This is a genomic window from Chryseobacterium indologenes, from assembly GCA_016025055.1.
GTDB lineage: Bacteria > Bacteroidota > Bacteroidia > Flavobacteriales > Weeksellaceae > Chryseobacterium > Chryseobacterium indologenes.
Window position 1 is genome coordinate 3,921,658 of sequence record CP065590.1, and the last position, 115,343, is coordinate 4,037,000.

The 115,343-nt window shown below is 36.9% G+C and carries 94 protein-coding genes, 1 tRNA gene and 15 pseudogenes; 71 read left to right on the forward strand and 39 right to left on the reverse strand.

Going from position 1 to position 115,343, the window contains the following annotated elements; translation table 11 throughout:
* Positions 1–223 precede the first annotated feature (223 nt).
* Complete coding sequence (locus tag H3Z85_18050) at positions 224–997, reverse strand: alpha/beta hydrolase (protein ID QPQ51210.1); 774 nt, start codon at positions 995–997, stop codon at positions 224–226.
* A 300-nt stretch (positions 998–1,297) separates the two neighbouring features.
* Between H3Z85_18050 and H3Z85_18055 the strand changes: the two genes are divergently transcribed.
* Entirely contained in the window at positions 1,298–1,933 is a 636-nt protein-coding gene (locus H3Z85_18055) for an NAD(P)H-binding protein (GenBank protein QPQ51211.1), read from the forward strand.
* Positions 1,934–2,004: 71 nt separating this feature from the next.
* On the opposite strand, the pseudogene uvrA reads toward H3Z85_18055, so the two are convergent.
* Positions 2,005–4,796, reverse strand: a pseudogene (uvrA, locus tag H3Z85_18060) (excinuclease ABC subunit UvrA).
* A 641-nt stretch (positions 4,797–5,437) separates the two neighbouring features.
* On the opposite strand from uvrA, the pseudogene H3Z85_18065 reads away from it, so the two are divergent.
* Together H3Z85_18065 and H3Z85_18070 are read left to right on the forward strand one after the other, a co-directional pair.
* Positions 5,438–7,250, forward strand: a pseudogene (locus H3Z85_18065) (TonB-dependent receptor).
* Between the two features lie 64 nt (positions 7,251–7,314).
* Positions 7,315–8,037: a DUF2490 domain-containing protein gene (locus H3Z85_18070; GenBank protein QPQ53940.1), complete on the forward strand. Its 723-nt coding sequence runs from the start codon at positions 7,315–7,317 to the stop codon at positions 8,035–8,037.
* Here the strand turns inward: H3Z85_18070 and H3Z85_18075 are convergent.
* The 11 genes and pseudogenes from H3Z85_18075 to H3Z85_18125 form a co-directional block, all read right to left on the reverse strand.
* On the reverse strand, positions 8,034–8,480 hold the full coding sequence (locus H3Z85_18075) for a phosphohydrolase (GenBank protein ID QPQ51212.1): 447 nt from the start codon (positions 8,478–8,480) through the stop codon (positions 8,034–8,036). The two genes, H3Z85_18070 and H3Z85_18075, sit on opposite strands and share 4 nt — an antisense overlap.
* A 326-nt stretch (positions 8,481–8,806) precedes the next feature.
* The gene (locus tag H3Z85_18080; GenBank protein QPQ51213.1) at positions 8,807–9,139 is read right to left on the reverse strand and encodes a YegP family protein; all 333 of its coding nucleotides are present in this window, start codon (positions 9,137–9,139) and stop codon (positions 8,807–8,809) included.
* Between the two features lie 266 nt (positions 9,140–9,405).
* The gene (locus H3Z85_18085) at positions 9,406–11,181 is read right to left on the reverse strand and encodes an acyl-CoA dehydrogenase family protein (GenBank protein ID QPQ51214.1); all 1,776 of its coding nucleotides are present in this window, start codon (positions 11,179–11,181) and stop codon (positions 9,406–9,408) included.
* Positions 11,182–11,233: 52 nt separating this feature from the next.
* The gene (locus H3Z85_18090) at positions 11,234–11,590 is read right to left on the reverse strand and encodes a four helix bundle protein (GenBank protein QPQ51215.1); all 357 of its coding nucleotides are present in this window, start codon (positions 11,588–11,590) and stop codon (positions 11,234–11,236) included.
* Between the two features lie 35 nt (positions 11,591–11,625).
* Positions 11,626–12,804, reverse strand: coding sequence for an acetyl-CoA C-acyltransferase (locus tag H3Z85_18095; protein ID QPQ51216.1), 1,179 nt, complete (start codon positions 12,802–12,804; stop codon positions 11,626–11,628).
* 104 nt (positions 12,805–12,908) lie between these two features.
* Positions 12,909–13,373 (reverse strand): IS200/IS605 family transposase, encoded by a 465-nt coding sequence (gene tnpA / locus H3Z85_18100; GenBank protein ID QPQ51217.1) that lies wholly within the window; start codon positions 13,371–13,373, stop codon positions 12,909–12,911.
* 86 nt (positions 13,374–13,459) lie between these two features.
* Positions 13,460–15,854, reverse strand: a pseudogene (locus H3Z85_18105) (3-hydroxyacyl-CoA dehydrogenase/enoyl-CoA hydratase family protein).
* 55 nt (positions 15,855–15,909) lie between these two features.
* The gene (locus H3Z85_18110) at positions 15,910–16,362 is read right to left on the reverse strand and encodes a MarR family transcriptional regulator (protein ID QPQ53941.1); all 453 of its coding nucleotides are present in this window, start codon (positions 16,360–16,362) and stop codon (positions 15,910–15,912) included.
* A gap of 169 nt (positions 16,363–16,531) precedes the next feature.
* Positions 16,532–17,452, reverse strand: a complete 921-nt coding sequence (locus H3Z85_18115) for an ABC transporter ATP-binding protein (GenBank protein ID QPQ51218.1) — start codon at positions 17,450–17,452, stop codon at positions 16,532–16,534.
* A 348-nt stretch (positions 17,453–17,800) separates the two neighbouring features.
* A complete protein-coding gene (locus H3Z85_18120; protein ID QPQ51219.1) occupies positions 17,801–18,772 on the reverse strand; it encodes an iron ABC transporter permease in 972 nt (323 codons plus the stop codon).
* A gap of 24 nt (positions 18,773–18,796) precedes the next feature.
* Complete coding sequence (locus tag H3Z85_18125; GenBank protein ID QPQ51220.1) at positions 18,797–19,357, reverse strand: TlpA family protein disulfide reductase; 561 nt, start codon at positions 19,355–19,357, stop codon at positions 18,797–18,799.
* Positions 19,358–19,390: 33 nt separating this feature from the next.
* Between H3Z85_18125 and H3Z85_18130 the strand changes: the two are divergent.
* A pseudogene (locus H3Z85_18130) lies at positions 19,391–20,514 on the forward strand (ferredoxin--NADP reductase).
* Positions 20,511–21,128 (forward strand): YdcF family protein, encoded by a 618-nt coding sequence (locus H3Z85_18135; protein QPQ51221.1) that lies wholly within the window; start codon positions 20,511–20,513, stop codon positions 21,126–21,128. Before H3Z85_18130 ends, H3Z85_18135 begins: the two are co-directional and overlap by 4 nt.
* On the opposite strand, the pseudogene H3Z85_18140 reads toward H3Z85_18135, so the two are convergent.
* Positions 21,125–23,724: pseudogene (locus tag H3Z85_18140) on the reverse strand (BamA/TamA family outer membrane protein). The gene H3Z85_18135 and the pseudogene H3Z85_18140 overlap by 4 nt on opposite strands.
* On the opposite strand from H3Z85_18140, the gene H3Z85_18145 reads away from it, so the two are divergent.
* Positions 23,710–24,435, forward strand: coding sequence for an RNA methyltransferase (locus H3Z85_18145; protein ID QPQ51222.1), 726 nt, complete (start codon positions 23,710–23,712; stop codon positions 24,433–24,435). The pseudogene H3Z85_18140 and the gene H3Z85_18145 overlap by 15 nt on opposite strands.
* A gap of 105 nt (positions 24,436–24,540) precedes the next feature.
* Here H3Z85_18145 and H3Z85_18150 read toward each other — a convergent pair whose 3' ends face one another.
* From H3Z85_18150 to porQ, 5 genes are all read right to left on the reverse strand, one after another.
* Positions 24,541–25,041: a phosphoribosyl-ATP pyrophosphatase gene (locus H3Z85_18150; GenBank protein QPQ51223.1), complete on the reverse strand. Its 501-nt coding sequence runs from the start codon at positions 25,039–25,041 to the stop codon at positions 24,541–24,543.
* Positions 25,042–25,044: 3 nt separating this feature from the next.
* Positions 25,045–25,353, reverse strand: coding sequence for a phage holin family protein (locus H3Z85_18155; GenBank protein ID QPQ51224.1), 309 nt, complete (start codon positions 25,351–25,353; stop codon positions 25,045–25,047).
* Positions 25,354–25,433: 80 nt separating this feature from the next.
* The gene (locus H3Z85_18160) at positions 25,434–25,784 is read right to left on the reverse strand and encodes a YtxH domain-containing protein (protein QPQ51225.1); all 351 of its coding nucleotides are present in this window, start codon (positions 25,782–25,784) and stop codon (positions 25,434–25,436) included.
* A 94-nt stretch (positions 25,785–25,878) separates the two neighbouring features.
* The gene (locus tag H3Z85_18165) at positions 25,879–26,553 is read right to left on the reverse strand and encodes a (d)CMP kinase (protein ID QPQ51226.1); all 675 of its coding nucleotides are present in this window, start codon (positions 26,551–26,553) and stop codon (positions 25,879–25,881) included.
* Between the two features lie 83 nt (positions 26,554–26,636).
* Entirely contained in the window at positions 26,637–27,629 is a 993-nt protein-coding gene (gene porQ, locus H3Z85_18170) for a type IX secretion system protein PorQ (protein ID QPQ51227.1), read from the reverse strand.
* Between the two features lie 167 nt (positions 27,630–27,796).
* On the opposite strand from porQ, the gene H3Z85_18175 reads away from it, so the two are divergent.
* Positions 27,797–28,504, forward strand: a complete 708-nt coding sequence (locus tag H3Z85_18175) for a UMP kinase (protein ID QPQ51228.1) — start codon at positions 27,797–27,799, stop codon at positions 28,502–28,504.
* 262 nt (positions 28,505–28,766) lie between these two features.
* Here H3Z85_18175 and H3Z85_18180 read toward each other — a convergent pair whose 3' ends face one another.
* Positions 28,767–29,021 carry a hypothetical protein gene (locus H3Z85_18180; GenBank protein QPQ51229.1) on the reverse strand — a complete coding sequence of 85 codons (255 nt, stop codon included), beginning with the start codon at positions 29,019–29,021 and terminating at the stop codon, positions 28,767–28,769.
* Between the two features lie 539 nt (positions 29,022–29,560).
* Between H3Z85_18180 and frr the strand changes: the two genes are divergently transcribed.
* Both frr and H3Z85_18190 read left to right on the forward strand, forming a co-directional pair.
* On the forward strand, positions 29,561–30,115 hold the full coding sequence (gene frr / locus H3Z85_18185; GenBank protein ID QPQ51230.1) for a ribosome recycling factor: 555 nt from the start codon (positions 29,561–29,563) through the stop codon (positions 30,113–30,115).
* 223 nt (positions 30,116–30,338) lie between these two features.
* Positions 30,339–31,397 (forward strand): ketoacyl-ACP synthase III, encoded by a 1,059-nt coding sequence (locus H3Z85_18190; protein QPQ51231.1) that lies wholly within the window; start codon positions 30,339–30,341, stop codon positions 31,395–31,397.
* A 99-nt stretch (positions 31,398–31,496) separates the two neighbouring features.
* Here the strand turns inward: H3Z85_18190 and H3Z85_18195 are convergent, their stop codons facing one another.
* The 4 genes and pseudogenes from H3Z85_18195 to H3Z85_18210 all read right to left on the reverse strand — a co-directional run bounded on the left by H3Z85_18195 (position 31,497) and on the right by H3Z85_18210 (position 37,390).
* Positions 31,497–32,282, reverse strand: coding sequence for a hypothetical protein (locus tag H3Z85_18195; protein ID QPQ51232.1), 786 nt, complete (start codon positions 32,280–32,282; stop codon positions 31,497–31,499).
* A gap of 134 nt (positions 32,283–32,416) precedes the next feature.
* Positions 32,417–33,873, reverse strand: a pseudogene (locus H3Z85_18200) (LptF/LptG family permease).
* Between the two features lie 109 nt (positions 33,874–33,982).
* Complete coding sequence (locus H3Z85_18205) at positions 33,983–34,630, reverse strand: outer membrane lipoprotein carrier protein LolA (GenBank protein ID QPQ51233.1); 648 nt, start codon at positions 34,628–34,630, stop codon at positions 33,983–33,985.
* A gap of 194 nt (positions 34,631–34,824) precedes the next feature.
* Positions 34,825–37,390, reverse strand: a pseudogene (locus tag H3Z85_18210) (DNA translocase FtsK).
* A gap of 631 nt (positions 37,391–38,021) precedes the next feature.
* On the opposite strand from H3Z85_18210, the gene H3Z85_18215 reads away from it, so the two are divergent.
* The 9 genes and pseudogenes from H3Z85_18215 to H3Z85_18255 all read left to right on the forward strand — a co-directional run bounded on the left by H3Z85_18215 (position 38,022) and on the right by H3Z85_18255 (position 49,662).
* Complete coding sequence (locus tag H3Z85_18215) at positions 38,022–40,499, forward strand: hypothetical protein (GenBank protein QPQ51234.1); 2,478 nt, start codon at positions 38,022–38,024, stop codon at positions 40,497–40,499.
* 70 nt (positions 40,500–40,569) lie between these two features.
* The gene (locus H3Z85_18220; protein QPQ51235.1) at positions 40,570–40,983 is read left to right on the forward strand and encodes a hypothetical protein; all 414 of its coding nucleotides are present in this window, start codon (positions 40,570–40,572) and stop codon (positions 40,981–40,983) included.
* 10 nt (positions 40,984–40,993) lie between these two features.
* Positions 40,994–41,494 carry a hypothetical protein gene (locus H3Z85_18225; protein QPQ51236.1) on the forward strand — a complete coding sequence of 167 codons (501 nt, stop codon included), beginning with the start codon at positions 40,994–40,996 and terminating at the stop codon, positions 41,492–41,494.
* A gap of 141 nt (positions 41,495–41,635) precedes the next feature.
* Positions 41,636–42,280, forward strand: a complete 645-nt coding sequence (locus tag H3Z85_18230; protein QPQ51237.1) for a cysteine hydrolase — start codon at positions 41,636–41,638, stop codon at positions 42,278–42,280.
* 68 nt (positions 42,281–42,348) lie between these two features.
* Positions 42,349–42,920: pseudogene (locus H3Z85_18235) on the forward strand (Crp/Fnr family transcriptional regulator).
* A gap of 438 nt (positions 42,921–43,358) precedes the next feature.
* On the forward strand, positions 43,359–46,613 hold the full coding sequence (gene ccsA / locus H3Z85_18240; GenBank protein QPQ51238.1) for a cytochrome c biogenesis protein CcsA: 3,255 nt from the start codon (positions 43,359–43,361) through the stop codon (positions 46,611–46,613).
* Positions 46,614–47,000: 387 nt separating this feature from the next.
* Positions 47,001–47,867 (forward strand): SPFH domain-containing protein, encoded by an 867-nt coding sequence (locus tag H3Z85_18245; protein ID QPQ51239.1) that lies wholly within the window; start codon positions 47,001–47,003, stop codon positions 47,865–47,867.
* 58 nt (positions 47,868–47,925) lie between these two features.
* Complete coding sequence (locus H3Z85_18250) at positions 47,926–48,114, forward strand: Arc family DNA binding domain-containing protein (protein QPQ51240.1); 189 nt, start codon at positions 47,926–47,928, stop codon at positions 48,112–48,114.
* Positions 48,115–48,273: 159 nt separating this feature from the next.
* Positions 48,274–49,662 (forward strand): T9SS type A sorting domain-containing protein, encoded by a 1,389-nt coding sequence (locus tag H3Z85_18255; GenBank protein QPQ51241.1) that lies wholly within the window; start codon positions 48,274–48,276, stop codon positions 49,660–49,662.
* 53 nt (positions 49,663–49,715) lie between these two features.
* Here H3Z85_18255 and H3Z85_18260 read toward each other — a convergent pair whose 3' ends face one another.
* Positions 49,716–49,865 (reverse strand): hypothetical protein, encoded by a 150-nt coding sequence (locus H3Z85_18260; GenBank protein QPQ51242.1) that lies wholly within the window; start codon positions 49,863–49,865, stop codon positions 49,716–49,718.
* A gap of 136 nt (positions 49,866–50,001) precedes the next feature.
* Between H3Z85_18260 and H3Z85_18265 the strand changes: the two genes are divergently transcribed.
* The 8 genes and pseudogenes from H3Z85_18265 (at position 50,002) to H3Z85_18300 (ending at position 60,409) form a co-directional block, all read left to right on the forward strand.
* Positions 50,002–51,552, forward strand: a complete 1,551-nt coding sequence (locus tag H3Z85_18265) for an aldehyde dehydrogenase family protein (GenBank protein ID QPQ51243.1) — start codon at positions 50,002–50,004, stop codon at positions 51,550–51,552.
* A gap of 113 nt (positions 51,553–51,665) precedes the next feature.
* Complete coding sequence (locus H3Z85_18270) at positions 51,666–52,991, forward strand: L-lysine 6-transaminase (GenBank protein QPQ51244.1); 1,326 nt, start codon at positions 51,666–51,668, stop codon at positions 52,989–52,991.
* Between the two features lie 62 nt (positions 52,992–53,053).
* A complete protein-coding gene (locus H3Z85_18275) occupies positions 53,054–53,281 on the forward strand; it encodes a DUF2007 domain-containing protein (protein QPQ51245.1) in 228 nt (75 codons plus the stop codon).
* 212 nt (positions 53,282–53,493) lie between these two features.
* Entirely contained in the window at positions 53,494–54,006 is a 513-nt protein-coding gene (locus tag H3Z85_18280) for a GNAT family N-acetyltransferase (GenBank protein ID QPQ51246.1), read from the forward strand.
* Between the two features lie 117 nt (positions 54,007–54,123).
* Positions 54,124–54,579 (forward strand): transcriptional regulator, encoded by a 456-nt coding sequence (locus H3Z85_18285; GenBank protein ID QPQ51247.1) that lies wholly within the window; start codon positions 54,124–54,126, stop codon positions 54,577–54,579.
* Between the two features lies 1 nt (position 54,580).
* Positions 54,581–55,769: pseudogene (locus tag H3Z85_18290) on the forward strand (efflux RND transporter periplasmic adaptor subunit).
* Positions 55,769–58,914: pseudogene (locus H3Z85_18295) on the forward strand (efflux RND transporter permease subunit). Before H3Z85_18290 ends, H3Z85_18295 begins: the two co-directional pseudogenes overlap by 1 nt.
* 79 nt (positions 58,915–58,993) lie before the next feature.
* Positions 58,994–60,409, forward strand: a complete 1,416-nt coding sequence (locus H3Z85_18300) for an efflux transporter outer membrane subunit (GenBank protein ID QPQ51248.1) — start codon at positions 58,994–58,996, stop codon at positions 60,407–60,409.
* Positions 60,410–60,528: 119 nt separating this feature from the next.
* Here H3Z85_18300 and H3Z85_18305 read toward each other — a convergent pair whose 3' ends face one another.
* Positions 60,529–61,518 carry a BtrH N-terminal domain-containing protein gene (locus H3Z85_18305; protein ID QPQ51249.1) on the reverse strand — a complete coding sequence of 330 codons (990 nt, stop codon included), beginning with the start codon at positions 61,516–61,518 and terminating at the stop codon, positions 60,529–60,531.
* A gap of 134 nt (positions 61,519–61,652) precedes the next feature.
* Here H3Z85_18305 and H3Z85_18310 point away from each other — a divergent pair, with 134 nt between their 5' ends.
* The 5 genes and pseudogenes from H3Z85_18310 to H3Z85_18330 all read left to right on the forward strand — a co-directional run bounded on the left by H3Z85_18310 (position 61,653) and on the right by H3Z85_18330 (position 64,484).
* Entirely contained in the window at positions 61,653–62,141 is a 489-nt protein-coding gene (locus H3Z85_18310; protein ID QPQ51250.1) for a GNAT family N-acetyltransferase, read from the forward strand.
* A 1-nt stretch (position 62,142) separates the two neighbouring features.
* Positions 62,143–62,627 (forward strand): annotated as a pseudogene (locus H3Z85_18315) (winged helix-turn-helix transcriptional regulator).
* Between the two features lie 173 nt (positions 62,628–62,800).
* Positions 62,801–63,562 carry a hypothetical protein gene (locus H3Z85_18320; GenBank protein QPQ51251.1) on the forward strand — a complete coding sequence of 254 codons (762 nt, stop codon included), beginning with the start codon at positions 62,801–62,803 and terminating at the stop codon, positions 63,560–63,562.
* Positions 63,547–63,942, forward strand: a complete 396-nt coding sequence (locus tag H3Z85_18325; GenBank protein QPQ51252.1) for a hypothetical protein — start codon at positions 63,547–63,549, stop codon at positions 63,940–63,942. Before H3Z85_18320 ends, H3Z85_18325 begins: the two co-directional genes overlap by 16 nt.
* A 317-nt stretch (positions 63,943–64,259) precedes the next feature.
* Positions 64,260–64,484 (forward strand): hypothetical protein, encoded by a 225-nt coding sequence (locus H3Z85_18330; protein ID QPQ51253.1) that lies wholly within the window; start codon positions 64,260–64,262, stop codon positions 64,482–64,484.
* A gap of 77 nt (positions 64,485–64,561) precedes the next feature.
* Here the strand turns inward: H3Z85_18330 and H3Z85_18335 are convergent, their stop codons facing one another.
* From H3Z85_18335 to H3Z85_18345, 3 genes and pseudogenes are all read right to left on the reverse strand, one after another.
* A complete protein-coding gene (locus tag H3Z85_18335) occupies positions 64,562–67,171 on the reverse strand; it encodes a TonB-dependent receptor (GenBank protein QPQ51254.1) in 2,610 nt (869 codons plus the stop codon).
* Between the two features lie 352 nt (positions 67,172–67,523).
* Positions 67,524–68,585: a T9SS type A sorting domain-containing protein gene (locus tag H3Z85_18340; protein QPQ51255.1), complete on the reverse strand. Its 1,062-nt coding sequence runs from the start codon at positions 68,583–68,585 to the stop codon at positions 67,524–67,526.
* A gap of 138 nt (positions 68,586–68,723) precedes the next feature.
* A pseudogene (locus H3Z85_18345) lies at positions 68,724–68,810 on the reverse strand (hypothetical protein).
* Positions 68,811–69,441: 631 nt separating this feature from the next.
* Here H3Z85_18345 and H3Z85_18350 point away from each other — a divergent pair.
* From H3Z85_18350 to H3Z85_18360, 3 genes are all read left to right on the forward strand, one after another.
* Positions 69,442–69,978: a Crp/Fnr family transcriptional regulator gene (locus H3Z85_18350; protein ID QPQ51256.1), complete on the forward strand. Its 537-nt coding sequence runs from the start codon at positions 69,442–69,444 to the stop codon at positions 69,976–69,978.
* Between the two features lie 105 nt (positions 69,979–70,083).
* A complete protein-coding gene (locus H3Z85_18355; GenBank protein ID QPQ51257.1) occupies positions 70,084–70,767 on the forward strand; it encodes an MBL fold metallo-hydrolase in 684 nt (227 codons plus the stop codon).
* Between the two features lie 265 nt (positions 70,768–71,032).
* Positions 71,033–71,106: transfer RNA gene (locus H3Z85_18360), tRNA-Ala, on the forward strand.
* Positions 71,107–71,216: 110 nt separating this feature from the next.
* On the opposite strand, the gene H3Z85_18365 is transcribed toward H3Z85_18360, so the two are convergent.
* Positions 71,217–71,396, reverse strand: coding sequence for a hypothetical protein (locus tag H3Z85_18365; GenBank protein ID QPQ51258.1), 180 nt, complete (start codon positions 71,394–71,396; stop codon positions 71,217–71,219).
* Between the two features lie 375 nt (positions 71,397–71,771).
* Positions 71,772–72,455: a hypothetical protein gene (locus tag H3Z85_18370; GenBank protein QPQ51259.1), complete on the reverse strand. Its 684-nt coding sequence runs from the start codon at positions 72,453–72,455 to the stop codon at positions 71,772–71,774.
* Between the two features lie 380 nt (positions 72,456–72,835).
* Between H3Z85_18370 and H3Z85_18375 the strand changes: the two genes are divergently transcribed.
* Positions 72,836–73,213, forward strand: coding sequence for a hypothetical protein (locus H3Z85_18375; protein ID QPQ51260.1), 378 nt, complete (start codon positions 72,836–72,838; stop codon positions 73,211–73,213).
* A gap of 33 nt (positions 73,214–73,246) precedes the next feature.
* Here H3Z85_18375 and H3Z85_18380 read toward each other — a convergent pair whose 3' ends face one another.
* Positions 73,247–73,879 carry a hypothetical protein gene (locus H3Z85_18380; protein ID QPQ51261.1) on the reverse strand — a complete coding sequence of 211 codons (633 nt, stop codon included), beginning with the start codon at positions 73,877–73,879 and terminating at the stop codon, positions 73,247–73,249.
* Between the two features lie 153 nt (positions 73,880–74,032).
* Between H3Z85_18380 and H3Z85_18385 the strand changes: the two genes are divergently transcribed.
* Positions 74,033–74,605, forward strand: coding sequence for a C40 family peptidase (locus tag H3Z85_18385; protein QPQ51262.1), 573 nt, complete (start codon positions 74,033–74,035; stop codon positions 74,603–74,605).
* Between the two features lie 101 nt (positions 74,606–74,706).
* Here the strand turns inward: H3Z85_18385 and H3Z85_18390 are convergent, their stop codons facing one another.
* Positions 74,707–75,894: an MFS transporter gene (locus H3Z85_18390; GenBank protein QPQ51263.1), complete on the reverse strand. Its 1,188-nt coding sequence runs from the start codon at positions 75,892–75,894 to the stop codon at positions 74,707–74,709.
* 88 nt (positions 75,895–75,982) lie between these two features.
* On the opposite strand from H3Z85_18390, the gene H3Z85_18395 reads away from it, so the two are divergent.
* From H3Z85_18395 to H3Z85_18555, 33 genes and pseudogenes are all read left to right on the forward strand, one after another.
* Positions 75,983–76,831, forward strand: coding sequence for a helix-turn-helix transcriptional regulator (locus H3Z85_18395; protein ID QPQ51264.1), 849 nt, complete (start codon positions 75,983–75,985; stop codon positions 76,829–76,831).
* A gap of 313 nt (positions 76,832–77,144) precedes the next feature.
* Positions 77,145–77,783: an isoprenylcysteine carboxylmethyltransferase family protein gene (locus tag H3Z85_18400; GenBank protein QPQ53942.1), complete on the forward strand. Its 639-nt coding sequence runs from the start codon at positions 77,145–77,147 to the stop codon at positions 77,781–77,783.
* 82 nt (positions 77,784–77,865) lie between these two features.
* Positions 77,866–78,678, forward strand: a complete 813-nt coding sequence (locus H3Z85_18405) for a 2,3,4,5-tetrahydropyridine-2,6-dicarboxylate N-succinyltransferase (protein ID QPQ51265.1) — start codon at positions 77,866–77,868, stop codon at positions 78,676–78,678.
* 30 nt (positions 78,679–78,708) lie between these two features.
* Complete coding sequence (locus H3Z85_18410) at positions 78,709–79,878, forward strand: DUF2029 domain-containing protein (protein QPQ51266.1); 1,170 nt, start codon at positions 78,709–78,711, stop codon at positions 79,876–79,878.
* Positions 79,879–79,881: 3 nt separating this feature from the next.
* The gene (locus H3Z85_18415) at positions 79,882–80,811 is read left to right on the forward strand and encodes a glycosyltransferase family 2 protein (GenBank protein QPQ51267.1); all 930 of its coding nucleotides are present in this window, start codon (positions 79,882–79,884) and stop codon (positions 80,809–80,811) included.
* Entirely contained in the window at positions 80,812–81,588 is a 777-nt protein-coding gene (locus H3Z85_18420; GenBank protein QPQ51268.1) for a polysaccharide deacetylase family protein, read from the forward strand. It abuts the gene before it with no gap.
* Positions 81,585–82,682, forward strand: a complete 1,098-nt coding sequence (locus tag H3Z85_18425; protein ID QPQ51269.1) for a glycosyltransferase family 4 protein — start codon at positions 81,585–81,587, stop codon at positions 82,680–82,682. The genes H3Z85_18420 and H3Z85_18425 overlap by 4 nt, the downstream gene beginning before the upstream one ends.
* Positions 82,683–82,929: 247 nt before the next feature.
* Positions 82,930–83,788, forward strand: a pseudogene (locus tag H3Z85_18430) (ATP phosphoribosyltransferase).
* 10 nt (positions 83,789–83,798) lie between these two features.
* The gene (gene hisD / locus H3Z85_18435) at positions 83,799–85,073 is read left to right on the forward strand and encodes a histidinol dehydrogenase (protein ID QPQ51270.1); all 1,275 of its coding nucleotides are present in this window, start codon (positions 83,799–83,801) and stop codon (positions 85,071–85,073) included.
* A gap of 4 nt (positions 85,074–85,077) precedes the next feature.
* Positions 85,078–86,109, forward strand: a complete 1,032-nt coding sequence (gene hisC, locus H3Z85_18440) for a histidinol-phosphate transaminase (GenBank protein QPQ51271.1) — start codon at positions 85,078–85,080, stop codon at positions 86,107–86,109.
* Positions 86,110–86,111: 2 nt separating this feature from the next.
* The gene (hisB, locus tag H3Z85_18445) at positions 86,112–87,206 is read left to right on the forward strand and encodes a bifunctional histidinol-phosphatase/imidazoleglycerol-phosphate dehydratase HisB (GenBank protein ID QPQ51272.1); all 1,095 of its coding nucleotides are present in this window, start codon (positions 86,112–86,114) and stop codon (positions 87,204–87,206) included.
* A gap of 2 nt (positions 87,207–87,208) precedes the next feature.
* Positions 87,209–87,787 (forward strand): imidazole glycerol phosphate synthase subunit HisH, encoded by a 579-nt coding sequence (hisH, locus tag H3Z85_18450; GenBank protein QPQ51273.1) that lies wholly within the window; start codon positions 87,209–87,211, stop codon positions 87,785–87,787.
* On the forward strand, positions 87,787–88,509 hold the full coding sequence (hisA, locus tag H3Z85_18455) for a 1-(5-phosphoribosyl)-5-[(5-phosphoribosylamino)methylideneamino]imidazole-4-carboxamide isomerase (GenBank protein QPQ53943.1): 723 nt from the start codon (positions 87,787–87,789) through the stop codon (positions 88,507–88,509). Before hisH ends, hisA begins: the two co-directional genes overlap by 1 nt.
* Positions 88,502–89,254: an imidazole glycerol phosphate synthase subunit HisF gene (gene hisF, locus H3Z85_18460; GenBank protein QPQ51274.1), complete on the forward strand. Its 753-nt coding sequence runs from the start codon at positions 88,502–88,504 to the stop codon at positions 89,252–89,254. Before hisA ends, hisF begins: the two co-directional genes overlap by 8 nt.
* A complete protein-coding gene (locus tag H3Z85_18465) occupies positions 89,251–89,838 on the forward strand; it encodes a bifunctional phosphoribosyl-AMP cyclohydrolase/phosphoribosyl-ATP diphosphatase HisIE (GenBank protein QPQ51275.1) in 588 nt (195 codons plus the stop codon). The genes hisF and H3Z85_18465 overlap by 4 nt, the downstream gene beginning before the upstream one ends.
* A gap of 313 nt (positions 89,839–90,151) precedes the next feature.
* Positions 90,152–91,776, forward strand: a pseudogene (locus tag H3Z85_18470) (T9SS type A sorting domain-containing protein).
* A gap of 2 nt (positions 91,777–91,778) precedes the next feature.
* A complete protein-coding gene (locus H3Z85_18475; GenBank protein ID QPQ51276.1) occupies positions 91,779–93,596 on the forward strand; it encodes a hypothetical protein in 1,818 nt (605 codons plus the stop codon).
* Positions 93,590–95,164: an RHS repeat protein gene (locus tag H3Z85_18480; GenBank protein QPQ51277.1), complete on the forward strand. Its 1,575-nt coding sequence runs from the start codon at positions 93,590–93,592 to the stop codon at positions 95,162–95,164. The genes H3Z85_18475 and H3Z85_18480 overlap by 7 nt, the downstream gene beginning before the upstream one ends.
* A gap of 6 nt (positions 95,165–95,170) precedes the next feature.
* Positions 95,171–95,386 carry a hypothetical protein gene (locus tag H3Z85_18485; GenBank protein ID QPQ51278.1) on the forward strand — a complete coding sequence of 72 codons (216 nt, stop codon included), beginning with the start codon at positions 95,171–95,173 and terminating at the stop codon, positions 95,384–95,386.
* A gap of 152 nt (positions 95,387–95,538) precedes the next feature.
* On the forward strand, positions 95,539–96,090 hold the full coding sequence (locus H3Z85_18490; protein QPQ51279.1) for a hypothetical protein: 552 nt from the start codon (positions 95,539–95,541) through the stop codon (positions 96,088–96,090).
* Complete coding sequence (locus tag H3Z85_18495; GenBank protein QPQ51280.1) at positions 96,063–98,471, forward strand: HNH endonuclease; 2,409 nt, start codon at positions 96,063–96,065, stop codon at positions 98,469–98,471. The genes H3Z85_18490 and H3Z85_18495 overlap by 28 nt, the downstream gene beginning before the upstream one ends.
* Before the next feature lie 3 nt (positions 98,472–98,474).
* Complete coding sequence (locus H3Z85_18500; protein QPQ51281.1) at positions 98,475–99,197, forward strand: DUF4262 domain-containing protein; 723 nt, start codon at positions 98,475–98,477, stop codon at positions 99,195–99,197.
* A gap of 158 nt (positions 99,198–99,355) precedes the next feature.
* Entirely contained in the window at positions 99,356–99,715 is a 360-nt protein-coding gene (locus H3Z85_18505) for a hypothetical protein (GenBank protein QPQ53944.1), read from the forward strand.
* Between the two features lie 211 nt (positions 99,716–99,926).
* Positions 99,927–100,330: pseudogene (locus H3Z85_18510) on the forward strand (HNH/ENDO VII family nuclease).
* 84 nt (positions 100,331–100,414) lie between these two features.
* Entirely contained in the window at positions 100,415–100,801 is a 387-nt protein-coding gene (locus tag H3Z85_18515) for an ankyrin repeat domain-containing protein (protein QPQ53945.1), read from the forward strand.
* A gap of 276 nt (positions 100,802–101,077) precedes the next feature.
* Positions 101,078–101,428: a hypothetical protein gene (locus H3Z85_18520; GenBank protein QPQ51282.1), complete on the forward strand. Its 351-nt coding sequence runs from the start codon at positions 101,078–101,080 to the stop codon at positions 101,426–101,428.
* A gap of 57 nt (positions 101,429–101,485) precedes the next feature.
* Complete coding sequence (locus H3Z85_18525) at positions 101,486–102,118, forward strand: AHH domain-containing protein (protein QPQ51283.1); 633 nt, start codon at positions 101,486–101,488, stop codon at positions 102,116–102,118.
* A gap of 16 nt (positions 102,119–102,134) precedes the next feature.
* Entirely contained in the window at positions 102,135–102,902 is a 768-nt protein-coding gene (locus H3Z85_18530) for a DUF2314 domain-containing protein (protein ID QPQ51284.1), read from the forward strand.
* Between the two features lie 179 nt (positions 102,903–103,081).
* Entirely contained in the window at positions 103,082–103,267 is a 186-nt protein-coding gene (locus H3Z85_18535) for a hypothetical protein (GenBank protein ID QPQ51285.1), read from the forward strand.
* A gap of 49 nt (positions 103,268–103,316) precedes the next feature.
* Entirely contained in the window at positions 103,317–103,718 is a 402-nt protein-coding gene (locus H3Z85_18540; GenBank protein ID QPQ51286.1) for a hypothetical protein, read from the forward strand.
* 11 nt (positions 103,719–103,729) lie between these two features.
* Positions 103,730–104,056: a hypothetical protein gene (locus H3Z85_18545; GenBank protein ID QPQ51287.1), complete on the forward strand. Its 327-nt coding sequence runs from the start codon at positions 103,730–103,732 to the stop codon at positions 104,054–104,056.
* A gap of 577 nt (positions 104,057–104,633) precedes the next feature.
* Positions 104,634–104,810: a hypothetical protein gene (locus tag H3Z85_18550; protein QPQ51288.1), complete on the forward strand. Its 177-nt coding sequence runs from the start codon at positions 104,634–104,636 to the stop codon at positions 104,808–104,810.
* Between the two features lie 11 nt (positions 104,811–104,821).
* Positions 104,822–106,756 (forward strand): TonB-dependent receptor, encoded by a 1,935-nt coding sequence (locus H3Z85_18555; protein QPQ51289.1) that lies wholly within the window; start codon positions 104,822–104,824, stop codon positions 106,754–106,756.
* 139 nt (positions 106,757–106,895) lie between these two features.
* On the opposite strand, the gene H3Z85_18560 is transcribed toward H3Z85_18555, so the two are convergent.
* From H3Z85_18560 to H3Z85_18585, 6 genes are all read right to left on the reverse strand, one after another.
* Positions 106,896–108,071, reverse strand: a complete 1,176-nt coding sequence (locus tag H3Z85_18560) for a M28 family peptidase (protein QPQ51290.1) — start codon at positions 108,069–108,071, stop codon at positions 106,896–106,898.
* Positions 108,072–108,282: 211 nt separating this feature from the next.
* On the reverse strand, positions 108,283–109,458 hold the full coding sequence (locus tag H3Z85_18565) for a M28 family peptidase (protein ID QPQ51291.1): 1,176 nt from the start codon (positions 109,456–109,458) through the stop codon (positions 108,283–108,285).
* Positions 109,459–109,498: 40 nt separating this feature from the next.
* The gene (locus H3Z85_18570; GenBank protein ID QPQ51292.1) at positions 109,499–110,692 is read right to left on the reverse strand and encodes a M20/M25/M40 family metallo-hydrolase; all 1,194 of its coding nucleotides are present in this window, start codon (positions 110,690–110,692) and stop codon (positions 109,499–109,501) included.
* A 261-nt stretch (positions 110,693–110,953) separates the two neighbouring features.
* Complete coding sequence (gene rplT / locus H3Z85_18575; protein QPQ51293.1) at positions 110,954–111,298, reverse strand: 50S ribosomal protein L20; 345 nt, start codon at positions 111,296–111,298, stop codon at positions 110,954–110,956.
* Between the two features lie 122 nt (positions 111,299–111,420).
* Positions 111,421–111,618 (reverse strand): 50S ribosomal protein L35, encoded by a 198-nt coding sequence (gene rpmI / locus H3Z85_18580; protein QPQ51294.1) that lies wholly within the window; start codon positions 111,616–111,618, stop codon positions 111,421–111,423.
* A 457-nt stretch (positions 111,619–112,075) separates the two neighbouring features.
* Positions 112,076–112,897 (reverse strand): alpha/beta hydrolase, encoded by an 822-nt coding sequence (locus H3Z85_18585; GenBank protein ID QPQ51295.1) that lies wholly within the window; start codon positions 112,895–112,897, stop codon positions 112,076–112,078.
* Positions 112,898–113,667: 770 nt separating this feature from the next.
* Between H3Z85_18585 and H3Z85_18590 the strand changes: the two genes are divergently transcribed.
* Both H3Z85_18590 and H3Z85_18595 read left to right on the forward strand, forming a co-directional pair.
* On the forward strand, positions 113,668–114,300 hold the full coding sequence (locus H3Z85_18590; GenBank protein ID QPQ51296.1) for a hypothetical protein: 633 nt from the start codon (positions 113,668–113,670) through the stop codon (positions 114,298–114,300).
* A 90-nt stretch (positions 114,301–114,390) separates the two neighbouring features.
* Positions 114,391–114,906 carry a hypothetical protein gene (locus H3Z85_18595; protein ID QPQ53946.1) on the forward strand — a complete coding sequence of 172 codons (516 nt, stop codon included), beginning with the start codon at positions 114,391–114,393 and terminating at the stop codon, positions 114,904–114,906.
* The last annotated feature ends 437 nt before the right edge of the window (positions 114,907–115,343 follow it).

Sequence of the window (115,343 nt, forward strand, 5' to 3'; positions counted from 1 at the left end):
ATTTAATTGCAATTTCAATAGTAGTAAGAAAAGCAAATAAAGTTTCCACTTCGATTATTATTACATAGTAAATGTAGTGATATTTTTAATACGAAATATGAATTTAATGTTAAAATTCACAAGTTATCCACATTTTTTTGTGGATAAGTCCGGATTGTGAGTATCGTAGCAATCTCAGGGCGTAGCGTTGTACACATTGATTATATCAAAAATACGATGAAAATTAGTGTTCCTCAAGGTATTTCAATACAAAATCACTGAGTGTCTTTTTCTCGTCCTGGCTTCCTTTGTTATCCATATGACCGTGATTGATTGCAGTGGGCTGTATCGTCATATGGTATTTTTCCTGTTCTTCTGATGTTGGCAAAACTCCATTATCTGCGGGATAATCGTTTGAACGTAAGGAATAAATTTTTGGAACGCTTGTTCTTGGGAGAAACATCCGGCGATTATCCATTGTAATGATTTTAGACACCAGGTTAGGATGTTGATTTCCAAACAATGCCGCCATGTCACCGCCGTTGGAATGTCCTATGATGGTAAGATGTTTGTAATCAAGCTCCGGTTTTGTTTTTTTTAATTCATGTAACACAAACAGTATATTATCGGAGCCGTTTTGCCAGAAAGGTCGCCTTACGATCTGAATGTTCCCTTCCATTGGTATAAGTTTGTCTGTAGACAGCTCATGCTGGATGCTTACCGTGTAAAAGCCTTTTGATGCCAGTTTTTCCGTCAGATAAGAATACATAAAATAGTCTCCGCCTTTATTCATACCATAGCCATGATTAAAAATAACCACCTGCCGATTCGGGATTATCTGCTTAGTGAGTGGCTGATAAACGGCAAGGGGAATTTTTCTGTTTCTATTCTGATCGAAGAATGTTAAAGTGTCCAGCTTTACCGGATAATCTTCAGAAGAAACTGCTTTTGTCTTTACTGAACAGGCAATGACGAATGGGAGCGTCGTTAAGAAAAATAGAGTTGTTTTGAATTTCATAAAGATATCGGTTTATGACAAAATTCTGAATTTTCTTTGAAATAATAAATAACCGGAAAATAATTTAACTTAAAAAGAACCAATTATTTATATCGTAATTTTTTTTCTGTTTTACAAAATTTACTACCTTTATTTCATTAAAATCTCATTTTAAATACGATCCCTTTATCAGGCTGTTTTCTGGCCTGAGACCAAAGGTTCAGATATCCTGAACCCTGTTACTCTTGATTTATTATCAAAACTTAAAATAGAAAATGTACGGTTTGTGCATTTTACCATCAATTGTAAAATAAGATCATTATGAAAAAATATACAATCGCCGTTGTTGGCGGAACCGGAAAATCCGGAAACTATCTCGTACAGCATCTTCTTGAAAAAGGATATCCAATCAGGCTTTTATTAAGGCATCCTGAACATTTCAAAATGCAGCATCCGTCGATTGAAGTAGTAAAAGGTGACGCGAGGGACAAAGAATCGATCTGTTCACTGATTAAAGGCTGTGAGGTAATCATCAGTACATTGGGACAGCCGAAAGGAGAGAAATCGATTTTCAGTGATGCTACTGGAAATATTATTGTATCTATGAATGAGCTGGGTATTAAAAGATACATCGTAACCACAGGTTTAAGTGTAAATACTGAAGATGATTGTAAAAACATACATGTAAAAACGGCGACAGAATGGATGTACCAGAATTATCCTGAAACAACTGCGGATAAACAGAAAGAGTATCATCTTCTTGCAAAAGGTAACGTGGACTGGACTTTGGTACGATTGCCCTTAATCGACCTGACATACAAACGTTTCGCCATAGAGGCCAATCTTACGGACTGTAAGGGTGAAAAGATCAGTGCAGCGGATCTCGCCGAGTTTTTGATCTCACAGATTGAAGATACAGCTTATATAAGAAAAAGTCCTTTCCTGTATAATGTGTAAATCTTTATACCAGATTAAAAAGAGTATGATAGTAGTAAAAAACAGAGAGCACAATGGCTCTCTGTTTATATTTAATTTTCAAGCTTTTCCTTAATATATTTTGCAGTATAGGACTTTTTATTTTTTGTAAGATCCTCAGGTGTTCCTGCAAAGACTACCTCTCCACCGTGTTTTCCGGCTTCAGGACCTATATCAACAATGTAATCTGCACATTTGATAATATCGGGCTGGTGCTCAATAACAATCACCGAGTGTCCCAGATCTATCAGAGCCTGAAGAGACTTCAGTAATTTCTGAATATCATGGAAATGAAGCCCGGTAGAAGGCTCATCAAAGACAAATAAAGTTTTATCCGTAGTAACGCCCTTCACAAGGAATGAAGCCAGTTTTACACGTTGTGCTTCACCACCGGAAAGAGTAGAAGAGCTTTGTCCCAACTGTAAATAACCTAGACCAACTTCCTGTAAAGGTTTCAGCTTGGTTACGATTTTCTCTTCATTATTATCTTTAAAGAAGGCTAATGCTTCATCTACGGTCATGTGAAGGATGTCAGAGATACTTTTTTCGTCAAATTTTACCTCCAGGATTTCACTTTTGAATCTTGTTCCTTTACATACCTCGCATTCCAGCTCGATATCTGCCATAAACTGCATGGAAACATTGATTACGCCTTCACCTTTACACTCGTCACATCTTCCGCCATCAACATTGAAAGAGAAATGTTTAGGTTTATATCCCATCATTTTGGCAACTTTCTGTTTGGCAAAAAGATCACGGATGTCATCATAAGCTTTAAGGTAAGTAACGGGATTGGAACGTGAAGATTTCCCGATAGGATTCTGGTCGATCAATTCAATGTTTTTGATCAGTTTTTTTGGAAATTCCACAGAATCATAATCGCCTTTTTTACCGCCCATTCCCAGCTGAATTTGGATGTCATTGGTTAAAATCTCTTTCATCAACGTCGATTTTCCGCTTCCGGAAACCCCGGAGATCACCACAAGGTTTTCCAAAGGAATATCTACATCAATATTTTTAAGGTTATTCTGACGGGCTCCTTTGATATGAATCCATTCTTTTGCTTTTCTGCGCTTTTCAGGTACTTTTATTTCCAGCCTTCCGGTCAGATATTCTGAGGTGAGGGTATCGGCTTTTTTAAGGTCTTTATAGTCTCCCGCAAATACCAATTCACCACCAAGATAACCCGCTTCAGGACCAATATCGATGATATAATCTGCTGCTCTCATGACGTCTTCGTCGTGCTCTACAACAATTACCGTATTTCCGAGATCACGAAGGTTCTTCAGTACTTCGATCAGGTTTTCAGTGTCTTTTGAATGAAGCCCGATAGAAGGTTCATCCAGAATATAAATGGAACCCACCAGGGAACTTCCCAAACTTGTGGCCAGATTAATTCTCTGGCTTTCACCTCCTGACAAGGTGTTGGAAGTTCTGTTTAATGTTAAATATCCTAACCCGACTTTTAATAAAAATTCAAGACGGGTAGTAATTTCATACAATAATCTCTTAGCAACTTCTTTATCATGATCAGACAGCTTTAATCCGTTGATTAAGGGAGCCAGTTCATCCAGAGGAAGTTCTATCATCGACTGTATATTGTGACCGTCAACCTTTACCCAGCTTGTTTCCTCGCGTAATCTCAATCCTTCGCATGTAGGACAAAGAGTTTTCCCTCTGTATCGGGAAAGCATGACACGGTACTGGATTTTGTATAAATTTTCTTCAAGCATTTTGAAGAAATTATTAATGGACGGGAAACTGGTTTTCCCGTCACCTTTCCAGAGGAAATTTTTCTGTTCTTTTGTTAATTGATGATAAGGTTTGTGAATAGGGAAGTCACCTGCCTTTTTAATGAAATCTTTTTCCATTCGCTCATCGTTTCTCCTCTCCATGAGACTACTGCATCTTCATATACTGACAAGGTTTTGTTAGGAACTACAAGATCTTCATCAATTCCGATTACTTTTCCGTAGCCTTCACATGCCGGGCACGCCCCATAGGGATTGTTGAAGCTGAAAAAGTGAACGTTAGGCTCAAGGAATTCCATACCGTCAAGTTCAAACTTGTTTGAAAACTCCTTTACTTTTCCGGTATGTGTATTCTTTAAGGTACAATAACCACGGCCCTCATAGAATGCCATTTGAATGGAGTCTGCCAATCGTTGCAGAAAGCTTTCATCTTCTTCATAGGCGAAACGGTCTATTACCAGATTGATCACCATTCCTTTTTCGGGAGTAAATCCGAAACTTTCCAGATCCTCAATGCCTGCGACATTTCCATTGATTTCAAGCCTTGTAAAACCGGCAAGTTTTAAAATATTCAATGTTTCCTTAAAATTGTCTGCATCATATTCCAGAGGTGCCGTAAGAAGAAAGGAAGTGTCCTTTTTAGAAGCTTTAATAAAGTCTACAACGTCAGAAACGGAGTCTTTTTTTACTTCTTCCCCCGAAACGGGAGAAAATGTTTTTCCGATACGGGCAAATAAGAGCTTCATATAATCATAGATCTCTGTAGAAGTTCCTACAGTGGACCGCGGATTGGACGAAATTACTTTTTGCTGGATTGCAATAGAAGGTGCCAGTCCTTTGATATCGTCAACTTTAGGTTTCTCTAATTTGCCTAAAAACTGACGTGCGTAGGAACTTAAGCTCTCTACATATCGTCGCTGGCCTTCTGCATAAATGGTATCAAAGGCCAGGGATGATTTGCCGCTTCCTGAAACTCCGGTAATAACAATCAGTTTGTTTTTAGGGATCAGGACGTCTATGTGCTTCAGATTGTTAAGGTGTGCATTCTTAACGAAAATCTGTTTCTTTATATCTATTTCTGTAGTACTAGCCATATTTTGTTTATTCATAAAAGTAACTGTACAGTGTATAGCCTGTCAGTGTAATGGTGTTGGTCCTAAAAAAATCAGGATCTGTCTTCATTGAACGTGTATATCCATTCTCAGATTCACTTGAAACAGCAGAACTCCAGTACCGAATAGCCTCCCTGATTGTCGCTGAAAAAGAATGTTTTTATCGTAAAATTAAGACCCACAAAATTACGAAATTTTTAGCAAAAAGTATATGTTAATTGTTTTATAAAATATACGTAAATAAGATGTAAAGTCAGAAGCCGGAAGCTGAATAAGGTGTTGAAAATTAGTCGCATATAGTGCGTCTTTTAGATTTATTTGATTTTTTGATTCTATTTTTATTGTATTAAAGGCTGTTTTATAATTTTTATTACGTTTTTGTATTCGGGTATTGTTTTATGTTTAAAAATTATTTAAAATTGTATTCATAAATAGGTAATATAGAAATGAGAAAATTATTCAGAGATCTAGTTACACATTTAATGAGAAAAAGATAAAAATTCTCTCCCTCAGGAACTGGATGTAGCATTTTGGTGTTACATCTTTTTTTATGACAAGTATCATTTGCCTGTCTTGATGAACTCCCTTACTTTTGAATCCTTTAAGAAACGACGGAAACAGTTATGATCAAAAAGATAGGAAGTGTTTTTTTTTCTGAGCTCTCTGCTTTGGGTAAATGCACAGGAAAAGATCACGGATATTGAAAATATTGAATTTCAGGGGAAATTTATTTCAACGCCATATAAAAGTGCCAATCAGAACATTAGTGTCATTAGCAGAAATGATATCATAAACTCCCCGGCCAAAAGTATAGATGAAATCCTTCAGCAGGTTTCCGGTATGGATATCAGGAGGAGAGGGGCGAATGGTGTACAGAGTGATATTACTTTCCGTGGAAGCTCTTTTGAGCAGGTCCTGTTATTGCTGAACGGAATCAGAATGAATGATTCCCAAACAGGGCATAACAATATGAATATTCCTGTTGATCTTGATGATGTCGAAAAAATTGAAATAATCAAAGGCCCTGCAGCCCGAAGGTTTGGGCAGAATGCTTACGCCGGGGTTATCAATATCATTACAAAACCCACCCCCGGAAAAAGAGTGAAGATCAGTGCTGAAGGTGGCGATTACGGAACCTACCGGTTAGGGGTTAATGCTCAGGTGGGAAATGAAAAGTTTTCAAATTCACTGCAGGCCAATTCTTCTTCTTCACAAGGATACATGTACAACACCGACTATGAAATCAGAAATGTATTCTACCAGGGAAAAATGAATATTAAAAACGGAGATCTGCGACTTCAGGCCGGTTTTTCGGAAAAGAAGTTCGGTGCGAATGGATTTTATTCTTCCAGCAAGGCGACGGAACAGTACGAGGAAATGCAGGCTTCCATTGTAAGTCTGGCTCATCAGCAAACATTTGGTAAATTAAAACTGAACTCCAATATTTATTGGAGAAGAGGGCAGGATATGTATCTTTTTAATCGTCAAAAGCCTGAGATCTATAGAAATATGCATATCGGCAATAATGTCGGTGGTGAAGTCAATTCCAGCTATCAATGGGCATTAGGGACTACCGGAGTAGGTGTGGAGCTGAGAAAAGAACTTCTGGTGAGCAGTAATCTGGGAAATCCCAATCGTTTTGTGTCACAGGTTTTCTTCGAACATCATTTTTCATTGTTTGATAAAAAGCTGAATATCAGCCCTGGAATTTCATGGGCCAATTATGCTAAAGAAGGAAATTTCTTTTATCCGGGATTGGATGTAGGGTATAATTTTACCGTCAATAGTAAGGTATATGGAAATATTGCCAAAGTGCACCGTATTCCAACATTCACTGAACTGTATTATGTAAGCCCGACTGAGGTGGGAAATCCTGATTTAATTCCTGAAAACGCCATTTCATCTGAAGTGGGATATCAGTATCAAAACAATAAGATTTTGGCAAAGGTAAGCGGATTTTTGAGGAACTCAGACAATTCTATTGATTGGGTTAAAAATGATCCCAGCGGTACAGTCTGGTACGCCAGGAATGTGGGAGCTATCAAAACAAAAGGAATAGAAGCTGAACTGAATTATACAATAACCAATGCATTAAGATATACAATCGGATATACTTATCTGGACAGCAAATATCAGAAATCCGATGAATTTGTATCAAGATATATTTTGGATAATCTCAGGCATCAGCTTATTTCAAAATTAGAGACGAAATTTCTCAATGGCTTTACGAACGAACTTGTTTACAGATACAATGAAAGGGTAAGTCAGGGAAGCTATCACCTTCTTGATGAGAAATTGAGTTATGGTAAAAAGGATTATTCTGTGTATGTATTGGTTAATAATCTTACCAACACAAAATATACGGAAGCATTTGGGGTAAAAATGCCGCAAAGGTGGTTCCACATTGGCTTTTCTTATACAATTAATATTAAGTAGATGTTAATTCGATATGAATAAAAGTTAATATTAACAAATTGTTAAAACATTTACATTTGCAAAAATTTTTTATGAAACGTCTTTTAGGTCTAGGTTTACTACTTGGTATTTCTTTTTTAAAGCTCAGGAACATATTTCCAGCTTCAATGCAGTGACTCTGACCTACAAGTTTCATCCCAAGTTTTTCCTGTATGCTGAAGGTCAGCTGCGCGGTAACGAAGATTACACTTACCCCGATTATTATGAGATCAAAGGTGGTTTAGGGTATAATCTTACCAAAAATCACAAACCATTTATCGGGTTAGGCAGATACGTGAACTATAAATATCATAGTCTGAGCAAAGAAGAGTTTAGAGTATGGCTTCAGGATGTTATCGATCTGAAGAAAGGCATCGTAAAATTTGAAAACAGGTTACGTGTTGAAAAGAGTTGGTTTTATGAGCCGAAAACAGACAATACCTCCCAGAGAATGCGTTACCGCTACCGTTTGAATGTAAGTGTTCCGTTGAATGCCAAGACCATTAAAAAAGGAACTGTTTTTGCCAACGTTTATGACGAAATTTTCGTGGTTACTCCTATGAAACCAAGTTTTGCCAGAAACAGAGTCTATGGTGGTCTGGGATATCAGATTGATGAACATTTCGGAGTGTTGGGCGGATATCTCTGGCAACGTGAATTTGAAGCAAAGGGAAACCGGAATTTACATTTTGTATATCTTGCTTTAAACATTAATATAGACGATACGGATCATCATGTGAAGACCTATGATTTCCCTGGTGCAGACTAGTATTTTTCTATGAGATAACGATAGGCCTTCAGATATTTATTGAATCTTTTGATGTCTTTGGGAGTAAGCTCTCTATTGACCCTTCTGAGATCCATATTATCACGCAGGTCATTAAGTTTTACGGCTACGGCAAGGGGAGATCTTTCTGTTCTTTTAACGAACTCATCATAATCTTCTTCCGGATCAAATTTAGTCAGGCAGCTGATAGCAAAAATAATGTATTCCGGGAAGCCTTCTGTTCTGAGGTAATCCAAACTGAATTCCAGGGGATGATCTTCTACTACGTCATGTAAAACTCCTACAATTTTTTCGTCCAGGGTCTTACCATACTCCATCACACGCATTACGTGTGCAATATAAGGTGCGTGGTATTTATCAGTTTGTCCTTTATGAGCCTTATCGGCGATTTTTATAGCTCTATTTAGCAGTTCTTCTTTTGTCATTTTTTCTATGCGAATAGAATACAAAAATAAAAAACAGCTTAAAAAATAAAGCATTTTCCTGATGTTTTTTTACAAAAATATGTTCATGGAGTTTATTCTAATTTTTCTTAAGAAAATAGTACATGAGCAACGGAATAATATTCTTACTACCTATTCGGGACAAACGATTAGATTATGTTTCAGAAGCTTTCAGCAAAATATATCGACTCAGTTGTGTATTCACGATGTACGATTTGCGACAGGATCAATATTGGGGGTGTCAGAATCTATGAAGTCAGATAATAATATAGAAAGGGTTAACTTGCGTTAGCCCTTTTTCATTTTGTTTATTTAATTTCCTCTTCTACAGGAGCATTTGGAGCATTGTTTTTCACTGATTCTATACCGTTTTCCATACCATTATCCGATTCATACATTTGACTGGTTCCTATAATCTGTCCGTTTCCGGCCTTCAGATTAAAATAACATCTTCCGTCTTTTGCTGTATTCCTTTCAAATTTTGAGTCATCCTGTGCATTGGTTTTTACCGATGTGATTCCGTTCTCACATGATGGTTTTGAGTTGTAGCCCTGGCTGGTAAGGATTACCTGCCCGTTTCCGGCTTTTAGATTAAACTGAAAATCTCCATTGGCTCTTTTTGAAATAATAAATTTTCCCATGATAATAATTTTAGATTGTTGTTTTGATTATTTAGATAGTTTTGTTGTGAAGGCTGTTTTAGATTTTTCTAAATGCAGTACTGAACATCAGTCTGGATCATAATAGAATTCTCATGTGTATGTTAATTTTCAATAAAAATAGTGTTTTTTATTGAAAATTCATAATTAAATAAGTGTAATGGGTTGAATGTCATAATATTATTAATAGAACGTACAAAAAAAGCGCCTCATAATGAGACGCTGAATAAAATTTATGTTATAAAAGACTAATAAGCTCCCTTATCAATATAGTGAGCCGCCACTTTTTCAGTTAATGCCACTACATTTGGATGGTTGGTATACTTTGTAAATCTTCTTAATCCGGAAAGCATCATTCTCTGCTCATCTCCTTCAGCAAAAGAAACAATTCCTTCTTTAGCTGCAGCAGTGATTTTTTCTACTGCTTTGTAAAGGTTTAACTGAGCCATAGCTGCTTCTACAGATTCAGGAGAGAAGTGTTTTTCTGCTCTTAATACTGCAGATTCTGCCATATAGATCTGGTTAAGAATTTCAGAAGCATTTAATAACAGATGTTGTTGTTTTTCAATATCCATCATATATTTTTGAAGAGCAGCTCCCGAAACCATTAAAAATACTTTCTTAAGGTTTGCGATAATAGCTTTTTCTTCACTCATGAATTCTGAGTAATCTGGAACTTCAAATGAAGGAATACCCATTAATTCCTTACTGATTGCCATAGCAGGAGATAAAAGATCCAATTCACCTTTCATTGCTCTTTTAATAAGCATTCCTACCGCTAATAATCTGTTGATCTCGTTGGTACCTTCATAGATTCTTGAAATCCTTGAATCTCTCCATGCAGCTTCCATTGGAGTGTCTTCAGAGAATCCCATACCTCCGTATACCTGAATACCTTCGTCTGCAGTATGCTGTGCAAGATCCGATACAAAAACTTTAAGGATTGAACATTCTACAGCGAATTCTTCAACACCTTTTAGCTCCGCAGCCTGATGATCCATTCCGCCAGCTACCAGTTCATCAATTTTATCCTGAACATTCTTTGCCGCTCTGTAAGAACCTGCTTCACTTACGAAAACACCGGTTGCCATTTCAGCAATTTTCTTTCTGATTGCTCCGAAAGTAGAGATAGAAACCCCGAATTGCTTTCTTTCATTAGAATACTGGATAGAGTGGTTTAAAATCCTTCTCTGCGCATCTAAACATGCCGCAGCCAATTTGATTCGGCCTACGTTCAATGCATTTAAAGCGATTTTGAATCCGTTGTTTCTTTCTCCTAAAAGATTTTCTACAGGAATTTTCATATCATTGAAAAATACCTGACGGGTAGAAGAGGCACGAATACCTAATTTATGTTCTTCCTCACCAAATGTTAAGCTTTCAGGATTTTCAAGTTCAGATCTGTTGATTACAAATCCGGTGATGTTTTTATCATCATCAATTTTTGCAAATAATGTAAATGTATCTGCAAATCCAGCATTGGAAATCCACATTTTCTGTCCGTTGATGATATAGTGTTTTCCGTCTTCAGAAAGTTTTGCTTTTGTTTTCCCTGAGTTGGCATCAGAACCTGCATCCGGCTCAGTTAAACAGTAAGCTCCAAACTTTGTTCCTGTTGCCAGATCCGGAAGATATTTTTTCTTTTGCTCCTCAGTTCCGTATAAAACGATAGGAAGGGTACCAATACCCGTGTGAGCTCCGTATGCTGTTGCTAAAGAACCAGTTGTCCCGGAAAGATAATCGCAGGCAAGCATTGTGGTCACAAACCCCATTCCAAGGCCTCCGTACTCTTCAGGAACGGCAATTCCCAGCATTCCCATATCACCAAGTTTACGCATTGTTTCTTCTGTAAATGCATAATCTTTCTTTTCAAAACGTTCTCTTTGAGGAACTACCTCTCTATCTATAAATTCTTTTGCTGAATCACGAAGCATTTTTTGCTCCTCATTCAGTTCTTCAATGCTGAAAATTTCATTTGCAGGAATTTCCTTAATCAGGAATTCACCTCCTTTTAGTGTAGCCATATATTATTTTGTTTTTTTTTAGATTAAAGAACAAAGAGAAAAGATGAAAGACTTAGAATGTTAAATTCTTTTGAAAGCCAGAAATCATTCTCTGCAGTTCTATGATTTTATTTTCTATTTCTTCGGTTTTAGAAATTTCCAAGTAATTTCTGTTGGCCGAAATTATAATTTGAGTTTGCAATTCATAAAGAGAACCAAGACTTATTTCTAAAAAACGATTAAAATCTTTATTTGAACTTCTGCTTGAGCCTTCTGCAATATTGGAAGCTACAGAAACCGTACATCTTCTAATCTGAGACTTAAGCCCAAATTCTTCGTTTTTTGGAAAACGATCTGTAGCAACATAAACTTCATCAGCCAACTCAATAGAGAGTTTCCAGATATTAAGATGTTTGAAGTTATGTTTCATAAGTCTTTCCTCTTTATTCTTTGCTCTCTTAGTCGTTAAAGTAGTTCAAAAATAGAAGCTGCTCCCTGTCCTGTTCCAACGCACATTGAAACCATTCCGTATTTGTTTCCTCGTTTTCTCATTTCGTCGAGCAACTGAACTGTTAGTTTGGTACCTGTACATCCCAGAGGGTGTCCGAGTGCAATGGCACCTCCGTTTACATTCAGGATGTCAGGATTTAATCCTAATTCTTTTTTAATGGCTACAGATTGAGAGGCAAAAGCTTCGTTTAGCTCTATCAAATCGATATCTTTTAGCTCTAGACCTGCTTGTTTAAGGGCTTTTGGAATAGCATAGACAGGTCCCATACCCATAATTCTTGGTTCAAGACCTGCAGCAGCATACGCTACCAGTCTTGCTTCAGGTTCAAGACCTAATTCTTTTACCATTTCTTCGCTCATTACCATTACGAAAGCTGCCCCATCACTCATCTGAGAAGAGTTTCCGGCTGTTACGCTTCCTCCGTTGGCAAATACAGGTCTTAGTTTGGAAAGACCGGCCAAAGAAGTATCAGCCCTTGGCCCTTCATCTACAGAGAAGTCAAACTTTTTAGTCTGCATTTTCTGATTTTCATCAAGAAAATTATATTCTACGGGAATAGGAACAATCTGGTTGGCAAATCTTCCTTCCTGATTCGCTTTTAATGCTTTCATGTGAGATTCAAAAGCAAACTGATCCTGTTCTTCTCTTGTAATATTATATTGTTTGGCCACTTCTTCAGCTGTGTAGCCCATTCCCCAATAGTAATCAGGGTTTGTTTTAGCAATATCAGTTTCCGGGACAGGTTTGTAACCACCCATCGGAATATATGACATAGATTCTGTACCTCCGGCAATGATACAATCAGCCATTCCTGCCTGTATTTTTGCTGAAGCGATAGCAATCGCCTCGCTACCTGATGCACAATATCTGTTGACCGTTACTCCAGGAACTTTATCCGTATTTAATCCCATTAAAGAGATCAGACGTGCAACGTTCAGCCCTTGCTCTGCTTCAGGCATTGCATTTCCTACAATAAGGTCATCAATTCTGTTTTTATCTAATTGAGGAAGCTCAGCCATTAATTTTTCAATAACGGTAGCTGCCATCACGTCAGGACGTGTAAAGCGTAGGGACCCTTTTGGCGCTTTTCCTACTGCTGATCTGAATCCTTTTACAATGTATGCTGTTTTCATTTTTTTTTAATTAATTTGTTTTGAAAGATTTTTGCCTCGTAGAGGTAAACTGTTTACAGATATTTATTAATGCTTTTTTTTGGAGCTCCGTTAGGAGCGACCTGTTAATCTTCAATCCATTCAAATACATATTTTGGATCATATTCAATTTCAAATTTTGTCAAGAAATCAAAATATTCTTCTCTAAACGTCTTCTTTTGATGATGTTCTTCCTGGTTTAAAATATATTTTACAACCGAATCAACACCACTTCTGGAATAAGAAAAAGCTCCGTATCCTTCCTGCCAGTTGAACTTATTATTCATCCATCCTTTTTCATTGATGAATTTTGAAGAGCCCGCTTTAATATCTCTTACTAAATCTGATACCGAACATGTCGGACCCATACTCACAAGAAGATGAAGGTGATCAGGCATCGCAAAAACTGCGAATAATTTTTGATTTCTATTGGACACAACACCTGTAATAAACTTATGTAATTCCTTCCTTTTTTCTTTTGAAATCAAGTTTTGTCTTCCTTTAACAGCGAAAACAATGTGGATATAAATTTGTGTGTAGGTATTTGCCATAAAACTAATAGGCCACCTCTAAGAGGCTCTTTTATTTCTTAAAACTATTCATAGCTATTAACAGTTCGCTCCTACGGAGCTCCCCATTAGTTTCTCAACGGTTTACCATTTTGCAACATATACTGAATTCTTTCCAATGTCTTTCTTTCACCACAAAGCTGAAGGAAAGTTTCTCTTTCAAGATTCAATAGATACTGTTCTGTAACGACGGTTGGTTCAGATAAATTTCCACCTACCATTACGTTGGCCAGTTTATCTGCAATTTTCTTGTCGTGTGCAGAAATATAGTTTCCGGTAAGCATTTGATCTGTTCCTACGTAGAACATTCCTAATGCATCTTTACCTAAAACTTTTACTTTTTGTTCGATAGGTTGGGTATACCCTTGTTCTGCCAATAGTTTAGCAACCTTTTTAGCTTCGGCAATCTGTCTGTTTTTGCTTACGGAAACGATATCTTTTCCTTTTTCAAGGATTCCCATATCGTAAGCTTCATAGGCAGAAGTGGCTACTTTACCCATTGCGATATTCATGAAAGCATCACGAAGTCTGTTATTTTTAACATCATCACTGTGGAATTCTCTGGAAGTTCTCAGGGTAAGTTCTTTAGTACCACCACCACCAGGAATGACGCCGACTCCGGTTTCTACCAGTCCGATATAAGTTTCTGCTGCAGCAACTACACGGTCTGCGTGCATGGTCATTTCACATCCACCCCCTAAGGTCATTCCGTGAGGAGCTACCACTACAGGAATAGAAGAGTAGCGTACTCTCATCATGGACTTCTGAAAGTAAGCGATTGCCATATTTAAATCATCCCAGTCCTGCTCAATAGCCATCATCAGGATCATTGCCAGGTTTGCTCCTACTGAGAAATTGGCACCTTGATTTCCTACAACCAATCCGTCATATTCTTTTTCTGCTAAATCGATCGCTCTGTTGAGGCCGTCAAGAACTTCGCCACCAAGAGAGTTCATTTTAGAACGGATTTCAAAATTGATGATTCCGTCTCCTAAATCTTCGATAGCGGCGCCGGAGTTGCTCCAAAGCGTCTTGTTTTTTCTGATATTATCAAGGATAATGAAGGCATCCTGTCCAGGGATTTTGTTGTATTGCCCTGAATTTTTATCTACATAAATGCTTTGTCCTTCATCGTTAACTTTATAAAATGTTTCTACATTTTTAACCCAGTCTGAAACTTCGTAGCCGGCATCTTTGGCCAGTTCAATACCTTTCTGAACTCCTACGGCATCCCAGATTTCAAAAGGTCCGTTTTCCCATCCGAATCCGGCTCTCATGGCGTCGTCAATTTTGTAAACTTCGTCAGAGATTTCAGGAACTTTATGAGAGACGTAAGCGAATAATGCCCCCAGTGATTTTCTGTATAGTTCTCCCGCTTTATCTTTGCCACCAATCAAAACTTTGAATCTGTCAATTGGTTTGTCTATAGCTTTTGTTAATTCCAGGGTAGGGAATGAAGATTTTCCCTGAAGTTCGTATTCTAAAGTATCAAGGTTTAAGCCATGAATTTCAGATTTACCTTCTGCATTTTTAACCTTTTTATAGAAACCTTGTTCTGTTTTTTGAACCCAGCCATTTATTATCCATCATCTTCTGGATGTAATCAGGAAGTGCAAAAACATCATTAAAATCGTTAGCTTCAGCACCACTTTGGCGAACTCCATTTGCTACCATTACCAAGGTATCAAGACCCACAACGTCAGCTGTTCTGAACGTAGCAGATTTAGGACGTCCGATTACAGGTCCTGTTAATTTATCCACATCAGAAACCGTAAGTCCTAATTTTTGTACATTATGAAGAAGATCCATCATAGAGAATACTCCGATTCTGTTGGCAATGAAGGCCGGAGTATCTTTTGCCAAAACGGTGGTTTTACCTAAGAATTTAGCTCCATAATTCATATAGAAGTCTATGATTTCAGGATCTGTATCGTTTGTAGGGATAATTTCTAAAAGAGGAAGATATCTTACAGGATTAAAAAAGTGAGTCCCTGCAAAGTATTTTTTAAAATCTTCACTTCTTCCTTCTGTTAATAAATGAATGGGAATTCCGGATGTATTAGAAGAAATTAAAGTACCCGGTTTTCTGAACTGTTCAATCTTTTCATATACCGATTTCTTGATGTCAAGCCTTTCTACAACTACTTCAATGATCCAGTCTGTATTTTTTATTTTCTGTAAATCATCATCGAAGTTACCCACCTTGATTCTATCTGCAAACTTTGGAGAATAAAGAAGTGCAGGACTTGCTTTTTTAAGTTTTTCAAAGTTTTCCGTAGCAATTCTGTTTCTTACTACCTTATCTTCTTTGGTCAAACCTTTTTTCTGTTCAGCTTCCGTCAGTTCAAAAGGAACGATATCCAAAAGTGACACTTCCACACCGATGTTTGCGAAGTGCGCTGCAATACCGCTACCCATAATTCCTGAACCAAGAACCGTTACATGTTTGATTCTTCTTTTCATATGTAAATTTTTATTATTTGTAAGATTATATGTGGCCATAAGGCCCCATAATAATTTATTTCCTGTTGTTTAGTAATTCGTTTGCTATTTTCATGATTTCAGTCATTACATCTTTAAAAGTTTCCATCTTTTCAGGAGCAATTTTCTCCATGACTTTCTTATTAAAGTTGACAACGACTTCTTTGGACATATTCCTTGAATTAAGTCCTTTATCCGTAAGTTTGATAATAACCTCCCTTTTGTCAGTGGTTGTTTTCTCCTTATAGATGTATCCGTTGTCTTCCAGAAGTTTAATGATTCTTGTTAAAGAGGTAGGTTCTATGGCCATTTTGGGACCAAGATTGGTACTTCTCGTGCCTTCTTTGGGATCAATTTTAAGAAGGGTAAGGGCTTGTACAGCTGTTGAATCATGCTCTTGTGCCAATTCGGTGTACATTTTAGAAACAGCCAGCCAGGTCTGTTTTAAAATTAAATCTACGTTTTCTATTTTTTCCTTATTATTATCCATCATTTTTTGCGCCAATGGTTTTACCCAAATTTAATAAATATTATGCATGCATAATATTTATTAACGTTAAATTTTGTTAATAGATTGATAATAAACGGATTAAATTATATGACAAGCATAATACTATGCATGCATAGTATGTGAAATAATCAAATAAAAGCGTTGATTATTAAATGTTTTCGATTAAAATTATGATTTCTTCAAAAGATTCACATTGGTATTCCGCGGAATTGTTGGTGATCTCCCAAAAGGTATCCTTAAATTCAAAATTAAAGGAAGAAAGGTCTTTTTGAAAGTTTTTCTGAAGTAAAGAATACAACATTTCTTTATGGACCGGCGGTGCAGAAATATGGGGAGGGATAAATTTTTCATTAACTTCAAATAATGAAGGATTCGTCAGCTCTTCGTGCTGAAGAAGGAGGTCTTCTACAATTCCTGTATAAAGCTGTTTATCTTTTACGTACCATATTTTGTCTGCAAATTCTTTGGCAAGTCTCCAGTCGTGAGAGGAGAATAAAATAATTTTATTTTGCTCTTTGGCTAATCGTCTTAGTGTTTTAAGAATGATGATTTTGTTCTTTTCATCAAGATGGGTGGTGGGCTCATCTAAAATAATAATAGGAGAGTTCTGGGTAATAGCCCGTCCGATAAATGCTTTCTGAAGATTACCATCCGAAAGATTTTTCAGCAGCGTATACCGGTATTGACTGAGATCAAGTTCCTCAATAATATGAGCAACCTCTTCCCGGTCTTCTTTTTTCAATTCAAAATAAAAAGGATAGTAGATGTATTTTCCCAGAGAAATGAGGTCTTCAACAGTATAATGCTGTGGAATGACCGATTTTGAAAAAACAATAGCAATATTCTCTGCAACTTCTTTTACAGAAAGACTTTTTATATTTTTTCCATTGATTGAGATCTCTCCCTGAAGTAATGGAGTCTGATGTAAAATAGATTTGATCAAAGTTGTTTTTCCTACACCGTTGTTGCCAATCAACAAACAAACGTCACCTAGCTTTAAATCTGCAGTGGCATTAGAAATTAATGTTGTATTGTAACCGATATGGGCTTGTCTGATCTGTAAGTGCATGTCTGATGTTCGCTAAAACGCAAAGGCGCAAATTGTTTTACAAAAATACAGTTTTAAGCCGCATGGAATTTGACAAAATAAAAATTTTTATTCTGTTTTTTAATTTATAAATGATGGCAAATTAAATATAGTATAATGTAATGCCACAAAATCACGAATATATTTCCTTATATGATTTCATTTTTTTCGACCGGATAGGTACATAGAATTTATGCATAGATAATTTTATTCGCGGATTAGTAGCAACATATGATCGGTTTACATCTGCTGAACATATTGATTTTCTTGCGTCTTAAAAGCAAGATTTTATTTAAAAAAGCTTTACGTCCTTTAGTTTCAACTAAATGATTATACTCTGTTCTGTTTCAAAAGCATTCCCAGGATTACAGGAATTCCAAAAACAGAACTGATCACATTTAAAGGAATCTGCGTCTTTTCTGCAATAATTGAGAAAAACAACATAATCAGCATTCCCAGAAACATATTAAGAATCCATTGTTGCCATAGTTTGGATGGATTGTACACCAGTCTGCAGAAATGAGGCACGATAATTCCAATAAATAGGATAGGACCTAAAAATGCTGTAATAGAAGCAGAAAGTAAAGAAGCTGCGACAATGATCAATAATTTCAGTTGTTTCAGATTGACGCCCAGACTTTGTGCATATGCAGTGCCCAGAGAATTTCCAATCAAGGGTTTTATGGTTTTAAAACAGAAAAAAAGTCCTGTGAATACCAATATTGACAAGACATAAATCTGGTTTCTGTTGACCATATTATTGGCTCCGAAGGACCATAGAATATAATTTTTAAGGCTTTGATTTTCAGCATAAAATTGAAGTAACGAAACAATTGCTCCGGCAAATGCAGATACCAGAAATCCAAAAATAATCAGGTAAGATTTATCCTGGAATTTATTGGACATTGATAACAGAATAAGCATGAGGACAAGGCTTCCTCCAATGGCTGATAGGCTTAAGAAACTATTTTGAAGAAATTCCGGCAGCAAAATGTCATGGGAAAAGAAAATATAAAATGCTACCGACAAACTGGCTACCGAGGTGATTCCCAGGATATCCGGCCCTGCCAGCGGGTTTTGAAAATACTCCTGCATCAAAAAACCGGAAGTAGGAATTGAAATTCCTGCAAGAAGCATAACCAGTACACGGTTGATCCGGATTTCTGCAATTTGGTTCTGTGGGGAATTTTGAAAAAAATCTATGATATCTAAACTTAAAAATCCTGTGTTCAGATTGATAACTGCACCGATAATGATTGCAATAACTAATAATAGACACAGGATTTTAAACCTTTTTGACATGATTCGGAAAGAAGTCTGTATAGATTACTTTAAAAAAGAATCAATCTTGGAATTCAACACTTCTTCAGTCATCATTCCCAGATACTCATCCGTTTTGTCTCCTTTTCTCATAAAAGTAAAAGGAATCGATCCTCCGTCCCATTGTTTGAAATTACTGGAAAAGAAGGTCGGGTCTATTTTTTGTCCGTCTAACAGGATAACATTTTTCCCCAGGTTATTTTCTACGACAAAGTTTTTTACTGAAGTATCCCACTCGGATTTATCATCAAGATTTACGAAGGTGAACTTTACAGGTTTACCTTGCAGCTCCTGCATTTTGTTTTTGAAACTTGGGATCTCTCTCATACAAGGACCACACCATGTAGCAAAAAAATTAGTGACATATAACGTATCGTTATTTTTAGCTAAATGCTGGCCGACGTTTTCAGGAGAATGTTCTTTCGGTACATATGTATCAGCTTTATTATCTGTATTTTGGGTTACAGAAAGGGAATCTGTTGTTGATTGGGCATCGTTTGTCTTAGCGTCTTTTTTACAGCTGTACAATGCAGTTAAAATCAACGTGGATAAAATTATCTTCTTCATAAATTATTTTTTATCTATTTTTGAATTGAAGTTATGGAACAACAAATCTACAAAGGGAAACTTATACAGTTTCATCCGTTAAAAATAGCGAAAAAGGAAGAGCTGACCAAAAATACTTTTTCTCTGGAGTTCGAAATTCCTGAGAATTTAAAAGAAAATTTTAAGTTTGAAGCAGGGCAGTTCGTGAGTGTGAAATTTCAATCTCATGGTAAAGAGGTTATTAATGACTATTCAATGACTTCGGCACCCTACGAGGGGAAAATAGATCTTGGAATAAAGGTAAATTCTATTGATGGAGCTACTTCGCAGCTATTCAGGAATTACCAGGTGGGAGACGAATTGCTGATAAGCGAACCCGCAGGCAGATTTACCATAGTCTCTAAACCAAGTGAGTTTAGAACGATCGTTGCTTTTGCGGCAGGCATTGGAATTACCCCCATATTAAGTCATTTTAAAAACATCCTTCATAACGAACCACGCACAAGATTGTTTTTATTTTTTGGAAACAAGAGTTCCGATGAGCTGATATATCGTGATCAACTGGACAATCTGGCACGGACAAATGGTGACAGGCTTCAGATTTTTTATTTTTTCTCACAAGAAAAAACAGCTGATCAGTTTTTCTATGGTAGATTAGACGAAAAGAAATTAAACTTAATCATTAACCAGATTCTTCATCTGGATGATACTGATGAAGAATCTACCATCTGGGATGCCGTTGATGAAGTACTGATATGCGGAAAAGGAGAAATGATTAAGACCTTAGCCAACGCTTGTTACCATCACGGAATTCCTAAAAAAATATTCATTTTGAACTTTTTGAAGAATATAATGATGATATTTATCCTGTTGAGAAAGAATTTCCGCTTATTGAAGATATTGAGGTGAAGTTTACTATGCTGGGGAAAGAATACAATACACATCTCCCTGATAATAAGGATCGGATTCTGCAACAGCTTTTAATTCAAAAATTTCCTGTGCCTTATTCATGTAAATCCGGAATTTGCGGCAGTTGTGAATGTTCTCTGGAAGAAGGAGAAGTGGAACTGTTGGAGAATGAATATCTTACGGAAAAAGAGGAAGCGCAGGGGCATATACTGGCTTGCATGTCTATTGTGAAAAGTAAAAAAATAAAGCTTAACTTTGATCTTAGTTGAGAATTATTAGGAACATATTCAATTTAGGTTTAGTGTCATTAGAGTTGGGAATTCTGATGATATGTTTCTGTAATGTCTGGGTTTTCGGGCTTACGAATGGTCGTACCTACACCAAAATATCTAAAATTCCTCCCAGAGAGATTGCCCTTGTTTTAGGAACTTCTCCTAAGATGAGATCAGGATTATCAAATCCTTATTTTACCAAAAGGATGGATGCGGCAGCTCTTCTTTATCACCATGGAAAAATTAAAAAAATTATTGTAAGCGGAGAGAAAAGCAAAGGCTATAATGAACCGGCTGCCATGAAAAATTATCTGGTTTATCAGGAAGGCGTTCCCGGAGATATTATCATAGAAGATCCGAAAGGCTTTAATACGTACAAGAGTATTCTTCGTTGTAAAGATGTCTACAAAAAGAAAAATGTAATCATTGTATCACAGGGATACCATAATCTGCGTGCCTTATTTTTTGCAAGAAATAATGATATGAATGCTTTGGGGTTTGATGCTCAGGATGTCAATAAACCTGAAAGCTTTTACAGAAATCAGGCGAGGGAAATCCTCGCCCGTGTGATTGCTGTAGTATATTTTATTCTGGGTGTTTCTCCGGATTAGAAAGGATACCCGAAGGCAATATTAAGTGTTGGTTTGAAAGGCTGAATGTTTTTGATTCTCCAACGATCTCCTTCAGCTTTGTTAGGATCATAGATTTTATAGGCAAAATCTAATCTTAACGTAATATAAGCTACGTTTACCCTTAATCCAAATCCACTTCCGATACCCATTTGTCCCAGGAATTTATTGAATTTAAAGACATCGTTATGTGCATCATTGTGATCACGAAGACTCCATGTATTTCCGATATCGGTAAACAACGCCCCTTCATACATACTGGTAAAAGGAATTCTGTATTCAATATTGGTGGTGAGCTTAATATCGTTGGTCATATAAGTACGCACTCTTTCGTCCACCTGAGAATCTGCAGGACCTAATCCCCCAAAGGCAACCCAGGCTCTGATATCGTTTGATCCACCATTGAAATAGGATTTGATAATAGGCATATCATCAGAATTCCCATAAGGAATACCTACACCGACAAACTGTCGCAGAACCAATGTCTGGTTACCATTGAATTTGAAATATTTTCTGGTATCAATATCAAATTTTACATATTGTGCATAAGGGATTCCGAAGATTGTTTTTTGAGGACCCATAACAACTCCGCCGTCATTACTTCTTTTATTGAAAAGGCTTAGGATATTACCTGCCAGCTCAACTTTTCCATTGAAGTAAAAGGCATTGGGATATTCTTTTTTACCAATCTCATTGTATACAAAGTTGTAGATCATGGATGAAATAAGCACATCCTGAGTTTGCCTTTCTTTGTTAATAAGACTCCCTCTGAAAGTTGACAAAAGGTCAAGCCCCTGCTGACCAAGAGTGGCACGATACGTGTCATCGGTAATGATTCGCTCGGATAACTGATCCATCGACACCGCCCCAGATTCATAAGCTGTTTTGGCTGCGGGATCATAAGCAAAATAACTGTTAAACGCTTCATCTCTTACCAACATGTCGTTCCTGAAATAGTCATAGTACGCATTCTTATTCTTCGTCAAACTGATCTGTGTATTGAATAAGGTCAGCTTATGGTAAACCTGTTCATTTACATTCGCCTGGTAGTTCAATCCTGTATTAAAGTTTAATCTTCCGAGACCGATGTTATTTTGTATTGAAGCTCCCAGCAAAATGGATGAAGTGGGTGTATATCTTTTAGGGATAAATTTATAATAATTAAAAGGCAGCAACAGCCGCGGGAAGTTTAAGGATGCCTGGGCAGATAGTTCATATGCCAGCGTTCTTTTATCAATATCACCTGTACTCCTGATAGAACCGAATGTCCCGGAAAGACTGGTGGAAAGGTTTTCCGCACCTCTGAAAACATTACGGGTCGTAAGATCTACAGAAGGAGAGATTCCAAGATTCAGAATCTGGGAATAATTAAGATCCGTTCCTACTTTAAGTTCATACTTCGGAAGTGGTTTTAATACATATAAAACATCTACAATACTGTCGTTAGGCGTGGTCATTCCTCCCTGTCTCAAGGAGTCTCTTGCTTTTACGATGCTGAAATTGTTCATGGTCATAAGATTCCTCTTCGTCACATCCAGTTTCTGCTGATCAAAAAGCTGTTTATTATCTACAATGATAGCTCTCCATAGTGATGATGATTTATACTTATCATTCATTTTATGGAATCGTATTCTTCTCAAACTGTCTTTAACAGTATTTTTGGGGTAATCGCTTGCTTCATCTACAATCGCAACGTCGATATTTCCGAAAGTAGCTTTTTTATAAGGGCGGTCCAGTGAGTCTTTATGAATTTCCAGGGTAACCGGAACCTGTTTTTTACTTTTCAGCGAATCGGCGACGAAATATATTTCGTCATTGGAACTGTTGAACCTGTAATACCCTGATTCCCTCATCAGGTCTGTAATTCGGGTCACTTCCTTTTCAAGAGCTGTTTGGTCAAGGATTTGTCCGGCTCTTACAAGGGTTTTATCAATATGATCATTATAAATTTGTTTTATTCCCTGATCAGGAATATTAAAATAATAATCTTTGATATAAGTAGGATCGTTGTGTCTGATGATATAATCTACTGTTGCCTTTTTAGAAGCGGAGTCCAGTTTATTGTTAAATTTAACATCACCATCCCAAAACCCTCTGTAGACGAGTCTTTTTTGATAGATTCCGCACTTTTTTCTGTTCGCCCCTGATCAAGAATAACAGGCGGAGTACCCCAATTGTGTAATAAACGGTCAAAAAGAAGGCTTTTTCCTACACTGCTTTTCATGTTGTATTTAAGGAACAGAGAATCTCTCAGTTTCTGATTTCTCATTTCCCCGGGATACGTCATATACTCATTAAGGACCGTATCATATTTAGGATTGGCCATATTGTAGAAAAGCAATCCTAAGGGCATGAAGAGAAGCTGCTTTTTATTAGGCTTCTGTTGTACGTAATCTTTTAGTTCATCATCAAAAAATTCTCTTTTGTCTTCGAAGTCGAAATTGTTCCTGGTAAGGAGATATTCACCGTTCGGAACTTTTTTTGTTGTACTACAAGCATAAAGGAGACCAACAAATGTTGCAAATGAGATAATTTTATAATATTTTTGAGGAGAATTCTTAAAATGCTTACAGCTCATACAATAAAAGTTTTACAATCTTTAGATAAAAAGAAGTTCAGACAAAAATACAATTTGTTTTTGGTTGAAGGTAATAAAATCATTTGTGAACTTTCTAATTCCAATTTTAAAGTTAAAGAAATATTCTCAACCGATCCGCAAAAATTGGACCGTACAGACATTCCCATCACTCATATCTCTGAAAATGAGTTGAAAAAAATCAGTTTTTTAAAAACCCCAAAAGATTCTGTTGCAGTATGTCATCTGGCTGATGATGAAAGATTGGAGGATAAAAATATTCAGTTGGTTCTGGATGGTATTCAGGACCCCGGAAATTTAGGAACTATTATCCGGTTGGCAGATTGGTTTGGGATAGAACAGATCATCTGCAGTGAAGACACTGTGGATTTTTACAATCCGAAGGTAATTCAGGCTACCATGGGATCTTTTACCCGGGTAAATGTGGTCTATACAGACCTTGTAGAGTATCTTTCAACAACTCAGAATGTAAATATCGGAACCGATATGGAAGGGGAAAATATCTACACTTTTGAAAAACCTGAGAAGATCAACCTGATTTTAGGAAATGAAGGTAATGGTATGAGGCCGGAGACGGAGACGCTTCTTCAGAAAAGTATCAGCATTCCGAGATTTGGAAAATCGCAGTCTACAGAAAGTTTAAATGTTTCGATGGCTGCGGGAATTATTTTAGGACAGTTATTTTCAAAATAAACTTCAGATTTCAGATATCAGATTTCAGACTTTTAACAGGTTGGGGAAAAATTAATTACTCAACCGATACATCCGGAATCTGATGTCTGACATCTATATAAATTGTTATATCAATTGTTCCATACTGGATACACTTTTATTTTTCTGATACACTTCCATTTTCTTACGGACATATTTCAAGGCAATAGGAGCGAGGTATATTAAAGCTACCCCTATCAGTTTTTTCTTCCAGTTAGAGCTTTTCATATTCTTTTTGGCGTAGTTTCCTACCAGGGCAGTAACACCGAGTTTAACCAGGCTGTCTGTGATATTTCCTCCTTTGAAGGCAGAGCTGGCAATTCCTACTGCTGTATTTTTACTGATCAGCAGATCTTTTACTTCCGAGGTAAGCTGTTTTGCAATGACATCTTTTCTTAAAACTACTTTTTCATCACCGTCTTCATCCACTTTTTCCTGAAGATACTGATCACTTAAACCATTGGTAAAAGCACTCAGACTCTCTTTGGTATTTTTAAAAGTAAGAAGATTCTCCAGATCACTTATTTCACCCTGAAGCAGTTTTTTCTTTCTTCTTAATTCTTCAATGCTTTCATATTTTCTGCCCATAGCTTAATGATTTAAAAATTTAATAACCTGATCTGCAACAGTATTGACGATTTTATTTTTGAAAGCAATAACGAAAGCCATTACCAACGCATAAAATGCAGCAACAATTAAGAATCCGTAGGAATAATTATCCAACGCCTTACCGATAAGGAAAGCGACTCCAAAATTGAAAAGGATAATAAAAAAAGCAAAAGCAACAAGCAGTACTACAAAGTAGGTAATGAGCCCTGCCGAAAGAGAAGATTTTTCAGTAGCTTCAATTTTCAGAAGATCTATTCTCTTCGAGGCGTATTCTTTAATAGTTTCTATCATTGTTTTTTTTTAAAGTTACAAAAAAAGGAACTTTTATGCAAAAGTTCCTTCTTGTAATTTACTTAAAGAAGATAAATTACTTATTTTTTTAGATCGTTAAGTTCAGCCTCTACATCCTTTACTACATCAGCTGTTTTAGAAACAATCTGATCTTTGTACTTGTCGTATCCGTCTTTCACAGTATGTGCTACGTTATTCGCTGTTTCTTTGAAAGTAGAAGAAATATTGCCATACTGGTCTTTTACCTTTTCAGAAACCTCTCCATACTTATTTTTAGCCTGATCTTTTAAATCGTTTGTTTTATTTTTGATTTTTTTTCTGGTTTCTTTTCCTTCTTCAGGTGCATATAAAATTCCTAAGATTACACCTGCTGCAGCACCTGCAAGAAGTCCTGCCAATATACCTGCTGTATTTTTTCCTTTTCTAGACATTTTAAGTTTTTTAAAATTAATAATAGATTAGTTTTTTCAGTAATAAAACTTACAATTTGTATACCAAAGGAGGCTTTATGCCTATTAAAAATTGTTAAATCTTTTGAATGTGGGATAGAATAAGTTCTATAGTTTCTTCCTTTGTCAATTCAGAATTATCAACAACTATAGCGTCCTCTGCCTGCTTTAAAGGGGCGATTTCACGCTCACTGTCTATCTTATCCCTGTCGATAAGGTTTTGTTTCACCTGCTCTCTGACAGCCTCAATCCCCAGGCTTTTAAGTTCAAGAAACCTTCTGTTTGTTCTTTCATCAATACTGGCAGTAAGGAAAAATTTATAGTCCGCATTTGGCAGAACTACTGTCCCTATGTCACGTCCATCCATAATGACACCTCCTTTTTCTGCCAAAGAACGCTGAGATTGTAATAAAAAACCTCTGACTTCTTTTTGTTTGGCGACAAGGCTTACATTTTCGGATACCAGATTGGTACGGATTTCCTTAGAAATATCTTCGTTGTTAAGATAAAGAACGAGTGTTCCTTCACTGTTTTTAAACTCAAGATTGATGTTGCTGAAAGAAGAAAATAGTTGGTCAAGATCGATCTGACCATTGTCATTCAGGCAGTGTTGCAATGCATACCAGGTAACTCCTCTGTAAAGTGCTCCCGTGTCCATATGAATAAGTCCCAGCTTATCGGCAATGATTTTGGAGATAGAACTTTTTCCGGTAGACGAGTACCCATCGATAGCAATTACTGGTTTTTTCATACTGCAAATTTCAAGATTTTTTTTAAAAAATCAAGAGAAGGCAAGAAATTTATTACTTATTCTAAGATTTTCAGAGAGATAAATTATTCTCCAGCATGGCTTGAAAGGTCCATGGAAACTCCTATCTGATTGACATTGGATGAGTTGTGATATCTCACATGAGCATAATCGATCCGGAACCTCGAAACTTTAATTCCAAATCCTGCCGAAAGCCCTGAAAAGTTTCTCTGATCCGCCACAGCAAGCTCATTTCCTCTTTTTACATTGTATCCGAGTCTGATATTGAAGCTTTTTTCCGGGAATAACTCTGCCCCTAAAGAGAAGTGGTCGGCAATCTTTCTGCCGGCATTCACTTTCTGACCTTCAACATTATATTCGGAAGAAATGTCGAACTTCTGGAGATCATGGGCTGTAACAGTAATAGCTAAAGGGAAATTTTTTAAAGTTTTGGTATATCCAAGATCAATTCTGAATGGAAGATTTTCGCGCACTCCATTGAATGATTTTAACTGGAATCCGAAATTTCTCAGAACAAGGGAAAGAACTTCTTTGTTTTTTTTGTTGTGATAGGTAACCCCTGCAGTTCCTGAGATGGCAGAAGAAGTATAATTATCAATTTTTGAAGTCACAAAATTAAGACCCCCACCGATCGTCCAGTCTTCTTCAAACTGGTAGGCATATCCTGCACCGATGGCAACATCTGAAGCTTTGAAGTCTCCATTCTGAAATCCGCTTTCATCTGTTCTCGGAATACTTCCGTAACTCATATAACGGGCATTGATGGTAGCCATGTGACCATTTTCAAAGTCTTTGGCATAGGCAATGGTACCGTATTTTGAATCAGCAAGGTATGCCGTGGCGTTTACAGAAAGCTGTTTATCAGAGTCTTTGTTTAAAAGGGACGGGTTTGCAATAGCAAAGGAAACATCAGAATCTCTTACAGAAATCGCATCTCCTCCAAGGGCTGCTTGTCTTGCAGAAACAGGTACATTTAAGAACGGATAAACATTTGTTCCTGTTTGCGCATAAGAAACAATTCCAGATAGAAATAATGAAAAAATGATAATTTTCTTCAATTCAGTTTATAATTAATGCAAAAATAATCCTTTTTCGTACTTTTCAAAATATTTCTGACATTATTTCTAATTAAATATTTTTCTTCTATCAATATCTTTAATGATTATATTTGCAAAATCAAATTCTGGGGAAACCCATCCTAATAAAAAGTTACTAAAAATAAAAGATGAAATATAAAAGAATCCTTTTGAAACTGAGCGGTGAGGCCTTAATGGGGAACAGACAATACGGTATTGACAACGAAAGACTGCAGGAATATGCTGCAGAGATCAAAAAAGTAGTTGAAAAGGGCTGTGAAGTTGCTATCGTTATCGGAGGTGGAAATATTTTCCGTGGCGTAGCAGGTGCTGCAAAAGGAATGGATAGAGTACAGGGAGATTATATGGGAATGCTGGCTACCGTGATCAACGGAATGGCATTGCAGGGAGCATTGGAAGATGCAGGTATCAAAACCAGACTTCAGTCGGCAATCGAAATGGATAAAGTTGCTGAACCTTTCATCAAAAGAAGAGCAGTAAGACACCTTGAAAAAGGGAGAGTCGTGATCTTCGGGGCAGGAACAGGAAACCCTTATTTTACAACCGATACAGCTGCCACTTTAAGAGCTATTGAAATTGGAGCAGATGTGATCCTTAAAGGGACAAGAGTAGACGGAATCTACGACAGCGATCCTGAAAAGAATGCAGATGCTGTAAAATACAATTCATTATCTTTTGATGAAGTATATGCCAAAAACCTTAAAGTAATGGATATGACTGCCTTCACCCTGAGCCATGAAAATAAATTGCCTATCATTGTATTCGATATGAATAAAGATGGCAATCTTGAAAGAATTGTAGATGGGGAGAATGTAGGTACTTTAGTTGATTTGTAAATAATAGATGATGAGATCTGGAATAGTACATCGGTACTGTCTTCAGAATGTCATTCTTTTAATTATATAAATTAGGCAATGCTTTTCAAGCATTGCCTAATTTTTTTGCCGCAACCTTACAATGGCTACGTGATTATCAATATGTAGAATAAACTGTTTCATTAAACGAAATTATACAATACACCACTACCGATTTTTACTGCTATTCTTTCATTTACTCTTATTCAGTGTGGGCATATAATTTTTAATAAACTGGATCCCCCTATATTTGTAACTGTAAATTAGCATTGTCGGGATCGGCTGCCAGACTCAACCCGGACAGAATTTTATGCCCTAAATAAAATAACAAATGAACTGAGTCTTTTGGGATGCGAACCTGCAGGTTGTAAGAATTAATCATTTCATATTTCCACTTATATAATGCGCAATGATTCATCATTTCTTGTAAATCTCTATTTAAAAGCGCAAGTGTTACAGTAACTTCATTATCGTATAATTCTTCGTGAATTGGTTCCATTGCTAGTTTTAAAATGTTTTTTATGCATTATCAAGCAATATGCCACAGTAGGGGCTAAATGGTTGATGTGGTATTATTTTTTTGAAGAAATTTTTATTTTATAAATACGTACCACAAAAAGAGTGATTTCCTTAAACAGTGACCTTGTTGGCATATGCATTGCTAATGTTAATGCAGGTTTTTAAGAGAAACTTTATTTAACACCACATCACTTTTATATATTTCATTTATCACTTTCCTCCTTCGGGAGGTTTTTTATTTATATTTACTGCTCTCTGATAAGAAATGAAAAGGAAAAGACACATAACAACCGATAATAAGCCGTGGGCAACCTTTCCGGGTTCCTGTAGAGTATAAATGAGTGAGAAGTTAAAAATTGGGAAAGCCGATGTACTGAAATATCGAAAACAATTATTATTTTTGCACCACTGAATAGTAAAAATAGTGGAAAGGACTTAAAAAACAAAGGTTTTGAATAGTTAGCTATTTGATTGTCAGTATGTATTAAAATGTGTAATTTATCAAACTATCAAATAATAATGGAAGAATTAGATCTTATATTAGAATCTGTAAAGCAGGACATGGACGCAGCTGTAAAGCACCTGGATCATGCATTTCAAAGAATTAGAGCGGGACGTGCTTCTACCTCTATGGTTCAGGATGTAATGGTGGAATATTATGGAGCTATGACTCCTCTTAACCAGGTTGCGAACGTTTCTATTCCAGATGCAATGACTATTTCTATTCAACCTTGGGACAGAACAGCAATCAATGCAATTGAAAAAGCAATCATCAATTCAAATTTAGGCTTTGCGCCTTCTAATAACGGGGAAAATATCATTCTTAATGTTCCGCCTTTAACAGAAGACCGAAGAAGAGAATTGGCGAAACAGGCTAAAGTAGAGGCAGAGCAAACAAAAGTAACAGTAAGAAACGCGAGACAGGACGGTTTGAAAGAGCTTAAAAAGCTAGACGGAGTTTCTGAAGATGTTGTAAAAGGTGTGGAAGAAGAAATTCAGACATATACCGATAAATATGTAAAGCTTTGCGATGAGCATCTTAAGACAAAAGAAGCTGAAATTATGAAGGTATAATTTTTCAGTTTTTTGAAAATATATCACGAGAGGTTTCCCAAAAGGAAGCCTCTTTTTTATTCCCATCTTTAGGCAAAACGAAAGTTGTTATGTGAATCATTTTATTTTTTCGCATAATGGCCCGAACGATTATAATATATTGACAAGTATTGACGTTAATTCATTATATTTATAAAATTATTCCTGCAAAACCTTATTAAAACAGGAAGTTAAACATTAAAGGATGACAAAAATTATTGGTGTGGGGAACTACATTCCATCTGAAACGATCACAAACCTGTTTTTTGATAAACATATTTTTCTAAATGAAAGAGGAATATTATTAAAAGAAAACAATGCGTCTATAACAGAGAAATTAAAAAAGATCACCGGTATTGAAGAGAGAAGATATGCTAACAATACTCAGGTTACTTCAGATTTAGGATTTATTGCTGCCCGTGAAGCCATCGAAAATGCAAAGATTGATCCCGAAACATTAGACTATATAATATTTGCCCATAATTTTGGTGATGTCCGTTTCGGAACTGTTCAATCAGATATGGTTCCAAGCCTTGCAGCACGAGTGAAACATTTACTGGGAATCAGAAATAATTTTTGCGTTGCCTATGACGTTTTGTTCGGATGTCCGGGTTGGATTGAAGGGGTAATACAGGCCAATGCATTTATTAAAGCGGGAATTGCAAAGCGCTGTCTCGTTATTGGAGCAGAAACGCTTTCGCGTGTTGTGGATATTCATGACAGAGACAGCATGATCTATGCTGACGGAGCCGGTGCGGCGATTTTGGATGCTAACCCTGATGATGAATCAGGCATAAAGTCTCATCTGTCAGCTTCCTATACATTTGCTGAGAAGGATTATCTGTATTTCGGAAAATCATATAATAATGAGAAATGTCCTGATACAAGGTATATTAAGATGGATGGAAGGAAAATATATGAATTTGCCCTTTCCAATGTTCCTGATGCTATGAAAAAATGTTTTGACAGCAGTGGCTATTCTATTGATCAATTAAATAAGATCATTATCCATCAGGCTAATGAAAAAATGGATGAAGCTATCGTTGACAGATTTTACCAACTGTATGGAATGAAAGTTCCTGAAAACATTATGCCTATGGTGATCCATAAACTGGGTAATAGCAGCGTGGCAACCATTCCGTCTTTGCTGACGATGATTTTACAGGATGAAATGGAACATCATAAAATCAAAAAGGATGATGTGGTCCTGTTTGCTTCGGTAGGCGCTGGAATGAATATCAACGCCTTTGTTTATAAGTTTTAGGCTTAAGATTAAAAATAAAAAAGAGATTCACCATTGAATCTCTTTTTTATGATTACCTAAAATATAAGGCTTTTTAATAGGTGTTCGTATGACTGGATTTTATTTACAATTTTCATTATAATCATAGATCACTTCATTCACCAATGATAGCTTATCAGTCATTGTGTTACTTATTTCATCCCGGATAAACTTTCCAAGTCCCGTTCTCTTTTTTTCTTCATTCTTCAGAGATCCGTATTCGCCTTTTGCCATTTTACCTTTTGCATAAGGACAATCTGCAATAATAATTTTTGCTTTTGAAGGGGTAAGCTCTTCTGCTTTTCCTCCTTTTTTGGAATAAATATAATTGGGATTATTAATTAACCGGTCGGCCTCTGCCTGTGAGATTGCATATGCTGTATTGGCAGTGACTGATGTCGGGTAGCCATACAATTTATACACCGTGATTTTACCATCCATCACGAGCTCTGCAAATTGAGACGTCCTCGAAAGGTTGTTAAGGGCTTTAAACCCTGCACCTATTCCTGTGGAGCTTTCAGATCCTATAAGGGCTTCTCTGGTATTCGAATATTTTACAGCTTTGAAAATTCTGGGATTGTCACCTTCGTAGATCATGTACTCTTTGATCTCATCAGCGTCGTACGTCTTATACTTGATCCGGTTTTTTACCTTATCAATATCGGCAACAGCAGCAAATTTTACTTTCAGCTGATTTTGCCACGGGCTTACAGAACTTCCGTTAAGGCGTACAACCCCTTCAATCTTTTTTCCGGATTGATCAATTATATATCCATATTTCTGGCCATTGTAAGTATCTGTCTCCTCCTGCGCGTACATATTCACGGAAAGAAAGCTAAAGAGGCCCATCAGTAGTAATTTCTTCATGGTTATTTTTTTAATGTACGCAAAGATAATTTTTTATATTTAAAATCATAATAGAAGATAATTTTTAAATATAAACCAAAAGAAGTCCGGAATTTTCCGGACTTCTTTATTATTTTAAGTTAATCGTTCATGTACTATTGATATCTCTGATGCTCTTTATTTTTTACAAACAATTTAACAATCGGTTTAAAGAATGCCTTATATTTTTCAGCATCAAATAATTGAGAATCGGTCAATGCCTTGTAGGTCATCCAAACTCCAAAAGGGAGAAGAATCAGGTTAGGAAGCCACGCCGCCAGATATGGATTCATTTTTCCACTCCATGACATGTTTTCCACTCCTACATTCAATACATAAAATACGATGAAGATCACAATAGCTATAATCACAGGAAGGCCCATACCTCCCTTTCTGATGATAGATCCTAAGCTGGCCCCGATCAGGAAAAAGATGATACAGGTTACAGAATACGACACAATTCTCTGTTGATAAATAACAATTTTACTAAAGTATTTTACGTTGGTGCTGAATTCATTCTTTCTTGATTCCAGTGATGTTTTCAGGTTGTCGAGTCTGTTGTAGGAATTATAGATGATATCCAGTTTTTTAGTTCCTTTTACAGTATCCAGTTTTATCTGGGCTTTGGCAGCGACCTTAGCTTTATTGCCCTTATCCATATAGCTGATAACTGAATTGGTCTGGCTTAAAACATCATTTCCGATGTTGGTAAAAAACTGTTCATTTTCCTTTTTGCTGGTAGCGATCGTTTGATTCAGCTGATTATAAGTCTGAAAGCGGTAATCATCCGTAATTTTCTCCTCTTCGATAGCTTTATTGATGATCTCACTAATGTTGAAGTGAGAAACCAACGTGTCGAATTTGATAGACTGATCGGGTTGTTTTTGTTTCACCAGATCACCTCTTCCCGCAAAATTATCCTCAAAGATATAGCCGTTATACAAAACCAGTTTCAGGAAATTTTTGTTTGTAGCAGGAACAAACTTTCCTTTTTCTGCAACCACGGATTGCTGGTTTTCGTAAGAACTTGCTTTTTTATGGACAAAAACACCTTCTATATTTTCCCCGTTTTCACCATATATTTTATCAAACTTTACCATATATCCTGGAATCTGGTCGATAAATTGCCCCGGAGTAAAATTGATTGCAGGCTTTGTTTGGGCAATATTGAACAGCATGTTCTTTGCCTTTTTCTGAAAATCAGGAATAATATTGTTGGAGAAAAAGAAGAGCATAATTGCCAATATGGTAGCAATACCCAATAAAGGAGTCATTACCCTGGTCAGAGGAATTCCTGCAGCTTTCATTGCGGCAAGCTCATAGCGTTCCCCGAACTCTCCGAATGACATAATACTCGCCAAAAGAATCGTAAGCGGGAGAACCATACTGATAACATTTACCCCAAGGTAAAAAGAAGTTTAAGGATTTGCCAGTAGCTTAATCCCTTTCCCATAAATTGTCCCAGTTGAACCCAGATAATGTTTACAATAAAAATGAAAAACAATACGCTGAATATAAAGAAAAACGGTCCAAAGAAGGTTTTTATGATATATCGGTCTAGTATTTTTAACATGCGCCAAAATTAATCAAAAAGCCACAAAGTTTACTTGTGGCTTCTTATATTTTGTTATTTTTTTAACGTTAAAAGCAAATTTACCCGTTGTGGATTCGCTATCAGGTTTTTAAAGTTCCGTAATGACGTAGTTTTTAAACTTATTCTTGTCAAACACAAACATATTAGGATCCAGTTCCTGATTTTCCTTGTATTCTTTGATAGCGATTACTGCAACATCTTTATTGCTTCCGTGCTGCTCAAGCTTTACCATTTGCTTTTTGGCGGAATCTACAAAAAGATAGACATATTTTATTCCGTTTGACTTTACCGGAGTAAGCTTAATGAAATCTGCATTCACACCGTTTACTGTTTTCTTACCATTATACGTTACATTATAGTCGTTTCTATAAGTGCTCAGGTAATTGATAGGGGAGAAGAGGGCACTGCTTCCGTTAGGCTTTGCTATCGTTACTTCCATATCATCGGCGTTGATGTTATAGATTTTATTTCCGTCAAAGATCTGTTCGGTATCCATGATCTTTAATTTATACTTATCTCCGGCAGAATAATAAATACCGGGTTCAGTTTTGGTTACCTGCTCGTTCAGACCGCTTCCAAAAGAAAATTTGAAGTAAGAATTCTTTTTAGATTTATAGTTGGCTGTAATATCATCTAATATTTTTTTAGCCTTTGCATCAATTTTCTGGGCACTTGCCATACTTACCGCACCTACAACGAAACTTCCTAATATAACTTTTGAAATAATATTTTTCATTTTACTAATAATCTTTTATATACTTTTGACTCTAAGGGATCAAATCAATCGTTTCCCCTGTATTGACGCAAATATTTCAAAAACTGTTCCAAAGGATGAGAGAGGCTGTTCCTGCTTTTGATTGTTGTTTGAAAATAAACAGGTTAGCAAATCGGATTCGTTTTTTTATTTGAAATCATTTGAATCAAGATTGATTAATTTCTCAAATCTTCAAGAAACTGTTCCAGAGAATGAAGGTCACTGATCAGTACCTCTCTTGCTTTAGCACCGTTAAAACCTCCGACAATGCCGCTTGCTTCAAGCTGGTCCATAATTCTTCCGGCCCTGTTGTATCCCAGTTTCAGCTGTCTCTGAAGCATAGAAGTAGAACCTTGTTGCGTAGAAACAATAATTCTTGCCGCTTCTTCAAACAATGCATCTTTTTCGTTCGGGTCAAAAGCTCCTACCGAACTGCTGTTTGAATCTTCAGATACATATTCAGGAAGTATAAATGCAGATGAATATCCTTTTTGCTCTCCGATGAATTCTGCAAGTCTCTCAACTTCCGGTGTGTCTACGAAAGCACACTGAAGTCTCAAGATTTCATTACCATTAAAATATAGCATATCTCCTTTACCAATCAGCTGATCCGCTCCCGGAGAATCCAGAATCGTTCTTGAATCTACACTGGATATTACTCTGAAGGCCGCCCTTGCAGGGAAATTGGCTTTGATCATACCTGTAATTACATTTACCGAAGGTCTCTGTGTAGCTACGATAAGGTGGATACCTACGGCTCTTGCAAGCTGAGCTAATCTGGCGATTGGCAGTTCAACCTCTTTTCCTGCGGTCATGATCAGATCGGCAAACTCATCCACTACCAAAACGATGTATGGTAAGAAACGATGGCCGTTTTCCGGGTTTAATTTTCTTTCTGCAAATTTTTTGTTGTATTCTTTTAAGTTTTTACAGAAGGCATTTTTAAGAAGATCATATCTGGTATCCATCTCAATACACAAAGAGTTCAGGGTATTGATCACCTTGTTGGTATCTGTGATGATAGCTTCTTCCGCATCAGGAAGCTTGGCCAGATAATGTCTTTCAATTTTTGAATATAATGAAAGTTCCACCTTTTTAGGGTCAACCATTACGAACTTCAGTTCACTGGGATGTTTTTTATAAAGAAGAGAGGTAAGAATGGCATTAATACCTACCGACTTACCTTGTCCTGTTGCCCCTGCCATAAGAAGGTGAGGCATTTTTGAAAGATCTGCCATGAAAATTTCATTAGAAATCGTTTTCCCGAAAACTACCGGAAGATCCATGTCCGTATTCTGGAATTTGTGAGAAGCAATTACAGAACGCATAGAAACCATGGTAGGGTTTTTTCTGGGAACTTCAATACCGATTGTTCCTTTACCCGGCATAGGGGCAATAATCCTGATACCTAAGGCAGAAAGATTCAACGCAATATCGTCCTGTAACTTTTTAATTGCTGCTACTCTGATTCCGGCTTCAGGAACAATTTCATATAATGTTACTGTGGGCCCGATCGTCGCTTTAATTTCTGCAATACCAACGTTGAAGTTTTTAAGGAGTCCTACGATTTTATTTTTGTTTTCTTCAAGTTCTTCTTTATTGATAGAAATTTCTTCATTTCCATAATCTTTCAGCAGGTCCACAGGAGGCATCTGGAAATTGGCAAGGTCCAGTTTGTGATCATAAAGGCCATGCTTTTCTACCAATTCCTGAGATTTTTTGTCAGAATCATCCAAAACATCAATCACCGGAGCAACTTCTACATTGAACTTAATGTTTTCCTGGCCCGGGATGGTTCCTGCAATCGAAGGAGATGGAGCTGAAGGCCTGATGTCAAAAGCATCTTCAGGACTTGAAACCGGAACAACAGGTTTTGTCGAAAGATTCAGACTCACGGGCTGAGGAATGTCCTTAGGTTCATCTTCAAAAGAAGTATGGTTAGGAGTGCTGATTGTTTCTATATTCGTAGAAACCGGAACCTCAGGGAATCCCTTCGGAACACTTACCGGTTCCTGCTCTTTCATTTTATTATTTGGAATATCCTGTGCAACTTCGCTTACAGTAATATGGGAAAGTTCTTCTTGAGCTTCCTCTTTCAATTCTTCATCTGCCTCAAAATCTTCTGAAGAATCCGGCATCATAGATTTTACTTTTCCGATCGTATTCTCGTTAATTTTACTCAATTTTGCTTTTACAGAACTTGGACGCAGATTAAATTCCAGAATGAAATACAGCAAAATACTTGAGACCAATACAGTCCATAAACCTACACTTCCTATGATAGAATTGAGGTAATCCATGATCTGATATCCGTATACTCCTCCTAACACGCCCTGTCCTTTGGTCAATGCTCCCATAAAAATAGGAAGCCAGCAGATAAAAAAACAAAGAATGCCCAATGGTTTTCCAAGGCTTGAATATTTTCTTTTTAAGGATTAATGTTCCTACCACAAGGAATAAAAAGGCAATAATAAAGGAGGCGATCCCTATACTTTCAAAAATGAAAATATTCCCGAACCAGTCTCCGGCTTTACCAAAAATGTTGGAAGATTTTATCGTTTTATCAAGCATGGTACCAGCCTGGCTTTGGTCTGCCTTCCAATTCATCAGATAAGAAATGAATGATAGGGCCAGGACGATTGAGAAAAGTATAAAACTTAGCCCGAAAAATATACGGGGCTTAGATAAAATTTTGCCTGATTCCGGCGTTTCAGTCTGTTTTTTTTGTGTCTTTTTGTCCATAATATCAATGTCGCAAATTTAATGTTTTTTCAATACTAAAAGAATCTTTTTTCTTCAAAAAACATTTTGCAATTCCCCTTTTACTGCGGTTGTTTAAGTTTGATGAAAAGAATATTTCAAGTGTTAATTTGAATAAAATAAGGTAATTTTTTTTGTTTTTCCAAATCCGAACCTGTTAAATTGTATGAATGGGTATCCTTTTTCGCGTTACAGGGGCTGAGTGAGGGGAATAAAATTCTATGTAAAGCTTATGATATTTATAAAAAATAATAATTTATGGTAAAAAAGTTAATATTTTAAAACACTTCACTGTTTTTTCTTGTTGTATGTAGAGTTTTTTCATAAGTTTAATGAAATATATTAATAAATTTATATAAATTATTGTAATTTCATTAAAAAAATATATTATACATTTGCGGTAAATATCAAAAAGATAAAGTTTATTTTTTTAGCATTGTTTCTGTATTTCACCAGAAATTATAAGTCACAATGCCAGCTGTCCTACAACTGCCCTGATTAATGGCTTTATTTTTTTATTATTTTCCATATTCCACCTATTCCCAATGAATTAGTACATTTTTGAAGAATTACTAATTTTTTTAATTAAATACAAACCTTAAAAGATACATGAATGAAAAAGCAGTTATTCTTTGTGTTCTCGTTAGGTAGCTGTACGCTATGGGCACAATCTCCGGGTGGTGTCTCCGGTAATCTCCAGATTTGGGTAAAAGCGGACGCAGGAACGGGCACAACAACAGATAATACACAAGTTTCCATCTGGGAAAACCAAAAAGTCGGTGGAGTTAACGGGATAGCCAATCAGGGGATGCCAGGATACTATGGCGATCCGGGTATTGGGGCAAGACCCGTTTACCGTTCGGCCACGTCGATCCCCAGTTTTAATTTTAATCCGGCAATTCAGATTGTCAGTACAGACGGATATCGATCAGGATATAAATTCCCTTTAGGATTTCCGGATAATACAACGAATGCACTTACCTCGTATACCCATCTTTCAAGAACGACATCGGCGTCGTACAGATCTGTATTTGTCATGAACGGGACAACAAGAAATTCCAATCCGGGTACCATCGCGGGTGTATGGCAGTCTCCGTTTTTCGGAACTCAAAACAACCGACCTGAATTTTACAATGAAAAAGAATCGGGGGATGTTTTTTTTGGAACCAATACCATTAATACGGTAGGAACTAATATGCCGAGTATACAATCTTATTATAATAGTTTATCAGGTGCAAACATGAACTATTTTTTTGATAATAATGGTTTAACGTACGGACAGCCTTCGAATAATGTTTCCTCTACAAGTAATTATCCTGGTCTTGTTCTCCTCATGGACAATGACGGAGGTAATGGAAGCACTTCGTTAGCAGGAGACAGAATAGGGGAATTTATTTTGTATTCCGGAACCCAGACACCGGCGGAAAGACAAAGAGTAAATTCTTACCTGGCCTATAAATATGGAATAACTTTAGATCAAAGTACTCCACAAAGTTATATCGCATCTGATGCAACGACCGCAATGTGGAATCACACGAGCACTAATGCTTCTACGTATAATAAAAATATTGCAGGAATTGGTAGAGATAACGGATCTGCTCTGAATCAGAAGCAGTCTAATTCGGTCAATGAAGACGTATCCCAAGTTGTGATTTCGGCAGGAAATTTTGTAGCTTCCAATGCAGACAACACCAGCAATTTGGCAGATATGCAATTTTTGAGCTGGGGAGATAACGGATTGAGAAGAAGTTATAATGCTCCGGTTGTTCCTCCTAACGGAAGCAGGGCTAATTACCGCATGGCTGCAGTATGGAAAGCTCAGCGTACTTCAGGATTTACACAACCTGTGACAGTAGCGCTACCGGCTGTTCCCGTAAATACAATTTATATGGTAAGGTCTACTGATACGGTTTTTGACGGATCAGATACGTGGGTTCCTATGTCTGTGACGACAGTGAATGGGGAAAGCTATGTGCAGACACCTGCCAACATAGATTTTTCTGATTCCGGTGGTGATTATTTTACTTTTGCAACCTTTGTGATTGGTCCCGGAGGTGTAGATAGCGGACTACGAATGTGGCTAAGAGCTGATAAGAATTTTTCCCCGTCTATTTGGGAAGACCAGTCTATTGCCGGAAATGATTATACACAGACCAACGCAACAAGACAACCAAGCCTGGTGCCGGCAGATATAAAACATAACTATAATCCGTCGGTTGATTTTGGAGATGCTACGGCTGCGGGAGCAAAATTTATGTCTATTCCCAATGGTCAGCCATATACCGCCAATGGCATGGACTCTTCTTTCTTTATGATGATTAATCCGAGAAGTTTCGGGCCAAGTACTTATAATGAGTATTTCGGTTTTGGAGGAACTACCACAACGGCCACGCTTACCGAGGCTAACTGGCCTTCATATACAAATAACGGAAATAACGGAAGCATGCAGGTTTATCCATATGGAGTCTCTACCATGAACAGGATAAAGGATAAAACCCAACTGCCGGATTATTCTTACACCATCGGAGGTTCTATAACTTACGGTTTAGATGGACAAAACCAAAATGTGAGTGCCGTAGTTGCTGCCACAAACAGCAGAACGGCAAGTGGTGCTATTTTAGGAAGTCAGCCAAGCTATTTCCCTAACGCAGATATCGGAGAAGCAATCGGATATGAAAGAGAGCTGCCCGCCATAGAAAAACAAAGAGTCCGTTCTTATCTTGCGGTAAAATATGGGGTGACTTTACAGCAACCTCAAAATTATATTGCTTCCAATCAGTCTGTCACTTGGGACTCTTCTTTAAATACAGGTTTTAATAATAATGTATTTGGAATGGCAAAAGACGATGCTACTATTTTGGATCAGGTCGTTTCAAGCAGTATCAATTCCGAAAATAATATTATTCTTACCATATCCACAAGTAATGATTTTGTTTCGTCCAATATAGATCCGGGCAGAGTTACCTTTCTTCGGGATAATACGTTCTTGATGATGGGCGATAATAATAACCAAACTCTTTCACTTCTGAATTACGGAACTGCCCCGGGAAAAATCATTCAAAGGTCCTGGTTGGCGCAAAGAAAAAAATAATACAGCCGCTACGTGGCTTCAGGCTGATCTTTCCGGATATACAGGTATTGTTGCCACCGATAAAGCCTATATGGTAATTGCTGATGATGCGGCATTTTCACAAAATGTGCAGCTTGTTCCTGCAACCAGCTTCACAGGAGGAAAGGCCGTGTTCAGATATTCATTTCCAAGTAATAAGTATTTTACCTTCGGGATCAATCTGCAGACCTATTGTACAAAAGATCCTGCGGCCGGCACTCCGGATGCTTATACTAAAATAGGGATTTCGGGCTATACCAATATACAAAATGGCTGGCCGGGAGCTGTTCCGAACGGATTTATGGCTTTAGAATCAAAAGATAAAGGAATGGTCATTACGAGAACAACATCGGCGAACATAGCTTTACCGGTTGAGGGAATGCTGATTTACGATACATTCGATAAATGTTTTAAATTATACAATGGCACAGCTTGGAATTGCATCACAAGATCTTGTAACGACTAAAAAACAAAAAATGAAAAAAATAATTGTCATAATAACATTGTTTCATATGGGAGCGTTATCAGCACAAATTGCTATCGAAAAAAGCCAGGTAGACGGCGATGGCCTTTTAGATTTTGCTCCTAATACGACAAAAGGTATTTTACTGCCAATTGTTGAAACCCTTCCTGCCAATGCAGTCGGAGGTACACTTTTAATGGATAAGAATGATCAGACATTGAAAATGAACGTGGAAGCTGCCTGGGTCCCTTTGAGTGATGTCGGTTCGGTTGCCGGTGCAGTTTTTAATACTAATAATGAGATAGCAGGACAAAACAGGATTATCGTGGGCTCCGACACCACCACAGCACCGGGAGTACTGGTTATGGAATCATCAAATAAAGCGCTTATTCTGCCTAAAGTGGCAACTCCTCATCTCAATGTCAAAAACCCTTATCCCGGGATGATATGTTATGATACCGTCAGTAAAACGATGGCAGTATTCGATGGGCTGAAGTGGAGCTACTGGAAATAGATCACTTATACTTATATATAATTTAATTACAAGGCTGTCTCAATTTTAAGGCAGCTTTTTTTTTGCTGAAAAACGTTTTTTGAACTAGTTCAAAGGCCGGCAAGTTAAGTGTTTATAATTTTGAACCATAAAATATGGTCAATGAAAAAATTATTCAGAGGTATGCTGGCTTTTAGCCTGATTGTAATTTCAATACTACCAATTAAAGGACAACAAAAAAGAAAAATGGAAAACACCGCATTATTAATTATCGACATTCAAAATGATTACTTTCCTGGAGGAAAGATGGAACTGAAAGGAGCAGAACAGGCTGGCAGGAATGCAAAACAGATCCTTGGATTTTTTAGAAAAAACAATCTTCCTGTTATTCATATTATGCATGTTTCAACCAATGAAGGAGCCACTTTCTTCCTTCCCGAAACCTCAGGGGCAGAAATCAATATTCTTGTTTCGCCACAAAGAGATGAAAAAATTATTACAAAACATTTTCCGAACAGCTTCAGGGAAACTGACCTGCTGCAATATCTTCATTCAAAAAACATTCAAAAGCTGGTAATTACCGGTATGATGACGGATGTCTGTGTAGAATCTACGACAAGGGCTGCTTTTGACTTTGGTTTTAGTACTGCCGTTATCGGAGATGCTACCGCAACAAGAGACCGGGAGTTAGGTGGTGAAATTGTGCCGGCAGATGATGTACAAAGATCATTTTTAGCAGGAATATCAGCTTTGGGGAATCTGTATGCTGAAATTGTTAATACAGAAGATTTTTTGACAGGTAAGTAATCTTAAATCTCGTTTCATAGATAAAGGTATCATGAATAATGGTATCTTTATTTTGTTTTAAAAAATATATGTCCGATTTGCTTTATCAAAATATCAGCAGGTATATTGACCTTTCCCAAGAAGAGTTCAGCCAATTTGCGGAACCTTTTCAACTCAAACATTATAAAAAGAAAGAGATTGTCCTGAAAGAAGGTGAGTACTGTTATTTTGAAGGCTTTGTTTTGAATGGCTGCTTTAAAATTTATTATCTGAATGAAAACGGCTTTGAACAGACGTTATATTTTGCAGTACAAGGCTGGTGGATTACGGATCTTGACAGTCTCATCAATCATGTGCCGACTATATTGAATATTGAAGCCGTTGAAGATAGTGAGGCCTTGATGATTTCAAAAAAGATAAGGCTATTTTATACGAAACCATGCCGCAGATAGAAAAACTTTTCAGGATAATGAATCAGCAATCGTCTGTCGCGTTACAGAGAAGGATTCTTTCATTAACAGGTAAAACGGCCGATAAAAGATACGTGGAGTTTCTAGAAAAATATCCGGGACTTGAGCAAAGGCTGACTCAGCAGCAGGTTGCTTCTTATCTGGGAATTACCCATGAGTTTTTGAGCAAAATAAGGAAAAAACTTCTTTAAACAATAAGGGGTTATCACTGTGCCTGAAATTTTTATTGAAATGATTAAATCGTAAATGCCAATTCGTTTATTTGGAATAAGGTCGAATAAGACAAAAGTGATATACTTTTTAATCCCAAAAAAATGGTAATTGTGATCAAATTATTTTTTAAATTTTCATCTTGTTTACAATATGTATTGATGTGTTTTTTTAACTTATTTGTTATGAGTTGTTTGCCATTAGGTTAAATCTGTGGTATAGAATAATTCAATTGCTGATATAGTCACAATGAATCCGTATTCTTTCGGATTTTGAAATTGAATTTTCCTTAATGTTTTTCATGTTATTAAGAACCGTTCAAAATAAGCCAAACCGGCTCCAAAATGACAAAAAACAGCTTTTTTTAAGCTCTTTATCCTTTATCATCCTTATTTTTGCATGTCAAGTACAATTAAATCATGAAGAAGCTCCAAGATATTCTTATCTCAACCAGAACAATGGCTGTATTGTTGCTGGTGTACGCATTTGCGATGGCTTATGCAACGTTCTTAGAAAACGACTACGGAACTCCTACAGCAAAAGCATTAATCTATGAGGCCAAATGGTTCGAACTGATCATGGTCCTGCTAATCCTTAATTTCATAGGAAATATCGGAAGATACAGACTGTGGAAAAGAGAGAAATGGCCGGTTCTGGTTTTTCACCTTGCCTTTGTATTCATTTTTATCGGAGGTGCCATTACCAGATACATCAGTTTTGAAGGACAAATGCACATCAGAGAAGGAGAAACCTCCAACGAAATCGTAACGGATAAAAACTTTTTTAAAATCCAGATCGAAGAAAAAGGGGATGTTTTGAATTATAAAGATGTACCATATCTGATGTCTCCGTTACACAAAGATTTCCAGGCCACATACGATTTTCATGGAAAAGAAGTAAAAGTGGTCGCTAAGGAATACATCCAAAGAAAAAAAGACAGTTTAGTCGCTGAACCAAACGGCGCAGAATATCTTCACCTTGTTTCTACGGGAAGTACAGGTAGACAGAATATCTACATCAAACCGGGAGAGACAAAATCGATCAACGGAACATTAGTGACCTTCAACAGAGCTATTGAAGGCGCTGTGGAATTCAAAAACGAAGGTGGGAAATTATTCATCAAAACTCCTGTTGATGCAAGTTATATGACGATGGCAACTCAGGCTACGGGAAATACGGTGAAAAATGAATTTCAGCCTCTGGCATTGAGAAGCTTATATACCATCAGTGAACTGAAACTTGTAGTTCCGGAAGGTCTTAAAAAAGGAAGGCTGATGGCGATTGAAGGAGACAGAAAGAAGGATGTAAATGTTCCGGATATGCTTCAGATTGAGCTGCAAGGCCCAAAAACAAAACAATTGGTTGATCTTTCTGTAGAGAGAGGAAACCCAAATGCCTATAAGCAAGTTACCATGGATGGCTTAAACATTATGGTAGGTTTCGGGCCTAAAGTATACAATACTCCTTTTGCCCTGAAATTGGATGACTTCGTTATGGAAACTTATCCGGGAAGTTCATCACCGAGTGCTTACGAAAGTCACGTTAAAATTATTGACGAAGGAAAAGAAACTCCTTATAAAATCTATATGAATCATGTTCTTAATCACAAAGGATACCGTTTCTTCCAGTCCAGTTTTGATCCGGACAGAATGGGAACCGTACTTTCTGTAAACCACGATTACTGGGGAACACTGATCTCTTACATCGGATATGCACTGTTATTTTTAGGAATGTTTGTGATCTTCTTCTGGAAAGGAACTCACTTCTGGAAACTGAACAAAATGCTGGTTGATGCTAATAAAAAGAAGGCAGCAATCGTATTATTAATGTTTCTGAGTTTAGGACTGAATGCACAAAAAATCGAAACCCACGGAACAACCGACGGAAGCAGGGAACATGTACACGTAGAAGGTGAAGATCATATGCATGCTCAGCCGCTGGACGGGGCATCTCCAAAGCAGAATTCATTAGCGACCCCAATGGGTAAAATGAGAACGATTTCTCCTGATGAAATAATTGCAAGAAACAAAATCAGCAAAGATCACGCGGATAAATTCGGATATCTTCTGGTTCAGAATTTTGAAGGAAGAATCGTTCCGATCAACACGGAAGCATTAGATATTTTAAGAAAATTATACAAAAAAGACGAGTTTAAAGGAACAGACGGGAAGTCTCTTACCGCTAATCAGTGGTTCCTTTCTATCAATACCGATACTCCGAGCTGGACGATGGTTCCTATCATCAAAGTAGGAACGAAAGGTGGAGATGAGCTGAAAAATAAAACAAAAGCAGATGAGGAAGGATATACTTCATTGATGAACCTTTTCACTGCAGATGCAAACGGTAACCTCACTTATATTTTGGAACACGACTACAATACGGCGTTCCGTAAAAAACCGTCCGAGCAGACCAATTATGATAAAGAAGTTATTGCCGTAAACGAAAGAGTACAGATCTTTAACGAGTTTTTCAGCGGACAATTCATGAGAATCGTTCCTGTGAAGAATGATGCGAATCATACCTGGCATTCATGGCTGGATCAGAAATTTGAACCGGATATGGAATCCCAACAGGTAATGGGACCGTATTTTGCAGAAGCACTGACAGCGCAAAAAACCGGAAACTGGAGCAAAGCTGATGCAGAATTGGTAAAGCTTTCAGATTATCAGCAAAAGTGGGGGAAAGCAGTTGTTCCTGCAAAATCTAAAGTTGATCTTGAAGTATTCATGAATAAAGTGAATATCAACTTCAAATTATTGATTTTCTATACCATCATCGGTGGACTTCTTTTAATCTTAGGTTTTGTGGAATTATTCAAATCCAGCAAGATTTTAAATAAATCTATTAAGGTGATCATTGTCATAGGAATAGTAGGATATGTATTCCACTTCCTTGGTCTTGTGGCAAGATGGTATATTTCAGGTCATGCACCTTGGAGTAACGGATATGAAGCAATTATCTTTATTTCCTGGGTAGGGATCACAGCCGGATTAATTCTTTACAGAAACGCCAATGCATTGATTCCTGCAGCAGGATTTATGGTAGCGGTCATTATGATGGGATTTGCACACGGAGGCTCAGCGCTTGATCCGCAGATTACACCACTGGTTCCGGTATTGAAATCTTATTGGTTAATTGTTCACGTAGCCATTATCACTTCAAGTTACGGTTTCTTTGCCCTGTCGATGATCATAGCAGTAATCTCTTTGGTATTCTATATCATTTCAAACAAAGAAACCTATAAAATTCATCATGATACCACATTGAAAGAATTGGTTATTGTTTCCGAAATGTCACTCACCATTGGTCTTTTTGCTCTTACCGTTGGAAACTTCTTAGGAGGGATCTGGGCCAATGAATCATGGGGGAGATACTGGAGCTGGGACCCGAAAGAAACATGGGCTTTCATCTCGATTATGGTGTATGCTTTTGTACTGCACATGAGATTAGTGCCGGGATTGAGAAGCAGATGGGCGTTCCATGTAGCGACGATGTTTGCTTTCTGCTCTATGGTAATGACATATTTCGGAGTAAACTATTATCTGAGCGGACTTCACTCATACGCAGCAGGAGATCCCGTTCCGATACCGGCTTGGGTATACATCGGAATCACAACAATGATTGCTTTATCAGCAGTTTCTTATTTCAAGTTTAAAGCTTTAACAAAGAAATAATAATCTTTTAAACATATCACTCAAAATCCCGGAAATCAATTCCGGGATTTTTTTGTGTCTATTGAAATGAAAAGATATTTTTTTCATATTGAGAATAGCGAGAATTCACTAAAATTAGAATGAGTTTTAACACTATGCTCGCAAGGTTGATTATACTAGCTTTTCATTTTCCGTTCGCAATGGCACTGCGTTCAGCAAAGTATGGGGTTCTTAGCTGAGTGAAACGCCTCAGCCATCTTTTTCACTGTAATTTATAAATTCTTTGCGAACATTGCGTTTATATCTTTTAGCCTCAATTCTGTTTTTCATCAAAAAATCCAAAATTATCATTCAGAATTCCAAAATTACTGCTATCTTTATGATATCAAAATAATATCAAATTTAATCATGGAAAAAACATTAAAACCCATGTCAGGCTATCTTACCTTAGTAATCTGCCTGGCTTTATTTGCAGCTTCGGTTTACTTTTTTATTTCCGGAGTAGATCAGAGTATTGCTTACGTCGTTATAGCAATGTTGTGTTTCTTATTATCATGCTTTTTCTTAAAAGGTCTGATGATCATTCAGCCTAACCATTCAAGAGTATTAAACTTCTTTGGAAAATATGTAGGTTCGGTAAAGGAAAACGGGCTGTTTTTTATCAATCCTTTATATTCTTCACAGAAGATCTCGTTACGTTCAGAAAACCTGCAGGGACAAACATTGAAGGTGAATGATAAAATGGGAAACCCTATTGAGATTGCGGTAGTCATTGTTTGGAAAGTGGGTGATACCTACAAAGCAGCCTTTGATGTTGAGCGCTATTCGGATTTTGTAAAAATGCAAAGTGAAGCGGCAGTAAGACACCTGGCCATGAGTTTTCCGTATGACAATTTAGAAGATGATCATGCTCCCATTACTTTGAGAGAAGGCGGAGATAAGATCAATTCTATTTTGGAACAGGAGCTTACAGACCGTCTTTCAAAAGCAGGAATTGTTATTCAGGAAGCAAGAATTTCACACTTGGCTTATGCCTCTGAAATTGCCGGGGCTATGCTTCAAAGACAGCAGGCAACGGCCATTGTAGCAGCCAGAACAAAGATTGTGGAAGGTGCTGTGGGAATGGTGGATCTGGCTTTGAAAAAATTGTCAGAAGATAATATCGTAGAGCTTGATGACGAAAGAAAAGCCGCGATGGTAAGCAATTTAATGGTTGTTCTTTGTGGTGAAAAAGCAGCCACTCCTATATTAAATGCAGGTACTTTGTACAATTAAAAGAAATAGTTTTCAGGGTATGATAAAATAAGCCCGGAAAAATCCAAAAAATAACAAAATGAAATCAGAAAAAGCTCAGAATAGTTCGGAAAACAAAGGCAAAAAATCTTTTGTGATCAGAATAGATGAGTCTACTTACAAACTCCTTGAAAAATGGGCTAACGATGAATTCAGGAGTGTGAACGGGCAGATTGAATATTTGCTGCATCAGAGTCTGGTCAATTCAGGGAGAAAGAAAAACGAATAAATCATGACGAACTTGTTTTAACAAATAATCCGTCTCAATTTTTATTTGAGACGGATTATTGTTATCTTAAAAATAGCTCAAAAAGCCTTTTCGTACATACATATTTTAAATGTTTGAAGATTTTCAATTTTTAACATTTATCTTTGCAAAAAAAATATTTTGAAAAAAACACTAATAACCTTAACTGCCATTCTTGGGCAGTTATATTCATCACAATGCTTTAAAGAATTTAGTCCTTCAAAAATAGGTAGATACACAGCAGGTATAAAATCTGATGGTACACTTTGGACATGGGGAGAAAACAGTGATGGAGGACTGGGAAATAATACACCAAATTCATCTTATTTCCCGAAACAGATTTCTTCAGATACCTGGAAGAGTTTCTCTCTGGGAAGATATCATACATTAGCCATTAAATCTGACGGTACACTCTGGGCTTGGGGATTAAATAATTACGGACAGGTTGGTGACGGAACAAATACAAAGAAGCTTGCTCCTGTACAAATTGGAACAGGCACTAACTGGATTTTTGTAATGGCCAGTGAATACTCTTCTTTTGCTATTAATGAAAACGGTGAGCTTTGGGCCTGGGGAAATAATGCCAATTATACTTTGGGATTAGGTGATGGTGCAGACAGAAAAGTTCCTAACAGATTAGGTACAGATACAGATTGGAAGAAACTTTCAGGAGGCGGAAGTCATGTAATTGCACTTAAAAACAATGGAAGTATCTGGGGTTGGGGATCCAATTCAGCAGGGCAGGTAGGTACTGGGAACACGTTTGTGAAAATTCCAAAGCAGATTGGTACAGACACCAACTGGAGAGACATATCGGTAGGATATATAAGTTCTTATGGTATAAAAAACGATAACACCATTTGGGCATGGGGTGATAATTATGGCGGACAAATAGGAAATGGCGGATGGGGCGCTCAGATATATGCCCCTATTCAGGTAGGAACCGACAATAATTGGAAATCTGTAAAAGCGGGCTCCTATCAGGTGGTAGCTTTGAAATATGACAACACCTTATGGGGATGGGGTTCAAACGGATTGTCACAATTAGGTGGGTACCACGGAACTCCCAGTTATAAAACTCCGGTGAGGATTGGTCTGGATTCTGACTGGAAAAATATTTATCCGGGATATGCTGCGACCTACGCTGAAAAAAATGATAATACCATGTGGGTAACAGGAGATCAGTGTTGCGGAGAGTTTGGAAGTAACTTCTCAAGCGGTAAGCATTATCCTCTGGCAATCGTTTCCGGCTACTGTGCAGACTCTGTACTTGGCACAGCAGATTTGCCTAAGAAAGAGAATGCAATAAGCTTTTATCCCAATCCTGTAAGAGATGTACTTACCATTTCTTTAGATTCAACCATTGAAAAAGTCGAAGTATTTGAAATGAGCGGTAAAAAGATTAGAGATTATATTGATGTGAATAATTTCCATTTAAAAGTTAATTTTTCGGAAATACTTCCTGGTACTTATATGGTGAAAATTAAAACCAGAAATGAAGAGAAGACGGTAAAAATCATCAAAGAATAGCAGCAATTAAATTTGCTGACAAAAAGAAAAGCAGAGAAAATTTCTCTGCTTTTTTATTTGATACAACTTTGAAGCGTGTCTGCTCCAAAGTAGAATATTACGAGCCAAACCAAACCTTTAATGGTAAAGAAAGCCAATCCTGCCCATCCTACACGCTTGAACCATTTTTTAAGCTTTGAGTTATTTTCTTGTGAATTTTCCATTGGTGAATATCAAAAAGATTACCCTACAAAGATAAGCATGTTTATAATTAGTCCAAATAAAAAACGACTTAAAAAATTAAAGTTTTGAGGTTCGCATAATATTTTTATCTTTAGAGAGAACGAAAAGTAAGATTTTATGTCAAAAAAAGTAAAGGATTTCGGAATCGAAACATCACTCAAGAACCTAGGGATTAAAGCTGAAAACAAAGGGACTTCCACAGGCGGAAAATATTTCGCTTCTGGAAAGACTATTGAAAGCATTTCTCCCGTAGATGGGAAATTGATTGCTAAAGTAAAGACTTCCGGAGAAAGTGATTATGACAAAGTAATTGAAACGGCCCAAAAGGCATTTCAGGAATTCAGGTTGATCCCGGCTCCCAAAAGAGGAGAGATCGTAAGACAACTGGGTCTAAAATTAAGAGAATATAAAGATGATCTGGGTAAACTTGTTTCATACGAAATGGGTAAATCATTGCAGGAAGGACTAGGAGAAGTACAGGAAATGATCGATATCTGTGACTTTGCAGTAGGACTTTCCAGACAGCTTCAGGGATACACGATGCATTCCGAAAGACCTGGTCACAGAATGTATGAGCAATACCATCCGCTTGGGGTCGTAGGAATCATTACCGCTTTCAACTTCCCGGTTGCCGTATGGTCCTGGAATACAGCATTAGCATGGATCTGTGGTAACGTTACCATCTGGAAACCATCAGAAAAAACTCCGCTTTGTGCCATTGCATGTCAGAATATTATGAATGAAGTTTTAAAAGAAAACAATCTTTCGGAAGGAATTTCAAGCGTATTGGTAGCAGATCACGAAATCGGACAAAAACTGGTTGATGATAAGAGAGTGGCATTAGTATCCTTCACAGGTTCTACCAGAGTAGGAAGAATGGTGTCTTCTAAAGTGGCAGAAAGATTCGGAAAATCAATCCTTGAATTAGGAGGAAATAACGCGATTATCATTACCAAAGAAGCTGACATCGATATGTCGATCATCGGAGCTGTTTTCGGAGCGGTAGGAACTGCCGGGCAGAGATGTACATCCACAAGAAGGCTGATCATCCATGAAAGTGTGTACAATGAAGTGAAAACCAGATTAGCAAAAGCATACGGTCAGCTGAAAATCGGAAATCCACTGGATGAAAAGAACCATGTAGGACCATTGATCGATACTGACGCTGTGAATCAATACGAAGAAGCGATCAAAAAATGTAAAAAAGAAGGTGGGAAATTCGTTGTTGAAGGAGGTGTTTTAAGCGGAAAAGATTACGAGTCCGGCTGCTATGTGAAACCATGTGTAGCGGAAGTGAAAAACTCTTATGAAATCGTACAACACGAAACTTTTGCGCCGATCTTATACTTGATTAAATACAAAACACTGGAAGAGGCTATTGCTATTCAGAACGATGTGCCTCAAGGATTATCTTCAGCAATTATGACCCAAAACCTTAGAGAAGCAGAATTATTCCTTTCTCATGCAGGTTCAGATTGTGGTATTGCCAACGTAAATATCGGTACTTCGGGTGCAGAGATCGGTGGTGCTTTCGGTGGTGAAAAAGAAACCGGAGGCGGAAGAGAATCCGGATCCGATGCATGGAAGTATTATATGAGAAGACAAACTAATACTATAAATTATACTGCCCAACTTCCTTTGGCACAAGGTATTAAATTTGACTTATAAAAGCTTTACTTAAAGCACTTTAAAAACAAAAAACAAAAATTAATAACCGAATGATGAAGCGATTCACCAGGATCATTTCATCATTCACTTATTAAATCACACATCAATTTATTATGGAACAGACATTAGATATAAAAGCAAATAAAGTAAAAGAAACAGTAGGAAGACACGTGCTGGCTGACGGCTTCGATTTTGTGATGGATATTGAAAAATCACACGGATCATGGCTTTACGACAAACAGACAGACAGAGAATATCTGGATATGTTCTCCATGTTTGCTTCAGCTTCCGTTGGATACAATCACCCTTATCTTGTAGAAAGATCAGAATGGTTGGGAAAAATGGCAGTCAATAAACCGACCTTAGCTGACGTATACTCAGAAGAATATGCGCACTTTTTGGAAGTATTCGAAAGAGTGGTTATTCCTGAAGAATTACAATATGCTTTCTTTATCGAAGGCGGAACTCTGGGAGTGGAGAATGCTATGAAAGCATGCTTCGACTGGAAGACCCGCAAAAATTTTGAAAAAGGACTTCAGACGGAAGCTGGAATCTGTATTCATTTCAAACAGGCTTTCCATGGAAGAAGTGGCTATACATTAAGCTTAACCAATACTTCTGACCCAAGAAAGTACCAATATTTTCCTATGTTCAACTGGCCAAGAATCTTAAATCCCAAATTGAAATTCCCTATTACGGAAGATAATCTGGAAGAAACGATCAAAAATGAAAACCTGGCCCTGATACAGATTGAAGAAGCTATTCTGATGAACCCTGATAAAGTGGCTTGTATCATCATTGAACCTATCCAGGCAGAAGGAGGAGACAACCATTTCAGAGACGAATTCCTATTGGGATTAAGAAGGATCTGTGATGACAACGAAATCTTACTTATTTTCGACGAAGTTCAGACCGGTATCGGTATCACAGGAAAGATGTGGGCATTCCAGCACTTTACTGCAAAACCGGACATCATTTCCTTCGGTAAAAAGGCACAGGTTTGTGGTGTATTGGCTAACAAAGAAAAATTTGACCAGATTCCCAATAATGTTTTCAGAGAAAGCTCCAGGATCAATTCTACATTCGGAGGAAACTTTATCGATATGCTTCGTTTCCAGCTGGTAATGGAAGTGATTGAAAAAGAAAACCTTGTGGAGAATGCCCGGGTAGTAGGTGACTTTCTTTTGGAAAACCTGAAAGCTCTTGCTGAAAAATATCCTGAAAAAATTTCTAATGCCAGAGGAAGAGGATTGATGTGTGCTGTAGATTTACCATCCGCTGCACAAAGAAACCATTTGATGAATGAATTATTCAATGATGGATTAATCATTTTACCTTGTGGTGATCAGTCCTTACGCTTCAGACCACATCTGAATGTAACCAAAGAGGAAATCCAGTTGGCATTGGATAAAATTGAAAATAACATTAATAAAATTTAAAACCAAACATTTGTAATTATCCAAAAAACATTGTATATTTAGATACTCAAACAATATAGGATATGGAAAGAAGCACGAGAGTATCAGTTTTTGAAAGTGATAAACCTTCAGAGATTCAGTTGGTTAAATCTAAATTGGATGATGCACAAATTACAAACTCAGTTGAAAATAGTTATCTTACATTCACCACGACGCCAACGGCTACTTCGCTGAAGCTCATGGTAGATCTTGATGATGAGAAGAAAGCATTTGAGATTATCGATGCCTATCTTCAACAAAATGAAAATTAATAAAACAATTTCATAATTTTAAATTTTACTACTTCGAACCGAAAATTAATTTTAATTAATTTTCGGTTTTTTAATTGATAAAAATAATCGTTAAACTATTATAGATTAAATAATTATATGATTTAATAAATTCTCAATGGAAAAGTTTAAGTTTATATTAATAATTTTTGCTTTAACCTTTGAGTTTTTTTTAATCTAAAATCCAATAAACAATGAATTCAGAAATTAAACTAAGAAAAGCGGAAATTGAGGACAGAGATATTATTTGGGGAATTCTTCAGCAGTCTATCGAAAGAAGAAAACAGGATGGGAGCACGCAATGGCAGAACGGATATCCGAACCTTGGAACTGTAGAAAGTGATATTGCCAAAGGATTTGGCTATGTACTTACTGTAGATGGAGAAATTGGCGTATATGCTGCTTTAATTTTAAACGATGAACCTGCCTATAGTAAGATAGAAGGAGCATGGTTAAGTAATGGGGAGTTCGTTGTGGTTCACAGAGTTGCAGTAGAGGGAAAATTTGCAGGACAGGGAATGGTAAAAAAATTATTTGATTATATTGAAGATTTTACAAAATCTCACGGAATTCAAAGTGTAAAAGTAGATACCAATCACGACAATATTGCCATGCTGAAAATTCTTGAAGGAAAAGGATATTCCTATTGTGGAGAAGTCCTTTTGAGGGACGGAATGAGGAAAGCTTTTGAAAAGATTATAATTTAAGCAGAAAGTTAAATTGATTTCCATTGAATTTTTAGAACAGCGTGTATTTATAAACTCTATCATGTTTGTTCGTTTAGTTCTGAACTAATTTTTACTTTTGTTCAAAATTTTTATATTATGCACCAAAGTATAGAAGTTGATGATAAAATTTTTCAGGATGCCGTAAAATTCTATGGCACGGTGTTTAGCCTACCTCCTTTAGCTTCAAAGATCTATTCCTACCTTCTTTTTGACTATGAGAAAGTAGGAATTACTTTTGACGAATTTGTTGAAGTGCTCGCCGCGAGCAAAAGTTCTGTTTCTACAAGCATTTCGTTACTGTTAAAGGCCCAGCTTATTGTGGATCACAACAAGATGGATGAACGGAAGCGCTATTTTTTTATCAATGACGAATACAAGAAGATCCGATTCGAAAAAATTGTCCAGAAGATGAAGGACGAGTTAAAACTATTAGATGATTTAAACAATTTTAAAAAAAATAACGACGATGGATACAATGAAAGAATAGATAATTACAAAGCACTCTTAAATAAAAACATACAAAATATTCAGGAATCTCTTAATAAACTATAAAATGAATAATAAGCTAGTTATACTTTCTATTGCAGCGTTTTCTCTAACTGCCTGCAAAAAAGAAGCTCCCAAACAAGATGGTGCCAAGCCATTTCCTGTTGTTTCCGTGGAGTCAAAAAATATAGTGGGTTATCAGACGTTTCCGGCTACCATTCAGGGTAGGGTAAACAATGATGTACGTGCAAAAATACAGGGATATATCACCCAGTTATTAGTAGATGAAGGACAATATGTAACCAAAGGACAGCCTTTATTCCGTTTGGAAACCAATATTCTTAACGAGAATGCGGCAGCATCCAAGGCTGGGATCGGAGCCGCAGAATCCACTATTGCTGCCGCGCAGGCTTCTGTAAATGCCGCCCAGCTTGAGGTCAACAAGCTAAAGCCGCTGGTTCAGAAAAATATTATCAGCAACGTACAGTTACAGACAGCGCAGGCCAATCTGGCTCAGGCTCAGGCGCAGCTACAACAGGCCCACGCTGCCAAAAGACAGGCTGAAGCCAATTATAAAGGAGTAGAAGCTAATATTGAATATTCTATCATCCGTGCGCCTATTTCAGGGGTAGTAGGAAGACTTCCGTTAAAAGTAGGAAGTTTGGTGGGACCTTCTGATCAGACCCCTCTTACCACCATCTCCGATACTTCTCAGATCTACGCTTACTTCGCGATGAATGAAAAAGAATACTTTAATTTCCTTGAAAAAGCTCCCGGGGCCTCTATGCCTGAAAAAAATCAAGAATCTTCCAATGGTTGAACTTCAACTGGCAAACGGAAGTTTATATCCTGAAAAAGGAAGAATTGAGGCTATTACAGGTCAGATCGATCCTACAACAGGGACCATTCAGTTCAGAGTAGGCTTTTCTAATGCCCAGAAACTTCTAAGCAACGGTAACAGTGGAACCATCAGATTCCCGCAACGATATGACAATGTATTGGTTGTTCCTGAAAGTGCTACTTACGAACAGCAAGGTATTGTTTACGTATACAAGATCGATAAAGGAGACACAGCAAGAAACGTTGTCATTAACGTTATCGACAGAATCGACAATATGGCTCTTATCAAATCGGGAGTTAATAAAGGTGAAACCGTTATTGCCGCAGGTATCGGAGGTTTGAAACCCGGAACAGCAGTAAAACCGAAACCCATCAAAATGGATAGTCTTGTTCAATCAATAAAACCGAAATTCTAATGATAAAAAACTTTATTAACAGACCGGTTTTATCTACCGTAATCTCAATTTTAATTGTGATTCTCGGGGTGCTAGGACTGATCTCGTTACCGGTTACACAGTATCCGGATATTGCACCACCCACAGTAAGTGTTTCTGCAAACTACACGGGAGCCAATGCAGAAACGGTAATGAAAAGTGTAGTCGTACCTTTGGAAGAGCAGATCAACGGGGTGGAAGGAATGGATTATATCACTTCTTCTGCAGGAAACGACGGTTCCGCACAAATCCAGGTTTTCTTCAAACAAGGAATTGATCCGGATATTGCTGCGGTAAACGTACAAAACCGTGTCGCCAGAGCAACACCTCTTTTGCCGTCTGAAGTAACGCGTTCAGGGGTTGTTACCCAGAAGCAGCAGACCAGTGCCCTGATGTATATGTCTTTCTATTCTGAAAATAAAGATCTTGACGATGTATACCTTCAGAACTTTTTGAATATCAACATTATTCCAAACCTTAAAAGGGTAAATGGTGTAGGGGATGCCAACGTTTTCGGAGGTAAAAACTACTCCATGAGAATTTGGCTGGATCCGGCAAAAATGGCTGCCTACAGCGTAACTCCTACAGATGTTACCAATGCAATCAACGAGCAGAGTAGAGAGGCTGCTGCCGGTTCTATCGGTCAAAACAGCGGAAGTTCTTTTGAATATATCATCAAGTATGTAGGTAAATTCAATGATAAGGAGCAATACGACAATATCATCATTAAATCTCTTGCAAACGGTCAGAACCTGATGTTGAAAGACGTTGCTAAAGTAGAACTGGCAGGCCAGTCTTACACAGGGATCGGGGAGAACGGAAACAATCCTTCCATCAGTATGGGGATTTTCCAGACACCGGGTTCCAATGCACAGGAGATCATTAAAAATATTAAAGCATATCTTAAATCTGCGGAAAGCACTTTCCCTCAGGGAGTAAAATATACATTTAACTTTGATACCAACGAATTCCTTGAAGCTTCTATTGAAAAGGTAGTACATACCCTTATTGAAGCATTTATACTGGTATTTATTGTAGTATATATTTTCCTTCAGGACTTCAGATCTACGCTGATCCCGGCCATTGCGGTTCCGGTATCGATTGTGGGAGCTTTCTTCTTCCTGAATTTATTCGGATATTCCTTAAACCTTTTAACATTGTTTGCACTGGTACTGGCGATCGGTATTGTGGTAGATGACGCGATTGTGGTCGTCGAGGCCGTTCATGCGAAGATGGAGCACGGTATTGCTGATGCTAAAAAGGCAACCGTTGAAGCAATGGATGAGATTACAGGAGCTATTATCTCTATTACCCTTGTAATGGCGGCGGTATTTATCCCGGTGACCTTTATTACAGGACCTACAGGAGTATTTTATCAGCAGTTCGGAATTACGCTGATCATTGCGATCATCATTTCTGCAATTAACGCATTGACGTTGAGTCCTGTGTTATGTTCACTATTCCTGAAACCTCACGCAGAGCATCATGCAGAGTATAAAAACCTAAACCTGATGCAGAAGTTTTTCTATAAGTTTAATATAGCTTTTAAAACGACAACCGAGCGTTACGGAAGAGGATTTGTATTCCTGCTAAGACATAAATGGGTAACTCTTATCATTTTTGCGGTTACCGGAGGTATTTTATTCTGGGCAAGCAGCAGTATGAAGAAAGGGTTTGTACCTACAGAAGACAGGGGAATTATCTTTACCGATGTACAGCTTCCTCCGGGAGCTTCTATGGAAAGAACGTATAACGCCTTGAAAACGCTTCAGGCTAAGGCATTAAAAGTTCCTGGAGTTCAGAATGTAACGATTTCTACAGGTAGAGGGTTTTTATCCGGAAACGGAAGCAATAACGGTCTTGCCTTTGTTAAACTGAAACCATTTGAAGAAAGGAAAAAGATGGCCATACTTCTGAAGATATCACCAAAAAATTATTCGGAATCGTAGGATCTGTTCCTGATGCTAAAGTAGTATTCTTCCAGCCGCCAAGTGTACCTGGTTTTGGTAGTAGTGCAGGTTTTGAAATGGTATTGCTGGACAAGGCAGGTGGAGAATATGTTGATTTGGATAATAAAACCAATGAATTCATCGGTAAGCTGATGCAGAGACCTGAAATTCAGTTTGCTCAAACATCATTTAATACCAAATATCCTCAGTACCAGATGGAGATTAATGTTCCTCTGAGCAAGCAGCTTGGGGTTTCTGTCAATGACATTCTGTCGACTATGCAGGGGTATATTGGAGGTATTTACACAGCCGACTTTACCAAGTATGGTAAACAGTTCAGGGTGATGGTTCAGGCGCTTCCTGAAAACAGAAAGAATATTGAAAACCTAAACGAACTGTATGTAAGAACAGGGTCAGGTGTAATGTCTCCGATCTCACAATTTGTAACCTTAACAAAAGCATACGGACCACAATCTGTAAGCCGTTATAACTTGTTTACATCCGTGAAAGTAACGGGAGCAAACTCTGAAGGATACAGTTCCGGGGATGCTATTGCTGCTGTACAGCAGGTGGCAAGTGAAACACTGAATCAAAACTATGCAGTAGAATTTACAGGGTTGACCAGAGAAGAATTGAATTCGGGATCCCAGACCCTTCTGATCTTTGCATTGAGTTTAATTTTTGTATACTTTATTCTTTCAGCGCAATATGAAAGTTATATCCTTCCGCTGGTTGTTGTAATCTCACTTCCTTTAGGGGTAATGGGTGCTTACTTAGGCCAGAAATTGATGGGTCTGGAAAATAATATCTACTTTCAGATTGCCCTGATCATGCTTGTTGGGCTACTCGCTAAAAATGCGATCCTTATCGTCGAATTTGCTGTTCAGCGAAGACACCATGGGGAGACCATTGTGATGTCTGCCATCAATGCAGCTAAAGCCAGGGTGAGACCGATTCTGATGACATCATTCGCCTTTATCTTTGGTCTGTTGCCGTTGGTACTGGCTAGCGGAATTGGTGCTGTGGGTAACAGATCTATTGCAACAGGTGCAGCCATAGGGCTATTGATAGGGACTGTTTTAGGATTATTTGTAATCCCGGTACTGTACGTGATTTTTGAAACATTGCAGGAAAAAATCAAGCCTATCAAAAAAGAAGAGATCAATTTAGCAGAATAAAAATTAATGATCCAGATCTTAGAAGTCAGATCTGAAAACTGACTTCTAGTTTCCGGATGCTAACTTTCAATTTTAACTAATGAAGAGTTTATTAAACATCATAAAAGGAATAACTTTCTCCGTCTTCATATTGGGAGCCATCTCATCCTGTATGGCCAGAAAAGAATATGAAAGACCAAAGAATGTTGTTGACGAAAAGCTTTACCGTACTGATAATCTTCCTTCAGACAGTACAAGTATTGCCAATATCTCCTGGAAAGAAATTTTCACAGATCCGATCCTTCAGGGACATATCTCCAAAGCTTTGGAGAATAACCTGGATATCAGGATTGCGCTGGAGAGTATTAATTCTGCGGAAGCATATCTGAAACAGAGTAAGGCAGCGTATCAGCCGACACTTTCTATTGGCCCCAACTATACTTTCCAGACCCAGTCTATCAATACCCAGTTTGGGCAGATCATTGGGGAAAGACGGTACGTAAACCAGTTTGACATTACAGCCAGTCTGGGTTGGGAAGCGGATATCTGGGGTAAGCTAAGGGCACAGGAAAAAGCCCAGCTCGCAACATATCTTGGAACTGTTGCTGCGCACAAAGCGGTTAAAAGCAGTCTGGTTTCTTCCATTGCTTCTGCGTATTATCAGTTACTGACTTTCGATGCGCAGAAAAGAATTATTTCAGAAACAATTGCCGTTCGTGAAAAAAACTTAGAAACCACTAAAGCGTTAAAAGTCTCGGGAACAGTGACGGAAGTAGCCGTACAACAAAGTGAAGCACTTGTGTTCAATGCAAAATCTTTACTGATCGACATTGATACACAGATTCAGTTGCTTGAAAATACGATGAGCCTTTTAATGGGCGTACCGTCTCAGACTATTGCAAGATCTACCTTAGAAGGTCAGAATATTCCGATTGATTTAAAATTAGGATATCCTGCTCAATTACTGGCCAACCGTCCTGATGTCATGAGAGCAGAATTTAACCTGATGAATGCTTTTGAACTGACTAACGCGGCGAAAGCTCAGTTTTATCCTACTTTAAAGCTGACGGGAACGGGAGGGGTACAATCTGTGGATATTGATCACCTTTTCAGTGTGAATTCATTATTTGCCAATGTTGTAGCCGGATTGGCCCAACCGATTTTAAATAAGAGACAAATCAAGACCAACTATGATGTGAGTCTTGCCAATCAGGAAACGGCTTATTTAAATTTCAGGAAAACAGTTCTTACTGCAGGGAAAGAGGTTTCTGATGCCATCAGAGTATTTTCGGTGCAGGATTCATTTATTGAATTAAAAGAAAAGGAACTTGGCGCTTATAAAAAGTCCGTAGACTATTCTCAGGAATTGGTTAATTACGGAATGGCTAATTACCTTGAAGTGCTCAATGCAAGTGTGAATTCACTGAATGCAGAACTTAATATTTCTAATGCAAGATACAGCAAAATGAAAGCTGCCGTTGAGCTTTATCAGGCTCTTGGAGGAGGCTGGAAATAGTTGTTGCTCGGGAACAAAATAACAAACGTGTGTCAGTAATGGCGCACGTTTCTTTTTTACAGGACAGCGAATTATAATAGTTTCAGATATAGTATTGATTTTAAAATAATGAAAGCAGGCTAAGAATCGGCTATGGTTGCTAATATTTCCATTATCTTTTTTTCTTTATCTGAAAGGGTTTTCAAAATATCCGATGCCTCTTGAACGTACTGAATATCTTTCGTTTCACTTGCTTTCTCAAATAAACTGGCTACAGAAGTCCAGAGATTTGCAATTTCCGAAAATCCTTCATATCCTGTTTGTAATTGTTCAATCTTGAGTAGCTCATAGCTTTCTCGAAGGAAATCACGATATAAATTTCTGAACAAAGCTCCTCCTGTCCCTGCTTTCTCCATCATCATCGCTGACAGTCTGAACTCTTCCTGAACATTTTTACTTGTCTTAAACCATTTGATAATTTCATGACTTGTTTTCAAAATGCCTTTATATGAAATATTTGTAATAGGCGGGTTCAGGTATTCTGTGGCGTTATTTTTAATTGCGGTTGTTATTGCTTTTTTTAAATCGAAATTTTCATCCGTTTTGTATAACGTATAGTACAGATTTTTAGAAGCCATAGGTCCCTTTTCAGCACGGGCCAACGCAAGACTTTCTAAAGAGGTTTGTACCGTTCCGCCTTGTTGTCTGGTATCCACAAGGAAAGCATTTTGTGAATCGTAGCCATAGATGGCAGCATAATGTCCTGCAAAATGGAAGGGATTTGTAAAATATTCAAGGTGATAACAGTCCATTTTTAAGCCGACAGCCTGTCCCTGGTCGAGGATTTCTTTTACGGCAAGCCAGGCTTTTTGAGGAGAAGAAGTTTCTTTAACAGTTAAGGTTAGGTGTAAATTTCCGGCTATATTTTGGGTCAGCAAGTCGGTCTTTATTCTTCCTCCAATAAACGGAAAATCCATTGTTTTCATATTCCAGTAGATGAAGCCGAGTCCTTCACCCAACCCAAACAACATGGGCTCTGAAAGTTCAATTCCTATCTGTTGTAGCAAAGTACCCGTTGCTGTGGTTTCACAGTGCTGTCCGTCAAAGGGTTTTACATTTTCAATAATCATTGGTGGTTGTCAGGTTATTTCTGTGATGAAAATTACATAAATATCCGATTTAAATAGCATTAAATTAAAATATTAAAAATTAATTTGTATATATGTATTTAACTACGTAGTTTTATACCTTAAATAAAAAATCTATGAAACTGAAAATTCAGCCTATTGGTAATGAATACTCAGAACAGGCGATTGATCTGATTCTGACGATTCAGCAGAAGGAATTTAATATTCCGCTTACGATCCACGACCAACCTGATTTATTAGAGATTGAAGATTTCTACCAGAAAGCAGGAGGTAATTTCTGGGGTGCTTTTATTGATGGAGAACTGGTAGGTTCCATTGCTCTGGTAAAATTTGATGAAAGGGCAGGAGCGGTAAGAAAAATGTTTGTGAAGAAGGAATTCAGAGGCAGAGAATTGAATATTGCACAGATTTTACTGGAGATTTTAATTTCCTTCTGTAAGGAAAACGGAATTGATGATATTTATTTAGGAACTATTAATGTCCTGAAAGCCGCACAAAGGTTTTATGAGCGGAACGGATTTTCGAAAATTGAAAAAGAGAAACTTCCGGACCTGTTTCCATTGATGAGTGCTGATGATATTTTTTACCATGTAAAAATAGACTGAGATGAATGTAATCAACGAAGCAGGAATTCTTGCGATATCTACGAGGCTGCACCGTCTCAGTGAGCAACTGAGGAAAGATGGCGCTTTGATCTATAAAGCATTTGGAATTGATTTTGAACTCAAATGGTTTCCCGTCCTTTTACCATTTATAAAAAAGAATTGATAAGCGTTGTGGAAATTGCCAATGAGATAGGGTATACTCACCCTTCAACGATCACCTTACTCAAAGAATTGGAAAAACTGGAACTGATCCGGTGGGAAAAAGATCAACAGGACGAACGTAAACGACTTTTTATGCTCACTTCAAAAGGCATTGAACTTATTGACAAAATGAAACCGGTTTGGGAACTGATGTCACAGGTGTTGGGCGATATTGCGGATAACAGGAACAATCTGCTGACGGCTATTGATGAAGCGGAGGATAAACTTGCGAGTCAGTCTTTTTATCAAAGGGCGTTACAGGTTAAGAATTCGGAAACAAGGTGATCGTAGTTTTACTACAATTTTAAAGATATCTGCGTAAAAAGTAATTTTCAATTTATTTTTTATCTAATTTTAAAAATATAATTAAACGATGTTTAACAATGCGTTATTTTCTCTAAAGCATGTATTGGGGTGCCTTAAAGCGAATGTAACGGTTTTTTAAAGCAGATAAGATTATGAATTTTAATAATTTAATTCCGGTTTTTCTTGAACAGCAGAGAAGTTTTGTTGCGACAAGCGGAACCCGACAGACAAAACCTATTAAGATTAAAAGGCCAAGCTGGGCTGACATGATTAAAAATTATCCCGGCACTTCTATAAAATCAAAGAAATTATATGATGATATAGGAGGAAGCTTTCCAAAATACAAGACAGATGAAGAATTATTGAGTTCTTATTTGGCCAATTCTTGTGCTATAAGGATGAGCAGAGGATTAAATTTAAGCGGATTTAAATTACCCAAAAGCAATAAAGGATACGGTACGAAAGGAGGAGTTATGAGTGGTGATAAAGATGTATCATACTGGCTCCGAGTTCGTGAACTAAGTCCGTATATCGCAGCGCATTTAGGGAAACCTGAAATTGATTATACATTAGCTAATCTGGCCATGCCTAATGAATACAAAAAAAGACAATCTTTAACACCTGCAGAATGGAATGGTCTGAAAGCTAAAAAAGAAAAACTTACAGATGAGCAATGGAAAAATATAAGGAAAACCAAAGGTATTATTGTTTTTGATGTATCCGGATGGGGAGATGCTACTGGACATTTTACATTGTGGGATCAATCTAATTTAATATATCCGGGTGGAGCAGATCATGACACCCCGGGAAATGAAAAATATTATTTCAGTTTATTATATTACGGCTGGAATTCAAAAAAGAATGAACTTACATTAATACAAACAAACAGAATAAGAATATGGGAGTTAAAATAATTGCTGTAGCAGCCACTTTGTTTTTAAGTAGTATTGTATCTGCACAAAGTGAGGGACAGATATTAAAAAAATATTCCTTACATAAGTGTCTTGCCAATAATTATAAACTGGCTGATCCTTCATTCAACAGCCATGATTATTCGGCCTCCTATATGTTTCAGATTAAAAATGCTGATTACAAAAAACTTGAGCAGTTGGATCAGTATATTGAAAAGACAACTTCCAATTATTACAAAGCAGCAACTGCTGAAAATCTCGAAGACGGAAAAGCTAATTATATCTTTTGGTCCTGTATGGATTTTTATGAATCAAAAGGGCTTGACGGATTTATTAAAAAGCTGACAGGCGTAGCACGAAAAAAGAAAATCCAGGGAAAATAATGCAACAGACCAACTGACATTATTTATAATTTATAAGAAGACCCACCAAGCATGGCGGGTTTTTTTCGTTTTCTGATAATTCTTGTTTAGAAGCTAAAAATTAATACTACTAACGAGCCGGAACTTTCAAAATCCATTGATATTTTTATCTATGTAGGATATTTTGACTTTAAGTCATACACGGAATGATACATTAATCTTTCATAATATATCATTTAACGGTGAATTTTTTATATATTTATTCCTATATTAGTGAAATAATTATCGCGAAATTATTGCCAGCAAAAATTAATGATCAACATCAAATCAACAAAATCATGAACACAAGACATTCAAAGCTGAAAAATGCACAAAAACTAGCAAAAAACCAATTAAAAACTATTCAAGGAGGAGCAGGGGACTGTTATCTTTGTGCTTCCAAAAGACCTATATTAATAAATGGTGTTTACAGGATCGATGTACGTCCGATAACAGCAGCGGAAATACCAAGCTGTAATGCTGATCCTAAGTATCATGTAATCTCCTGTGGTGTTCCTGTTTAGTATTTATAGTTGGATACACTGAAAAATTAAACCCGCCGATACCGGCGGGTTTAATCACATTATTAAAAATATAGTGTTTAGAATCTAAAAGTAGCTGCAACTGACCATGTTCTTCCAAAACCAAGAAATCCTGTGTTACCATCTGCAATACCCTGATATACTCTTCCTGCCTCCTGGTAAGTTTTTCCTGCATCAGGACCATTGGCAATTTTATCAGTAGTATGAATGTTTGAACTTAGTTCAGAAATATAATACTTGTTGAATAAATTATAAACATTTGCTCGTAGTGTCAGAGATTTTTTCTGACTGATTTCAAATTTATAGCTTGCCCCTACATCAAACAGATTGTAGCTTGGTAATTTTACAATCCCTTTTTCTCTGTCTGCTTCTGTAAGGAAGTTGATAGGGTTGAATTGTGCATATAATTTGTCATAATACTCCCAGTTAGCATCAATACTGAAGGCCTTGGTAATATTATAATCAACACCTAAACTTGCTGTCGTCTGCGCAGCATCTCCCACTTTAAGATCTTTAATATTGATCGTACCCGTTGCTCCGGAAACTTCCTGATTGCTTTGAACATCAAGAATGTTGAAATTTGCATTTCCTTTGTATTTCCAGTTTCCTAACGATAGCATCCCTCTTACTTTAAGGTTAGCAAAAGGTCTTGCCTTTGCCTCCAATTCAACACCCTGGTGTATTTGTCCCACATTAAGGGCATTATAGAAATAGGCGTTTCCAAGCTGAAGCTGCGGGAACTTGGCCACATCCGCAGCCGTAGCATTAAACGTTCTTGAAATAAATCTGTCATCCCACTGCGTTCTGTATGCATTAATATTCACATCGATATAACGGGATTTGAAACCATAACCCAATTCTAAAGAGAAGATTCTTTCGTTTTTAGCATCGTTATAAATGTTCTGGTTAGAAGGGAATAAAGCGTTGAACAGAGGCTGTCTTGAAATAACTCCTGCATTAAAAAATACATTGTGGTGGTCATCAATATTATAATTGGCCCCTCCTTTTACAATATATCCTGTTTTGTGATACCATTTTGTTTCCTGATTTCCCGGAGTGTACAACATATAATCTCTTCTCTTGTAGTACTGTTCAGAAACCGATCCCTGTACAGATGCACTTAGTTTTTCAGAGCTATATTCAACCATTCCGTATACGCCGGCCCATTTTACAAGACCTTCGTTGTAGATCGATACTTTCTGAGCATTATTAAGCTTAGTAAGGGGTTCAGGTTTTACTGTACGGTCAATATAATAACCGTTTGGAGCATTGACTGTATTTTTAACATATAAGGCATTAGATCCCAACATATCGGTCACGATATCATAAAGGGCGCCTTTGTACGTTTTAAGATCGATTCCTCCGTTAAAGGTCCAGTTATTCTTTTTATAATTAAGGTCTGCAATGACTCCGTACCAGTCGTGAGCATTAATACTTTGCTTTCTTACAATACCGCTTGTTCCGTTCAGAGTGGATACATATTGTCCGTTATAATCGGTAGGTCCACCTGCAGGCGCTGTAAAGGTACCTTTCTGGAAAGAATTTCCGTTATAATCGGTTACCGTACCTCCCTGGTTGTAGCGGGAAATCATATCCCAGTTGATTGTACCATCTCCGCCCGGTCCGTAATTCATGAAATTCATGGTTTGCCCGTTAGCATTTTTAATGGAACCGTTCAGCCCGGTACCTCCGCCTCCGCGCCCCCATGAGCCGTAAACAACTGTGGATAATTTAAGGTTGTCATTGATATTCCAGTCCCAGTTTAAGGAAGCGATTGGCTTGTGATAAAAGTTAGGCGCTAAATTAAATTGAGAACCATTCATCATTCCGGTTTGCGGATTGTATCTTCTTCCATAGGTATCCAATTGGCGCAGAGTAGCTACATTGGCTCCGGTAGCAGAAGACCTTCTTGTATCGTGTACCTGTGGCGCTCCGGTTGCAATTAAGTTGAAGGCATGCTTTTCATTAGGCTTAAATCCTGTAGAGAAAAACCATGAATATCCTTCACCTTTTGTTCCGTTGATATATCCGTCACCTTGCCAGCGGGAAAGCAATACCGTGGTTCCCCACTTATTTTTTAACCCTGAAGAGTACATGGCAGATAATCTGGAATAGTTGTCGTTACCAGCCTCAGCTTTGATCATTGCTTTTTGTTCAGAATCAGTAGCTTTGGTTACAATATTGATGGTTCCACCTACAGAAGGAACTACAAATTTAGATGCTCCCAGACCTCTCTGAATCTGAATATTGCTTGCAATATCAGCCAAACCAGTCCAGTTAGACCAGTATACAGTACCTCCCTGCATATCATTCACCGGTTGTCCGTTGATGATCACTGCGATATTGGCACCGTCAAAACCTCTCATGTTGATTCTACTGTCACCGAATCCGCCACCAACTTTGGTGACATAGACGGATGGAGTAGACTTCATGATTTCAGGAAACTCTCTGTTTCCTAATTTCTCCTGAATTTCCGCTGCCTTAATTGTGGAAACTGCAACAGGAGTTTTTCTTTCTTTGGCTGTTTGAGATAGGTTTCTACCTACCAACATCACCTCATCAATAGATTTGGATTTTTCTAAAGAATCCTTTGTCGTCTGCCCGTAATATAAGGCAGCCGTAGGCAATACAAGCGCTATAAGAAGGCGCTTTTTAAAAATAATGCTCATGAAATAAACTAGCGTGTTTAAGTTTTAAGGCTGCAAAGATGACTATTTATTTTTGAATTGAGTGTTAAATCTTAAAGAAGTGATTTCATAAAAGTGAAATATTAACAGGTTTGTACTTGATATTAAAATTATGATATAGATATAATTTTTTAATTTACAGTTTGTTACAGATTATATAATAGTTGAAAAGGAATTTATTTAGAGAGATTATAATTAGACGATCTAATGCCTGTTTTTTAATTTTTAAAACAGATGTTTAATAATTAATCCCCTTATGAAAAGAAAATCCTGCAATCTGTTTAATTTGCAGGATTTATAGAGTTGATAAATGTAATACCTTACTTATATAGTATTAGTTTTTAATAAACTTAGAACTAATCGTTTCTTTGGCATTTTTTATCTGGATAAGGTAGTTTCCGGGTGTCAATCCAGAAACATCAATGCCCTTTTTCCCATCGGCATCATCTTTTGAAAGGACCAGTTTTCCATTCATATCATAGACTGTTACTTTTCCTTCGGTATTGAATTTCAGAATATCCTTTACAGGATTTGGATAGAATTGAGCATCTTGTTTAACAGGAGTACCTTCTTTAGTAGATAGGTTGGCAGAAGTATTTTTAAACTTTACGACAGCCGTTTTATATATATTATCTGTTGGGTTACTAAGATTTGCACTGACATAGATTTCTGTCATATCAGCATTGGTTCCTGCATCAATAAAGGTTTCAAAAGAAGCAGGATCAATATCATGTACTACATAGCCATTGGTTCCAAATGTACTGTCTAATGTTCCATCGGTATTAAAACGGGCTAACAATATTTCTTTATTCTGAGTGGTTGTAGAATTAACTACATACGTTGTATTACCAGCTAATAAGATTTTGCCATCCGGCTGTATGAACATTTTTCGGAAATTAGTTTTATAGGCGGTTATAGATGAAAAAGCAGCAGAAACATTCAAATATCCGGTAAAGTTAGTATTTCCGAAAGAGTAGTCTAGATTGCCATACTTATCTGTTTTATAGATTCGGTAATAATACAATGATGCTCCACTGCTATAGGAATTGTCTACAGCCATTACATAAAGATTATCCTGCGCATCCAGCTGATAATCTACACCACCATTGCTGCCACTATCTGAACCCTTAGAAGCATAAAAATTAAAATTATTGTCCTGGCCACCCTGAGAATTATACTTTGCTACAAATGCCATTGAACCTTGTCTGTGGCTCACCCCTGAATTATTATTAATTTTATATAAACCACCACCAACAAAATAATTTCCATCGGAAGCTTTAAGGATCTTTGCGGCGCCTGTACCCATATGAATTCCTGTACTCCCCGTTATAGCAGGGATATACACAGGTGAAATGGAAAAACCTGAAGTACCTGTTTCATTTTTTAAAACGACCACACCTCGGCCTCCCATGTAATACCCGTCACTTGCCAGAATGAAAAAAGAATTAGTGCTGTTATCATTCGAAAGATGAATATTCGGTTTCTCTATACACGGAGAGCAGGACGAGTTACTAAAGTCAAGACCATTATTTGGTGAAGTACCAAAAGTAGTATCTACACTTCCGTTTGAATTTAACCTTTTACTCTCGTAGTGTATAAGCTGTTTTCTTCCTGCGTTAATAACTTTCCATTGGAATAAAGATAGATACTTTTATAAGGGTTCGCATTTGAAAATACTCCCGTATTCCCGAAAGTAGAATCTAATGTACCATTACTGTTTAGCTTTTTTATCTGGTTGTTCACCATTAAAAAAACTTTGCCATCATTTGTAACCTGAATATTCGGGGAGCCGGTTGGTGCTTCATAGCGCACTCCGTTCGTGCCAAATGTTAAATCTACCTGCCCGCTTTGTCCATAGAACGAGCCTGCTGAAAAAAATGCTAATAATAAGAAATGTCTCATGATTTTTTTAATTTTAGTTTTTCGGTTATTAGTTTTGCGTGCAAAAATATAAAAAATGATTAAAAAAATTCCATAAAACAATCGATTTGATTAATAATTTAAGTAAAATAATTAATTTTTAGGATTTAATTCATTAAAAAAACAAATGTCGGGTAAATATTGAAATTGTTTAAAGATGGGAAAAAACAAGAAAAAACCAAGGAATTGCATGACTTGAAATAGATAAATAAAGAGATTAAAAAAAGCTACAGATGTTACTTTTTTTGAATGTATATTATTTGTTAGTTTTGAATACTCGATGTGATGTTGTATCCACATAACGAAAAATAAAATGATAAAAAGAATGATAAATGACTGGTGAATTTGAAAATTACCTGTCCGGTATAGCAGAACTGTCAGCTGAAGAGGTCAATTTTTCTATACAGTTCTTCAAATCCAAACATGTAAAGAAAGGTGAATTTTTTATTCGTGAGAATGAAGTCTGCCGTGATATTGGATTTATCAGTGTCGGTGCTGTAAAAGCATATGCTATCGACGAAGATGGGAGTGAAAATATAACATGCTTCAAATTTGAAAATGAATTTGTAACCTCATTTTCGGAATTTGTGTCACAGGAAAAATCCAGAAGGAGCATCAGAGCTATAGAAGATACTGTAATCTATACAATAGGCTATCTTGATTATCAGCAACTCACAGGTCAGGTAACCGCATGGAATAGCGTTATTAAATCGGTGATGGAGAAAGAGTATATCCAAAAAGAACGTTACATGCTGAGTTACAATAATAAGTCGGCTTTAGATAAATACCGCAATGTTTTGTCTGGTGAACCAATGCTCGCCCGGCGAATAGCAACACAGGATCTGGCATCTTATCTTGGTATTACGTAACGTTCACTTACCAGGGCGAAGAGGCAAATCCTCAGATCCGATATATTCTAGGACAAATGTCCTTATGCAGCTCTGATCAGCAATGTAGATTTGCACAAAAAAATTATGTTACGTGAAATTGCACCTGAAGTATTCCATATTCCGCTTATGCCAAGAAACAGCATCAACTGTTATATTATTGAAGGAGTACTGGTAGATTCCGGAATAAGGAATTCATATACCATTATAAAGAAGGCCATCCGGGAAATTCCTGTTTATCAACATGTATTAACGCATGCCCATCCGGATCATCAGGGCTGCAGTGATCAGATATGTGCAGAGTCTGGGATCCCTTTGCTTTGTCATCCCGACGAGGTTGTAAGGACCGAATCCGGTATGGTAACCACTGAATATCCGACTCCGCAACATTGGATAGCACAACTTCAACAAAAGTACTGGGCTGGTCAGGGACATAAAGTTGATGAGACAATCGCCGAAAATGATATGATCGGAAACTTTAAGGTAATAGAAACTCCCGGACATTCAGCCGGTCATATTTCTTTATTCCGCGAGCGGGATGGTGTACTGATAATCGGGGATGCGGCGACCAATATGAATCTGCTTACCACAGTGGCGGGTCTGAGGCTTCCTCCAAACCTATTCACATCTGATCAGGAATCTAATATCAATTCGCTCCAAAAATTAGCACAGCTACATCCGGCTATTATATGTTTTGGCCACGGACCGGTCATGCAAAATAAGGATAGGAAGTTCGAGCAATTTGTATCTCAGTGCAGTCAGCTTATTTAAAGGAAAAGAGGCAAAGCGTCAATTGAAATCTTTACTTGTTTACAATGTAAATAGTAAATATAGACTTTTACCATAAACTACATAGTTTAAAATACTTCTTCCTTTCGATTTTAAGACTTATCTGATATATTTTTTCTTGATTTTTTTTATCTCTATAATACCTCTTTTTCCTTTTGTGGAAGATTTTGTATAAAAAATCAAGAAAAATTTGCGAAAAGATTTGCAAATATCAATTAAATACTTACTTTTGTACCGCTTTAAAGAAGGGGGATTGGCGCAGTTGGCTAGCGCGTTTGACTGGCAGTCAAAAGGTCACGGGTTCGAATCCCGTATTCTCCACAAAAATAAAAGAGCGGTAATGTATTTTATCGCTCTTTTTTATTGTAAACTGGGTGATACTATTATCAGAGAAGATATTAATAGTAGAATTGAAATTATCCGGCAGCTATTTATTTATCTCTGTTATATCGTACCAATGTATCTTTGTGAAAATGTCCCACCTGTAAAAGCTCCTGTGAAAACCAGACGCATTCGAAATATCCCTGGCCTTTATGTGAAACATCATTGATTGTCATAATGGTTCTTGCATCCGATTTTAAATACACGGTGTCTCCAATTTGTAATTCCATAGTTGTATGATTCTGTTTACTCAAATATAAAGAAATATATTGAAGTCTGTCCATTAATGCAAATTTGACAACTTATAAAATCCTGTATTATAATGAACTTTCTTTCCGATGTCAAACTGTTAAGACATTGTTTTATCAAAAGTATTGTAGATCCTAAAATAAATTACCGATGAAACCACTTATTATGATCATAATCATAAAGCAAATGCATGATACATTAATACTTTTATAGTAAGTTTTTCATCAATCCCTAATAGTTTTTAGCCTCCTTCCGGAGGCTTTTGTATACCACTCTTTTTCCTGTTGATCATAAATAAAATAAAGCAGCCGCAATACCTACTGCGATTGTTTTTATGAAAAGGAAATAAGGAAGTATTAGAAACTTTTAGAACGGGCAACCTCAATAAGGTATACCAAGTGGGCAAACATGCTTCGTTTTACAGACTCTACCTTTATCGCTCCTGTTGTAGCATTAATTGTCGTTACCAGATCAGTATTACATTGTCCGGAAAATGATCCGCTTCCCTGGTAATTGGCCATGTTGGCAGTAGGATAAGATATTCTTGGATAATCCGGCGGAATCTGGTTGGCAGTAGGCGCTGTACCGGTTAACCCTTTATTGTCAATATAGCGCGCTGCCCATGTCCCCAGAAACTGTCCGTTTCCGGTATTGATGGTTTGTCCTACAACGATTTGAGTTTCAACAGGATTTGTAAACCCTGAGCAGGAGCTATAATGATTTAATGTTATCGTACAGGATGAAGCATTATCTAAGGGCTGATAGCACGGGCCGTCATATACGGTAGATCTTTGTTCGGCAGGAGAGGTGGAAGTATTTAATATGGCTTTTGGGGAGAAAATTTCTTCCGGTGAAATTAAAGTAAGAACCCCCTGGGCATCAGCAGAAACAATCTTTCTGTCGGGATTAGCCAGATTTCTTACTCTCGCTGATCCGTTAACGTCTAATGTATTGGTAGGTGAGCTGGTGTTAATTCCTACTTGTGCGCTCATGAAACTGCATAAAGCAAGAGCGGCCAAAAAAGAAGTCGTTGTTTTCATGTTATAAATTGATTGTGTTTGAATTTTTCACTAAGGTAAGAAATATCTATGATTTATAATGAAAATCATATTAAAAATCGTTTATAGAAGCATATTAACGGAATATTTAGTATACCTGAATTTTTTTAATGTAAAGAAACCTTTAATCTCAAGATCATAAATTTGTTTGAAAAATATTTGTATTTTAGCCGGAATGTTTTTGTTTTTAATAAAGATATTGCCCACTGCTTAAATTTCAGATAATGTGAATGAAAAAATTAGTAGATTTGCACGAAACAAAAAAATAAATATTAAGCTCTGTAATCTGTTGGTAAGAATTTTTCGAAACCCCCAGGAAACAGAGGATAACAGGATTTTAGGTTATAAAACTACTGAAAACTATGAAGAAACTATTTTTACTTTTATTAACGGCATTTTTATGTATCGGTTGTAGCTCAGATGATGAGACAATTCATGACTACGTTGGAACATGGTCTGGGACTTTTGAAGGAGGGGATAAAGGAGTATGGAACTTTGTTGTAGACAATACCGGTAAAGTGGTCGGAACCATGCATTCCGAAACCACTACTGATAACTATAGTATTTCTGGTAGTGTAAGTAACTCAGGAGATTTAACCGGTACACTGGGGCTTCCTGCAAAAGGCGAATTCAAAGGAAAACTGACTATAGATAAAACAGTTAAAAACGGAAACGGAAGCTGGGGCAATACACTTCCCACACCCGCACAATACGGAACCTGGAAAGGAACAAAAAAATAACATAAAAAGTCTGCATATCGCAGACTTTTTTATTTATACAAATCCCATATTAGAAATTTCATTATTTTTTTCCAGTACTACAAAATACAATAGAAAATCCTCTTCAGAAAACTGTTTTTTAAACTGAACTTCCGGCTGCAACGGGGAAATCTTTTCTGCAGTACTTTCTGCAGTATAGTTCACAGAATCCAGCTTAATACAGATGATAGTGGCTTGGCTATCCCCATTATTTTCATTCAGATAAAGAACCCGGTCCTTCATTTCAGCCTGCGCGGAAATATTTTCTATTTTTCCCATTTGAAAATTTTTAAGGAGCTTTTTCCCTTTTTCAGTGGTAAGTCCGTTTACAACTGTTCTTTTTCCCCTTTCCGAAATCGTATCCAGATCTTTTATTTCCGTCATCAGCTTGGCAAATTTCTGGTAGAGTAGGGTATCACCTGCCTCCTTAATATAAAAGTCAAGACTCTTCCTGATAATCTTTCCCATTTTTGAACAGTGCCCGAATTCGGAACTGTTCTGCCTTACTTTTTCGTAAGACGCATTCTTTTTAAAAGCCTTTTTATTGAATCCGCTTTTTTTCCGAACTACATTTTTGCCGTTCAGATTATAAAAAACCAGATCACCTACAGCGCCTTTAATTTTAATTAGACTTTCATATGTTGCCATGTTGCAAAAATTGAACTCAAATATAGCAATAAATAAACGAATTCAAAATTTTAACATATATTTATTATATAGTTGTAGTATAGTTATAGCATAATTAAAATATAAAATGTATATTTGTATACAATTCCTTAATCGGGTAAAAATCAGATGAATATGATATCGGAATTATTTCAGAATACACGATCAATAAAGCAGCTGTCGGTCCTACTGATTGCCTCTGCTTTTGTAGTGTCCTGCGGGACTTCGAAGAAAGTTTCTTCCTCAAAAAAATCTGGCAACAAAACGGTAGTAAAAGCTGAAAACCTCAGAAAGCTGGACTCAAAATTTGACGGAAAAGTTCCAAGATCAGTTAATGAAATTTTAAAAGATGCTGAAAAGTATCTGGGAACCCCATATAAATTCGGAGGAAATACCTCTTCAGGCTTTGATTGTTCAGGATTTACAGTCAAAGTATTTGAAGAAAACAGTTTCAACCTTCCCAGAAGATCATCTGATCAGGCAGAAGCCGGACAGAATATTGATATCAGAGATGTAAAACCCGGAGACTTATTGTTTTTTGCCACTGCCGGTGGTAGCAGAGTTTCTCATGTAGGAATCGTACATGACATAGGTAATGACGGAGAGGTGAGATTTATTCATGCCTCAACTTCAAAAGGAGTAATTATTTCTTCATTGAACGAGAAATACTGGAACAAAGCTTACCTGCATGCCCAAAGAGTATTATAAACGTTGCAATTGCCAAGTGAAGATTTAAATTCATAAAAAAACAACCCGTCGCCAACGATGGGTTGCTTCTTTTTAAATTAAAATTTCAATAAAATAATATATTAGGTTCTCTCACAAGCCGGTGTTACAAATTCACTTTGATCTGAATCTTTCTTTTCCGCAATATTTTTAGGAAAAGAAAAGAAACTTAAAACAAGCGTGACTGACAATAGTAATATACTTACGGTGAGCACATGGTGAACTCCGTAATGAGAACTGACAATACCTCCGAGAAATGCCCCTAATGAAATCCCGATGTTAAAAGAGGACGTCAGTAAGCTGTTTACAAATTCCAATGCATGGTGAGGAACCGTTTGCGTGGTTCGGATATTGGAAACCAAAAATCCACCGGTATGAATCATTCCCCAAAGAGAAACAATCAGAATCATAGGAATAAAAATACCTCCCAGGAAATAAGCAAAAATTTGCACTGTAATTAATAACACTAAAAATACTCTTGTTGTAAGTTGTACATTTCTGTGTAAAGCAAGTCCCATCAGCCAATTTCCAAGAGTTCCCATACCCCCGAAAAGAAGAAGCATAACACTGATCTGCGCGCCGTTCATGCGGGTAATTTCCTCAAGATAAGTCGTAAGGTAGGTATAGCTGGAAAACATTGCCGCCAATGTACCAATGGTAGAAATCAGATTCATCCATAAAAAAGGGTTTTTCAATACAATAAACTGATTCTGTGCAGATTTTTCTTTTTCTGCAGGTATCGAGGGAATAAAAAGGAGTAATCCTATAAATGCGATCAGACTGATGGCGCTACTCAGGAAAAATGAAGCCTTCCAGTTGTGGAAGAGATCAGCTGCATACGTAGTCATAGGAATCCCGAGAACAGTAGCAAGGCTTAGCCCCAGCATTACTGTGGATACCCCTTTGGCACCCTTTTCCTTGAATGCAATGGCAATAGAAATATTCCAGAAAAGCGGATGCAATACTGCCGGTAATATTCGGGCAATCATAAGCATCGTAAAGTTTGTAGAAAAGGCAGAGATAATATTTGAAAGTACAAAAATACTCATCACCAGACATAGAAGAAACTTGCGGTTTATCTTATTGGTGAATGACGTGATAAAAGGCGATGAAACGGCAACCGTAATGGCAAACGCGCTCAGCAGCCATCCTGCCGTATCTATGGATACTCCGAACTGCCGGCTGAGTGTAGGTAAAATACCAACCACTCCGAATTCAGTGGTAATGATACCAAAAGCGCCCAGGGCAAGGACGTAAATTGATCTTTTCATTAATTTTAAAAATTTTGTTGTAGCAAATTTGGACAGAAAAATTGTAAAAAATCAGTATATTTTCATGATAAATAAGTATTTTTGCGGTATGAAAAGAGAGAATATTGACCAATTGGTAAAAGTTGAATATCACGTAACTGCAAATTGCCCGTTGAAAGGCAATAAATTCTCCTTTTTTCAGATCATATATGTTATTTCCGGGAAAGGTTCTTTTACCATCAACAATAATATTGCCTCTTATGGTAAAGGCAGCCTGATATTACTGACACCTGATGATGAACATCATCTGGAAATTGAAGATAAAACAGAACTTCTACTGGTAAAATTCAGTGAACGGTATATAAAGGATTATAAATGGAACAATATTAATTCTATCGGATGCTTACTGTATGGGGCTTCCTATCTTTCAGGATGTATTTTACAGAATAAGCCGGATATTATTTTGGTGGAGTCCATCATCACCTCGTTACTCCATGGATTGAATCATCCGGATCTTTATCAGGAAGAACTGACCCTGCATTATGTGAACGCATTGATTGTGATTGCTGCAAGAAATATCTCAAAGATGCGCGCCGAAAGTGTAGGTTCCAATACTGATAAAAGGATACTCGATATCATCAACTATATTCAGGGAAACATCCATGATCCGTCTCTTTTGAAAGTGGGAGTCATTGCCCAGCAATTCGGGCTTTCGGAAACCTACCTCGGCAGCTATTTTAAAAATCATTGCGGGGAAACAATCACCCATTATATCCTGAACTACAAATTAAGACTCATAGAGCACCGGCTTCTTTTCAGCGATATGAGGATCAATGAAATCGTGACTGAATTTGGATTTTCAGACGAAAGCCACCTGAATAAGTTTTTTAAAAAGCAACATCACATGAGCCTGACAGAGTTTAAAAAAAGCAAAGGTCTTTCTAAAGTGGCAATTTAGATGTACATTGTAGAGGTTATTATATTCAATAGGTACGGGCTGCAGCCCGTACTATTCAACCGTTTTGCTCCATGGGCTTTAGTCATAATTTAGCAGAGTAAGTTTTAAACTGGCCCACCAAATCATAGATTTCCATACCTGTAGAAGGAGGAATTTTATATCTTCAACCGTAATCATCAAATGAGCTGAAAATTTTTAAAAACTTATGAGTTGCTCATATCCCATAAAGTTTAGTACTTAATTAAGCTCATCTGTAGAAGGCTTTGTCACTTTTGTAGATCGCATAACGCAATAGTATTGCACTCTGAAATCCCTGAAATTTGCCAAAAACTATTCTTTCATGACAGATTACATCAGATTTTTTATTCCGGCTTACTTCATCTTGTTTTTCGTCATTGCTTTTTTAGGCATTAGTATTAAAGTTGCCCGGCGAATAGGAAAGAACCCCATCGTTTTTCCTAAAGATGATACTGCTTATGCATGTATTGGCAGGTATTTTAAAATTACTTTGTTAACGTTGTTCGGTTATACGGTTATAATTGCATGGATTCCTGATCAGATGCAACAATCTTGTATAATAAGCTTTTTGAATATTCCCATTGTAAAATATATTGGAATTGCTTTGATGATATCAGCACTGATCTGGACAGTAACCGCTCAGGTTCAGATGAAAGATTCATGGCGTATCGGGATTGATCAAGACGCAAAAACAAGGCTTATTATCCACGGACTGTTCAGGTTTTCAAGAAATCCTATATTTTTGGGAATGACAGTCAGTCTCGTCGGATTTTTTCTTTTGTTTCCTACGCTGATCGCATTCCTGTTTTTAACAACAGGAAGCCTTTTAATGCAGATTCAGATAAGGCTTGAAGAAGAATATTTAGTAAAACAGCATGGCCAAATCTATCTGGCTTATAAAAAGAGGGTTGCGCGGATGTTGAGCCTTTATTAAAAGCGTGAGCTGAAAAACGGTTTTGCTGAACTTTTTGTATCTTTGGGCGGTATAATTTTTCAAACTAATTTAAATAAGAAACATGTCGTTACAACAAACTATTGAAAACATTTGGGATAATAGAGACCTATTACAAAATGAAGACAGCCAAAAAGCGATTAGAGAGGTAATTTCTTTACTAGATTCCGGAGAACTTCGTGTAGCTGAACCTACAGAAAACGGTTGGCAGGTAAATGAGTGGGTGAAGAAAGCCGTAGTAATGTATTTCCCGATCCAGAAGATGGAAACTATTGAAGTAGGTCCGTTCGAATTTCATGACAAAATTCCTTTAAAGAAAAATTATGCAGAAAAAGGAGTAAGAGTAGTTCCTCATGCCATTGCGAGAGAAGGTTCTTTCGTAGCTTCAGGAGTTATTATGATGCCTTCTTACGTAAACATCGGAGCATACGTAGATTCAGGAACCATGGTAGATACATGGGCTACAGTAGGAAGCTGTGCGCAAATCGGTAAAAACGTTCACCTAAGCGGTGGAGTTGGAATCGGTGGTGTTTTAGAGCCATTACAGGCAGCACCGGTAATCATTGAAGATGACTGTTTCATCGGTTCAAGATGTATCGTTGTAGAAGGTGTACACGTAGAAAAAGAAGCTGTTTTGGGGGCTAATGTAGTATTGACTGCCTCTACAAAAATTATTGACGTAACAGGAAACGAGCCTATCGAAATCAAAGGAAGAGTTCCTGCACGTTCCGTAGTCATTCCTGGTAGCTATACAAAACAATATCCTGCGGGAGAATATCAGGTTCCATGTGCTTTGATCATCGGTCAGAGAAAAGAATCTACCGATAAAAAAACATCTCTGAACGATGCATTGAGAGATAACAATGTTGCTGTTTAAGATTAATTTTTAAACTAATACCGCACAATCTTGAAAGAAAAATTTCTTAAAATATTGTTAAACCCCAAATACATATTTGGGGTTTATCTTATTGTAGCCATTGCTACAGCACTTTCCAAATTCTCAAGAGGATATCAGGCGATCAATAATTACCTGATTTTCAAGGGAGTATTTTTTAATACCCTTGATCAGAAAAATCTGTATTTACAATATCCTGAGCAATACTCCGATATGAATCATTACGGAATATTCTTCAGTCTATTGATTGCTCCTTTTGCCGTAATGCCGGACTGGATGGGAATTGCCTTGTGGAATGTTGCCAATACCGCAATCTTCCTGTATGCTATTCATAAACTTCCGTTTTCAGATCCTAAAAAAGCCCTTTTTGCTTTATTGTGCCTGCAGGAATATATTACTGCAGCCGTAAGCTTACAGTTTAATGTGGCTTTGGTAGGCCTTCTGATGCTGTCTGCAATTTACATTTACGAAAGAAAAGAAGTACAGTCTGCAACAGCCATCGTTATAGGGATTTTCGTGAAATTATATGGAATTGTAGGGTTGTCACAGTTTTTCTTTATTAAAAATAAGGTGAAATTTATCCTGGCAGGAATGGCAGTGGCAGTATTATGTCTGTGTATTCCGATGATCTATTCAAGCCCGCAGTTTGTGATTCAGAGTTACTCGGATTGGGCTACCTCTTTGATTTCAAAGAACAATGATAATCAGGTATTGGGGAATATGCAGGATATTTCTTTAATGGGATTTGTAAGAAGGATTTTAGGCGATGCTTCCATTTCCAATCTTACATTTTTAGCCTTTGGGGTTCCTTTATTTGCCTTGCCTTACATCAGAATCAAACAATATAAAAACTATGCATTTCAATTGATGATTCTGGCCTCTACACTATTGTTTCTGGTTTTATTTAGCTCAGGTTCAGAATCGCCAACATACATTATTGCAGTAGCAGGTGTCATGATCTGGTTTACCTTGCAAAAAGAAAAAACACCTCTTGTTATCGGACTGTTGCTGTTTGTGATTATCCTGACCTGTTTCTCACCATCAGATTTATTCCCGAAATTTATCAAGCAGAATTATATCATTAAATATTCTTTGAAAGCCGTACCTTGTATCGTCGTTTGGTTGAGAGTTATCTATGAACTGATGACTAAAGATTTTGATAAGGACTACACTTTAAATTAATCTATGAAGAAAATTTCTATTGTCATACCCGCTCACAATGAAGAAGGTAATGTGGCCCTGGTTCATGAAAAAATAAAAGAAGTTTTTTCAGGACTAGAGAATTATGCTTTTGAAATCATCTTTGTCAACGATGGGAGCCGCGACAATACCCAGCAAAAGCTGGAAGAATTGTCTCAGCGATATGAAGAGGTAAAGTTTATTGAGTTTTCCAGAAATTTCGGACACCAGCCGGCAGTAAAAGCGGGGATAGATCATGCCAGCGGAAATGCAGTCATCTCCATGGACGGAGATCTGCAGCATCCTCCTGAGCTTATCCCTGAAATGATAAAAAAATGGGAAGAAGGATACGATATCGTCTATACGGTAAGGACCTACCCAAAGCAAATTTCTTATTTTAAAAGGAAAACTTCAGATGTCTTCTATAAACTGTTGTCCAGTCTTTCCGATGTGAATCTTACCAAAGGAGGAGGCTCAGATTTTAGGCTGATGGATGCCAATGCCGTACAGGCTATGAGGGATTTTAAGGAAGATGATTTGTTTCTGAGAGGACTGACGAGCTGGATGGGTTATAAACAGATCGGAATCGATTTCACAGCCGGGGAAAGAATGGCCGGTGAAAGCAGCTACAATCTCAAGAAAATGCTCAAATTTGCCTTTACCGGAATTACAGCCTTTAGTGTAAAACCATTGTATCTGGCCGCTTATCTTGGGTTCTTATTCTCTCTGCTTTCAGTCATTGGTTATGTTGCTTATGTGATCCATTCATTTGTTATACACACCGAAATCTCAGGTTGGGCATCCTTAATCATGACCATTGTATTCTTTGGAGGACTGCAATTGATTATTCTGGGAATCATTGGTATTTATTTAGGAAAAATCTTTAAACAGGTAAAAGAAAGGCCTAATTATATTATAAAAAATAAAAATTTTTAAATGGTTTTATTAAGTTTTGATATCGAGGAGTTTGACATGCCTTTAGAATATAAAGGAGAGATCTCTTTTGATAAACAAATCTCCATATCCCAGCACGGGCTCGAAAATATTTTAAATATTCTAAAAAAACATCAGGCAAAAGCTACTTTTTTTTCCACTGTAGTTTTTGCGGAAAACAGCAAGCATCTGATTGAAAGATTGCTAAACGAAGGACATGAACTGGCTTCACATACCTGGTTTCATTCGGAATTTGAGGATAAACACCTGAAAGAATCCAGAGAAAGACTTGAAGAACTGTTCTCCACAAAAGTAACCGGATTAAGAATGCCGAGAATGATGCCTGTGGATGAAAAAGAAGTGGAGAAAGCAGGTTATTCATACAATTCATCCATTAATCCTACGTTTTTACCGGGAAGATATAACAATCTTAAAGTCTCAAGAACTTACTTTAAAGAAGGGAATGTCATGCAGGTTCCTGCTTCCGTGTCCCCTAATTTCAGAATTCCTTTATTTTGGCTGAGTTTTCACAATTTTCCTCTGTCTTTGTATAAAAAACTGGCTTCCGATACGTTGAAGAAAGACAAATATCTGAACATCTATTTCCATCCGTGGGAATTTGCAGAAATTAAAGATGAAGCCTTTAAGCTACCCGGCTTTACCGTGAAAAATTCCGGAAAAGATATGGTGGAAAGATTTGATACCTTTGTAGGCTGGCTTAAAGAAAAAGGTCATATGTTTGGTACATTTCAGGAATTTCAAAAACAACTACACTCATGAAAATTGCTTTTGACGCAAAACGTTTTTTCCATAATACGTCCGGTCTGGGCAACTATTCCAGAGATCTGCTAAGAATTCTTTCAGAATATGAGCCGGATAATGAATACATCTTGCTCAATAAAAACAAATCTGAACGTGGGAAGGAAATTCTGGAACGTTCGAATGTGAAATTTGCGCAGACTTCAAAAGGCAACTTTTCACGCCAGCTCAAAATGGGAAAAGATGCCCAGAAACTAGGAGCCGATATCTTTCATGGTCTATCAGGTGAATTACCTTTGAAATGGGATCAGAAACCTATTAAAAAAGTGGTGACCATTCACGATCTGATCTTTGTCCGCTACCCTCAATATTATTCATTTTTTGACAGGAAAATACATTTCTGGAAGTTTAAAAAGGCAGCGGAGACAGCAGATAAGATCATCGCCATTTCAGAACAGACCAAAAGGGATATTATTGATTTTTTAAAAATTCCTGAGACCAAGATTGATGTCATTTATCAGGGCTGTCATAAGGCATTCAAAGAGGAACAATCTCCGGAATTGATTCAGGCTGCTAAGGAAAAATTTAATCTTCCGGAAAGATTCATTCTGAATGTAGGAACCATTGAAGACCGTAAGAACTTATTGAATATTGTCAGAGCGATCCATGAAACTGACATCCCACTGGTAGTTGTAGGAAGAAAAACCAAATACTACCAGAAAATAGCCGCTTTCCTGAAGAAAAACAAAATGGAAAATCAGGTAATATTCCTGGAAGGCGTTTCCATGGATGAGCTGGCAGTGCTTTACAAACTGACAGATATTTTTGTCTATCCAAGTTTTTTTGAAGGCTTCGGAATTCCTGTGATAGAAGCGCTTTTCTCAAAGACTGTTGTGGTGACAAGCAATACCAGCTGCCTGCCTGAAGCGGGTGGAAAAGACTCTGTGTACATCGACCCGGATAATTATCTGGACCTTAAGGCTAAAATAAAATTTCTCTGGGAAAATGAATCCGAAAGAAAACGTCGTGAGGAAAAGGGTTTCACGTTTGTTCAGAAATTTAATGATGAGCCGATTGCCAGGGAGCTGATGCATTTTTATCAAAAAATTATCTGAAAAAACTTTGAAATTTAAAAATAAACCCTACATTTGTACCATAATTCAATACAATGAAACCAATTTTTTTAGCATTACATCATTACTATCATCATCTCTGTTAGGCGGAATTGATTGATATAAGTTTGTGCTAAAATCAAAAATAATTAAAACCGTCTGAGTAAATAGACGGTTTTTTTGTTTCCTGAATTCGCCTCAGAAATTTCAACAGATCAGTTTTTATTTACTCGGACCCAAAGAAAACGAAATGAGTAAATTAAAAATTGCGATTCAGAAAAGCGGCCGGCTGTACGAAGATTCTTTACAGCTTCTCAAAGACTGCGGAATCTATGTCAACAACGGGAAAGACCAGCTTAAAGTGCTGATAGATAATTTTCCCATGGAAATCATGTATCTCCGGAATTCTGATATTCCCCAATACCTCGAAGACGGAGTGGTAGACGTTGCCATTGTCGGGGAAAACCTCCTGATAGAAAAACAGAAAAAAATCCAGATCGTACAATCGCTGGGCTTTTCCAAATGCCGTGTTTCCCTTGCTGTTCCCAAAGACGTCGAAACAGATGATCTGGCTTATTTCCAGGGAAAAAAAATTGCCACTTCTTACCCCAATACCCTGACAAGCTTTTTTAGAAAAAAACGGAATACAATCTGACATACACGTGATCTCAGGCTCAGTGGAAATTGCACCCAATATAGGCCTTGCAGACGGAATCTGTGATATTGTAAGCTCCGGCAGTACTTTATTTAAAAACGGACTGAGAGAAACCGTTACCTTACTGAAATCCGAGGCTGTGCTGGCCCAAGCCCCGCAATTATCGAATGAAAAGATACATATTCTCGAAAAATTCTTATTCAGAATCAGAGCCGTTTTGAAAGCAAAAAATTCAAAATATATTCTGATGAATGTTCCTAACAATAAAATTCAGAAAGTGGCTGATGTCTTACCGGTATTGAAAAGCCCTACCGTTATCCCTCTGGCAGAAGAAGGATGGAGCAGTATTCATTCTGTGATCGACGAAGAAAGATTCTGGGATGTTATTGACGAACTGAAAGAAAACGGAGCTCAGGACATCCTGATCATTCCGATTGATAAAATGGTTATTTAAAAATACAGATATGAAAATATACAGATATCCAACGAAAAACATATGGCCGGAACTGGTGCAGCGACCTGTTTTAGAACAAAAGGAAATTTCAGTGCTTATAGAAGAGATATTCAGTGAAGTTAAAACAAATGGGGATAAGGCTCTACTGGCATTTAACCGAAAATTTGATCAGGCAGAAACTGAAACGGTAATGGTTACAGAAGCTGAGTGTAAAGAAGCAGGGAATCTGATTGCTGAAGATTTAAAACTGGCGATTCAGGAGGCAAAAGAAAACATCTCCAGGTTTCACATTTCACAGAAACCGGAAATCCAGAAAATTGAAACCACAAAAGGGGTTGTATGCTGGAGGGAAAACAGAGCAGTAGAGAAAGTGGGAATCTATATTCCCGGTGGCACGGCGCCTTTATTTTCAACAGTTCTGATGCTTGCTGTTCCTGCCAATCTGGCGGGATGTAAAGAAATCGTTTTATGCACACCGCCGGACAAAAACGGAAATATCAATCCTGCTATTCTGTATGCAGCAATGATTTGCGGGATTTCTAAAATCTTTAAGACAGGCGGGGCACAAGCCATTGCTGCCATGACTTTGGGAACAGAAAGTATTCCGAGCGTGTATAAAATCTTTGGACCCGGTAATCAATATGTCGTTGCCGCCAAAGAATACGCCCAGCAATATGGAGTGGCTATCGATATGCCCGCCGGTCCCAGCGAAGTGCTCGTCATTGCAGACGAACAGGCAATCCCGGAATTTTGTGCCGCAGATCTTCTCTCACAGGCAGAACACGGAAGCGACAGCCAGGTAATTTTCCTGACCACGGATCTTAAAGTATTTAATGAGACCATTAGCGCTGTCGGTCAGCAAATCAAAGGTTTACCCAGGAATGAAATGGCCAATAAAGCATTAGAAAACAGTTCTTTTATTTTACTTGATTCTCTTGGAGAAGCCGTTGCCTTCAGTAATTTGTACGCCCCGGAACACCTTATTCTGGCCATCCGGGAATTTGAAAAATATATCCCAATGATTGAGAACGCAGGCTCCGTTTTCCTGGGGAATTATTCCTGCGAAAGTGCTGGAGATTATGCCAGCGGAACCAATCACACACTTCCGACCAACGCCTACGCAAGAAATTACAGCGGGGTTTCCCTTGATAGCTTTGTGAAAAAAATAACATTCCAGCACCTGTCAAAAGAAGGATTACAAAATTTAGGAAAAACAATAGAAATCATGGCTGAAGCAGAAGGCCTGCTTGCTCACAAAAATGCAGTATCAATACGATTACAATAATACAATGGAAAATAAAATAATTAATATCAGTGCTTTAGTAAGAGAAAATATTTCAAAACTGCAACCGTATATAAGTTTCAGGGATCATAATGAATTTAATGAACCGGTTCTTCTGGACGCTAATGAAAGTCCTTTCGGAGAATTCAATCGATACCCTGATTCTACCCAGAAAAAGCTTAAAAATAAACTAGCAGGCCTAAAGAATATTTCTCCTTTACAAATAGCCATAGGAAACGGAAGTGACGAGTTGATTGATTTAATCATCAAAGTCTTTTGTGAGCCTAAAAAAGATTCCATTATGATGATGAATCCTTCTTTTGCAATGTATGGGTTTTATGCGGCAATCAATGAAAATAAGGTGTTGAAACTCAATCTTGACGGGAATTTTGAGATCGTAAAAGATGATTTTATGAAGATGACCGGTGAAGAAGCCATTAAAGTATTCTTTCTATGCTCACCCAATAATCCCACTGGAAACAGTGTAGAAGATATTGAATTTTATGTCCGGAATTTTAACGGAATTGTCGTGGTGGATGAAGCGTATATTGAATTTTCAGGAAAAAAATCAAGCATTGAACTTTTAAACAAATATCCTAACCTCATTGTTCTGCAGACATTTTCCAAAGCTTGGGGAGCTGCAGGAGCAAGGGTGGGTATAGCATATGCTTCCGGAGAAATTATAAGCCTGATCAATACAGTAAAAGCACCTTATAATGTGAATTCATTAAGCCAGGAGCTGATTCTGAAAACTCTTGAAGAAAAAAACAGGTTAGAAGACAATGTAGAAGACATTTTAGCGGAAAGAAAATGGCTCGAAGAACAGTTTAAAAATATTCCGTGTATTTCAAAAGTATTTCCTACAGATGCCAACTTTTTTCTGATTCAAATGGGAAATGTAGATCAGGTATATGGAAAAATGCTGGAAGAGGAAATTTTAACCAGCAGAAGAGATCCTGCGATACCGGGATGTATCCGCATTAATGTCGGAAACCGTAAGGAAAATGAAAAACTGATCAACATTTTACAAACAACATAGATATGAAAAAAGTATTATTTATAGACCGTGACGGAACGCTGATCATTGAGCCGCCTGTTGATTTTCAGGTTGATTCATTGGAAAAGCTTGAGTTTTATCCGGGGGTTTTCAGAAACCTTTCAAAAATAGCCAACGAGCTGGATTATGAACTGGTGATGGTGACCAATCAGGATGGTCTTGGAACGGAAAGCTTTCCCTTTGAAGACTTTATTAAACCTCAGGAAAAAATGTTGAAAGCATTTGAAAATGAGGGGATTTTATTTAGTGATATTTTAATCGATAAAAGCTTTGAGCACGAAAATCTTCCGACCAGAAAACCAGGAACAGGAATGATGGCAAAGTATATATACGGAAATTATGACCTTGAAAATTCATATGTAATTGGTGATCGAAGTAGTGATGTGCAACTTGCTGTGAATTTGGGATGTAGAGCTGTTTATCTTAATCATAACTTAAATACAGATGCTGCGCTCTCCACTTCAAGCTGGGCTGATATTTACCAGTTTTTAAAATCGGGAATGCGAAAGGCCAAAGTATACAGAAAGACCAACGAAACGGAGATAGAGATCGAGGTTAATATCGATGGAAGCGGAAAAGCAGAAATTTCTACAGGGCTTCATTTTTTTGACCATATGCTGGAACAGATTGCGAGACACGGTAATATGGACCTCAAGATTAATGTAAACGGAGATCTTGCCGTGGATGAGCACCACACGATAGAAGATACGGCTATCGTTTTGGGTGAAGCAATTGTAAAGGCTTTAGGAAAGAAAAAAGGTATTGAAAGATACGGTTTCCTTCTCCCGATGGATGATTGCCTTGCACAAGTGGCTATAGACTTCGGAGGCAGACCATGGCTGGTTTGGGATGTTCAGTTGAGAAGAGAAAAAATCGGTGATGTTCCTGCAGAAATGTTTTTTCACTTTTTCAAATCGTTTACCGATTCTTCTAAATCCAACCTGAATATCAAAGCGGAAGGAGATAACGAACACCACAAGATCGAATCCGTTTTTAAAGCGTTTGCCAAAGCGATCAAAATGGCGGTCAATCAGTCTGATGCCAATTATAGTTTACCATCAACCAAAGGAAGTTTATAGAGATGATTGCTATCATAAAATATAACGGAGGTAATGTAAGCTCTGTGCAGAATGCATTAGACCGCTTAGGAGTTGATTCGGTTATTACAGATGATCCCGAACAGATTACAAAGGCAGATAAAGTTATCTTTCCCGGTGTAGGCGAGGCTTCGTCCACCATGAAGCTTTTAAAGGAGAAAGGTCTGGATGTATTGATTCCGACTTTGACACAGCCTGTTTTGGGGATATGCCTGGGGATGCAGCTGATGTGTAAGGAGAACGAAGAAGGAAATACGGAAGGAATGGGGATCTTTGATTGCAAGGTGAAAAGATTTCCTCCACAAGGGCTGGTTCCCCACATGGGCTGGAATACGATTTCAGGCCAGGGTTTATCTTTATTTGGAGGACTTGAGGCCGGAAGTGATGTCTATTTCGTTCACAGCTATTATTGTGAATTGTCGGATTGTACGACTTCGGTGTGCGATTATATTCTGCCATTCAGTGCTTCATTGCAGAAAGATAATTTCTATGCAGTGCAGTTTCACCCTGAAAAATCGGGAGGAATCGGAAGCCAGATTTTAAACAATTTTATAAGATTATGATGAAAATTATTCCGGCTATAGATATTATCGACGGGAAGTGTGTACGCCTGTCCAAAGGAGATTATAACACCAAAAAGATTTATAACGAAAATCCTGTAGAAGTAGCAAAAGAGTTTGAGAGCTTCGGCATTCAGTTTCTTCACCTTGTGGACCTCGATGGCGCAAAATCAAAACATATTGTCAATCAGAAAGTATTGGAGAATATCGCAAATTCAACGTCGTTGCATATTGATTTTGGCGGAGGATTAAAGACCGAAGAAGATATACAAACGGCTTTCAGTTCCGGTGCAAAACAGATTACGTTGGGAAGTATTGCGGTACAGGATCCCGAATTTTGTTTTAAAATGATTGAACAATATGGTCCGGAGAAAATAATACTCGGAGCCGATTGTGATAACCGAAAAATTAAAACTTCAGGCTGGCTGGAAGAAAGCGACCTGGACGTGATAGACTTTATTTCGAAATACAAAGAAAAGGGAATCCGACATGTGATCTGCACAGATATAGCCAAGGATGGTATGCTTGAAGGACCTTCGACAGGGCTTTATATTGAAATTTTGTATAAGACATCGGTTCAGTTGGTGGCCAGCGGTGGTATTTCAGGCATCAAAGATGTTTATAAAATGAAAGATCTCGGCTGTTCCGGGACAATTATCGGAAAAGCTATTTATGAAGGAAAAATAAGCTTACAACAACTTCAGAATTTTATTGAAAATGCTTAAAAAGAGAATTATTCCGTGTCTGGATATAAAAGACGGAGCTACCGTGAAGGGAATCAACTTTGAAGGGTTACGCAATGCCGGAGATCCTGTGGAGCTGGCCAGAAAGTACGAAAAAGACGGCGCAGATGAGCTTGTTTTTCTGGATATCACTGCTACCATTGAGAACAGGAAAACGTTTGCAGAGCTGGTGAAAAATATCGCTAAAGAACTGAGTATCCCGTTTACAGTGGGTGGCGGAATTTCCACAGTTGAAGATGTAAGAAAACTTTTGGAAGCAGGAGCCGATAAGATCAGTGTCAACTCATCTGCCGTGAAAAACCCTCAGCTTATTTCTGACCTGGCGAAAGAATTCGGAAGCCAGTGTGTTGTAGTAGCCATTGATACCCGTTTGGTAAATCAATCTGATCTTGTTCACATCAAAGGCGGAAGGGAAGCTACTTCTCTCAATACCATTGAATGGGCAAAGCAGGCTGAAGCTTTGGGTGCCGGCGAAATTCTTTTAACTTCCATGGATGGTGATGGCACCAAAAATGGATTTGATGTGCAGATTACAAAGCTGGTGGCAGATGAGATCAGTATTCCTGTCATAGCTTCAGGAGGAGCGGGGAGTATGGATGACTTTGTTCAAGTATTTAATGAGACCAGAGCAACAGGAGCATTGGCAGCCAGTATTTTCCATTTCAATGAGATAGGCATTCAGGAGTTAAAACAACAGTTAAAACAACAAAAAATAGAGATGCGATGAAAATTAATTTCAACAAAGATAATGGCCTGGTTCCCGTAATAATTCAGGACAACAGAACGCTGCAGGTTCTGATGCTTGGGTATATGAATGAAGAGGCATTCAAGAAAACAGAACAGGAAGGAATCGTTACTTTTTTCAGCCGTTCCAAAAAGAGACTCTGGACAAAAGGTGAGGAGTCCGGTAATTTTTTAACGGTTAAAAGTATAGCCATCGATTGTGATCAGGATACCATTTTAATTAAAGCAATTCCTACCAATGTAGTTTGCCACACGGGAAGTTTCAGCTGCTTTGGAGAGAAGGCTCCAAAAGGCTTCTTATACGAGCTGGAAGAAAAGGTCTCTCAGAGAATTGATGATAAAACACAAGGATCATATACGTATTCACTCTACCAGAGAGGAATCAATAAAGTGGCTCAGAAAGTGGGGGAAGAGGCGGTGGAGGTCGTGATAGAAGCCAAAGATGATAATGCTGAACTCTTTAAAAATGAGGCTGCTGATCTGATGTATCATTTTTTGATCCTGTTGAAAGCGAAAGGTTTCTGTTTGGAAGATGTGGAAAAGGTCTTACACGAGCGAAATAAATAGTGTTTTCATGATGAATAAAATATTCCTTACGAAATTTAATATCACTTCGGAATAAATAGTAAAAATGCTGATATTTAACCATACAAAGGCTATCTCATGTTGGGATAGCCTTTATTTTTTCTCTTTAGATGATAAGTGATAAAATGTTATGCTATTGAAAAGTTATTGATTATATAAGCTTATAAAATGAAATCATTAATTTTTTAAAATAATCTCAATTATTTGATGATTAATGTGCATTAAATCAAGTTGTTGTATTGACTGATGTCCTTAAAATGGATTAGCTTTCATCCGTCAAAAATAAAACATAAATATGAAAATGCTTTACCTATGCGTAATTTTTTTATACGCATATCCAAACATGAAGGCCCAGGAAGTCCTCTGGCAGAAAGACATCAGGTCTTCCACTCAGGATTTTCTCAGCCAGGTCACTACAACAATTGACCAGCAATATCTTATCACAGGCAGTTCTATCCGGTCAGCAAGCACGAAGCTAGAGGCTGGAAAACAACAGAATAACGGTTACGATTTCCATGCAGTCAAACTCAACCAACAGGGAGAGCAGGCTTGGGAAAAGTATTTCTCAGGATCAAGTCACGATTATCTATCCTCTACAGTAACCACTCAGGATGGTGGATTTCTCTTGGCCGGAACTTCTTATTCCGGGAAAGGATTGGACAAAAAGACGATTCTAAGGGTGGCTCGGATATCTGGCTGATCCGAATCAATGAATTCGGAGATGAATTATGGCAGAAAACGCTTGGAACCTCGGCGGATGAAGAAGCCAGGGCAGTTATTCAGACTACCGATTTAGGATTTTTTGTAGCCGGAAATGTACAAAATTCATCAAAAGGATATGGCTCCAAAGATGTCCTGATCACCCGATTGGACAAAGACGGAAAAGAATTGTCACAATTGATTGTAGGGGGAAAAGGTCTGGATGAAGTTGAGAAGATGATTCCGACCAGGGATGGAGGAGCGTTACTGGGAATATATTCTAGGAGTTCTGAGATTCGTGATACAAGGTCTACCACTTCAGATCTGAATAATAAAACCCCAAATTCCGAATCCCGTTACTCAAAATCCAGCAGCAATTTCGGTGAAGGCGACTATTGGATTGTAAAGCTCGATAAAAACGGAAAAGTAGAATGGGAAAAGGATTTCGGCGGCAAAGGAGATGACCATATCAGAACGCTGGCTCTTACTGCTACAGGTTTTGTTATCGGTGGAGAATCCAGATCCGAAAGGTCAGGAAACAAATCCGTAGGAATTGAAGAAGGCACAGATCTATGGTTGATTGCTGTAAACGAAAGAGGTGATGAAGAGTGGCAAAGATCCTACAATTTCAAAAACCGGGATATCCTGATGGGAATGAATGTGATGATGAAGAGCCAAGAATCAAGAGCCAAGAATCAAGATGTTACCACAGGAATTTTACTTGGTGGTTATACCCAGGCGGAAGGAAGAGTTCAAAAAGACGATGAAACCTTCTGGATGATCTACTTGGATGGAAACGGTAATGAACAGTGGAGAAAACACGTAAGCGGAGAATCGAGACAAAAAGAAGAGCGACTTTCAGACTTGAAACTGAACAGAGACGGCTCTATCATTCTTGCCGGAACCAGTGCCACAGAATTAGGAAAGGAAAACTGGAAGATCGTAAAACTGGGCGACAAACAGGTAGACCAGCTGATTCCAAAATATGATATTAAAATCTATCCGAATCCTGTTTCAGACTATGCATACGTAGAAATTGGCTTTGATTTCAAAGAAACGGAGATTGTGTTGTACGATATGAGCGGAAGACAGCTTCAGAGTTTGAAAACAAAAAATAAAGTGACTAAGATCAACACACAGGCTTTAGTTCAGGGAGCCTATCTGGTGGTGATAAAAACGGATAACAATAAAACGGCGAATGCTAAACTGATTAAAAAATAACCATGAGAAAAAATATAATATTAGTAGCATCATTATTGGCCACTCAGGTTTTTTATGCCCAATTGGGAAATAAACTAAGTGATGATAAATTTCTTCCTAATGTGACTCTACCATCTCCAAATGCTTATTCTTTGGGGAATTTTGGAAACCTGGAGGTAGGAGAATTCACCGGAACTCCTAATATCAATATTCCTTTATTACAATTTAAAGGTAAGGGGTTAAATACAGATTTATCATTATCTTATACTTCAAGTGGAATAAAAGTAGATGAAAAAGATGAACAATTTGGTCTAGGCTGGACACTGGTTGCAGGTGGAGTTATTAACAGGGTAGTGCGTAATAAAGACGATTTTATGGATCGTCAATTATTAGCTCCCGAAAATCTGAATGGAGGGCCTTCTGACCCTAGGATTGCACAATTTTTCTATGATGCAGGTAACTCAGGAAAGGATACTGAGGCAGATCTTTTTTCCTTTAGCGTAGGAAATATTAGTGGACAGTTTGTAATTAGTAAGGAAGGTGAAATTGAATTATTAACTAAGGATGATATAAAAATTAATATACAATATGATGTAGAGCATAATCCTTATTTTATAATGAAGGATTCTAAAGGTATTACTTATTATTTTACAGCAATTGAACAAACCTCTACGAGCTCAGTTGGTGGAGGCTTACATGGTGCAACCACGTTAGCAGTAACAGCATGGTTTTTAACAAAAACAGAAGATACCAATGGGGAGATGATCATATTTGAATATGACGATGATACGCCAAGTTATACAATGTCAAAGTCACAAATATTATCTTATTCCGATCCACCATCACAAGCTTATTGTGAAAATTTAGAAAATGGAATGACTCATGTAAGATACTATTCTAGTCCACCAACATTAGGACCTATTATAAATAACAATATAAGTATTGATGGAAAAAGACTTAAAAGAATAATAAGTAATAGAACTAGTGAAAAGATAGAAATTAATGCTAATATAGGTGAATCAATAATAACACATTATTATAACTCCAATATTATTGAACAACTTACTTTTAAATTTTACAAAACAGCTAATGAAAGGCTATTTCTAAAATCTATAAGTTCATTTAGTAAAGAAAAAGATTATAGTTTTGAGTATATACAACCGAATGCCTTTCCTCAAAGATTGGCTTTTTCTCAGGATCATTGGGGATACTTTAACGGTACATCAAATTCAAACATTATTCCTAAGAACATAGATTATGCTCCTAGTAATGATTATGCTGGAGCTGATAAAAATCCAAACCCGTCTACATCAGTATATGGTATTTTAAATAAAGTAATTTATCCTACCAAAGGATGGACAACTATAGAATATGAACCTAATACTTATTATGGAAGCGAAATGATATATCCAAATCCTATAGATATTCGTGAGGGACTTGTTCTTACAAGTGATGATTTTGAACTTTCTAAAATATTTGGTATTCAACCTGCAGTTAATCAGCGTATAGTTATACAGGGATATGGAACATTTAACTCTATTGATTGTCGTAGTGAACCAGATATGGGGACACGTCATCGTATAGATTTAAGTATTAGAGACCTTACTACCAATAGATTTGTTAGTATGGTTTCATCAGATTCTAATGGAAATACAACAGGTATTGGAAGCTTTACTGGTGTTTACTTTTCAAGAGGAAATCCTAATTATTATAGTTTTTTTGCTAAAGCTGGGCATACATATCAGTTTAAGATGTCTGCAAGCTGGCAATGTACCAATGGCAGTATATCTTTGAAATATGTTAATCAGACTCCTACGGAAGTACAAAAAATATTGTGGTAGGCGGGAACCGTGTTGCCAAAATGATTGATTCTGATGGGAATCAACAGTCTATAAGAAGATATTATTATGGACCCAAGAATAATCTAAATCAATCTTCGGGAGATAAAGGATTAGCACCGTTCTATAGAGATTTTAGAAAATGGGAGCCTCCTTGTACTACAGGATTAATGCCTCCATTACGTGAGGCTGTCATTACGTCATCAAGTATTTACCCTTTATTCAATAGTGGAAGAAGTAATGTTTATTATAAATATGTAACAACCAGCTTTGGGGGTGATAACTTTGAAAAAGGAGGGGTGGAAAAAGAATTTACAGTGAAAAGAGATTATTGGGGAAATCAAATTTTTGGCTCCGAGAATGTCGGATCTGCACCATGGACAAACTTTGGATGGAATAACGGATATCTGAAGACTGAGAAATTTTTTGATAATCAAGGGAATATACTTAAAGTAAATGATTATTTATGGGAAAAGAAGAATGTAACGGATAATAAATCATATTATGTGCGAAAAAATTACAGTCCCAATCATCCAAAAAATCCTGTATATACTTGTACAAGCGAAGATGTTATAAGACCAGATAACGGATTCTATTGGAAATGTAAATCAGACCATCGTCATTTCATGAATGTTTCTAAGTGGAAATGTGTAGCATTGGGTGCAGATAATGAAAAAGTAACTTTTGCTAATAACTGCTATCAGCAGCCTTTAGGAAAACAGATTGTACATTCCCTAGCCTTAGAAAATTTGGATATTGTCGAGTATAATAATATTTCATATCAGAAATACTTAAAAAGTATTACCACTACCGATTATGTAAATAATCAACCAATGAAATCTACGATTACTGAAAATACGTATGACAGCAATCTTCACTATCAGCAGACTTCCAAAAAAGTAACCCATTTGGATAATAGTATTACAGAAAACGGATACCAGTACGCTCATGAAAAAGGAAATCAACGGTTAATCAATGCTAACATGGTTGGGATCCCATTAGAAACTTCTACGACGGAAAGAAGAAATGTCAATGATACTTCTAGGAAAATAACTTCAAAAGTAGAGACAAAGTATGATAACCCAGCTCTATTATTACCTACCTCTGTAGTTTCTACTGATTTACAAAATATTGCAAAAACAGAAATTACTTATGACAAATATGATGATAAAGGCAATCTTCAGCAGTATACTACAAAAGATGGTATTTCTACCGTGATTATCTGGGGATATGATAACACGTATCCAATTGCCAAAATAGAAAATATCAGATATGAAGATGTTTCCCAATCCATCATTAATGCTATTGTAAACGCTTCTAATGTTGATGCTTCTGCGGGTAAAAATAATGATGAAACGGATTTATTAAATGCCTTTAATACCTTCAGAAATGGTTTGAGCAGTAATCAGGTAACGACCTACACTTATGACCCTCTGATAGGTGTAAGAAGCATTACCTCACCATCAGGAATCAGGGAAAACTATCTCTATGATTCTGCTGGCAGACTTGAAAAAATAATTGATGCCGATGGAAGGGTAGTGAAGGAAATGAAGTACAACTATAAAAACTAATTACTGATGAAAAAAAAAATAATTCCTATATGCATTTTACTGATGAGTTATTCATTACATGCTCAGCTTACACAAGAAGAAAACTATATTCAGTCTAAAACCTATCTTGATTATAATGGAACCGTTGCTTCAAAAATCTCAGAGACCGTTCAGTATTTTGACGGATTGGGAAGACCTAAACAGGTTGTTAATGTAAAAGCTTCTCCTCTTGAAAAGATGTAGTCACTCATATTGAATACGATCAGTTTGGAAGACAGGTAAAAGATTATCTTCCATTTCCACAGTCCGGAACCCAGAATGGGGCCATTTATACATCACCTCTTGGAAATGCATCCTCTGTTTACGGTGGAGAAAAGATCTATTCAGAAAAAGTATTGGAAAATTCTCCTTTAGATAGAATACAGCAACAGATTCAGGTAGGAAATGACTGGACGGGAAAGCCTGTGAAATTTGACTATGATGCCAATATCGCTGGAGAGGTTTACAATTTTGTTACCTCTACAACATTTCAAAATGGAGCAACATTATCAACCGTTAAAGTATCTGAAAATAATAGTGTATCCAGCGATGGATATTATAATGCTAATACTTTATATAAAAGTACGGTTACTGATGAAGACGGAAATAAAACGATAGAATTTAAGAATGGACAAGGTCAGACTCTATTGGTCAGAAAAAATGGTGCTATTCAAAATGTTGATACATATTATGTATATAATGAATACAATCAGTTAGCATTTGTGATTTCGCCTAAAGCAATGGGGCTTTTAATAGATAATGGTCTTGCAGATTCAGAATTTGTTCTGGATCCTATATTAAGTGATCTCTGCTATCAATATCGTTACGACGGAAGAGGAAGGTTGGTAGAAAAAAACTTCCGGGAAAAGGTTGGGAGTATATGGTCTATGATAAAGCTGACCGTTTAATTCTCACTCAGGATGCTAACTTACGTAATCAGGAACAGTGGTTGTTCACCAAATATGATCAGTTTGGACGTATTGCCTATACCGGAATCATGCCCGGAACGACCCGTACATCTATGCAAAACCAGATCGGAAATCAGATTATTACCGAAACACAGACCAGCATCGGTTTTTCAAAAAGCGGCAGAATTGCATACTATACCAATACATATCTTAGTGATCTGACCACTCTCCTTAGTATCAACTATTATGATACCTATCCAAGAGACACCAGGAAATTTCCTCCTGCTAAAATCCTTGATCAATTTGTGATCAATTTTGATGCCGCTTCTAATGGTGGTATTTCAACACAGGGTTTACCAACGGCATCGTATGTAAAAAACATTGAAGATGATAAGTGGACCATGAATTATATATACTATGATACCAAAGGCAGGGTAATAGGAACCCATTCTAGCAATCATTTGGGAGGATATACCCGAAAAGAATCTAAGCTTGATTTTGCCGGTGTAGCCCAACAGATGATTACTCAACATAAGAGACTGGATACCGATACAGAAAGAGTCATTACAGAAAATTTTGAATATGATGCTCAAAACAGATTAAAGAAGCATTGGCATCGGGTAGATAGTAACCCTCAGGAATTATTGGCAGAAAACACATATAATGAGTTGTCTCAGCTTTCCAATAAAAAAGTAGGAAACAATTTACAAAGTATTGATTATGCTTATAATATCAGAGGCTGGATGACCAAGATTAATGATCCATCAAATCTGAACGGAAAACTATTCGGATATGCATTGAAATATCAGAATCCTGTCTACTCCAATGTTTCTACCGGAAAATACAACGGTAATATTTCTGAGATAGATTGGGTAAGTGCTGATAATGGTACGGTAAAACGATATAATTATCAATTTGATGGACTAGACAGATTAAAAAATGGAATCTATTCTGAGCCTAATACCACCATACCACAGAATAATTATTACAATGAGACCTTAAGCTATGATGTGAACGGAAATATCCAAACCCTTAAAAGAAACAGATTTGTACAAAATTTAGGCGTTCAGCTGATGGATAACCTCAGCTATACCTATACCGGGAACAGGCTTAATACAGTAACCGATGCTTCAGGAAACTATGGAGGCTATCCCATAGGAGGAAATACGATTAAATACGATGCAAATGGAAATATGATTAACCATTTGGACAAAGGAATTAGTAGTATTAAATATAATTACCTTAATCTTCCCAACTACATTAAGTTTAACAGAGACTATGTTCCTCACGATGATACCATTGCTTATAAAAGTAATACAAAATACCTGTACAATGCTGGTGGTATAAAGCTGCGAAAGACCTATATCTATGGATCAGGAAGGGGCAACCTTACGGAAACCATAGAAAAAACAGATTATCTGGACGGGTTTCAGTATGACAATGATGTATTAAGTTTTGTTCCTACTACGGAAGGCTATTATGATTTTAAAAAGAATACTTATATTTACAACTATACCGATCAGCTGGGAAACATCAGATTAGCGTATTACAAAGATGCTTCCGGAAATGTGAAAATAGATAGGACAACGAACTATTATCCATTTGGGCTAGAATTCGGGGCAGAATTAAGTACATCCAATTCAATCACTCCGAATTATAGGTATTCTTCTCAGGGACAGGAGAAACAAAGAGAAACCGGATGGAGCTCTTACCGATGGAGAAATTATGATGCTACGATGGCGAGGTTCTTCAATGTGGATCCACTTAGTGAAAAATACGCTTATCAGTCGCATTATAATTTCTCAGAGAACAGAGTTGTAGATGGTAGAGAATTAGAGGGGCTTGAATGGATACCCCTACCTATCTATGGAGTTGGAGCTATGCCCCCTCCTCCGGTTTACGCTGGAAAAGAGGGAGCAGGTTCTTCTATTTATGAAACAGCGAAGAGTAATGCCATTAATAATTATAATGGCTTAATACGAGGGCTGGGTACTCAAATTAATGTTCTTGCAGCAGTAGGTAGTACCGGATTAGTTATTGCAAAAAAAGTTCTGAAAAGTGAAGGAGGTAGTAAAGCGGAAAGTAAAGGAAGTGATACAAAAGAAGGTAATAATAAAGAAAGATTATCTAAAATACCTAAACCTGGGAGGGGAAAAGGAACTGTAGAGAAAAAGGATAGGGACCCTAAGAGAACTTTATCAGAAAAAGATAAAAAAGAATTAATTGAGGAAAAAGATGGCAAGTGTGAGGGCTGTGGTAAAGAAGTAGATAGTAAAACATCTGATGCACATCATACCAAAAGACATGCAGATGGCGGTGAAACAACAAAAGAAAATACTAACATCCTTTGTAAAGATTGTCATAAAGAAATGCATAGATAAAAAATGAGAAAGCAAGAATTTATTAATTTGATCAGTGAACATATAGAAAATTATGGTTATCACTTAACTATTGTGGCAGGAAACTCACCTCTTCCTAGGTATTGTTATTCAATTGGCTTATTGGAAAAATTTGGATTTGAAATAGCATTTGTTGGGGGAGTTTTATACAGATCTGATGAAATAAAAGATATTATAGATAAAATTATTGAGCAAATTAAATTAGATCATAGTTTAAGTAATTTTAATCTAGGTATACTCGGTAATTTTAAATTACAACTTATAGATAAATCATGGAGTAAAGTTATGTTTGATGGTATTTATGATTTTTATAAAAGTTCAAATATTAAAGCTTATCAAATTATGCCTGATGAAAAGCATAAGACTCTGGAGGTTCCAAACATGTCTCTAAAATTTGAATCAAAAAAACAACCTATTTGGCAATGGCTAACAGAAAATTGGTCTTATCCCATCAAACAAGATTCTATTGTTTTTACAGATATTGATGCTTTGTTTGGAAAAAAGATTTTGGAAATTATGAGATGGGAAGAACAAGAATGGGAAATGTTTACAAGTGACGGAACTGAAATACCTACTGATCAAAAAAGAGCAGTATCTTTTGGAACTATATTAGGCATTGATAATACCATAATGCCAGCCATGAACCTAAAATTAGAGAAAGGACTCTGGCGCAATGAAGATAAACAGGAATGGAACGATTGGGGATAAGATACAGAATCAGTAATAAAATGGCTAAAAGATTTAAATTAAATGTAGATGATGTCCAATTTTTAATTAGACTTGACAACTAAATTAATTATGAAAAACAGGTAATCATTAGATTGTCTGTTTTATAAAATTTACAATTATCCGATCAGGTAGGAAACATCAGACTGGCGTATTACAAAGATGCTTCCGGAAACCTGAAAATAGACAGGGCTACTCATTATTATCCTTTCGGGCTTGAATTCGGGGCAGAATTAAGTACATCCAATTCAATCACTCCGAATTATAGGTATTCTTCTCAGGGACAGGAGAAACAAAGAGAAACCGGATGGAGCTCTTACCGATGGAGAAATTATGATGCTGCGATGGCGAGGTTCTTCAATGTGGATCCACTAACAGAAAGCTATCATACATGGTCACCTTTCGCCTTTAGTGGGAACAGAGTTGTTGATGCAAGAGAACTGGAAGGACTGGAACCTAAGAAAGTCAATGAAGTAAGTCTTCCAGGTGACCCCAATTGAATTTGCTGAATTTATTGGAGGTGGGATTAACAGTATCAGAGCTGCATTTTCTAACTCAGTAGTTAGGACAGCGAATGTTGTTGCAAATGATCGTTTTAATAATAAATACGAAGTTGATAATGATGGTGGTTTAACTCTTTTAACTGGTGTTCCAAAAGAATCCTTCAAAGAAAAAGTTGTAAACGGATCTTTTGACTTAGCTACTTTAGGAATGGCTGCTCTTGGAGGACCTGAAGGGGTACTAATGTCGCAAGGGGGAAAAGCTCCAGCTATTAAGGCTATTGAGGAGGTAAAAAGTTCCGCTAAATTGCCATATAGCAAGAGTAGACCTTCTTATGGTAAAAATCAGGTAGAAAATGTGTGGGAAGGTGCCAAACAAAAAAATGGAAAGGTTTATGATCCAAATACAGGCGAAGAATTATTATGGAATAAGTCACAAAAACCTAGACAATGGGATATGGGACACAAGCCTGGTAAAGAATACAATAAATTAAAAAAGACTATACGGAAGGTAAAATTTCTAAAGAAAAATTCTTAGAGGATTACAGAAATCCTAACAATTATCAACCTGAATCTAGAAATGCAAACAGAAGTAGAAAATATGAACAAAAATAACATCGATAAAGTTTTTCAATATGTAAGGCTTAATCAAGTAGAAAATCTAAAAAAGAAGTTAATTCGAGTAATGTCAATGATTTTATAAACGAGTATGATGAAAATCTTCTTCAGGAAGCAATATCCAGTAAAGCTTTTGAGATCATTAAGTATCTTTTAGAATGTGATATAAATATCAATCATGCTGATAGAGACGGCAAGACTCCATTACATTTCAGTACAGCATATAATGATTATGATACAACACAGTTTTTGCTTGATAACAAATCTATTGAAATAGATAAAAAAGATATTCATGGAAACAATCCCATGTGGGTGGCTACTTTCAATGCACGAGGTTATTATGATGTTGTAAAATTATTAAAACAAGCTGGCGCAAATCCTAATTCAAAAAATAACAATAATAAATCTGCTTTAGATTTTGCAAAACAAATCGAAGATCAAGATTTAGAAAAGATTCTAGCAAATTAAAAATTAATTATTATAAAGAAGCTGTTAAAAAATCAGCTTCTTTATTCTATCAAAAATCTCATATACTCCACACGAAAGGATTCGTGCGGGAGTGGGGGAAAATATCCTAAATGGCCTACCTACGCATTTAGTGGGAACAGAGTTGTTGATGCAAGAGAACTTGAAGGATTTGAGCCTAAGAAAGTCAATGAAGTAAGTCTTCCGGATGATCCTATAGAGTTTGCAGAATTTATTGGTGGAGGGATTAATAGTGTAAGAGCTGCGCTGGCTAATTCTGTGGGAAGAACCGTTAATGTTCTGACCAATGATGCTGTAAGAAATAAGTATGTAGTTGATGATGACGGCGGATTAACTTTGCTAACGGGAGTTCCAAAAGAATCTTTCAAAGAAAAAGTTGTAAACAGTTCTTTTGACTTAGCTACTTTGGGAATGGCAGCCATTGGGGGACCTGAAGGTGTGCTAATGTCACAAGGAGGCAAAGCCCCTGCAATTAAAGCTATTGAAGAGGTAAAAGATGCTGCGAAAGCCGTTCATGGAAATTCTAAGTTAAGTCGACTCGAATTTAGTGGAGATCTGAACACTGCCAATTCAATATCTCCAAACTACAGATACTCTTCTCAGGGATAGGAAAAACAATCAGAAACAGGATGGAGCTCTTACCGATGGAGAAATTATGATGCTACGATGGCGAGGTTCTTCAATGTGGATCCACTTAGTGAAAAATACGCTTATCAGTCGCATTATAATTTCTCAGAGAACAGAGTTGTAGATGGTAGAGAATTAGAGGGTCTTGAATGGGTTGGAGTAGTTACGAGAGTTATGCCTTTGTTTGAGAACTCTTCTGTACGCCCAAATCCAGTTATCGAAACAGTTAATAAAACTACTGAAACAACAGGCAAAGTAACAAACGAACATCATTTGATTCCAAAACAATATAAGAATCACGAAATTGTAAAACAGGCAAAGGAAGAAGGTTATAAATTTGAGGGCAAAGAAAATAAGCTAACTGTTGAGAAGTTTAACAAAGCTACCGGGGAAGGTAGACACGCAAACCATCCTAAGCTCAATGAACAAATAAAGCAATTACTTGATGAAATCCCTAAATCTGAGGCATTAAATGGGGTTAGAAATTTGAGAGATAAAGCAAAAGATGCAATTAATAACAATCCTGATACAAAATTGAATGATTTAAAATTGAAACAAGCTCCTCCTGTTAAAAAGGACAATATAAACGTTAATAATCCTCCCGTTCCTGTTATAAAGCCAGTATCTAAACCCAAAGATCCATGTGCAGGAAGACCAGGAGGCTGTGCCTAATTAAAAATTTATTATAATGAACAATAGTGCAAAAATTGAAGAAAACGAGATTTATCAATATAATCTATACAAAGCTAAAAATACCTTATGGTATTTCAATGAATTGATTAAAAATGGATTCTCTGAATATAATTGTGTTAAATTCAAAAATAAGGAAGGAGTTTATGTCTGGCTAGAAAATGTTAAGATCGAAGAAAGCAATTATTTAGGTCACCTTGCCGAAAATGAACTTTCTCAAAAAATCTCAATTGAAGAAGTAATAGATTGGATGATTATAGAAGAAGGAAGATTGGTGGGTGGCTACACAATACGACATTATAGAGATACTCTTGATGATGAAGCTAAAATGAATTTTGATATTGATTTTGGAGTTAAGATTGATGATGTTAATGATTTTTTTAAACCTGATTTCAGAACCCCGGAAGGTGCAATTATTACAATTGAAAACTTCTATTCAGACAAAAATCTAAGTGGGGTATTGTCTTGCAAAAACTTTTTACAGGAAGCCGAAAACTTATTGGAAGAAAGAAAAATAGATGTTACTGAAGAACTAACAACCAAAATTGCTGAAACATTGAAAACGTCTTTCATTGAAGGCATAGAGTCGAATGGATTCCCTTATTTCAAGGATATAGAAAGAAATTTCTCTCTTAAAGAAAAATTAGAAAATAAGCATTTAATTGAAGAAAAGATTACCTATCCTGATAAAACTACTACTATTAATACTTTATGGGTTGGATATTCTGAAGAACAAAAATGGAAAGTATTAAATCTTGTTGACTAAAAAAAGACAGCGAGAGGAATTGAAATTGAATAATATTGATAAATTAATATAACAAATGTATCTTATTAGTTTAGGGTATTGAAATCAATACCCTAAATTTTTAAAAGCAATGTCATTATACAGATCATGTTGGAAACATGGGGGATGCTATTAACTTCGTAGATTAAAGCGGAATAAAAATGACTCCACAAACAAGAAATGATGTGATAAATTATGTTTTTGATGGAACTTTGCCTAATCCTGGAGCAGGGATGATGCCAAATTCTTTGATTATTCAAAATGGAACCCAGATTCTAAGGAATAACAATTTACCTATACAACCTCTGGATGAACAATTAAGCGCTAACAAAAAAGTTTTACCATAATGAAAACAATTAAATATATCTCGTTAATCTTAATATTATTAAGCATAAGTTGCTGTGTCAATCAGAAAAAAAAGATGAAGAGCAAATCAAAAATACAATAAAAGAATATTGGACCGCTATCAAGAATAATGATCTAGAAGGATATAAAAACCTTTTTGATGGAAGTGAAAATTTTGCTGGAGCTATGCAAGCTGATCTATATTTTCTGCATAAAAATTATAATAAAATAAACCCAAATGATATTCTATTAAAAAATATCAAGATCAAAGATACTGTTGTGATGTTTGCTGAAAATAAACAAAAGTATGTTCAGTATACAATCAAAAAAGAAAATGATACTAATCTGATTAAGAAACCATTAATTATAACTTTAATGTTTTTTAAGCCTGTGGGATACAATAAAATATTTAATCTTGCGCCATTAAAAAATCATATTGGTTGGGTTAAATAATAATGATTTCAATGAAAATAATTAAATATATCTCATTAATCTTAATATTATTAAGTATAAGTTGTTGTGTAAATAAGAAGCAAAAAGATGAAGAGCAGATCAAATCAACGGTTCAAAATTTCTGGATAACAGTTCAAAACAATGATGAAACAAACTATTTAAAATTAGTTGATGGCAGTGAAGAATATAGATTTGCAATGCTAAATCGACTACATTATTTGAATAGAAATTACAGTAAAATAAAAAGAACTATAGAATCTAAGGGGGTTCAAATAAAAGACACAAATGAATTAGGGGAATCTCAAAAATGTGTAGAATATTTATTTATATATTTATAAAACCAAACTCTAGAACCATTAAGTGTGAAATTATTCTTTTTAAGCCAGCAGGCTATAATAAGATATTTAATGTTCAAATCTTGGGCAATATGCCTGAATGGGAAAAATAATCCCACGCTGCCGCGCGAATCCTTTTGCGTGGCATTTTTATTATTGACAGTGAAAAAAATAAGTATAATTACCATTATACAGATCACTTAGGAAAGTGTGTGTTTAAATTACATGAACAACGGATCGGGAGTAGAGATCATTGAGGAAAGCAGTTATTATCCGTTTGATTTGAAGCAGAAGGGTATAATACTTCAGTTGGTAAGGTGGCATATGAGTACAAGCACAATGGGAAGGAAACTCAGGAGATCAATATGTAAATTATGAAGCAAAAGAATTCACTATGATGATTATCAGTTGTAATAAATATTATAATGTATATTGATTTATGTGGTTTATTATTTTCTATGAATGTTTCAAATTGTAATATTTTAAGCTGATTCATCGATAAAACTGTTAAAATGACTTAATTTATCTAGATAATTAAAAGCTTTACTTTTGTTTTAAATTATTCTAAATAACACTAAGTATGAAGAAATCTATTTTTTTAATAGGGAGTTTAATAACGTTTTATCGGGTCGCTGCTCAGGAAAAAGATTCAATAGGACAGAACAGACTGGATGAAGTTATTGTTACAGCCTCAAGATCTCCTGAAATTGTAAAAAAGACAGCTTCTACGGTACATATTATCAACAAAAAGAAATAGCCGAACAAGCGTTGATCTCGCCGGATCTCAGTAATATTTTAGCTTATAAAGTACCAGGATTGGCATTTGGAAATAACCTTGTGAGCAACAGAGGGCAAACTCTGAGAGGAAGAAATGTTCTGATTATGATCGACGGAATTCCACAATCCAGCCCGTTGCGAAACAACGATAGGGAAATCAGAAGTATAGATCCTTCCGTTTTGGAAAGGGTTGAAGTCGTAAAAGGAGCCACTTCCATCTATGGAAACGGAGCTGAAGGTGGTATTATCAATTATATTACTCAGAAAAGTATTTCCGGTAAGCCTTTTTCAGGAAGAACGGTTTTAGGATTTACCAGCCATGATCTTTTTAATAACAAAATGTTCAAATCGGACGGTGGTGCCGGCTACAGGGTTTCACAAAGCTTCTTTGGAAAGGTTGGAAAACTGGATTATCTTGTTAACGGAACTTTTACCCAAAACGGAGTGAAAATAGATGGGGAAGGGCTGGTTCAGAATCCAAGATATGGTTTGGGAGAAACCGCCGTTAGTAATGCTTTTGCCAAGATCGGATATGATTTTAATGATACTAACAGGGTGGAAGCGATGTACAACTATTACTCGAGCCTGCAGGATTCAAAATATATCCTGGATATCGGTAAATACGGAGAGCGTCCTTCTACCGGCAAATTGGGTGAAAGAGAAGGCGTAAAAGAAGGAACGAGATATAATCATAACGGATATTTTAAATATATCAACAAAAATATTTTCCGTAATACAACCCTGAATACAACCTTGTATTTTCAGGATTTTTATACCATCTATGATTATCGGAATGCACCAAGATGGAAAACCGGAGGCCAGTCGGCAATTTTAGAAAAGAAGTACGGATTCAGAGCAGATTTCAACACTGAATTTGGAAAAGATAAAGGATTAAAAGGTTCCTTAACCTATGGTGCTGATCTTCTTAATGAGAAAACAAGCCAGCCATTGGTGGATGGCAGAATTTGGGTTCCCGAAATGAATATGCTGGCTATCGCACCTTTTGTGCAGGGAAAATTATTCATTACCGATGATCTGACCGTAAAGGCAGGACTCCGATGGGATAAAATGTCGGTTAAAGTTCCGGATTATACCACTCTGCCTTCCAATAAAGATATTCCGTTTAATGTGCAGGGAGGAAGATTAAATTATTCGAACCTGTCTTATAACGTAGGATTGAGCTATGTAGCCTTTGATTTCTTTCAGCCTTTTACTTCCTATTCCAGAGGATTTAATATCTATGACCTGGGACGGGTCTTGAGAGATGCCAAAAGCAATGTTTTAAATGAAATCAATACCGATCCTGTGGTTATCGACAATTACGAAATTGGATTCAACACCAAGATCGGGCAATACGTAGATTTCTCTGCAAGTTATTTTTATAATTATTCCAAACTGGGAGCAGATCTCGTTTCTGTGAATGGTTTCTGGACACCGCTTCGTGCTCCGCAATACATCAATGGAATTGAGCTGTCTTTGAACGTGTATCCCACACAGGGCCTGTCAATAGGAACCAATTATACTTATCAGGAAGGAAAAGTAGATGTGAAAAATGATAACAGCTACGAAAAATATTTAAGCGGGCTGAGAATTGCTCCCGCACGACTGAACTCTTATATTAAATGGAATGATAAAGCTCAGAAATTACAGTTGGGAGCCTATCATATGTATTCATTTAAAAGAGATAAGTTTGAGCCTGCTGCAACAGGGAAATATGACGAAGGGGAAGGCCCTGTGAAAGCTTTCAGTCTTTTTAATTTTCAGGGAAGCTATAAGGTCAATAGCCTGATGTCTGTAGGATTGGGAATAGAAAATATATTCAATACTTCATACTTTATCCCGACCTCGATGTATACCGCACGCGACGCAGAATATGTGAGAGGAAACGGAAGATATTATACAGTCTCTCTTAGTTTTAATTATTAACAGAAATACATCCATAATAAATGACCTTTGGAATTTTTCAAAGGTTTTTTATTCGTTCTTAGTTCCGGAAAAATACTAAAAAAGACAGAGCAGTATTCCTGCTCTGTCTCATTAAAAATCTAAAAATAGAATACTTATATCATCTGTCGATCAGAATATTTTTTACAACCGTCTGTTCACCGGCTTTCAGGATTCCGATATAAACTCCTTTTTCAAGACCGGACACATCGATTTTTGTTTCGTTGTTCTTTTTAAGCAGTGATTTTCCGGTCAGATTGGTCATCTCAAAACTAAAACGTGTTAATGCAGGATCCGGCATTTCAATATTCAGGATCGTACTGGCGGGATTGGGGTAAAACCTGGCGGATTCCAGAGAATTCGCTGCTGCCGTCTTATTCACTGTTAATGTGGTAGAAGCGGTTGCGAAATGCTGTAAAGCCCCTACGGCAGCTTTTCCGATATTATAAACATATACAGGATCTACATTGGCAAAAGTATCTTTGGATGTGTGTGGATAGCTGCTTCTTATTCTTTCAAAAAATCCTGTGATAACTTCTCCTTTTTGTTCAAAAGGAATATAATCACTGGCTTCTGCAGGATCAACAGCGGTCTGAAGAGGAGAGTAGAGTGCCGTACAGTTTCTGAGCTGTTGAGTCACGGCAGCAGAGGCAGTATTATTACTGGAAACGCCTCCCTGATCTTCATCACAATAGACTGTATTGTTGTTATTTCCTTTCACGCCACCCACCTGATCCAGGTTAAAGACCAGTTTGATATCCAGTTTGCGGACACCTCCCTGATATACAACGTTATTTACATAATGCGTGCTTCCTATAAGTCCCTGCTCTTCACCGGAAAAATGGATAAACTTGATTGAATACTCGGTAGGGACATCCTTTAATATTCTTGCAGCTTCCAGGATAATAGAAGTACCGCTACCGTTATCATTTACACCTGGCCCGTTGAGGGTGTCATAGTGTCCGCAGATAATAACAAATTTGTTCGGATAAAGTGTTCCGGTTTTGGTGATGATCAGATTTTTAGAAGTTTTTGATCCGTACGTGAATGAGCTTTCTACCATTTGACTTGCCGTATACCCATAAGAAGTATATTTGTTTTTGATCCAATTCAGAGCATTGGTATTAGCAACGGACCCGGTTGTTTTTATCCCTAAATTTCCAAACTCCTGTAGATTGGTAGTGATATTTGTCTGGGTAACCATATCTGCTCTGTCCTTATAAGCCTGGATAAAGGTCTGGGCAGTAATACTCTGTAGCATTACTGAAACACATAAAATTGTTGTGATTTTTTTCATATTAATATTTTAGTTGTGGATTACGAATATAATAAATAAATCCCAAAACTGTGTTTAATTTTTTATAATTGAATGGTAATTTTTCATTATTTCGTCAATGATTGTTGCGGTAAGGTTATATTTATTGTTATGATATAAGGTTGTTCATAAAAAAACCTTTTGAAATATTTCAAAAGGTTTGTATGTAGAGTCCGGTCAATGAGGGGGAAAATTATTTTTTAACAAGAATCTTTCGCACCACAATCTGATTTCCGGATTTTAAAATCCCGATGTAAGCTCCGTTTTCCAAACTTGAAATATCAATTTCAGATTCGCTGACTTTTTTTAATAGAGAGTGTCCTGCTAAATCTGTGATTTCAAAACTAAAATTTTTTACAATAGAATCCGGGATGCGGATACGAATCATATCTTTTGCCGGATTGGGAGAAATTTTTATTTCTTCCAGTGCGTTTTTTGAGCGTACTTCATCAGTTCCCAGTGTACCGGTAGCGACAGCAAAGTGTTGTATAGCTCCTACAGCAGCTTTACCGATATTATAAATATAAACAGGGTCCGTATTGTCAAAAGTATCATCAGACGTATGTGGATAGCTGCTTCTTATCCTTTCAAAAAAACCGGTAATCACTTCCCCTTTCTGTTCGAAAGGAATATAATCGGTTGATTCGGCCGGGTCAACAGCGGTCTGTAGCGGAGAGTAGAGTGCTGTACAATTTCTAAGTTCCTGAGTAACTGTAGCTGATGCGGCATTATTGCTGGAAACGCCTCCAAGATCCTGATCACAATACACCGTATTATTAAGATTTCCCATTACACCGCCTACCTGGTCCAGATTGAATACTAATCTGGTATCTAAAACACGTGTATTACCCTGATAGGCAACAGTATTTGCGTAATGTTTACTTCCTAATAACCCTTGTTCTTCCCCCGAAAAATGGATGAATTTTATAGAATATTCCGTAGGAACATCTCTCAGAATCCTTGCTGCTTCCAGGATAATCGAAGTTCCACTACCGTTATCATTAACGCCTGGACCATTAAGAGAATCAAAATGCCCGCAAACAATAACATATTTGTTAGGATATAGCGTTCCGGTCTTTGTAATTACTAAATTTTTGGAACTAATACTTCCTGAAGTAAAAGGGTCTTCAGTAATCTGACCGGCAGTATATCCGAAGGAAACATATTTACTTTTAAGCCATTCTAAAGCATTGGTATTCGCAGGGGATCCGGTTGTCTTGATTCCCAGATTGGCAAAATCCTGAAGATTTGTCGTAATATTTGTCTGGGTCACCATATCAGCCCTGTCCTGGTAAGCCTGAATAAAGCTCTGGGCTCCCATGTTTTGTGCAATAATTCCTGTTAATAAAAGAACCGCGATTTTTTTCATACGAAATAATAAAATAATGGCAAACTGATATTTATACGGACTATTTTTCAACAATTATTTTCTTAGTGGTATCACCTTTGTCTGTTTTTATGGTGACTGTATACACTCCATTTGTCAATGCTGAAATATCTAATTTATTACGGTTGGCAATATTCATGACTCTGTTTCCTGTCATATCATTGATCTCTACACTGTACGATTGTACCTTTTGCGGCAATTCTATCATGAGTGTATCTTTAACAGGGTTAGGATATATTTTTATGGCGTCCAGTAATTTTTGATGGGCAATTTCAGCTGTCCCCAGATTATCAGAAGTTATAGAAGCTACTGCAAAATGCTGCAAAGCACCTACTGCTGCTTTACCCACATTCAAAACATAGACCGGATCTATATTCGCAAGAGTACCATTTACCGTATGTTCGTTATTACTTCTTGTGTATTCGTAAAAACCGGTGATCGTGTAGCCTTTGGCCTCGAAAGGCATATAATCAGAACTGTACGCATAAGATATAGAAGTTTGAAGAGGCGAGTAGAGGCCTGTACACGTCGCTAATTCCTGTGTAGCAGTATTGGAGGCTGCATTATTTCCGGGTACTCCGCCTGTATCTCTTTCACAGGTAATAGTGGTATTTGTATTTCCTATTTTTCCTCCTACCTGGTCAATATTAAGAACAAGCTTAATATCCAGCTGACGGGTATTTCCCTGGTAGGCAATATTGTCGGCATAATGATAACTGCCTTCCAGTCCCTGTTCTTCTCCGGAAAAATGGATGAATTTTATGGAATATTCTGTAGGAACATCTTTTAATATTCTTGCAGCCTCCAGTAAAATGGAAGTTCCGCTTCCGTTATCACTGACTCCCGGACCAACAATGGTATCGTAATGGCCACAAATGATAACATATTTATCGGGATAGACGGTTCCTGTTTTAGTGATCACAAGATTGGTACTGTTGACCGTTGTATTTCCAATGGTGAAATTGAAAGGATCTTCTGTAATCTGACCAGCCGTATATCCGTAAGAAACATATTTGTTCTTCAGCCAGTTTAAGGTGTTGGTATTCTGAACTGAACCCGTTTGTTTTACTCCAAGATCAGAAAATTCCTGGAGGTTGTTGCTGATATTAGCCTGGGTTACCATATCTGCTCTTTGCTTATAAGACTGAATAAGGCTTTGGGCAGTTATATGTTGTGTAATGACAGATGTCAGTAAAAAAGCAGCGATTTTTTTCATTTCTATATCCAGATTGTTTTTTGATTGCTAATATACCAAATAATCACTGTTTTATAAGATGAAATACAAATCAATTATCATTGTTTATGTAAATAATTTATTATTATGAATTTTATACTATAAATAAATATTTTTATTGTTTAAAATTCAACAATACTCTATTTTATGTTTGTTTTTTTCACGATATCTTACAGTATGGATATAACAAAAAATCCCGGATCAAATCCGGGACTATATTGATAACAAAAATAGTATTCTACATTATTTTACTTGATCTACAACAGCTTTGAAAGCTTCAGGGTGATTCATTGCTAAATCTGCTAAAACTTTTCTGTTAAGCTCAATGTTGTTCTTTTTAAGAGCTCCCATAAATTGAGAGTAAGACATTCCGTGCTCTCTGGTTCCCGCGTTGATACGAGTGATCCAAAGGGCTCTGAAGTTTCTCTTTTTCTCTTTTCTACCACGGTAAGCATATTGCATTGCTTTTTCTACCGCGTTTTTAGCTACTGTCCAAACGTTCTTTCTTCTACCGAAAAAACCTTTAGCTTGCTTTAAAACTTTCTTTCTGCGAGCTCTTGAAGCTACGGCATTTACTGATCTTGGCATAATTTAAATTGTTTTTTTGAAATGTGCGACAAACTGTTTCATTGTACTTGGTTGCTCCATTTCAGGGTTAAAATTTTGAATTTGTTTTGAATTCTTATAAACCGAATATAGATTTATAAAAACTACTTAATTGCTAATTGACGTTGAACGCTTTTCTCATCCACTTTAGCTACGTAAGAAGTAGTAGTAAGATTTCTCTTCTGCTTAGTTTCTTTCTTAGTTAAGATGTGGCTTTTGTAAGCGTTTTTTCTTTTGATCTTACCAGATCCGGTAAGAGCAAAACGTTTCTTAGCACCTGATTTCGTTTTTAATTTTGGCATTGTCTTGCTTTTTTATTGTTTTTGTTATCAATATCTGTTTTGGCTATCCCTAAGGACATTAGGAATAATGGTTTGCAAAGATACAAAAAAATCAATGCAAATTTTTATAATCTGTGATTTTATTGTATTTATAGACGTATAGTAATATCTTCAACATCCACCTGGAATACAACATTCAGATTTTGATTGTTTCCTCGCGGGTTTCATCCTGGGCACAAGATGCCAATAGCATCGAAAGACTTAAAAGAGTCATTAATTTTAATTTCATAGGTTATTTTTTGACAGCGGCAGATATATGAAATTTATATATTAATTCACTATATTAAGATTTTTAATTGATAATAAATGCTGTATTGATGGTGTTTTACAATTGTATTTAACGCACTTTTTAGTGTGTTTTAACAAAATAACCACAGCCGTACGACTGTGGTTATTGAAAATTATAGGTATTATGTTATTAGGATTTGATAAAAGCCAAAAGATCTCTGTTAATCGTTTCAGCTTCTGTGGTCGGCATCCCGTGTGGGAAACCCGGATAAGAAATCAATTGACCATTCTTAAGCAGCGTGGCCGCTACTTTTCCGGTTGTTTCGAACGGAACAATCTGATCATCTTCACCATGCATTACCAGCACAGGAATATCCACACTTTTAAGGTCTTCTGTAAAATCTGTTTCTGAGAATGCTTTAACACAATCGTAATGGGCTTTGATGGAACCGCTCATTCCTTGTCTCCACCAGTTTCTCTGGATTCCGTCTGAAACTTTGGCACCTTCTCTGTTGTAGCCATAAAAAGGGAAGGTAATATCAAAGAAAAACTGGGATCTGTGCTTGGCTGTATTATTTCTGATATCATCAAAAACAGAGATAGGAACACCATTTGGATTATTCTCGTTCTGAACCATGAGAGGAGTTACCGCACTTACGAGAACAGCTTTTGCAACTCTTCCTTTACCATGTTTAGCTACATATCGAATGACCTCTCCGCCACCTGTAGAGTGTCCTACATGGATAACATCTTTTAAATCCAGGGCTTCAACAAGTTCGGCGACGTCAGAAGCATACGTATCCATATCATGCCCGTAAGGTGTCTGCTCAGATCTTCCGTGTCCTCTTCTGTCATGGGCGATTACTCGGTATCCTTGCTCAAGGAAGAAAAACATCTGTGCATCCCAGTCGTCACTCGATAATGGCCATCCATGATGGAAGAAAATAGTTTGCCCCTTTCCCCAGTCTTTGTAATAAATCTCTGTTCCGTCTTTTAATGTAAGTGTGTTCATAAATTCTTTTTATAATTAATATGAGTGTGTTTGTATTTAAGATGAGAAATCCTCACCATATATTATATTACTCTAAGATACTATATTGGTGAAAATTTTAAAGCAACAGAAAGTATGATTAACGTTAATTTAACAACTGATGTTCAGGTCGAAATTGGTCCCTGAAGAAAAATAAATGATTACCAATACGTATAATATAGCTGATAACCGGGATTGTATCATTCTTCACATCTTACTAATATTGACGGCTAATATGAGTAACAGATTGCACATGAATACGACAGGATAAAAAGATAACACAATTTTGGTCTGAGTTAAAAGCTATCCGGAATGGAATATTCGTGAAAGCGGTAACACAAAAAGACATACGTACCATAAACTAGAGATATCTTTTATACTTTGGCCTGTCAGAACTCATCAGGTTTCAGGACATATGAACTCACTCTATTAAAAAAATCTAAATATGCTTTCATCCGCAGACTTACATCTTGAAAGAATTTTGCTCCTCACTGCTCTGACTATATTTTTCGGGGCAGGTTTTTCTTGTATGCTCATTATTTTTATCATAAATTCTGTAAAAAAGAAACAGAAAAGTGGGCTTTATTACCTTCTTTGGTTTCTGATCCCCGGAATTACGGTATTAGCTTTGGCAACATTGTATTTGTATATGATGTTAATTTAAAAAGAAAAGAAATACATCAGAATGAATTAACCTGATTCATGATAAAGAAAAAAATACAAGAAAACCTAATAGATTAAAAATTACAATTATGATTTTCAGAAAACTACTACCTGTTGTGGCTTGTGTGATAAGCTTGTCCTCTTTTGCGCAAATAAGAACAGCAGTATATTTTTCTTCAGATAAAAAATACAACGAAGTTATTGAGGAACTCGGAAATCCATTATCAGGCAAACCGGTGCTCATAGCACAATCATTTGTGCCCAACTACGGAAGTTATGTCTGGTTTTTGAACGAAACTAAAGCTGTAAAACCCGCTTACTTCGGTGGAAATCCAAAAGATTTACAAGCTGGTATTTTTCTGGAAGATCACGGCGGATTACTTCCGCAGATAAGCTTTAAAGACTTTGCTGAAGGGTTGTCTCAACCTCGTTACATGATTAATTTTTGTGAAATCCATGATGCTGATCATGATGGCTTTCCCGAATTTTACCTTACGTATTTTGAAGAATCAGACGGATTGGATGCCAAACCTTTAAAGGTAATTGTATACACGAGTCCGGATAAAAAAAAGTTCTCAAAATCAAAGATTACAGGCTGGATTCCCTTTCAGGAAGAAGATCAGTATCGTGAGCTAAAGGATGAAAATTTCAGGCTATTACCTAAAGAAATACGACTAAAGGCTGAAAAAATACTGAAAGACGCTAAAAAAGAAATAAAGTAAAAAATCACCAATATCAGGGATATTTTTGTGCGGGACCTTTGAGTACCTTTACTCCATAGATTTATTAAAGATAAAGCGGTGAAAAACCTTCTGATTTTAACGTCACTTTTAGCCTTGCCGGGCTGTACAGCTGATACTCAAAAACTGAAAGTTTCGCCTGTTTATACTGAGCTCCAAAGGGTTGCTAAAGAAATCCCGGAAACAGGTAAAACGCACACGTATACAACACGAAAGGAAGTTACAGAGCGTCTGAATCCTATGATTATAATGCATTCTAAAAATGATAAAACATTAGCCTTCCAGATACAAGGAAATATCAGTTCAGACGGCCACGTGATCAATCAGATCAGAAAAATCCGGTCTAAAAAAGGAGAGCAGAACGGCAATACCGTCACACTGAGATACTATGCTGAGATCAAAAAAATTCCCGGTAAAGAAAGTGCAGATGTCGTGGGATATAACTATATCAAAGATGAAATTTATAAAGTACCGGATGATATTAAAATAATAAAAATAGAACTGTATGAAGGTCATAGCAATAATTCATCGGACATAAAACCAAAGATGATTGCGCAACAAACCTACAATTTCTTTGCAAAAATATAGATTCCGGTGATGCATAGACTTTAATTAATACATATCAGCCAAAGGAAGTGGTGACAGAATATTACAATACTGCAGAGTGCTGACAACCAATAGCCTTAAATAAATACTAATGATGTACTTTTATAGCTTTCTTTTTCACTCATAATGAAATGATCAATTCTTATTTCGGATAAAGACGACAACACACGTATGGGTAAAAACAATAACAAAATAAAATTGAGTGAAGAAGAGGCTATAAAATGAATACCAGGTTTCATTTCTTTCATTGACAGCTTTTGACTTGAAAAAAAGATGAAAATACCCTCGTGAATAAGACTTCTGATTGTATGGTGCAGGCCTCTGTTTGTACCAATTGAAAGAAAAATATCTTCAAAATGGATTGGCAGTATTTACTTATATTTACGTTTTTTATTACACTGAAATTCCATAAAGGTAAG

What these genes read in the sequence shown, in the direction of transcription:
- H3Z85_18050 (QPQ51210.1), bottom strand. Translation starts at nt 997, where the DNA reads ATGAAATTCAAAACAACTCTATTTTTCTTAACGACGCTCCCATTCGTC.
- H3Z85_18055 (QPQ51211.1), top strand. Translation starts at nt 1,298, where the DNA reads ATGAAAAAATATACAATCGCCGTTGTTGGCGGAACCGGAAAATCCGGA.
- H3Z85_18075 (QPQ51212.1), bottom strand. Translation starts at nt 8,480, where the DNA reads ATGACAAAAGAAGAACTGCTAAATAGAGCTATAAAAATCGCCGATAAG.
- H3Z85_18080 (QPQ51213.1), bottom strand. Translation starts at nt 9,139, where the DNA reads ATGGGAAAATTTATTATTTCAAAAAGAGCCAATGGAGATTTTCAGTTT.
- H3Z85_18085 (QPQ51214.1), bottom strand. Translation starts at nt 11,181, where the DNA reads ATGGCTACACTAAAAGGAGGTGAATTCCTGATTAAGGAAATTCCTGCA.
- H3Z85_18090 (QPQ51215.1), bottom strand. Translation starts at nt 11,590, where the DNA reads ATGAAACATAACTTCAAACATCTTAATATCTGGAAACTCTCTATTGAG.
- H3Z85_18095 (QPQ51216.1), bottom strand. Translation starts at nt 12,804, where the DNA reads ATGAAAACAGCATACATTGTAAAAGGATTCAGATCAGCAGTAGGAAAA.
- tnpA (QPQ51217.1), bottom strand. Translation starts at nt 13,373, where the DNA reads ATGGCAAATACCTACACACAAATTTATATCCACATTGTTTTCGCTGTT.
- H3Z85_18110 (QPQ53941.1), bottom strand. Translation starts at nt 16,362, where the DNA reads ATGGATAATAATAAGGAAAAAATAGAAAACGTAGATTTAATTTTAAAA.
- H3Z85_18115 (QPQ51218.1), bottom strand. Translation starts at nt 17,452, where the DNA reads ATGCACTTACAGATCAGACAAGCCCATATCGGTTACAATACAACATTA.
- H3Z85_18120 (QPQ51219.1), bottom strand. Translation starts at nt 18,772, where the DNA reads ATGTCAAAAAGGTTTAAAATCCTGTGTCTATTATTAGTTATTGCAATC.
- H3Z85_18125 (QPQ51220.1), bottom strand. Translation starts at nt 19,357, where the DNA reads ATGAAGAAGATAATTTTATCCACGTTGATTTTAACTGCATTGTACAGC.
- H3Z85_18145 (QPQ51222.1), top strand. Translation starts at nt 23,710, where the DNA reads ATGCTTACAGCTCATACAATAAAAGTTTTACAATCTTTAGATAAAAAG.
- H3Z85_18150 (QPQ51223.1), bottom strand. Translation starts at nt 25,041, where the DNA reads ATGGGCAGAAAATATGAAAGCATTGAAGAATTAAGAAGAAAGAAAAAA.
- H3Z85_18155 (QPQ51224.1), bottom strand. Translation starts at nt 25,353, where the DNA reads ATGATAGAAACTATTAAAGAATACGCCTCGAAGAGAATAGATCTTCTG.
- H3Z85_18160 (QPQ51225.1), bottom strand. Translation starts at nt 25,784, where the DNA reads ATGTCTAGAAAAGGAAAAAATACAGCAGGTATATTGGCAGGACTTCTT.
- H3Z85_18165 (QPQ51226.1), bottom strand. Translation starts at nt 26,553, where the DNA reads ATGAAAAAACCAGTAATTGCTATCGATGGGTACTCGTCTACCGGAAAA.
- H3Z85_18175 (QPQ51228.1), top strand. Translation starts at nt 27,797, where the DNA reads ATGAAATATAAAAGAATCCTTTTGAAACTGAGCGGTGAGGCCTTAATG.
- H3Z85_18180 (QPQ51229.1), bottom strand. Translation starts at nt 29,021, where the DNA reads ATGGAACCAATTCACGAAGAATTATACGATAATGAAGTTACTGTAACA.
- frr (QPQ51230.1), top strand. Translation starts at nt 29,561, where the DNA reads ATGGAAGAATTAGATCTTATATTAGAATCTGTAAAGCAGGACATGGAC.
- H3Z85_18190 (QPQ51231.1), top strand. Translation starts at nt 30,339, where the DNA reads ATGACAAAAATTATTGGTGTGGGGAACTACATTCCATCTGAAACGATC.
- H3Z85_18195 (QPQ51232.1), bottom strand. Translation starts at nt 32,282, where the DNA reads ATGAAGAAATTACTACTGATGGGCCTCTTTAGCTTTCTTTCCGTGAAT.
- H3Z85_18205 (QPQ51233.1), bottom strand. Translation starts at nt 34,630, where the DNA reads ATGAAAAATATTATTTCAAAAGTTATATTAGGAAGTTTCGTTGTAGGT.
- H3Z85_18215 (QPQ51234.1), top strand. Translation starts at nt 38,022, where the DNA reads ATGAAAAAGCAGTTATTCTTTGTGTTCTCGTTAGGTAGCTGTACGCTA.
- H3Z85_18220 (QPQ51235.1), top strand. Translation starts at nt 40,570, where the DNA reads ATGGTAATTGCTGATGATGCGGCATTTTCACAAAATGTGCAGCTTGTT.
- H3Z85_18225 (QPQ51236.1), top strand. Translation starts at nt 40,994, where the DNA reads ATGAAAAAAATAATTGTCATAATAACATTGTTTCATATGGGAGCGTTA.
- H3Z85_18230 (QPQ51237.1), top strand. Translation starts at nt 41,636, where the DNA reads ATGAAAAAATTATTCAGAGGTATGCTGGCTTTTAGCCTGATTGTAATT.
- ccsA (QPQ51238.1), top strand. Translation starts at nt 43,359, where the DNA reads ATGAAGAAGCTCCAAGATATTCTTATCTCAACCAGAACAATGGCTGTA.
- H3Z85_18245 (QPQ51239.1), top strand. Translation starts at nt 47,001, where the DNA reads ATGGAAAAAACATTAAAACCCATGTCAGGCTATCTTACCTTAGTAATC.
- H3Z85_18250 (QPQ51240.1), top strand. Translation starts at nt 47,926, where the DNA reads ATGAAATCAGAAAAAGCTCAGAATAGTTCGGAAAACAAAGGCAAAAAA.
- H3Z85_18260 (QPQ51242.1), bottom strand. Translation starts at nt 49,865, where the DNA reads ATGGAAAATTCACAAGAAAATAACTCAAAGCTTAAAAAATGGTTCAAG.
- H3Z85_18265 (QPQ51243.1), top strand. Translation starts at nt 50,002, where the DNA reads ATGTCAAAAAAAGTAAAGGATTTCGGAATCGAAACATCACTCAAGAAC.
- H3Z85_18270 (QPQ51244.1), top strand. Translation starts at nt 51,666, where the DNA reads ATGGAACAGACATTAGATATAAAAGCAAATAAAGTAAAAGAAACAGTA.
- H3Z85_18275 (QPQ51245.1), top strand. Translation starts at nt 53,054, where the DNA reads ATGGAAAGAAGCACGAGAGTATCAGTTTTTGAAAGTGATAAACCTTCA.
- H3Z85_18280 (QPQ51246.1), top strand. Translation starts at nt 53,494, where the DNA reads ATGAATTCAGAAATTAAACTAAGAAAAGCGGAAATTGAGGACAGAGAT.
- H3Z85_18285 (QPQ51247.1), top strand. Translation starts at nt 54,124, where the DNA reads ATGCACCAAAGTATAGAAGTTGATGATAAAATTTTTCAGGATGCCGTA.
- H3Z85_18300 (QPQ51248.1), top strand. Translation starts at nt 58,994, where the DNA reads ATGAAGAGTTTATTAAACATCATAAAAGGAATAACTTTCTCCGTCTTC.
- H3Z85_18305 (QPQ51249.1), bottom strand. Translation starts at nt 61,518, where the DNA reads ATGATTATTGAAAATGTAAAACCCTTTGACGGACAGCACTGTGAAACC.
- H3Z85_18310 (QPQ51250.1), top strand. Translation starts at nt 61,653, where the DNA reads ATGAAACTGAAAATTCAGCCTATTGGTAATGAATACTCAGAACAGGCG.
- H3Z85_18320 (QPQ51251.1), top strand. Translation starts at nt 62,801, where the DNA reads ATGAATTTTAATAATTTAATTCCGGTTTTTCTTGAACAGCAGAGAAGT.
- H3Z85_18325 (QPQ51252.1), top strand. Translation starts at nt 63,547, where the DNA reads ATGGGAGTTAAAATAATTGCTGTAGCAGCCACTTTGTTTTTAAGTAGT.
- H3Z85_18330 (QPQ51253.1), top strand. Translation starts at nt 64,260, where the DNA reads ATGAACACAAGACATTCAAAGCTGAAAAATGCACAAAAACTAGCAAAA.
- H3Z85_18335 (QPQ51254.1), bottom strand. Translation starts at nt 67,171, where the DNA reads ATGAGCATTATTTTTAAAAAGCGCCTTCTTATAGCGCTTGTATTGCCT.
- H3Z85_18350 (QPQ51256.1), top strand. Translation starts at nt 69,442, where the DNA reads ATGACTGGTGAATTTGAAAATTACCTGTCCGGTATAGCAGAACTGTCA.
- H3Z85_18355 (QPQ51257.1), top strand. Translation starts at nt 70,084, where the DNA reads ATGTTACGTGAAATTGCACCTGAAGTATTCCATATTCCGCTTATGCCA.
- H3Z85_18365 (QPQ51258.1), bottom strand. Translation starts at nt 71,396, where the DNA reads ATGGAATTACAAATTGGAGACACCGTGTATTTAAAATCGGATGCAAGA.
- H3Z85_18370 (QPQ51259.1), bottom strand. Translation starts at nt 72,455, where the DNA reads ATGAAAACAACGACTTCTTTTTTGGCCGCTCTTGCTTTATGCAGTTTC.
- H3Z85_18375 (QPQ51260.1), top strand. Translation starts at nt 72,836, where the DNA reads ATGAAGAAACTATTTTTACTTTTATTAACGGCATTTTTATGTATCGGT.
- H3Z85_18380 (QPQ51261.1), bottom strand. Translation starts at nt 73,879, where the DNA reads ATGGCAACATATGAAAGTCTAATTAAAATTAAAGGCGCTGTAGGTGAT.
- H3Z85_18385 (QPQ51262.1), top strand. Translation starts at nt 74,033, where the DNA reads ATGATATCGGAATTATTTCAGAATACACGATCAATAAAGCAGCTGTCG.
- H3Z85_18390 (QPQ51263.1), bottom strand. Translation starts at nt 75,894, where the DNA reads ATGAAAAGATCAATTTACGTCCTTGCCCTGGGCGCTTTTGGTATCATT.
- H3Z85_18395 (QPQ51264.1), top strand. Translation starts at nt 75,983, where the DNA reads ATGAAAAGAGAGAATATTGACCAATTGGTAAAAGTTGAATATCACGTA.
- H3Z85_18405 (QPQ51265.1), top strand. Translation starts at nt 77,866, where the DNA reads ATGTCGTTACAACAAACTATTGAAAACATTTGGGATAATAGAGACCTA.
- H3Z85_18415 (QPQ51267.1), top strand. Translation starts at nt 79,882, where the DNA reads ATGAAGAAAATTTCTATTGTCATACCCGCTCACAATGAAGAAGGTAAT.
- H3Z85_18420 (QPQ51268.1), top strand. Translation starts at nt 80,812, where the DNA reads ATGGTTTTATTAAGTTTTGATATCGAGGAGTTTGACATGCCTTTAGAA.
- H3Z85_18425 (QPQ51269.1), top strand. Translation starts at nt 81,585, where the DNA reads ATGAAAATTGCTTTTGACGCAAAACGTTTTTTCCATAATACGTCCGGT.
- hisD (QPQ51270.1), top strand. Translation starts at nt 83,799, where the DNA reads ATGAAAATATACAGATATCCAACGAAAAACATATGGCCGGAACTGGTG.
- hisC (QPQ51271.1), top strand. Translation starts at nt 85,078, where the DNA reads ATGGAAAATAAAATAATTAATATCAGTGCTTTAGTAAGAGAAAATATT.
- hisB (QPQ51272.1), top strand. Translation starts at nt 86,112, where the DNA reads ATGAAAAAAGTATTATTTATAGACCGTGACGGAACGCTGATCATTGAG.
- hisH (QPQ51273.1), top strand. Translation starts at nt 87,209, where the DNA reads ATGATTGCTATCATAAAATATAACGGAGGTAATGTAAGCTCTGTGCAG.
- hisA (QPQ53943.1), top strand. Translation starts at nt 87,787, where the DNA reads ATGAAAATTATTCCGGCTATAGATATTATCGACGGGAAGTGTGTACGC.
- hisF (QPQ51274.1), top strand. Translation starts at nt 88,502, where the DNA reads ATGCTTAAAAAGAGAATTATTCCGTGTCTGGATATAAAAGACGGAGCT.
- H3Z85_18465 (QPQ51275.1), top strand. Translation starts at nt 89,251, where the DNA reads ATGAAAATTAATTTCAACAAAGATAATGGCCTGGTTCCCGTAATAATT.
- H3Z85_18475 (QPQ51276.1), top strand. Translation starts at nt 91,779, where the DNA reads ATGAGAAAAAATATAATATTAGTAGCATCATTATTGGCCACTCAGGTT.
- H3Z85_18485 (QPQ51278.1), top strand. Translation starts at nt 95,171, where the DNA reads ATGAAAAAAAAAATAATTCCTATATGCATTTTACTGATGAGTTATTCA.
- H3Z85_18495 (QPQ51280.1), top strand. Translation starts at nt 96,063, where the DNA reads ATGGTCTATGATAAAGCTGACCGTTTAATTCTCACTCAGGATGCTAAC.
- H3Z85_18500 (QPQ51281.1), top strand. Translation starts at nt 98,475, where the DNA reads ATGAGAAAGCAAGAATTTATTAATTTGATCAGTGAACATATAGAAAAT.
- H3Z85_18525 (QPQ51283.1), top strand. Translation starts at nt 101,486, where the DNA reads ATGGCGAGGTTCTTCAATGTGGATCCACTTAGTGAAAAATACGCTTAT.
- H3Z85_18530 (QPQ51284.1), top strand. Translation starts at nt 102,135, where the DNA reads ATGAACAATAGTGCAAAAATTGAAGAAAACGAGATTTATCAATATAAT.
- H3Z85_18535 (QPQ51285.1), top strand. Translation starts at nt 103,082, where the DNA reads ATGACTCCACAAACAAGAAATGATGTGATAAATTATGTTTTTGATGGA.
- H3Z85_18545 (QPQ51287.1), top strand. Translation starts at nt 103,730, where the DNA reads ATGAAAATAATTAAATATATCTCATTAATCTTAATATTATTAAGTATA.
- H3Z85_18550 (QPQ51288.1), top strand. Translation starts at nt 104,634, where the DNA reads ATGAAGAAATCTATTTTTTTAATAGGGAGTTTAATAACGTTTTATCGG.
- H3Z85_18560 (QPQ51290.1), bottom strand. Translation starts at nt 108,071, where the DNA reads ATGAAAAAAATCACAACAATTTTATGTGTTTCAGTAATGCTACAGAGT.
- H3Z85_18565 (QPQ51291.1), bottom strand. Translation starts at nt 109,458, where the DNA reads ATGAAAAAAATCGCGGTTCTTTTATTAACAGGAATTATTGCACAAAAC.
- H3Z85_18570 (QPQ51292.1), bottom strand. Translation starts at nt 110,692, where the DNA reads ATGAAAAAAATCGCTGCTTTTTTACTGACATCTGTCATTACACAACAT.
- rplT (QPQ51293.1), bottom strand. Translation starts at nt 111,298, where the DNA reads ATGCCAAGATCAGTAAATGCCGTAGCTTCAAGAGCTCGCAGAAAGAAA.
- rpmI (QPQ51294.1), bottom strand. Translation starts at nt 111,618, where the DNA reads ATGCCAAAATTAAAAACGAAATCAGGTGCTAAGAAACGTTTTGCTCTT.
- H3Z85_18585 (QPQ51295.1), bottom strand. Translation starts at nt 112,897, where the DNA reads ATGAACACACTTACATTAAAAGACGGAACAGAGATTTATTACAAAGAC.
- H3Z85_18590 (QPQ51296.1), top strand. Translation starts at nt 113,668, where the DNA reads ATGATTTTCAGAAAACTACTACCTGTTGTGGCTTGTGTGATAAGCTTG.